This window comes from Gordonia sp. NPDC003425 (genome assembly GCF_053588635.1).
In genome coordinates, this window is the sequence record NZ_JBSFQI010000001.1 from 285,438 (window position 1) to 398,040 (window position 112,603).

General features: G+C 67.2%; 112 protein-coding genes, 1 tRNA gene, 1 other RNA gene and 1 riboswitch (2 of these 115 only partly in view). Of the genes, 50 read left to right on the forward strand and 64 right to left on the reverse strand.

Going from position 1 to position 112,603, the window contains the following annotated elements; genetic code table 11:
• The 3 genes in view from ACWDTD_RS01435 to ACWDTD_RS01445 are tightly spaced (each overlapping or abutting the next) and all read left to right on the forward strand, a layout consistent with a single transcriptional unit that may run on beyond the window.
• Positions 1-931, forward strand: the 3' portion of a protein-coding gene (locus ACWDTD_RS01435) for a substrate-binding domain-containing protein (protein WP_449745268.1). It extends 128 nt beyond the left edge of the window; the window shows 931 of its 1,059 coding nt (coding positions 129-1,059); its start codon lies off the left edge, out of view; the stop codon is at positions 929-931.
• Positions 928-1,983: an ABC transporter ATP-binding protein gene (locus ACWDTD_RS01440; RefSeq protein WP_449745269.1), complete on the forward strand. Its 1,056-nt coding sequence runs from the start codon at positions 928-930 to the stop codon at positions 1,981-1,983. Before ACWDTD_RS01435 ends, ACWDTD_RS01440 begins: the two co-directional genes overlap by 4 nt.
• Positions 1,984-3,819: an ABC transporter permease gene (locus tag ACWDTD_RS01445; protein ID WP_449745270.1), complete on the forward strand. Its 1,836-nt coding sequence runs from the start codon at positions 1,984-1,986 to the stop codon at positions 3,817-3,819.
• Positions 3,820-3,897: 78 nt separating this feature from the next.
• On the opposite strand, the gene ACWDTD_RS01450 is transcribed toward ACWDTD_RS01445, so the two are convergent.
• Complete coding sequence (locus tag ACWDTD_RS01450) at positions 3,898-4,644, reverse strand: DsbA family protein (RefSeq protein ID WP_449745271.1); 747 nt, start codon at positions 4,642-4,644, stop codon at positions 3,898-3,900.
• A gap of 137 nt (positions 4,645-4,781) precedes the next feature.
• On the reverse strand, positions 4,782-6,422 hold the full coding sequence (gene pgm, locus ACWDTD_RS01455; protein ID WP_449745272.1) for a phosphoglucomutase (alpha-D-glucose-1,6-bisphosphate-dependent): 1,641 nt from the start codon (positions 6,420-6,422) through the stop codon (positions 4,782-4,784).
• Positions 6,423-6,531: 109 nt separating this feature from the next.
• Between pgm and ACWDTD_RS01460 the strand changes: the two genes are divergently transcribed.
• The 4 genes from ACWDTD_RS01460 to ACWDTD_RS01475 all read left to right on the forward strand — a co-directional run bounded on the left by ACWDTD_RS01460 (position 6,532) and on the right by ACWDTD_RS01475 (position 8,483).
• Entirely contained in the window at positions 6,532-7,137 is a 606-nt protein-coding gene (locus ACWDTD_RS01460) for an alpha/beta hydrolase (RefSeq protein WP_449745273.1), read from the forward strand.
• A complete protein-coding gene (locus ACWDTD_RS01465) occupies positions 7,134-7,670 on the forward strand; it encodes a hypothetical protein (RefSeq protein ID WP_449745274.1) in 537 nt (178 codons plus the stop codon). Before ACWDTD_RS01460 ends, ACWDTD_RS01465 begins: the two co-directional genes overlap by 4 nt.
• A gap of 504 nt (positions 7,671-8,174) precedes the next feature.
• On the forward strand, positions 8,175-8,303 hold the full coding sequence (locus tag ACWDTD_RS01470; RefSeq protein ID WP_449745275.1) for a hypothetical protein: 129 nt from the start codon (positions 8,175-8,177) through the stop codon (positions 8,301-8,303).
• Positions 8,304-8,354: 51 nt separating this feature from the next.
• Positions 8,355-8,483, forward strand: a complete 129-nt coding sequence (locus ACWDTD_RS01475) for a hypothetical protein (RefSeq protein ID WP_449745276.1) — start codon at positions 8,355-8,357, stop codon at positions 8,481-8,483.
• Positions 8,484-8,562: 79 nt separating this feature from the next.
• Here ACWDTD_RS01475 and ACWDTD_RS01480 read toward each other — a convergent pair whose 3' ends face one another.
• The 7 genes from ACWDTD_RS01480 to ACWDTD_RS01510 all read right to left on the reverse strand — a co-directional run bounded on the left by ACWDTD_RS01480 (position 8,563) and on the right by ACWDTD_RS01510 (position 13,299).
• Positions 8,563-10,263 carry an HK97 family phage prohead protease gene (locus tag ACWDTD_RS01480; protein WP_449745277.1) on the reverse strand — a complete coding sequence of 567 codons (1,701 nt, stop codon included), beginning with the start codon at positions 10,261-10,263 and terminating at the stop codon, positions 8,563-8,565.
• Positions 10,250-10,774 (reverse strand): phage portal protein, encoded by a 525-nt coding sequence (locus ACWDTD_RS01485; RefSeq protein ID WP_449745278.1) that lies wholly within the window; start codon positions 10,772-10,774, stop codon positions 10,250-10,252. Before ACWDTD_RS01485 ends, ACWDTD_RS01480 begins: the two co-directional genes overlap by 14 nt.
• A gap of 3 nt (positions 10,775-10,777) precedes the next feature.
• Positions 10,778-11,029 carry a hypothetical protein gene (locus ACWDTD_RS01490; RefSeq protein WP_449745279.1) on the reverse strand — a complete coding sequence of 84 codons (252 nt, stop codon included), beginning with the start codon at positions 11,027-11,029 and terminating at the stop codon, positions 10,778-10,780.
• Positions 11,030-11,040: 11 nt separating this feature from the next.
• Positions 11,041-11,322: a hypothetical protein gene (locus ACWDTD_RS01495; RefSeq protein ID WP_449745280.1), complete on the reverse strand. Its 282-nt coding sequence runs from the start codon at positions 11,320-11,322 to the stop codon at positions 11,041-11,043.
• Positions 11,323-11,477: 155 nt separating this feature from the next.
• Positions 11,478-11,699: a hypothetical protein gene (locus tag ACWDTD_RS01500; RefSeq protein WP_449745281.1), complete on the reverse strand. Its 222-nt coding sequence runs from the start codon at positions 11,697-11,699 to the stop codon at positions 11,478-11,480.
• Positions 11,692-11,913, reverse strand: coding sequence for a helix-turn-helix domain-containing protein (locus ACWDTD_RS01505; RefSeq protein ID WP_449745282.1), 222 nt, complete (start codon positions 11,911-11,913; stop codon positions 11,692-11,694). The genes ACWDTD_RS01500 and ACWDTD_RS01505 overlap by 8 nt, the downstream gene beginning before the upstream one ends.
• A 1,014-nt stretch (positions 11,914-12,927) precedes the next feature.
• On the reverse strand, positions 12,928-13,299 hold the full coding sequence (locus ACWDTD_RS01510; protein ID WP_449745283.1) for a hypothetical protein: 372 nt from the start codon (positions 13,297-13,299) through the stop codon (positions 12,928-12,930).
• A 142-nt stretch (positions 13,300-13,441) separates the two neighbouring features.
• On the opposite strand from ACWDTD_RS01510, the gene ACWDTD_RS01515 reads away from it, so the two are divergent.
• Positions 13,442-14,590, forward strand: coding sequence for a tyrosine-type recombinase/integrase (locus ACWDTD_RS01515; RefSeq protein WP_449745284.1), 1,149 nt, complete (start codon positions 13,442-13,444; stop codon positions 14,588-14,590).
• A gap of 43 nt (positions 14,591-14,633) precedes the next feature.
• Here the strand turns inward: ACWDTD_RS01515 and ssrA are convergent.
• From ssrA to ACWDTD_RS01575, 12 genes are all read right to left on the reverse strand, one after another.
• Positions 14,634-15,007: a transfer-messenger RNA gene (ssrA, locus tag ACWDTD_RS01520) on the reverse strand.
• Between the two features lie 109 nt (positions 15,008-15,116).
• Entirely contained in the window at positions 15,117-16,346 is a 1,230-nt protein-coding gene (locus ACWDTD_RS01525; protein WP_449745479.1) for a glycoside hydrolase family 27 protein, read from the reverse strand.
• A gap of 83 nt (positions 16,347-16,429) precedes the next feature.
• Positions 16,430-16,903, reverse strand: coding sequence for an SsrA-binding protein SmpB (gene smpB, locus ACWDTD_RS01530; RefSeq protein WP_449745285.1), 474 nt, complete (start codon positions 16,901-16,903; stop codon positions 16,430-16,432).
• 43 nt (positions 16,904-16,946) lie between these two features.
• Positions 16,947-17,858 (reverse strand): permease-like cell division protein FtsX, encoded by a 912-nt coding sequence (ftsX, locus tag ACWDTD_RS01535; protein ID WP_449745286.1) that lies wholly within the window; start codon positions 17,856-17,858, stop codon positions 16,947-16,949.
• Positions 17,859-17,965: 107 nt separating this feature from the next.
• A complete protein-coding gene (ftsE, locus tag ACWDTD_RS01540) occupies positions 17,966-18,652 on the reverse strand; it encodes a cell division ATP-binding protein FtsE (RefSeq protein ID WP_449745287.1) in 687 nt (228 codons plus the stop codon).
• Between the two features lie 83 nt (positions 18,653-18,735).
• Entirely contained in the window at positions 18,736-19,215 is a 480-nt protein-coding gene (locus ACWDTD_RS01545) for a hypothetical protein (RefSeq protein WP_449745288.1), read from the reverse strand.
• Positions 19,212-20,174, reverse strand: coding sequence for a mechanosensitive ion channel family protein (locus ACWDTD_RS01550; protein ID WP_449745289.1), 963 nt, complete (start codon positions 20,172-20,174; stop codon positions 19,212-19,214). Before ACWDTD_RS01550 ends, ACWDTD_RS01545 begins: the two co-directional genes overlap by 4 nt.
• Positions 20,161-21,276 (reverse strand): peptide chain release factor 2, encoded by a 1,116-nt coding sequence (gene prfB, locus ACWDTD_RS01555; RefSeq protein ID WP_449745290.1) that lies wholly within the window; start codon positions 21,274-21,276, stop codon positions 20,161-20,163. The genes ACWDTD_RS01550 and prfB overlap by 14 nt, the downstream gene beginning before the upstream one ends.
• 64 nt (positions 21,277-21,340) lie before the next feature.
• Positions 21,341-21,736, reverse strand: a complete 396-nt coding sequence (locus ACWDTD_RS01560) for a hypothetical protein (protein WP_449745291.1) — start codon at positions 21,734-21,736, stop codon at positions 21,341-21,343.
• A 64-nt stretch (positions 21,737-21,800) separates the two neighbouring features.
• The gene (locus ACWDTD_RS01565) at positions 21,801-22,319 is read right to left on the reverse strand and encodes a cupin domain-containing protein (RefSeq protein WP_449745292.1); all 519 of its coding nucleotides are present in this window, start codon (positions 22,317-22,319) and stop codon (positions 21,801-21,803) included.
• On the reverse strand, positions 22,316-23,167 hold the full coding sequence (locus ACWDTD_RS01570; RefSeq protein WP_449745293.1) for an NmrA family NAD(P)-binding protein: 852 nt from the start codon (positions 23,165-23,167) through the stop codon (positions 22,316-22,318). Before ACWDTD_RS01570 ends, ACWDTD_RS01565 begins: the two co-directional genes overlap by 4 nt.
• Positions 23,164-23,820, reverse strand: a complete 657-nt coding sequence (locus tag ACWDTD_RS01575; protein ID WP_449745294.1) for a TetR/AcrR family transcriptional regulator — start codon at positions 23,818-23,820, stop codon at positions 23,164-23,166. The genes ACWDTD_RS01570 and ACWDTD_RS01575 overlap by 4 nt, the downstream gene beginning before the upstream one ends.
• Positions 23,821-23,987: 167 nt before the next feature.
• On the opposite strand from ACWDTD_RS01575, the gene hisN reads away from it, so the two are divergent.
• Entirely contained in the window at positions 23,988-24,803 is an 816-nt protein-coding gene (gene hisN, locus ACWDTD_RS01580) for a histidinol-phosphatase (protein ID WP_449745295.1), read from the forward strand.
• Positions 24,804-24,924: 121 nt separating this feature from the next.
• Positions 24,925-25,323: a VOC family protein gene (locus ACWDTD_RS01585; RefSeq protein ID WP_449745296.1), complete on the forward strand. Its 399-nt coding sequence runs from the start codon at positions 24,925-24,927 to the stop codon at positions 25,321-25,323.
• Between the two features lie 12 nt (positions 25,324-25,335).
• On the opposite strand, the gene ACWDTD_RS01590 is transcribed toward ACWDTD_RS01585, so the two are convergent.
• Both ACWDTD_RS01590 and ACWDTD_RS01595 read right to left on the reverse strand, forming a co-directional pair.
• Positions 25,336-25,995 carry an MBL fold metallo-hydrolase gene (locus ACWDTD_RS01590; RefSeq protein ID WP_449745297.1) on the reverse strand — a complete coding sequence of 220 codons (660 nt, stop codon included), beginning with the start codon at positions 25,993-25,995 and terminating at the stop codon, positions 25,336-25,338.
• Between the two features lie 65 nt (positions 25,996-26,060).
• Positions 26,061-26,558 carry a DUF2752 domain-containing protein gene (locus ACWDTD_RS01595; RefSeq protein WP_449745298.1) on the reverse strand — a complete coding sequence of 166 codons (498 nt, stop codon included), beginning with the start codon at positions 26,556-26,558 and terminating at the stop codon, positions 26,061-26,063.
• Between the two features lie 138 nt (positions 26,559-26,696).
• On the opposite strand from ACWDTD_RS01595, the gene ACWDTD_RS01600 reads away from it, so the two are divergent.
• Together ACWDTD_RS01600 and ACWDTD_RS01605 are read left to right on the forward strand one after the other, a co-directional pair.
• Entirely contained in the window at positions 26,697-28,076 is a 1,380-nt protein-coding gene (locus ACWDTD_RS01600) for an acyl-CoA dehydrogenase family protein (protein WP_449745299.1), read from the forward strand.
• Between the two features lie 28 nt (positions 28,077-28,104).
• Positions 28,105-29,322: an acyl-CoA dehydrogenase family protein gene (locus ACWDTD_RS01605; protein WP_449745300.1), complete on the forward strand. Its 1,218-nt coding sequence runs from the start codon at positions 28,105-28,107 to the stop codon at positions 29,320-29,322.
• A gap of 4 nt (positions 29,323-29,326) precedes the next feature.
• On the opposite strand, the gene ACWDTD_RS01610 is transcribed toward ACWDTD_RS01605, so the two are convergent.
• The 7 genes from ACWDTD_RS01610 to ACWDTD_RS01640 form a co-directional block, all read right to left on the reverse strand.
• Positions 29,327-29,863: a universal stress protein gene (locus ACWDTD_RS01610; RefSeq protein ID WP_449745301.1), complete on the reverse strand. Its 537-nt coding sequence runs from the start codon at positions 29,861-29,863 to the stop codon at positions 29,327-29,329.
• Between the two features lie 31 nt (positions 29,864-29,894).
• Positions 29,895-30,263 carry a fluoride efflux transporter CrcB gene (gene crcB / locus ACWDTD_RS01615; protein WP_449745302.1) on the reverse strand — a complete coding sequence of 123 codons (369 nt, stop codon included), beginning with the start codon at positions 30,261-30,263 and terminating at the stop codon, positions 29,895-29,897.
• A complete protein-coding gene (locus tag ACWDTD_RS01620; protein ID WP_449745480.1) occupies positions 30,260-30,772 on the reverse strand; it encodes a fluoride efflux transporter FluC in 513 nt (170 codons plus the stop codon). Before ACWDTD_RS01620 ends, crcB begins: the two co-directional genes overlap by 4 nt.
• Before the next feature lie 37 nt (positions 30,773-30,809).
• Positions 30,810-30,901, reverse strand: a riboswitch (Fluoride riboswitch).
• Between the two features lie 14 nt (positions 30,902-30,915).
• Positions 30,916-32,877 (reverse strand): propionyl-CoA synthetase, encoded by a 1,962-nt coding sequence (locus ACWDTD_RS01625; protein WP_449745303.1) that lies wholly within the window; start codon positions 32,875-32,877, stop codon positions 30,916-30,918.
• A 164-nt stretch (positions 32,878-33,041) separates the two neighbouring features.
• Positions 33,042-33,290 carry a DUF2630 family protein gene (locus ACWDTD_RS01630; RefSeq protein WP_449745304.1) on the reverse strand — a complete coding sequence of 83 codons (249 nt, stop codon included), beginning with the start codon at positions 33,288-33,290 and terminating at the stop codon, positions 33,042-33,044.
• Between the two features lie 70 nt (positions 33,291-33,360).
• A complete protein-coding gene (locus ACWDTD_RS01635) occupies positions 33,361-33,687 on the reverse strand; it encodes a histone-like nucleoid-structuring protein Lsr2 (protein ID WP_449745305.1) in 327 nt (108 codons plus the stop codon).
• Between the two features lie 330 nt (positions 33,688-34,017).
• Positions 34,018-34,094, reverse strand: a tRNA-Met gene (locus tag ACWDTD_RS01640).
• Positions 34,095-34,523: 429 nt separating this feature from the next.
• Here ACWDTD_RS01640 and ACWDTD_RS01645 point away from each other — a divergent pair.
• The gene (locus tag ACWDTD_RS01645) at positions 34,524-34,811 is read left to right on the forward strand and encodes a hypothetical protein (RefSeq protein ID WP_449745306.1); all 288 of its coding nucleotides are present in this window, start codon (positions 34,524-34,526) and stop codon (positions 34,809-34,811) included.
• Between the two features lie 39 nt (positions 34,812-34,850).
• Here ACWDTD_RS01645 and ACWDTD_RS01650 read toward each other — a convergent pair whose 3' ends face one another.
• The gene (locus ACWDTD_RS01650) at positions 34,851-37,808 is read right to left on the reverse strand and encodes a UPF0182 family protein (RefSeq protein WP_449745307.1); all 2,958 of its coding nucleotides are present in this window, start codon (positions 37,806-37,808) and stop codon (positions 34,851-34,853) included.
• Between the two features lie 261 nt (positions 37,809-38,069).
• Here ACWDTD_RS01650 and ACWDTD_RS01655 point away from each other — a divergent pair, with 261 nt between their 5' ends.
• Entirely contained in the window at positions 38,070-38,678 is a 609-nt protein-coding gene (locus tag ACWDTD_RS01655; RefSeq protein WP_449745481.1) for a PPA1309 family protein, read from the forward strand.
• Between the two features lie 18 nt (positions 38,679-38,696).
• Here the strand turns inward: ACWDTD_RS01655 and ACWDTD_RS01660 are convergent, their stop codons facing one another.
• Positions 38,697-39,752: a YlbL family protein gene (locus ACWDTD_RS01660; protein ID WP_449745308.1), complete on the reverse strand. Its 1,056-nt coding sequence runs from the start codon at positions 39,750-39,752 to the stop codon at positions 38,697-38,699.
• A gap of 115 nt (positions 39,753-39,867) precedes the next feature.
• On the opposite strand from ACWDTD_RS01660, the gene ACWDTD_RS01665 reads away from it, so the two are divergent.
• The 3 genes from ACWDTD_RS01665 (at position 39,868) to ACWDTD_RS01675 (ending at position 43,779) form a co-directional block, all read left to right on the forward strand.
• Positions 39,868-41,403, forward strand: coding sequence for a zinc-dependent metalloprotease (locus ACWDTD_RS01665; RefSeq protein WP_449745309.1), 1,536 nt, complete (start codon positions 39,868-39,870; stop codon positions 41,401-41,403).
• An 84-nt stretch (positions 41,404-41,487) separates the two neighbouring features.
• Positions 41,488-42,408 carry a hypothetical protein gene (locus ACWDTD_RS01670; protein WP_449745310.1) on the forward strand — a complete coding sequence of 307 codons (921 nt, stop codon included), beginning with the start codon at positions 41,488-41,490 and terminating at the stop codon, positions 42,406-42,408.
• Positions 42,409-42,462: 54 nt separating this feature from the next.
• On the forward strand, positions 42,463-43,779 hold the full coding sequence (locus ACWDTD_RS01675) for an ABC1 kinase family protein (RefSeq protein ID WP_449745311.1): 1,317 nt from the start codon (positions 42,463-42,465) through the stop codon (positions 43,777-43,779).
• A 153-nt stretch (positions 43,780-43,932) separates the two neighbouring features.
• On the opposite strand, the gene ACWDTD_RS01680 is transcribed toward ACWDTD_RS01675, so the two are convergent.
• The 7 genes from ACWDTD_RS01680 to ACWDTD_RS01710 form a co-directional block, all read right to left on the reverse strand.
• Positions 43,933-44,238: a WhiB family transcriptional regulator gene (locus ACWDTD_RS01680; RefSeq protein ID WP_449745312.1), complete on the reverse strand. Its 306-nt coding sequence runs from the start codon at positions 44,236-44,238 to the stop codon at positions 43,933-43,935.
• A gap of 472 nt (positions 44,239-44,710) precedes the next feature.
• The gene (locus ACWDTD_RS01685) at positions 44,711-46,846 is read right to left on the reverse strand and encodes an ATP-dependent DNA helicase UvrD2 (RefSeq protein WP_449745313.1); all 2,136 of its coding nucleotides are present in this window, start codon (positions 46,844-46,846) and stop codon (positions 44,711-44,713) included.
• Between the two features lie 70 nt (positions 46,847-46,916).
• Positions 46,917-47,201, reverse strand: coding sequence for a mycoredoxin (locus ACWDTD_RS01690; RefSeq protein ID WP_449745314.1), 285 nt, complete (start codon positions 47,199-47,201; stop codon positions 46,917-46,919).
• Positions 47,202-47,673: 472 nt separating this feature from the next.
• A complete protein-coding gene (gene nudC / locus ACWDTD_RS01695; RefSeq protein ID WP_449745315.1) occupies positions 47,674-48,627 on the reverse strand; it encodes an NAD(+) diphosphatase in 954 nt (317 codons plus the stop codon).
• Between the two features lie 38 nt (positions 48,628-48,665).
• The gene (locus tag ACWDTD_RS01700; protein WP_449745482.1) at positions 48,666-49,739 is read right to left on the reverse strand and encodes a potassium channel family protein; all 1,074 of its coding nucleotides are present in this window, start codon (positions 49,737-49,739) and stop codon (positions 48,666-48,668) included.
• A gap of 112 nt (positions 49,740-49,851) precedes the next feature.
• Positions 49,852-53,244 (reverse strand): ATP-dependent helicase, encoded by a 3,393-nt coding sequence (locus ACWDTD_RS01705; protein WP_449745316.1) that lies wholly within the window; start codon positions 53,242-53,244, stop codon positions 49,852-49,854.
• Positions 53,237-56,731: an ATP-dependent helicase gene (locus ACWDTD_RS01710; protein ID WP_449745317.1), complete on the reverse strand. Its 3,495-nt coding sequence runs from the start codon at positions 56,729-56,731 to the stop codon at positions 53,237-53,239. Before ACWDTD_RS01710 ends, ACWDTD_RS01705 begins: the two co-directional genes overlap by 8 nt.
• Before the next feature lie 43 nt (positions 56,732-56,774).
• Between ACWDTD_RS01710 and ACWDTD_RS01715 the strand changes: the two genes are divergently transcribed.
• The 4 genes from ACWDTD_RS01715 (at position 56,775) to ACWDTD_RS01730 (ending at position 60,828) form a co-directional block, all read left to right on the forward strand.
• Complete coding sequence (locus ACWDTD_RS01715) at positions 56,775-57,554, forward strand: alpha/beta fold hydrolase (protein WP_449745318.1); 780 nt, start codon at positions 56,775-56,777, stop codon at positions 57,552-57,554.
• Between the two features lie 106 nt (positions 57,555-57,660).
• Positions 57,661-58,497, forward strand: coding sequence for a siderophore-interacting protein (locus tag ACWDTD_RS01720; protein ID WP_449745319.1), 837 nt, complete (start codon positions 57,661-57,663; stop codon positions 58,495-58,497).
• Between the two features lie 19 nt (positions 58,498-58,516).
• Positions 58,517-58,822: an MGMT family protein gene (locus ACWDTD_RS01725; protein WP_449745320.1), complete on the forward strand. Its 306-nt coding sequence runs from the start codon at positions 58,517-58,519 to the stop codon at positions 58,820-58,822.
• Between the two features lie 71 nt (positions 58,823-58,893).
• The gene (locus ACWDTD_RS01730; protein WP_449745321.1) at positions 58,894-60,828 is read left to right on the forward strand and encodes a Na+/H+ antiporter NhaA; all 1,935 of its coding nucleotides are present in this window, start codon (positions 58,894-58,896) and stop codon (positions 60,826-60,828) included.
• A 21-nt stretch (positions 60,829-60,849) separates the two neighbouring features.
• Here the strand turns inward: ACWDTD_RS01730 and ACWDTD_RS01735 are convergent, their stop codons facing one another.
• The 3 genes from ACWDTD_RS01735 to ACWDTD_RS01745 all read right to left on the reverse strand — a co-directional run bounded on the left by ACWDTD_RS01735 (position 60,850) and on the right by ACWDTD_RS01745 (position 64,038).
• Positions 60,850-61,704 carry a TIGR02569 family protein gene (locus tag ACWDTD_RS01735; protein ID WP_449745483.1) on the reverse strand — a complete coding sequence of 285 codons (855 nt, stop codon included), beginning with the start codon at positions 61,702-61,704 and terminating at the stop codon, positions 60,850-60,852.
• 69 nt (positions 61,705-61,773) lie between these two features.
• A complete protein-coding gene (moeZ, locus tag ACWDTD_RS01740) occupies positions 61,774-62,949 on the reverse strand; it encodes an adenylyltransferase/sulfurtransferase MoeZ (protein WP_449745322.1) in 1,176 nt (391 codons plus the stop codon).
• Positions 62,950-63,036: 87 nt separating this feature from the next.
• Positions 63,037-64,038, reverse strand: coding sequence for a DUF3152 domain-containing protein (locus ACWDTD_RS01745; protein ID WP_449745484.1), 1,002 nt, complete (start codon positions 64,036-64,038; stop codon positions 63,037-63,039).
• Positions 64,039-64,319: 281 nt separating this feature from the next.
• Here ACWDTD_RS01745 and ACWDTD_RS01750 point away from each other — a divergent pair, with 281 nt between their 5' ends.
• Positions 64,320-64,991, forward strand: a complete 672-nt coding sequence (locus ACWDTD_RS01750) for a TetR/AcrR family transcriptional regulator (protein ID WP_449745323.1) — start codon at positions 64,320-64,322, stop codon at positions 64,989-64,991.
• A gap of 14 nt (positions 64,992-65,005) precedes the next feature.
• Here ACWDTD_RS01750 and ACWDTD_RS01755 read toward each other — a convergent pair whose 3' ends face one another.
• Positions 65,006-65,236, reverse strand: coding sequence for a DUF3107 domain-containing protein (locus tag ACWDTD_RS01755; RefSeq protein ID WP_449745324.1), 231 nt, complete (start codon positions 65,234-65,236; stop codon positions 65,006-65,008).
• A gap of 179 nt (positions 65,237-65,415) precedes the next feature.
• Positions 65,416-66,105 (reverse strand): ferritin-like fold-containing protein, encoded by a 690-nt coding sequence (locus ACWDTD_RS01760; protein WP_449745325.1) that lies wholly within the window; start codon positions 66,103-66,105, stop codon positions 65,416-65,418.
• 293 nt (positions 66,106-66,398) lie between these two features.
• Between ACWDTD_RS01760 and ACWDTD_RS01765 the strand changes: the two genes are divergently transcribed.
• Complete coding sequence (locus ACWDTD_RS01765; RefSeq protein ID WP_449745326.1) at positions 66,399-68,063, forward strand: DEAD/DEAH box helicase; 1,665 nt, start codon at positions 66,399-66,401, stop codon at positions 68,061-68,063.
• Positions 68,064-68,098: 35 nt separating this feature from the next.
• Positions 68,099-69,367 carry an Rv3212 family protein gene (locus ACWDTD_RS01770; protein ID WP_449745327.1) on the forward strand — a complete coding sequence of 423 codons (1,269 nt, stop codon included), beginning with the start codon at positions 68,099-68,101 and terminating at the stop codon, positions 69,365-69,367.
• Between the two features lie 6 nt (positions 69,368-69,373).
• On the opposite strand, the gene ACWDTD_RS01775 is transcribed toward ACWDTD_RS01770, so the two are convergent.
• Both ACWDTD_RS01775 and ACWDTD_RS01780 read right to left on the reverse strand, forming a co-directional pair.
• A complete protein-coding gene (locus ACWDTD_RS01775) occupies positions 69,374-70,165 on the reverse strand; it encodes a ParA family protein (protein WP_449745328.1) in 792 nt (263 codons plus the stop codon).
• A gap of 256 nt (positions 70,166-70,421) precedes the next feature.
• Positions 70,422-70,886, reverse strand: a complete 465-nt coding sequence (locus tag ACWDTD_RS01780) for a hypothetical protein (RefSeq protein ID WP_449745329.1) — start codon at positions 70,884-70,886, stop codon at positions 70,422-70,424.
• A 92-nt stretch (positions 70,887-70,978) separates the two neighbouring features.
• On the opposite strand from ACWDTD_RS01780, the gene ACWDTD_RS01785 reads away from it, so the two are divergent.
• Together ACWDTD_RS01785 and ACWDTD_RS01790 are read left to right on the forward strand one after the other, a co-directional pair.
• A complete protein-coding gene (locus ACWDTD_RS01785; RefSeq protein ID WP_449745485.1) occupies positions 70,979-71,914 on the forward strand; it encodes a diacylglycerol/lipid kinase family protein in 936 nt (311 codons plus the stop codon).
• 281 nt (positions 71,915-72,195) lie between these two features.
• Positions 72,196-72,450, forward strand: a complete 255-nt coding sequence (locus tag ACWDTD_RS01790; protein WP_005170735.1) for a WhiB family transcriptional regulator — start codon at positions 72,196-72,198, stop codon at positions 72,448-72,450.
• Between the two features lie 106 nt (positions 72,451-72,556).
• On the opposite strand, the gene ACWDTD_RS01795 is transcribed toward ACWDTD_RS01790, so the two are convergent.
• Both ACWDTD_RS01795 and ACWDTD_RS01800 read right to left on the reverse strand, forming a co-directional pair.
• Complete coding sequence (locus ACWDTD_RS01795; RefSeq protein WP_449745330.1) at positions 72,557-74,056, reverse strand: sensor histidine kinase; 1,500 nt, start codon at positions 74,054-74,056, stop codon at positions 72,557-72,559.
• Between the two features lie 21 nt (positions 74,057-74,077).
• Positions 74,078-74,293 (reverse strand): biotin/lipoyl-binding carrier protein, encoded by a 216-nt coding sequence (locus ACWDTD_RS01800; RefSeq protein WP_449745331.1) that lies wholly within the window; start codon positions 74,291-74,293, stop codon positions 74,078-74,080.
• A 200-nt stretch (positions 74,294-74,493) separates the two neighbouring features.
• On the opposite strand from ACWDTD_RS01800, the gene ACWDTD_RS01805 reads away from it, so the two are divergent.
• Both ACWDTD_RS01805 and ACWDTD_RS01810 read left to right on the forward strand, forming a co-directional pair.
• Positions 74,494-74,568, forward strand: a complete 75-nt coding sequence (locus ACWDTD_RS01805) for a 50S ribosomal protein bL37 (RefSeq protein WP_370452957.1) — start codon at positions 74,494-74,496, stop codon at positions 74,566-74,568.
• A gap of 235 nt (positions 74,569-74,803) precedes the next feature.
• Complete coding sequence (locus ACWDTD_RS01810; protein WP_449745486.1) at positions 74,804-75,439, forward strand: CPBP family intramembrane glutamic endopeptidase; 636 nt, start codon at positions 74,804-74,806, stop codon at positions 75,437-75,439.
• A gap of 107 nt (positions 75,440-75,546) precedes the next feature.
• On the opposite strand, the gene rsrA is transcribed toward ACWDTD_RS01810, so the two are convergent.
• Together rsrA and ACWDTD_RS01820 are read right to left on the reverse strand one after the other, a co-directional pair.
• Complete coding sequence (gene rsrA / locus ACWDTD_RS01815) at positions 75,547-75,867, reverse strand: mycothiol system anti-sigma-R factor (protein WP_449745332.1); 321 nt, start codon at positions 75,865-75,867, stop codon at positions 75,547-75,549.
• The gene (locus ACWDTD_RS01820; RefSeq protein ID WP_449745333.1) at positions 75,864-76,646 is read right to left on the reverse strand and encodes a sigma-70 family RNA polymerase sigma factor; all 783 of its coding nucleotides are present in this window, start codon (positions 76,644-76,646) and stop codon (positions 75,864-75,866) included. Before ACWDTD_RS01820 ends, rsrA begins: the two co-directional genes overlap by 4 nt.
• A 128-nt stretch (positions 76,647-76,774) precedes the next feature.
• Here ACWDTD_RS01820 and ACWDTD_RS01825 point away from each other — a divergent pair, with 128 nt between their 5' ends.
• Positions 76,775-77,287, forward strand: a complete 513-nt coding sequence (locus ACWDTD_RS01825; protein WP_449745334.1) for a YbaK/EbsC family protein — start codon at positions 76,775-76,777, stop codon at positions 77,285-77,287.
• Positions 77,288-77,358: 71 nt separating this feature from the next.
• Positions 77,359-78,153: an SOS response-associated peptidase gene (locus tag ACWDTD_RS01830; RefSeq protein ID WP_449745335.1), complete on the forward strand. Its 795-nt coding sequence runs from the start codon at positions 77,359-77,361 to the stop codon at positions 78,151-78,153.
• A gap of 36 nt (positions 78,154-78,189) precedes the next feature.
• On the opposite strand, the gene ACWDTD_RS01835 is transcribed toward ACWDTD_RS01830, so the two are convergent.
• Positions 78,190-79,200 (reverse strand): zinc-binding alcohol dehydrogenase family protein, encoded by a 1,011-nt coding sequence (locus ACWDTD_RS01835; RefSeq protein WP_449745336.1) that lies wholly within the window; start codon positions 79,198-79,200, stop codon positions 78,190-78,192.
• A gap of 42 nt (positions 79,201-79,242) precedes the next feature.
• Between ACWDTD_RS01835 and ACWDTD_RS01840 the strand changes: the two genes are divergently transcribed.
• Positions 79,243-79,890 (forward strand): DUF1345 domain-containing protein, encoded by a 648-nt coding sequence (locus ACWDTD_RS01840; RefSeq protein WP_449745337.1) that lies wholly within the window; start codon positions 79,243-79,245, stop codon positions 79,888-79,890.
• Between the two features lie 219 nt (positions 79,891-80,109).
• On the opposite strand, the gene ACWDTD_RS01845 is transcribed toward ACWDTD_RS01840, so the two are convergent.
• Positions 80,110-81,591, reverse strand: a complete 1,482-nt coding sequence (locus ACWDTD_RS01845; RefSeq protein ID WP_449745338.1) for a flavin-containing monooxygenase — start codon at positions 81,589-81,591, stop codon at positions 80,110-80,112.
• 98 nt (positions 81,592-81,689) lie between these two features.
• Positions 81,690-82,895 carry an ATP-grasp domain-containing protein gene (locus tag ACWDTD_RS01850; protein ID WP_449745339.1) on the reverse strand — a complete coding sequence of 402 codons (1,206 nt, stop codon included), beginning with the start codon at positions 82,893-82,895 and terminating at the stop codon, positions 81,690-81,692.
• Positions 82,896-82,988: 93 nt separating this feature from the next.
• Between ACWDTD_RS01850 and ACWDTD_RS01855 the strand changes: the two genes are divergently transcribed.
• Entirely contained in the window at positions 82,989-84,230 is a 1,242-nt protein-coding gene (locus ACWDTD_RS01855) for an MFS transporter (protein WP_449745340.1), read from the forward strand.
• 5 nt (positions 84,231-84,235) lie between these two features.
• On the opposite strand, the gene malQ is transcribed toward ACWDTD_RS01855, so the two are convergent.
• On the reverse strand, positions 84,236-86,383 hold the full coding sequence (gene malQ / locus ACWDTD_RS01860; RefSeq protein WP_449745341.1) for a 4-alpha-glucanotransferase: 2,148 nt from the start codon (positions 86,381-86,383) through the stop codon (positions 84,236-84,238).
• A gap of 127 nt (positions 86,384-86,510) precedes the next feature.
• Here malQ and ACWDTD_RS01865 point away from each other — a divergent pair, with 127 nt between their 5' ends.
• Positions 86,511-87,128 (forward strand): isochorismatase family cysteine hydrolase, encoded by a 618-nt coding sequence (locus ACWDTD_RS01865; RefSeq protein WP_449745342.1) that lies wholly within the window; start codon positions 86,511-86,513, stop codon positions 87,126-87,128.
• A 40-nt stretch (positions 87,129-87,168) separates the two neighbouring features.
• On the opposite strand, the gene ACWDTD_RS01870 is transcribed toward ACWDTD_RS01865, so the two are convergent.
• The 4 genes from ACWDTD_RS01870 to ACWDTD_RS01885 form a co-directional block, all read right to left on the reverse strand.
• Positions 87,169-88,200: an esterase/lipase family protein gene (locus ACWDTD_RS01870; protein ID WP_449745343.1), complete on the reverse strand. Its 1,032-nt coding sequence runs from the start codon at positions 88,198-88,200 to the stop codon at positions 87,169-87,171.
• Positions 88,201-88,379: 179 nt separating this feature from the next.
• Entirely contained in the window at positions 88,380-89,762 is a 1,383-nt protein-coding gene (locus tag ACWDTD_RS01875; protein ID WP_449745344.1) for an FAD-binding oxidoreductase, read from the reverse strand.
• Positions 89,763-89,780: 18 nt separating this feature from the next.
• Positions 89,781-90,434 carry an SDR family oxidoreductase gene (locus ACWDTD_RS01880; RefSeq protein ID WP_449745345.1) on the reverse strand — a complete coding sequence of 218 codons (654 nt, stop codon included), beginning with the start codon at positions 90,432-90,434 and terminating at the stop codon, positions 89,781-89,783.
• Positions 90,435-90,522: 88 nt separating this feature from the next.
• Entirely contained in the window at positions 90,523-90,792 is a 270-nt protein-coding gene (locus ACWDTD_RS01885) for a GlsB/YeaQ/YmgE family stress response membrane protein (RefSeq protein ID WP_449745346.1), read from the reverse strand.
• A gap of 106 nt (positions 90,793-90,898) precedes the next feature.
• On the opposite strand from ACWDTD_RS01885, the gene ACWDTD_RS01890 reads away from it, so the two are divergent.
• From ACWDTD_RS01890 to ACWDTD_RS01905, 4 genes are all read left to right on the forward strand, one after another.
• Positions 90,899-91,444: a MarR family winged helix-turn-helix transcriptional regulator gene (locus ACWDTD_RS01890; protein ID WP_449745347.1), complete on the forward strand. Its 546-nt coding sequence runs from the start codon at positions 90,899-90,901 to the stop codon at positions 91,442-91,444.
• 16 nt (positions 91,445-91,460) lie between these two features.
• Positions 91,461-93,320: an MFS transporter gene (locus ACWDTD_RS01895; RefSeq protein ID WP_449745348.1), complete on the forward strand. Its 1,860-nt coding sequence runs from the start codon at positions 91,461-91,463 to the stop codon at positions 93,318-93,320.
• A 101-nt stretch (positions 93,321-93,421) separates the two neighbouring features.
• Positions 93,422-94,255: a DUF6578 domain-containing protein gene (locus tag ACWDTD_RS01900; protein ID WP_449745349.1), complete on the forward strand. Its 834-nt coding sequence runs from the start codon at positions 93,422-93,424 to the stop codon at positions 94,253-94,255.
• Positions 94,252-95,124 carry a hypothetical protein gene (locus ACWDTD_RS01905; RefSeq protein WP_449745350.1) on the forward strand — a complete coding sequence of 291 codons (873 nt, stop codon included), beginning with the start codon at positions 94,252-94,254 and terminating at the stop codon, positions 95,122-95,124. The genes ACWDTD_RS01900 and ACWDTD_RS01905 overlap by 4 nt, the downstream gene beginning before the upstream one ends.
• Here ACWDTD_RS01905 and ACWDTD_RS01910 read toward each other — a convergent pair.
• From ACWDTD_RS01910 to ACWDTD_RS01920, 3 genes are all read right to left on the reverse strand, one after another.
• Positions 95,091-95,303 (reverse strand): hypothetical protein, encoded by a 213-nt coding sequence (locus tag ACWDTD_RS01910; RefSeq protein WP_449745487.1) that lies wholly within the window; start codon positions 95,301-95,303, stop codon positions 95,091-95,093. The two genes, ACWDTD_RS01905 and ACWDTD_RS01910, sit on opposite strands and share 34 nt — an antisense overlap.
• 73 nt (positions 95,304-95,376) lie before the next feature.
• Entirely contained in the window at positions 95,377-95,889 is a 513-nt protein-coding gene (locus ACWDTD_RS01915) for a hypothetical protein (RefSeq protein WP_449745351.1), read from the reverse strand.
• Between the two features lie 147 nt (positions 95,890-96,036).
• A complete protein-coding gene (locus ACWDTD_RS01920) occupies positions 96,037-96,366 on the reverse strand; it encodes a hypothetical protein (RefSeq protein ID WP_449745352.1) in 330 nt (109 codons plus the stop codon).
• A 120-nt stretch (positions 96,367-96,486) separates the two neighbouring features.
• Between ACWDTD_RS01920 and ACWDTD_RS01925 the strand changes: the two genes are divergently transcribed.
• Positions 96,487-96,960 carry an NUDIX hydrolase gene (locus tag ACWDTD_RS01925; protein ID WP_449745353.1) on the forward strand — a complete coding sequence of 158 codons (474 nt, stop codon included), beginning with the start codon at positions 96,487-96,489 and terminating at the stop codon, positions 96,958-96,960.
• A gap of 4 nt (positions 96,961-96,964) precedes the next feature.
• Here ACWDTD_RS01925 and ACWDTD_RS01930 read toward each other — a convergent pair whose 3' ends face one another.
• Both ACWDTD_RS01930 and ACWDTD_RS01935 read right to left on the reverse strand, forming a co-directional pair.
• Positions 96,965-97,483 carry an SRPBCC family protein gene (locus ACWDTD_RS01930; RefSeq protein WP_449745354.1) on the reverse strand — a complete coding sequence of 173 codons (519 nt, stop codon included), beginning with the start codon at positions 97,481-97,483 and terminating at the stop codon, positions 96,965-96,967.
• Positions 97,480-97,890: an ArsR/SmtB family transcription factor gene (locus ACWDTD_RS01935; protein WP_449745355.1), complete on the reverse strand. Its 411-nt coding sequence runs from the start codon at positions 97,888-97,890 to the stop codon at positions 97,480-97,482. Before ACWDTD_RS01935 ends, ACWDTD_RS01930 begins: the two co-directional genes overlap by 4 nt.
• Before the next feature lie 92 nt (positions 97,891-97,982).
• On the opposite strand from ACWDTD_RS01935, the gene ACWDTD_RS01940 reads away from it, so the two are divergent.
• The 4 genes from ACWDTD_RS01940 to ACWDTD_RS01955 all read left to right on the forward strand — a co-directional run bounded on the left by ACWDTD_RS01940 (position 97,983) and on the right by ACWDTD_RS01955 (position 102,312).
• Entirely contained in the window at positions 97,983-98,990 is a 1,008-nt protein-coding gene (locus tag ACWDTD_RS01940) for a quinone oxidoreductase family protein (RefSeq protein ID WP_449745356.1), read from the forward strand.
• 67 nt (positions 98,991-99,057) lie between these two features.
• Positions 99,058-99,894 (forward strand): aldo/keto reductase, encoded by an 837-nt coding sequence (locus ACWDTD_RS01945; protein ID WP_449745357.1) that lies wholly within the window; start codon positions 99,058-99,060, stop codon positions 99,892-99,894.
• A gap of 28 nt (positions 99,895-99,922) precedes the next feature.
• Positions 99,923-101,116 carry an aminotransferase class I/II-fold pyridoxal phosphate-dependent enzyme gene (locus ACWDTD_RS01950; protein ID WP_449745358.1) on the forward strand — a complete coding sequence of 398 codons (1,194 nt, stop codon included), beginning with the start codon at positions 99,923-99,925 and terminating at the stop codon, positions 101,114-101,116.
• Positions 101,116-102,312 (forward strand): serine hydrolase domain-containing protein, encoded by a 1,197-nt coding sequence (locus tag ACWDTD_RS01955; RefSeq protein ID WP_449745359.1) that lies wholly within the window; start codon positions 101,116-101,118, stop codon positions 102,310-102,312. Before ACWDTD_RS01950 ends, ACWDTD_RS01955 begins: the two co-directional genes overlap by 1 nt.
• A gap of 96 nt (positions 102,313-102,408) precedes the next feature.
• Here the strand turns inward: ACWDTD_RS01955 and ACWDTD_RS01960 are convergent, their stop codons facing one another.
• A complete protein-coding gene (locus ACWDTD_RS01960) occupies positions 102,409-103,326 on the reverse strand; it encodes a hypothetical protein (protein WP_449745360.1) in 918 nt (305 codons plus the stop codon).
• 289 nt (positions 103,327-103,615) lie between these two features.
• On the opposite strand from ACWDTD_RS01960, the gene ACWDTD_RS01965 reads away from it, so the two are divergent.
• The 8 genes from ACWDTD_RS01965 to groL form a co-directional block, all read left to right on the forward strand.
• Positions 103,616-105,253 carry an aromatic/alkene/methane monooxygenase hydroxylase/oxygenase subunit alpha gene (locus tag ACWDTD_RS01965; RefSeq protein ID WP_449745361.1) on the forward strand — a complete coding sequence of 546 codons (1,638 nt, stop codon included), beginning with the start codon at positions 103,616-103,618 and terminating at the stop codon, positions 105,251-105,253.
• A gap of 86 nt (positions 105,254-105,339) precedes the next feature.
• On the forward strand, positions 105,340-106,383 hold the full coding sequence (locus ACWDTD_RS01970) for a 2Fe-2S iron-sulfur cluster-binding protein (RefSeq protein WP_449745362.1): 1,044 nt from the start codon (positions 105,340-105,342) through the stop codon (positions 106,381-106,383).
• Between the two features lie 32 nt (positions 106,384-106,415).
• A complete protein-coding gene (locus tag ACWDTD_RS01975; RefSeq protein ID WP_449745363.1) occupies positions 106,416-107,522 on the forward strand; it encodes an aromatic/alkene monooxygenase hydroxylase subunit beta in 1,107 nt (368 codons plus the stop codon).
• Between the two features lie 20 nt (positions 107,523-107,542).
• A complete protein-coding gene (gene mimD / locus ACWDTD_RS01980) occupies positions 107,543-107,881 on the forward strand; it encodes a propane 2-monooxygenase effector subunit MimD (RefSeq protein ID WP_449745488.1) in 339 nt (112 codons plus the stop codon).
• A gap of 178 nt (positions 107,882-108,059) precedes the next feature.
• Entirely contained in the window at positions 108,060-109,121 is a 1,062-nt protein-coding gene (locus tag ACWDTD_RS01985) for an amidohydrolase family protein (protein WP_449745364.1), read from the forward strand.
• Positions 109,118-109,948, forward strand: coding sequence for an iron-sulfur cluster assembly protein (locus ACWDTD_RS01990; RefSeq protein ID WP_449745365.1), 831 nt, complete (start codon positions 109,118-109,120; stop codon positions 109,946-109,948). Before ACWDTD_RS01985 ends, ACWDTD_RS01990 begins: the two co-directional genes overlap by 4 nt.
• Positions 109,945-111,006: an NAD(P)-dependent alcohol dehydrogenase gene (locus tag ACWDTD_RS01995; protein WP_449745366.1), complete on the forward strand. Its 1,062-nt coding sequence runs from the start codon at positions 109,945-109,947 to the stop codon at positions 111,004-111,006. The genes ACWDTD_RS01990 and ACWDTD_RS01995 overlap by 4 nt, the downstream gene beginning before the upstream one ends.
• A gap of 84 nt (positions 111,007-111,090) precedes the next feature.
• Positions 111,091-112,603, forward strand: the 5' portion of a protein-coding gene (gene groL / locus ACWDTD_RS02000; RefSeq protein ID WP_449745367.1) for a chaperonin GroEL. The gene runs 137 nt beyond the window's last position; the window shows 1,513 of its 1,650 coding nt (coding positions 1-1,513); the start codon lies at positions 111,091-111,093; its stop codon lies off the right edge, out of view.

Sequence of the window (112,603 nt, forward strand, 5' to 3'; positions counted from 1 at the left end):
GAATGCGGCTTCGGACGGCCGTGGCGACTGGATGGTGAAGAAGGCCTCCGAAGCGGGCTTCAACGTGACCTACGTCGACCTCGGTGGCGGCGATCTGAAGAATCGACTGCTCGCCGAGCGTGGCCGACCCCAGGCCGACGTGGTGTTCGGCCTCAACGACGCCTACTTCTATCAGCTCGTGGACGACGAGGTACTCGACACGTACACGCCGGCCTGGGCTGACGCGGTGAGTGACCAATACGGTGACCGCTCCCACTTCTGGCCGATGTACCGGTTCCCGATCCTGCTGGTCTACAACACAGCGAAATGGTCACCGGAGACGGCTCCAAAAGACTGGCCCGATCTCTGGCAGAACCAACAGTTCTGGCGTCAGTACGAGACGCCGTCCGCCCTGGGCGGCATGACGTCGCAGACGGTGATCGCGGGAATCTTGGTGCGGTACGCGCAGAACGGTGGGCGCGCAGGGATCTCCGACGCCGGATGGAACGCAATCCAGCAGTTCTTCGCGCACGGCAACCGCGCTGTCGAAGGTGTTGACCTTTACGCCCGTATGGCGACCGGACAGGTCTCGATGGGGCAGATGTGGATGCATGGTCGGATTCCGCGCGAGAAGCAGTACGGCATCCAGACCAAGGGCGTCAATCCCGAGATCGGCGTCCCGATGGTCGTGGAGAGCGTCGCCATGGTCAACAACACGCCGCGCGCTGAACTCGCCGCCAACTTCATCGACTGGTGGGGGAGCGCGCAGGTCACTTCCGAGTTCTCGAACGAGTTCTACTACGTCCCGATCAACGAAGACGCACGGGCCACGGCCAACCAGGAAGCGATCAAGGAAGCAAACTCCTACAACGTCCAACAGATCGACTGGCGGTTTGTTGCCGAGAACCTCGACGAATGGATCGAGACGACCACTCTGGAGTACCTGCAATGATCGACTACGAGTCAGTCACCGTGCAATACGGCGATTTCCTCGCCATCCCCCCGATGAACCTCACCATCGCCCCGGGCGAGTTCTTCACGTTCCTCGGACCGTCGGGGTGCGGAAAGTCGACAGCGCTGCGCGCGCTCGCCGGATTCGCGCCGGTGACCACCGGTGAGATCAGGATCGAGGGCGAGCGAGTCAACGACAAGTCGCCGGACAAACGCGACATCGGCATGGTCTTCCAGAACTACGCGTTGTTCCCGTCGATGACCGTCCGGGAGAACATCGGTTTCGGCCTGCGTGTCAAGAAGACCGACAAGACCGAGATCGACGAACGTGTTCGCAGCATCGCACGCGAGGTGGAGCTCAGCGACGAGCAGCTCGACAAAGAGATCTCCGCACTGTCTGGCGGCCAGCAGCAGCGCGTGGCCATCGCTCGCGCCCTGATCACCCGACCCAAGATCCTGCTGCTCGACGAGCCGTTGTCGAACCTCGATGCCAAGTTGCGCGCCCAGTTGCGGGTGCAGCTCAAGGACCTGCAAACCGAGTTCGGCATCACCACGGTCTACGTGACGCACGATCAGGAGGAGGCGCTGATGATGTCCGACCGCATCGCGGTCATGAACAAGGGCAACATCGAGCAAATCGGCTCCGGTACCGAGATCTACAACGATTCCAACACCGAGTTCGTGTGCAACTTCATCGGCGAGGCGAACAAGCTCACGAGGTCGACCGTCGAGCACCTCAACGCTCACGGCGGTTCGCTGGACCCGAAAAAGTCAAGCTACATTCGCGTGGAGAAAGTGGACATCGAGCCACTCGACGCTCCTGTCGACGGGGTTCGGATCGACTCGGAAATCATGTCGAAAGCATTTCACGGCCAGTTCTCGTCGTATCGCCTCGAGGTCTTCAACGACGTGGTCAAAGGCGTCGAACGTGCCCGCGGCAGCGCGGGATTCGAAATCGGCGACAAGGTGTCGGTGGGCATACGACCCGAGTTCGTTCTCCAGTACGAGCAGCCTCACGAACTGGAGCCCGAGACAGAGACGTCGGAGAGTTAAATGAACAACTCGATTCGGACGATGTTCCGGTCACCGATGGTGATCGTGTTGGGCATCATCCTCCTCTGGTTCATCATCACCTTCCTCATCGTTCCGAACGTACGCATGTTGGGCGATGTCTTCTTTCCCGACGGCGAGTTGTCGTTACGCGCGGTGGAGGCGGTGTGGAATTCCGATAGTGCGATGCGGGCTCTGCGTAACAGCTTCATCCTGGCGATCGCATTGTGCATCACCGTCAACATCCTCGGCATCTTCATCGTGCTGGTGACTCGCTACTTCGACATCAAGGGGTCGAAGTACCTGTGGCTGGGTTTCGGCACCGCGCTGATCTACAGCGGTGTTGTGGCGGTGGCCGGCTACAAGTTCGTCTTCGGCGACAACGGCATCGTCACCCAGATCCTGACGAGCATCTTTCCCGGCATCGATCCCAACTGGTTCACCGGTGCGGTGGGTGTGATCACGGTGCTCACCCTCGGCGGCACCGGCCAGCAGATGCTCTTCCTCAGCGCGGCCTTGGCCAAGGTCGACAACCAGACCATCGAGGCCGCACGACAACTGGGTGCATCGAACTGGAAGATCCTGATGACGGTGGTGCTGCCGACCATCAAGCCGATGATCTTCGCCACCACGATCCTCACTTTCTTGAGCGGCCTGAGCGCGTTCGCGGCGCCACAGGTGTTGGGCGGCACCCAGTTCCAGACAATCGCGCCCACCATTCTGACGTTCTCCGGCGTGCCGCGTTCGCGCGACCTGGCGATCGTTCTCGCGCTAGTGCTGGGCATCTCGACGCTGATCCTGCTCGCCGTGCTCAATCGCATCCAGAGTGGTGGCACCTATGTGTCGGTGTCGAAGGTGCCCTCGGCGGTGGAGCGTCAGAAGTTCGAGACACGCTGGGCGAGCATCACGATGCACGTCCTCGCTTATCTACTGTTCCTCGTCTACGTGTTGCCACCACTGCTGATCGTGCTCTATTCGTTCACCGACGCCCGGACCATCCGGACCGGAGACTTCCGAGCCGACAGCTTCACCTTCGACAATTACGCCGATGTGCTTACCGACTACTCGTCACTGCAGCCACTGATCCTGTCGGTCATGTACGCCGCGCTGACGGGTCTTATCGTGATCGCGTTGATCCTGCCGACCTCGCGCATCATCACCAGGTTTCCCAACTGGATCACCACGACGATCGACTATCTCCTGCACATTCCGTGGGTGCTCCCGGCGGCGATGATCGCAGTCGGCTTCATCGTGACGTTCTCGTTTCCCAACATTCTGGTGGGCAACCAGGTCTTGACCGGAACCCTGGTTCTGTTGCTGATCGCCTATGTGGCTCAACGTATTCCGTTCACGCTGCGGTTGCTCCGGGCGTCCTTTGCCGGCATCCCGCAATCTATGGAGGAGGCCGCGTCGATGCTAGGGGCGGGTGATCTCTACACGTTCCGTAAGGTGCTGCTACCGATCGTGTTGCCCACTGCCGCGGCCATTACCGCGCTGAATTTCAACAGTCTGCTCGCCGAGTTCGACACCGCGGTGTTCCTCGCGAGTCCGTTTCACCAGCCATTGGGCATCGTGATCCAGAACGCGACCCGCAACGAGGGCACCGGCGACGCCACTGCCAAGACGTTTGTCTACACGGTGTTGCTGATGATCATCTCGACGTTCGTGATGTGGCTCGTCTACGGTCGCAGCTCGGACGAGAAGAAGCGGGGCGGTGCCACCAAACGGTCGTTCCGTATTCCCGGTTTCGGGACGGGCAACCGCGACCAGAAGACAGAGGACATGCTCGAGGAGGCCGCTGCAACTGCCACGCTGGGAAGCGCCGCTGCCGGCCCCTAACGACCACACAGTCTCGGCCGCTCATGCGGCCGTCCCACCGCGACCCCGGCCAACCCCCCTCCGGCCGGGGTCGCGGATCTATGTCGCGGGCTTGTTCAGCAAATTGTCGAGCCAGGCGGTGCCGTCGAGGATGTTGGACACCGGTTCACCGCCCGACAGCACCGTCGGGGTGGCCACCTGGCCGCCGGTGGCCTTGGCCAACTGGGTTTGCGATTCCTTCGCGGCCTGCTCGGCCTCGCCCACCTTGGCTCCGTCCGAGATGCACTTCTGGGTGGCCGCGCTCGCGCCCTGCTGTGCCGCGAGACGTGCGAGATCAGCGTTGGACGGGTCGGAATCGCCGCCCTCCTGAGGCTGCTGGGCGAACAATGCGGTGTGGAAGCGGAAGAACACATCACGGTTCTCCCCCGCTCCCACACATTGCAGGGCGCCCGCGGCGCGACTGGAGTAACTCCCCGACGCCGAACGATCATTGAGGAAGTTGAGCATGTGGTAGCGAACCCGCAGCTTTCCCGAATCCACCGCAGTCACCACGGCCTTGCCCGACTGCTGCTCGAACTCCTTGCACACCGGGCACATGAAGTCCTCGAAGACGTCGATCGTGACCGGCGCCCCGGGTGCGCCGATGATCAGCGCCGCATTGGAGTTCAGCACCTGCTCGTTGACGCCGCCGCCGGAGTGCCCGCGGTGCGTGTTCCACAACACCCCGCCGACGACGATCGCGGCGACAACCACGACTGCCACGACGACGAGTACGTAGGTGCTGGTGCTCGAGGTGGCCCGCGGCTGATACTTCGACGTCGAGCCGCCCTTGCGCCTGTCGGTCACCCAGAATCCTCCATGTCGTTCGCGCGGTCGGCACGCCGGTCCGGAGACGACGGCGTCGGGCCGAGCCTAGCGCACGGATCGCCCACGGCCTCGGAGCTCTCCGGGCGGCGAAAGGCCGACGCTAGGAGAGCACGGCCCTAGGACAAGGCAGCATCGACCACCTGCTGCGCCTGCACCTGGACCTCCTTGAGATGATCGACGCCCTTGAAGGACTCTGCGTAGATCTTGTACACGTCCTCGGTTCCGGACGGTCGTGCGGCGAACCACGCGTTCTCGGTGGTCACCTTGAGACCGCCGATCGCGGCACCGTTCCCCGGCGCCGACGTCATCACCGCGGTGATGGGTTCCCCGGCGAGTTCGGTGGCGCTGATCTGGTCGGCGGAGAGTTTGGCGAGTACTGCCTTCTGCTCCCGGTTGGCGGGCGCGTCGATACGCGCATAGGCGGATTCGCCGTACTCGTCGGCGAGTTCGCGGTAACGCTGCGACGGTGTCTTGCCCGTCGCGGCCAGGATCTCCGAAGCCAGCAGCGCCATGATGATCCCGTCCTTGTCGGTCGACCACGGGGTGCCGGTGAAGGTGAGGAACGAGGCTCCGGCACTCTCCTCGCCGCCGAAGGCGATGCTGCCGTCGAGCAGGCCGTTGACGAACCACTTGAATCCGACGGGAACCTCGACGAGGCGACGACCGATGCCGGCCACCACCCGATCGATGAGTGACGAACTCACCAGCGTCTTGCCCACCGCGGCGTCGGCCGACCACCCCGAGCGATGGGTGAACAGATAGTCGATGGCCACCGCGAGATAGTGATTCGGGTTCATCAGGCCACCGTCGGGTGTCACGATGCCGTGCCGGTCGGAGTCGGCGTCGTTGCCGGTCGCGATGTCGTAGGAGTCGCGCGCGGAGATCAGCGACGCCATCGCATTCGGTGAACTGCAGTCCATCCGGATCTTGCCGTCGGTGTCGAGCGTCATGAACGAGAACGTGGGGTCGACGGTCGGGTTGACCACGGTGAGGTGATCGAGGTTGTAGCGGAATCCGATGCCCGCCCAGTATCCGACCGACGCACCACCGAGCGGGTCGGCGCCGATCCGGATACCCGCCGATCGGATAGCCGCCATGTCGACCACCCCGGCGAGCCCGTCGATGTAGTTGTTGATGAACGAATACTCCTCGACGAATTCACTGTGCCGCGCCCGATCGAACGGAATGCGTTTGACACCAACCAGTTTCGTTCTCAGGAGATCGTTGGCGCGCTTGGCGACCCAGGAGGTGATGTCGGTGTCGGCGGGTCCACCGCTCGGCGGGTTGTATTTGAATCCACCGTCGCGCGGCGGGTTGTGTGACGGCGTGACGACGATCCCGTCGGAGAGCACACCGGGGTTGTCGGCGTTGAACGCGAGGATGGCGCGACTGACGGCGGGTGTGGGTGTGAACGAATCGCTCTCGGCGGTGTACACCGTCACCTCGTTGGCGGCGAGAACCTCGACGGCGCTGCGCCACGCGGGTATCGACAATTCGTGGGTGTCGAATCCGATGAACAACGGCCCGGTGATGCCCGCCCCGGTGCGGTATTCCACGATCGCCTGGGTGGTGGCCAGGATGTGGGCCTCGTTGAACGCGGTGTCCAGACTCGACCCGCGGTGACCGGAGGTGCCGAAAACCACTTGCTGGGCCGGGTCGTCGGGGTCGGGCACGAGGTCGTAATAGGCCTTCTCCACCTCGGCCACATCGATGAGGTCCTCGGGCAAAGCCGGCGTGCCGGCGCGCGGGTGAGCCATACAAGCGATTCTGCCCGAAATCCCGAGTCGGCGTCGGACCAAAACGGGGGCCGACGGCGACCCGCGGTGTGGCGTCGGGAACACCGCGGCCACCGATACGGTGGAGTCCGTGCGATCCGAACCCAGGCTCAACGTCCTCGTGCTGCCCGGGGGTGCCGACAGCAGCTACCGGCCGTTTCGCCCGTGGCAGGGCTCGGCGCTGCGTATGTACCCGTTTACCTGGTCGATCCGGGCTCGCTACCGACGCGCGGTGGCGGTACATCAGGTGCGCTATCGCGTCTACGGGTGGAACGGCGGTCAGGCCAGCCCGATGCCGTACGCGTGGTCGGCGCTCGACGCGATCACCGGGAAGCACCCGGGTGTTCCGGTGGTCGTCATCGGGCATTCGATGGGTGGCCGCGCCAGCGCACTGTTGGCCGCCGATGAACGGGTGGTCGGCGTGCTGGCGTTGGCGCCGTGGTGGCAGTACGCCGACTGGCGATTCATCCGGGACGGGGTGCGGGTGGTGGCCGTCCACGGTGATGCGGACACGATGACGTCCGCCGCCCGGACGCAGAAAGGGATCGCCGAGCTACGGGGCCGTGGCCTCGACGCCACCTTCATCCCCGTGCCCGGCGGTGGCCACGCGATGCTCGACCACATCCGGCTGTGGCAGTCGGCGGCGCTGGACTTCGTTGGCGCCGAACTCGACGTCGCCACCGGGACACCGACGTGACCGACTATCGGGGCGGAGTACAGCTGCTGTCGTGTGAGGTGATCGGAGAGATCTGCGCCGACCTGATCGCCGGAATGAAGCTGCTGCCCCCGCCACCGCCCTACCCCGGCGCCGAGGACGAGGTTCCGGCTTGCCATTGGGTAGCGACCCACGGGCATGACTACGCGTGGACGGCATACGTTCCGGCGGGCGCCGACCCTCCCATGGAGGCTGAACATTCTGGCGCGACGTCGGGTACGTCGCCGTTCAGATCGGTGTCGGTGGCCACCGATCACTACGAGGTCGGGACCGCGGGAATCGACCGCGTCGCGATGGAGCGAATCTATGACGGCGACACGCCCTATTACCTCGTGATGGAGACCGATCGGCTCACCGCGATCGGCGGCATCGCGGTGCAGCCGCAGAATATGCCGCACACCTTTGTCCACCTGCCCCGCATCCGGGTCAGCGTCCTCGCCGACACCTACGACGTGACGCTCGAAGGCGCGACGCGAATCGCCGAGTTCCTGGTGGCACAGCGCATCGAGCCCTGACGTCTGCTGGCGGCTTGGCTCACCCGTTGTCTGTCTCTGAGTTCGTACACAATGGGCGTTCGTACACAATGGGCGTTCGTACACAATGGGCGGCTATAGCGAACCCGACGTGCACTGGTGCACTTCGGGTGCCCGACAGACGCCCATTCTGTACGTTCGGGCACCATATCCACTGAGGTGGCAGTACCTAAGAAGAGTGCCCCCACCTGCGTGAGCAAGTGGGGGCACTTCGTGGAGCTGCCGGGAATTGAACCCGCTTCGGGTACTTGCATATTGCCTGGCTATCTGTCAAGTCACCCGCTCTGGCCTGGTATTTTCCCGGATTCTGCCAACACGTGGCAACACCTATCTACTTCATGCGTGCCCAAAATGTGCCCACGCTTCGCCAATCCGCGACATGACACCCAAACGGGCGTAAAGTCATGTAGTGCAACAGTTTTCGAGAAACTCCGGGATGCTAAGGTCGTGACGCACGACAAACACACCACACGACGAAGGGAACCCATGACCTCGCCCGACCTCGACGTACCCGTACTCGCACTACCCGCCCAGACCGGAATCGAGCACTACCGCGACCCGGCGACCGGCGAACTGCGCCACGACCCCACCGACCACGTATCCGTGACCGCCTAACGCGACGCCCAACGCGCCGCAGACGGCTTCGAACCGGCCGAAGGCGTCACCATGAAACTCGACTCACGGACCCTCGCCCTCACCGGGACCGTGGGTGCCGCATTCGCCGACCTGACGGCCGCTGAAGCGCGCACGCTCGCCGACGCTCTGCGCACTGCCGCCGACAAACTCGACGGGTAGCCCCAGACCCCCCAACGCACGAAAGCGCCCCGCCCCGGCTCACACAGAGTCAGGACGGGGCGCCTCTCGTTTTCGCGGGTCACTCCGCAGCGGTCGCAACCTCCACAATCCGAGTCGGCCGCAACACCGAGCACGAGAACAGCCCCTCGACACGCAGACGAACCTGGTTGTTGGCGAAGTCGTCCGCGTGAGTCTGCGTCCACTCCACATCGACGCCGCGCGCGTGGGTATCAAGCACCACGGCCTCCGGGTCCATCAGCAGACCCTTGCCGTCCGGCAGAGCATCCGACACGGTGACCGGACGGCCCCACAGCATCCGATCCGCACGGTTCCCCGCCGTGTGCGCCAGATCGAAGTTGCCCGACTCATTGCGGAACAACTCAAGTTCGGCCCAGTCCTCCGGCGACAGCACCCACATGCCGACACCCTGACGGCCGATCGCCTTGTCGAGCTTGGTCAGCGCACGCCGGGTTGTGGTCACGAGTCCGGCCGCGTCGTAGTCCTGCGACTGGATACCGGGCACGTTGAGAATGCCGGTGATCGACGGCCGGGTACCCGACCCCGAGATGACTTCCTGCTCGATCGCCCGATACAGGCCCCAGAGCAGTTCCTCACGCACCCAGTCCTCGACCTCGCCCGAAAGCAAGTCGTACTTGTTGAGGCCCGGCGTCATATTCGCCATGACTTCGAGACGGTTCGACACCGCGTCGGCTTCCATGTCGGATTCCGGCTTGGCGCCGCTGCCCGGCAGCCACGCCGCAGCGTTGTTGGTGCGCGAAGTCTGGCGCCGGTACTCGAACACCTCGGACGGATGCTGAACGACACGCAGAGCATCGAGCAGCGCAGTCGGCTGCCGATCCAGCTCGATCGGCTTCTCGGACACCAACTGTGTTGCGGTCGGTGCGACACCAGCGGCCAGCGGTGCCTTGATCCCGCCCGGCCCGGCGATCTTGTCGGCGATCACGCGCGCCGACTTGGTACCGAAGTCGAGCCGCAGCTTGCCGCGTGCGCGGCCTCCGGCCTTGCCGCCAGCCTGTGCGGGCGGAGTCGGCTCACTCACCGACAGCGCGTCGGCCGCAGCGATCAGGTCGGCCGACTCCTGCCGCGACTGAATTTTCTGGTCGAAGTCGGCGACCTCATCGAGCAGACCCTTGACCTCGGTTGCCTGCTCCGCCGTCAGCTCGACGCCCTCGGCCTTGGCGTTCCCGGCGATCTGCTGCGCCTTGGTCGCGGCCTCGTCGCGCTGTTCTTTCATCGTCTTCAAATCCGGCATAGTGCCCACCTTCACCTGTTGTTCGGCCTGACGGCCCTTGACCTGCTCGATACTGGTCGCCCGATTAGCGCCGAGCTGAACCACTGAAACCTCATGCAACGCAAGTTCTTTCAAAACCGTGTGATCCTGCTTGCGTTCAGAATCCACAGTGTCGTACATGAACGACATTTGCCCAACGCGCCGATCACGCAGCATCCGGTACACCTGACGGCCCTTCGGCGACTCCTGGTCGATCCGGGCGTGAACCTTCAGCCCGTGATCGTCCTCGACCGCCGACAGCACATGCCCGACGCAATAGTCAGGATCGGCGACGTTGTGGGACCAGTAGACTGGGATCGCGTCGCCCCGCTGCGCCCAGTCGGTCAGCGACTTGGTGAACGCGCCACGCTGCACGGCGTCCCCGGCCGAATCCACCACGTCCCACACACTCGCGTACCCGATGAACTCGCCCTCAGCGAGTCCGTCTGTCTTCACGTTCGGGTCGGTGCTCTGCTTACTTGACGGCATCGCCCACCGCCTCACTCTCTCGATCCTGTTGCGTCCCTTGCATATTCATCGGGGACAACACCTGTTCGCCGCCTTCGACGGCCGGTAGGTTCAGCCGTGCGCGTGCCTCGTTCACCGTCAGGTACGGTCCGCCCACACTCGACGTGAGGACAGCGGCCTGTTCCTCGTACGATCCGGCCAGCTTCGCCTGTGTGTTCAGCTCGACGTACTCGTCGGCCTTCAGCCACGGCCGCAGCGCGCGGTTGAACACTGATTGCATCTGAGATAGCAACGGCCCCAAGGAATCACGAACGAACGCTTGCCGCGCTTCCCTGCTGTTGGCGTAGTTGCTCTTGTCGAGGTCGCCGAGCTGTATCGGGTTGACCTGGTAGACCGACGCGACGGTTTGGCGTGCGAGTAGTCGGGCGCGGTCCTGCTGGCGTTGCTGCTGCCGGTCGGTGATGCTGTCGCGTCGGTTGCGGTGCGCGGCCTGCTCGATCGCCTTCAGGTTGTGGTTCTGCTGAGTCGCCATTGGTCAGTCCTTCCGTGGTGGCCAGGTGAACAGTTGCCCGAGGTCGCCGCGTGGTCGGTCGCGCACGAGGTAGCCGCGTCCGGTGCCGCAGTGCGCGGCGCGGTGCCCGTAGTCGCCGGTGGCCTTCTGGTCGGCGTAGCCCCGGTGTGTGTGTTTGTCGCCGCAGTGCGGGCAACGGACCCGGACGGCCACGAGGTCCGGGCGCCCCGTGACCGGCTTGATCCGGGTCACGTGCGCGGTCGGGTGGTGAGTCATCGTGTCGCCCTTCAGATTGCGGCCAGCTCGATCGGCGTGTCAGCGTCGAAGTCGAGCCACGGGAATCGGTTGGTGGTCCGGCGTCGTAGCGCGCGGGTCTGCTGCTCGAATTGGTTGTCGTGCCAACCGGCGTCGAGCTGGTCGGTGATGACTTCCACGGCGATCAGGACCGGCCGCAGGTTGTCGTCCCGGATGCCGAGGACTCGCGGTCCGCGTCGCCACGTTCCGGCGATCCGGGCGTGCGCGAGTTGTTCGGCCCATGCGACCAGGTGCGCGGCTTCGGCGTCGGCCATGTCGAGCTGGTCAAGGTCGCACGGTGGGCGTGGTCGGCCCTTCACGACTGCCGGTGTGTCGTCGTCGGTTGCTGGTCGGGCGTGTATCTCGCTGAGTGCTGCGCGTAGTCGCGCGATGACTTCGGGTGTGTCTGCGACGATTGCGCGGAGCGTGGTCACGTGTCCCCTTCCGTGTTGCGTTGTCGCGCTTGCTCGTACGCGTCGATGCAGTCCTGTATCTGGTCGGACAGCGCGTAGAGTGCGGTCGGTCCGACGTGTGGTTTGGCGATCAGTTGGCCCTCGCCGTCGTGGACCCAGAACTGGAATCGGTGTCGGCGTGGTCCGGTGCCGCCCTGCCGGTTCTTCTGCCGGTAGCGGACTTCGATCCGGTCAGGCATTCGCGGCCTTGCGCGGCCGTCCGCATTTGCGGGCGTCGTAGCGGCGTCGCTGTTCGGTGAGGCAGGCGTCGAGTCCGTCGATCGGGTAGACGGTGCGCCCGTCCTGCTTCGAGTAGGGCACATCTCGGTTGCGTCGCCAGAGTCGAAGCGTGTGGATGGATCGGCCGGTGTACTGGCACGCTTGCGGCTCTGTGAGCCAACGTGTTTCGGGCATGGGTGATCGCCTCCGGTGGGGTGTGGTTGGTGTGCGGGTCCGGGCGCGCCGACCTGTTGGGTTGGCCGGGACAACGAGAGGAGTTGGGGCAAGTTCGGCCAGGCGTTGCCCGGCGCGTTCGGCCCGCTACGTTGGTGAATCTATTCGGGTGCTGTCCGGCACGGTTTTTCGTTCCACAACGGGCGCAACGAGTTTCCTAGCGAAGTGCTGGCGAAGTGCTAGCGAAGTGCTAGCGAAGTTCGCGGAGTGTTCGGGCGAACATTTCCGAAGCTCCGCAGGTCGAGGCGTTTTCGAGCCGACCGGCACCGTAAGTCACGGTGTGACGTTGCCCTGAGTCACGGTCGGAGTCACGCGTGAGTCACGGCGTGACAGTTCACAATCACCGCAGGTCACGGCGTTTTCGTTGCGACTCGGCGGGTAGTCCCCGTGGGAGTCCCGGCGGTAGTCCCCTGGGTAGTCCCTGGGGGACATTCGACCGAATCGCCGAGTATCCGCAGGTCACAGCACATTGTGACCCGGCACACATCACTCACTGAGTCCTCCGCGAGCCCTCACGCCGCAAAAGTTCTCTTTCCCCAATCAAAGAAAGGGTTCCCCCCACACCCCCCTCCTAAAGAAACTCAACCCCTATCTCTCAAAACCCGTCCCCCTACGGGGGACGGCGGGCGTGTGCGCCCGCGCGTATACGCGTACACGCGAGGGACCGGGCCGCAGCGGATCGTCCCGGCCCGTAGGTGGTCGCTGTCCGTCATGGCATCGACAGCGGTGAGTCTCGCCGTGAGTTGCGTTGCGGCCCCGGCTCACCGTTGCGATCGACAGACGAACGGCGTAAACTGGCTTAGTTACCCTCTGTGACGTGTGGATATGTCCGTATTACCCTCGTGTCGCGTCTCAGAGCGCCTAAACCCCCTTCTCCGGTGTCAGTGGACCAAGGACGCCCGAAAGTCGCTCAGATTCTCGCCCCGCGACGAATACGGGCATGTGTGGTGCCGGTTCTCGGCCCCGCATTCGGAGTCAGGCCAACACGTCGAGTGTCCTCGGCCGCGTCGCCGCCTTCCGCTCGCGGCGTTCCTCGGCCCGCTTCCGGGCATCCGCCAGAACCTCCGGTGACCGCTCACCGATCCGGCCACGGCCCGGACCCGGAACGTGCAACTGGTCGCGCTTCGACTTCGCCGCCGCCCGCGCCGCGATCCGCAGGGTGGACTTCCGGTAGTACCAACGGCTGCGGCCACTCGACAGCCGCATCAGCCGCGCATCGACGTACCCGGACCGCCGCCACTCGAACAGCGTGGTTCTTCCGCGCCCGGCGTAGCGTTGCGCCGCCAGCTCTGGCAGATACTCGCGGCCATTGAGAGTGATTGATCGGTAGTCACCGTCATTTGCCATGCGTACACCTCCGGGTGTGTCAACTAGACATGTTCGGGAAGCGTTGCGCCGCTGCCCTATTCACGATTCTCAGCAACGGGTGTCCAGGACGCTAAAAGCGGACCGAACGCGGCATATCGGCCACACGCGTTACCCTCACCGCATGGCAACCGTCGAGAGCTACACCACCGTCAAGGGACGCCGCTACATGGTCCGCTACCGCCAACCCAACGGCGACCAGACGAAGAAACGCGGCTTCCCCACGAAGGCAGCCGCGAACGCCTACGCGACCAAGGTCGAACACGACAAGCTCGAAAACGCCTACATCGCGCCGTCGAAGGGACGCGTCACCGTCGCCGACCTCGCGACCTCATGGCTCGCCCGCCAAGCCCACACCAAAGAGTCGTGGCGCGTCCGCCAAGAATCGCTCTGGCGCGTCCACGTCGCGCCCGTGTGGGGCGCCCGCAAGGTGTCGAGCATCGAACGCGGCGAAGTCAAAGACTGGATCGGCACCCTCGACCGCGCGCCGTCCACCATCGCCGACATACACGGCACGCTCGCCGCGATCCTCGACGTGGCAGTCGAAGACCGACGCATCCCGGCCAACCCGGCGCGCGGCGTGAAGCTCCCCAAACGTGAGCACACCGACCACGAGTATCTGACTCACGAACAGGTCCACCAGCTCGCCGACGAAGTGAGCCAATACCCCGAGATCATCATGTTGCTCGCCTACTCCGGTCTCCGATGGGGAGAAATGGCCGCACTCCGGCCGCGCGACCTCGATCTGGACCGTGGCCGCATCCACATCACCCGGTCGGCGTCCAAGGTGAACAGTCAGTCAGTGATCGGTGCCACGAAGACATGGGAGCGCCGCACGGTCGCGGTCCCGCGTGAGGTCGCCGATCTGCTCCGGGCGCCCGCCGCCAACACGACCGACCGCGACGCCCTGGTGTGGTCCCGGCCGGACGGCACGCCGCTGCGCCCGCCCACGACAACGCACTGGTTCAGCAAGGCAGTGGACCGTCTCGCGCATCCCACCGACGACGACGGCCAGCCGATCCCGTCCGACTTCCCGCGCGTCACCGCCCACGCGCTCCGCCACACCGCCGCATCCCTGATGATTCGGTCCGGCGCCCACGTCAAGACCGTGCAGCGTCAGCTTGGGCACAAGACCGCGACCATGACGCTCGACCTGTACGGGCATCTGTTCGATGACGACCTCGACCAAATCGCCGACCGGATGGGCGAAGCGTGGCGCGCGGCGAACCGTGCCCAAAATGTGCCCACGCTCCGAGTTGTACCCGAGTCCTGAATGCAAAAAAGGCGCCCCACCTGCGTGAACAAGTGGGGCGCCTGTGTGGAGCTGCCGGGAATTGAACCCGGGTCCTCCGTCGCTTCGGTAGGGCTTCTCCGTGTGCAGTCCGCTATGCCTCTACTCGGATCTCCCGGTCACGCGAACAAGCCGAGATGACGATCCCAGTCGCTGTGAGATGTCCCGCCCGCTCCCGCGACCGGAGCGGACGGTGAGCTCCCTGAGATGATGCCGGCACCGGGTATGGGAGCAAGACCCGGGCCGACAGACACGCAGTCGCTGTCAGGCAGCGAGTGCGTAGTCGCGCTGATTCTTATCGGCGCTTAATTGGTTGCCGCGACGCTTATACGGTGGTCTCTGGCCTGCACCGACACGCTTCCCCCACCTCGACGCACGTAGTCGAAACCGATCAGCCCCGAGATGGTACCCGCCCTCATCGGGCGAGCACTCCAGTGTAACAAAGTTCGTCGGTGGGATCATCCCGTTGCGGGCGACAGCAGGCGGCCGCCGGCGGATCTGCAGTGACTCAGCGGATCTGCAGCAGCACCGTATCGCCCACACCGACGGGCACCGACAACTCGCCGCGATCGGCGCGGTGGCTCGCACCGGTCCACGCGTCGACGCCGGTCACCGAGGCATCTCCCACCAGACCGACGCTCGACAGGGACACCGACAGGGTGCGCGGATGGTCGCCCCGGTTGGTCATCGAGATCACGAGTCCCTTGTTCCCGATGGCACGCGCCCAGATCTCGGGATCGTCGTCGACCCGCGCTCCCGCGCTGACCCGCTGGTCCTGGTCGATGGCCAGCATCGCCGTGTTGCGCAGCACCGCCAGGGTCTGCGGCGACATCGCGGTGAGGTCGTTTCCGGCCATCAGCGGCGCGGCCATCATCGCCCACATCGACATCTGGGTGCGTTGCTGCGCCGTGGTCAACGCCGATCCCACGCCGACGACCAGCATGTCGGGATCGAGGAACGAACCGGGCCGCACCCGCGATGTCAGCGGCGCGGCGGCGTCGACGATGTTCACGATGCCCTGATACCCCGACGGTCCGTTGTCCGCCGACCACACGGGACTCACGTCGTTGGTGATGCGGGTCATCGTCGCCACGCCACCCCAGTCGTAGGCGGCCCCGGGTGGGGCACCGGCCACCCCGCTGTTGGGGTTGATCGCGTACACCATGCGACGGCCCGTGGCGCGCAACGCATCTCGCATGGCGGTGAACGCCGACAACTGGACGTCGTGGTCGCCGTCCGCCGAACACCAGTCGTACTTCAGGAAGTCGACTCCCCACCCGGCGAATGTCTGCGCGTCCACGCGTTCGTGACCGCCGCTGCCGGTGGCGCCCGGATAGGTGCCCTGGTACTGGGTGCACGTCTTGTCCCGGGCACCGGAGTAGAGACCGAAGAGCAAGCCGCGACTGTGCAGATACGCACCGAGCGCGGCCATTCCCGACGGGAAGCGAACCGGGTCGGCGACCAGGCGCCCGTCGGAGGATCGTTGGGGCGCGGCCCAGCAGTCGTCGACCACCACGTAGCGGTAGCCCGCGTCACGCAGCCCGGTGGACACGAGTGCGTCGGCTTGGCGCCGAATGATTTGCTCGGTGATGCCGCAGCCAAAGGCGTTCCAGCTGTTCCAGCCCATCGGTGGGGTCGCGGCCAGCCCAGGGATCGCGGGTGCGTCGCCGCCGAGGCGGCCCGCCGGGGTCGGCGTACACGCCGAGACCACGGCGATCGAGACCACGGCGATCAGCACCGAGAGCACGCACACCACCGTCGGCACACAACGTCGGCGCTCAGCGTGCGCAGAGTTGCCCGGACGGTGATCGAACGATCCGATCACATGCCCTTCACCCGGCGGCCGACCTCGCGGGCCACCTCGCGCTGCGCGGTGCGTCGGGCGATGTCCTGCCGCTTGTCGTGGGCCTGCTTACCGCGCGCCAGCGCCAGCTCCACCTTGACCTTGCCGTCGTTGAAGTACATCGACAACGGGACCAGGGTGAGGTTCCCGTCCCGGATCTTGCCGATCAGATTGTCGATCTCACGGCGGTGCAGCAGCAACTTACGGTTGCGGCGCGGGCTGTGGTTGGTCCACGACCCGCTGCCGTACTCGGCGATGTGCAGCGCGCGCAGCCAGATCTCGCCGTCGTCGATCGTGGCAAACGCATCCACCAGCGACGCCTTGCCCTCGCGCAGGCTCTTGACCTCAGTGCCGAGGAGTGCGATACCGGCCTCGTAGGTGTCAAGAATGGCGTAGTTGTGCCGCGCCTTGCGGTTGGTCGCGATCACATTGCGGCCCTTCTCCTTGGGCATCCGTCACCTCCTCGTGGATCGATGGTCGTCACTCGCAGTGGTTTCACTCGCGAACGTAGACACGCAGCGTGACATACGCGGTGGCCCCGGCCAACACAATTCCGGCGAGGATCAGCCATGGCGACACGAACAGCACATCCGCGGTGGTGATCCTCGCCAAAATGTTCACGCCGTACAGATCACGCAGCGCATTGTCGAAGAACAACACCTTGGCCGCGAATAATCCGCCGATCGCCAGCAGCGAGCCGATGAAGGCCGCGACCACCGCCTCGAGCAGGAACGGCAACTGCGTGTACCAGCGCGTCGCGCCCACCAATCGCATGATCGACACCTCGGTCCGCCGCGTGAACGCGGCCACCTGCACGGTGTTGACGATGAGCAGGATGGCCGCGATCGCGAGCACCGCCGCCACGGCGAATGCCGCGTTGCGAACTCCGTCGAGCACACTGAAGATCCGTTTGACCAACTCGCGTTGGTCGAGCACACCATCGACGCCGAGGTCCTTGCGGTCGGCGAACTTGTCGAGCACGGCGCCGAACTCCGCGGGATCGCTCATCCGCACCTTCAACGATGCCGGATTGGCGTCCGGAGAGATCATGTCGGCGATCTCCGGTGCGCTTTGCTCAAAGGCCGCCTTGGCCGCCTTGTAGGCGTCCTCTTTGCTCAGGTAGGTCACCGAGCCGACGCCGGGCTGCTTCTCCAACTCGGCGCGCAGCACCGAGCACGGCGCCTTCTGGCAGTCGGGATCGGCCGCGGTCACCGCGTCGTTGATGTAGAACTGCATCTCCACCCGGTCGAGGAAGATCTTCTGGCTCTTGTCCGCCATCTGGATCACGAGCAGACCGCCGCCGAACATGCCCAGCGTGATCGCCGTGGTGAGGATCATCGCGACGGTCATCGTCACGTTGCGACGAAGTCCGTTGAGGACCTCGCTGATGATGAAGTTCGCTCGCATGCTGCTTCTACACGTCCTTAGTGGTCGGTGGGGCGGTACGCGTTGCCGAAAGCCCGGGAGTGCGCGGCCGCCCAGACATCAGGTGCCGGCCGTGCGCCCCCTGGTGGTCAGCCGATGCCGTACACACCCTGGGCGTCGTTGCGCACCAGCGTGCCGTTGTCGAATTCGAGGACGCGACGTCGCATGGCGTCGACGATGTGGCGATCGTGGGTGGCCATCACGACGGTGGTGCCGCGACGGTTCACCCGGTCGAGCACGTCGACGATCTCCTCGCTGGTCTCCGGGTCGAGGTTGCCGGTCGGTTCGTCGGCCAGCAGCACGAGCGGGCGATTGACAATGGCCCGCGCGATGGCGACGCGTTGCATCTCACCACCGGACAACTCGTTGGGCATACGGTCCTGCTTGCCCTCGAGGCCCACGTAGTCGAGCACCTCCGGGACGAGCTTGCGGATGGTCGACGGCGATTTGCCGATCACCTCAAGGGCGAAGGCCACATTGTCGGCGACCGATTTCTGCTGCAGCAGGCGGAAGTCCTGGAAGACACACCCGATGGACTGCCGTAGCTTCGGCACCATCCGGGCGCGGAGCCGGTTCACATGGAAGTCGCCGACATACACCTCGCCGCCGGTCGGGCGGTCTTCCTTGAGCAGCAGACGGAAGAACGTGGACTTGCCCGAACCCGACGGCCCGATGAGGAACGCGAATTCACCCTTGTCCACCTCGAGTGTGAGGTCACGAAGAGCTGGGCGACTCGACGCCTTGTACTTCATCGTCACGTTTTCCAGCTTGATCACGAGAACAGAGTGTAGCCAGGACGTCTGAGAGATCCGTTCAGGTGTTCACCCCGCCGTGCCGCGGCTTGCCACCATGCCGCTGGTCAGGGAGTCGGCACCGGCGGCGTGGTCTGCGTCTGCTGCTGCGTTGTGCCCAACCGCGGAACCGTGACGCCGGGCAATCCGGGGACGGTGTTCGGTGATGGCGACTGCTCTTGACCGCCGGGTTGCGTGTAGTCGTTCTCGCCGGTGGGTGCCACCGACTCTGTCGGCGACACGGACTCCACCGAGGTGGGCGACAGTGACGGAGTGGGCGAGTATGTCGCGGTGGTGGGCCTGCGCACCGGCTCCGGAGCGGGGCTGACCACCCCGTACCGCTGCGACGAGTACCCGTAGAGGATCACCGACACGACGAAGAGCACGGTCACCAGCGCCGTGCTCGTCCGGATGCGCGTGCGGGGGATGTGTCCCCAGTCCTGCGGTCGGCGGATGCGGCGTTTCGAACCGCCCTCGGAGGCGTGCGAGGATTCGCGGTCGTCCTCGGACTGGTCCGCCGCGGGTGTCGACGGGTCGTCGGCCATCATTGGTCACCGTCCTTCCCCGATGCGTCCTTCTCTCCGACGAACGCCGCGGGCGGTCCGCTGGCCGCCTCGACGTCGCGGCCCGGTGTGACAGTGATTCCCGCGGCGATGAGCCCTTGCACGATCTTCACCCGCAGCGCGCGACTCACCTCGAATTGTTTGCCGGGCAGCGTCCGCGCAACCATCCGGACCACCACCGAATCGAGTTCGAGGCTGATCACGCCGAGCGAGGAAGGCGCGTCGAGCAGTATGTCGTGCCAGCGTGGACTCCGGAAGAAGTCGCGACCCACATCGTCGAGCACGTCGTTGGCCACGCTGATGTCGGCGTCGGCGGGAATCGGCACGTCGACAACCGCGCGCGCCCAGTCCTTGGACAGGTTGGTGGCCGTGATGATCTGTCCGTTGGGCACCGTGATCACCTCGCCCTCGCTGGTGCGTAGCTGGGTCATCCGCAGCGAGACGTCCTCGACGGTGCCCTCGGCAGACCCACCGCCCGTGACGTTCAGCTTGACCACGTCACCGTAGCCGTACTGTTTCTCGGCGACGACGAAGAACCCGGCCAGGATGTCCTGCACAACGCGCTGGGCACCGAAACCCAGGGCGGCGCCGACCACCGCGCCGGGCCCGGTGAGTCCCGAGATGGGAACCCCGAAAACGACGAGGATGTGAATGATCACCACCACGACCACGGCGACGATCAACGCCCACGAGACGACGTCGACCAAGGCGCGCCGATGCTTGGCGTCCTCGGTCTGCACGATGAGATCACTGTTGTCGAACTGCGACTCGAGCCGTTTGACGTACTTGTCCGCCGCCCATCGGATGAACCGGGCGACCAGGATGGCACCCAGAATCCAGACGAGGATCTCCAGGCCGGTGGTGGCCAGCCACACGTAGACGCGCGCGATGAGCTGCCGCGTGGCCGCCTGGTTGGCAGCGAGTATCAGCTCATGCGTCTGCATCGGCCATCCGCCACCTGATTCCTGCCTCGATGAATGCGTCGAGATCGCCGTCGAGGACGGCGGCGGGATTGTTGTTCTCCACGTTGGTCCGCAGATCCTTCACCATCTGGTAGGGGTGCAGCACGTATGAGCGCATCTGATTACCCCAGCTGGAGCCACCGTCGCCCTTGAGTGCGTCGAGTTCGGCACGCTCTTCCTGCCGCTTGCGTTCGAGCAGTTTGGCCTGCAGCACCCGCATCGCCGACGCCTTGTTCTGCAGCTGACTCTTCTCGTTCTGACATGTCACCACGATGCCGGTGGGCAGGTGGGTCAGCCGCACGGCCGAGTCGGTGGTGTTCACCGACTGCCCGCCCGGACCCGACGACCGGTAGACGTCGACCTTGACGTCGTTCTCATCGATGTCGATGTGGTCGGTGGTCTCCACCACGGGCAGGATCTCGACCTCGGCGAAGGAGGTCTGTCGGCGACTCTGGTTGTCGAACGGGCTGATCCGCACCAGGCGGTGGGTGCCCTGCTCCACCGACAAGGTGCCGTACATGTAGGGCGACTTGACCGCGAAGGTCGCCGACTTGAGACCCGCCTCCTCGGCGTAGGAGGTGTCGTAGACCTCAACGCCGTAGCCGTGCTTCTCCGCCCAGCGGACATACATCCGCATCAGCATCTGCGCCCAGTCGGCGGCATCCACACCTCCGGCGCCCGACCGGATATTCACCAGCGCGTCGCGCTGGTCGTACTCGCCGGCGAGCATCGTCTTGACCTCGACCGCCTGGATGTCGGCACGCAGCGACGCACGCTCGGCGTCCGCGTCGGCGAGGGCCGCGGTGCGGGCCTCCCCCTCCTCCGACTCGGCGAGCTCGTAGTGCACCGGCATGTCGTCGAGGCGTTGGCGCAGTTCGGTGACGCGGCGCAGCTCCGCCTGCGCGTGCGAGAGGTCGCTGGTCACCTTCTGGGCGTGTTCCTGGTCGTTCCACAGATCGGGATCCGACGCCTGCATCTCGAGCTCGTCGATCCGTCGCCGCAAGTCGTCGATGTCGAGGACTTTTTCGACAGTCGTCAGGGTTGCGTCGAGCGATTCGAGATCGGTTGTCACGTCGGGATGCACGGTTTACCAGGGTACCGACTCGACGCCGGCGCCGAGCGACGCGTCCTGGCGACGTCAGCGGCGGTCAGGCGGCGGGGGGCGGGGGTGTCGCGGGCGGCTCGGCCACCGGTGGCGGTGGTAGCTGCCCGAACTGCCAGGTGGTACTCGCCTTGCCCGGCTTGTACACCACCGGCTGATCCGAACCGATCTGCGGCCACGGCTGCCCGTCGTCGAGGACCAGCTGCCCGTACACCTCGGTCGGGTTGGTGCCCGGGCCGACGATGGTGCCCGACACGGTGCAGAATGCCTGGCCCTTGCTGTCGGGTTCCGGGCGTTCGGACACCCCGGTGACCGTCAGGGTGCCCTGCGCGTAGCCGGCTCCGCTGCCCTTCATGCCGCCGATTCGGCGGCCGCGGAACTGCATGATCATGGCGACAGCGAGGACGGCGAGCAGCACGGTGAAGGTCACGGTCATCCACATGCGCCCCACCCTACCGGGGTGTGACCGGCATTTCGGTCGACGCCGGTGCGCGCGACCTGGTGTTTCAGCCGACGAACTCGGTGCGGTACTCGACCGCCAACCGCGCCGAACGCTGCCCGCGTTCGGCGATCTCGTCGTCGGAGAGTTCCGGCGGGGGTGCCGACGGCCCGTCCACGCGATCGCCCACCCTGAGGAAGAACTCGTCTTGGCCGGCCGGAGCGCACATGCACAGCATGCGCGCAGGAGCGCCCGACGAATTGTGGAAGTTGTGCGGGGCGTTGGCCGGGATGTTGACGGTAGATCCCGCGCGAACGGTGGTGGTGGCACCGCGAAAAGTGAAGTCGATCGCACCGGACACGACGGTGAACATCTCCTCGAAATCGTGGCGATGCGGCGGGGGGCCGCCACCATCGGGGATCTGCATGTCGATCAGGCAGTACTTCCCAGCAGTCTCCCGTCCGGTGATCAGCATCGTGTACGTGTCGCCGGCCAACGAGATCCAGCCGGCCGCAGGGGCGTCCGCATCGACGACGGTCAGTTCACGCCGCGGATCGTCGGCGGGTATCGCGAGTGACTCGGTCATGGCCAGCGTCCGTTCGTTGAGGTCGACAGTTCGGTGAAGAAGGCGGAGAGCGTTCGCGGAGCCCGTTCGAGGACCGCCGTCGCGGTGACCGCAGTGCTGATCAGTCCGGCGGTGTCGTAGTGGGCGAACATAGCGCGCATCGGCGGCGACACGTCGGGTAGGTCGTCGGGATCGAGGCGTTCGGCGCGAATCGCACGGCCACTCGCCCGACTCATCAGGTCAGCGAGGTCGTTGCGGTCCAATTGGCCGTCGGTGGCCATCTCGTAGGTGCCTCCGAGGAGGCGGTCGCCGGTCATCGCGAGCGCCACCGCGTCGGCAATGTCGCGATAGTCGATCCGCGAGAACCGCGTCGTGACCGACCAGGGTTCGGCGAACACCCCGGTCGCGGCCGCCCGGGGAAACCCGGCGGTCAGATTCTGGAAGAAGAGCGCGGGCTGGAACACGACGTACTCCATGCCCGAGTCGTAGAGGGCGCGTTCGACCGGAGCCTTGGCCGAATGGTTCACCAGATCGAGTGTCGGATGGATCACCGACGAGAACACGAACCGGCCGACGCCCGCGGATGTGGCCAGGTCCACCATCCGGACGCCGAGGTCGGCTTCGTCGTCGATGAACGCCGGCGCGATGTAGAACACCGCGTCCACTCCGTCGAGAGCTGCCCGAAGACTGTCCGGGTCGGTCAGGTCGCCCACGGCGATCTCGGTGGCGCCGCGTGTCCGTGCGAGGTCGGCGCGTCCTGCGTCGCGCACCAGTCCGCGCACCCGGACACCGGCGCCGGCAAGCGACGTGACGACGTGACCGGCGGCCGATCCGGATGCTCCCACGACGAGTGCTGTATCCGCGTTCACGCGCCGACCTCCGCCAGGCGCTCAGGTGCGGGAGCCAGGCCGGCGAGGTAGATCGCCGCTTGGCGTCGCAAGTGCCCCGACAGCACATCACCGGCCGAAAGAGTATGCGCGAGAAGGGCTCCGAAGGTGATGATGTCGACGGCGGTCACGTCGTCGCGGACCGTGAGTTCGCGTCGGCCTCGGTCGAGCACCGCGTCGACGGCGTCGCGGATGGCGCGCTGCGTGGATCGGGCGTGTTCACTGAGCCCCGTCGGTCCGCCGTGCAGCGGAAGCAGCAATTCGTGACGATGCTCGACCGTCGTCTCGAAGAACCGGCCGAGCGCCGCGATGGCCGGCACCGCAGGATCGTCGGCCTCCTGGATTGCGCGTAGCGCCAGCTCGAATGAGCGTTCGGTGAGTGCGCTGAGCAGCGCATCGCGGGTCGGGTATCGACGATAGAGGGTGCCCACACCGACGCCGGCGGCCTCGGCGATGGCGGCCATCGACACCTCGCGGCCTTGGCGGGCGAACATCGCCACCGCGGCGGCCAGGACTCGCTCGCGGTTGGCCGCGGCGTCGCGACGCAGCGGACGCTCGGGCTGCTCAATCGCGTCGAGCGGTGCGTGTGGATCGCGTGACCGTTCGGGGACGGGGGTGGTCGCGGTGACCATCATCGCTACCTCCTCGTGAATCGGGTCAATCAAGTGGTAGGGAAACTCTCACTTCTTACTTTGTACCGCTGCTTCTTGGAAATTATCTGTGCTAGTGCCCTATTAACCGGACTGAAACATCCACTTTGATGGATCTTCGTCGCGTAAACACGAGCCGATAGGCTGACGACGTGTTCCCCACCGACCTCGCCCGCGACCTCGACCTCGCCCTGTCACTCGCCGAATCCGCCGACGACCTCACCATGAGGCGCTTCGGAGCCCTCGACCTCGACGTGAGCGAGAAGCCGGATCTGACGCCGGTGTCCGACGCCGATCTGGCATGTGAACGCCTGATCCGTGAGCGGCTGGCCGCCGACCGGCCGGGCGACGAGGTGCTCGGTGAGGAGTTCGGCGGCGACGCGACGATGACCGGCCGGCAGTGGGTCGTCGACCCGATCGACGGCACCAAGAACTTCGTCCGCGGCGTGCCGGTCTGGGCCACACTCATCGCGCTGCTCATCGACGGTGTTCCCGAGGTGGGCGTGGTGTCGGCGCCCGCGCTGCGCCGACGCTGGTGGGCTGCCCGCGATCACGGCGCCCACGCCTGCTTCGACGGCGGTGAGCCGAGGCGGATCACGGTGTCGCGCGTTGCCGACCTCGCGTCGTCGAGTCTGGCGTTCTCCAGCCTGTCGGGCTGGGCCGACCGCGGACTGCGCGAACGGTTCATCGACCTCACCGACCGGGTGTGGCGGGTGCGCGGCTACGGCGACTTCTTCAACTACTGCCTCGTCGCCGAAGGGGCGGTGGACATCACCGCCGAGCCGGAGGTGTCGCTGTGGGACCTCGCGCCGCTGGACATCCTGGTCCGGGAGGCGGGGGGCCGGTTCACCGCCCTGGACGGGAGTCCCGGCCCCGGCGGCGGCAGCGCGATCGCCACGAACGGCCTGTTGCACGACGAGGTGCGGGCCGCCCTCGCGACCACAGAGCCCTCCGGTCGGCCAGGGTGACCGGTGACCGGCGGGACAGATCGTGCCTGGCGGATTGGCCAGTGTGATCGCAGACCCGGGTCCGCCGTGCAGCGGGTCGGCCTAGTGTCCGCGGTACCTCAGCACGTCAGGAGTACTCGCCATGCCGGAGTTCCCAGGGTTGACTCATGTCGCCATCACCGTGACCGATTTGCCCGCGAGTACCGAGTGGTACGCGCGCCTGTTCGACGCCGAACCCGTCCTCGACGAGGATGAGGAGTCAGGCACGTTCCACCACACCGTGTTCGCACTGGGCGGCGGGGCGCTGTTCGGTCTGCACACCCACCACGGTGCCGCCGCGAGCGGATCGTTCGACGAGCACCGCACCGGCCTCGACCACATCGCCTTCGCCGTGGGTCGTGACGAACTCGACGGTTGGCTCACGCGTCTCGACGAGCTCGGTGTCAAGCACTCAGGCGTCAAGCGCGCCCACTACGGTTCGGGCATTTCCTTCCGCGACCCCGACAACATCGCGCTGGAGTTTTTCGCACCCCCGGCCTGAGGCGCCCCGCCCTCAGACCTCGGCGGCCGTCTCCGTGTCGAGGACGGTGAACTCGGTGCCCGCGGCCTTCATGTCCGCCAACCGCCCATAGTGGATGCCGGTTCCGGCGTCGGACAGGATGGCCTGATGGATGGGCACCGCCACCCGTGGCGCCATCGCGCGTAGGTAGTCGACGGACTCGCTGAGCTTCATCCACGGAGCCGCCGACGGCAGTGCCAGGACGTCGATCTTCTCGAACGGGATGTAGAAAGAGTCGCCGGGATGCATGAAGCGGCCCTGCTCGGCCGCCGTGTTCAGGACGTAGGCCACGTTGTCGACCACCGGGATCTCGGGATGGATCACCGCGTGGCGGCCTCCGGTGAATCGCGCGGTCACCGCCCCGATCTCCACCTGCTGACCGGCGAGGGCGGCGGTCCACTCGCCGGCGACGTCGTCGGCGTTGAGTTGCGCCGCGGTCTGCGGGTCGGCGTAGCGGATCGCCTGCGGGTTGGCGGCGATCAGGTCCGGCAGCCGCGCGACGTCGCAGTGGTCGGGATGCTGGTGGGTGATCAGGATGGCGTCGAGATCGCCGACGCCCTCGAATCCGTGGGAGAAGTTCCCCGGGTCGAACAGGATGCGCGAACCCTCGAGTTCGACGAGTACGCAGGAATGACCGAAGTGGGTGATCTGCATGTCCCCACTGTGGCACCGGCACGGCACCCTCGCCAGGTGCCGACGGTCACGCCACCTCGACCGGTTCAGGCAACCCGGGGAAACAGGCCCCAACCGAATCCGGCGTCCACGCCACGGGCCACGCCGTAGATGATCCAGACCGCGACCAACGCGATCACCACCCGGGTGAGGGCAGGTGTCGCCCACCGCCGCACCGCTCCCCGACCCTTCACGAGCGTCCAGCCGGCAAGTCCGACGGCGATCACCGTGACCGCCAACGTGATCGGGCCGAACAGGTTGAATGCGAATGCCCGCCCCACGTCGCCGTGCATCAGATTCACCCAGCTCCGGGTGAGACCGCATCCGGGACACGGCAGTCCCGTCGCCACCCGGAACGGACACAGTTCGGGCCCGTGGTCGGCGCCGTAGGGGGTGATGATGCACGCCGCGGCGAGCGCCGCGACGCCCCCCGCCACGACCAGGCCGGCACCCACGCGCGATGCCGCAGCCGGGGATGCGGGCGGCGCCGAGTACGGCGACACAGTCGTTCCCGTCACGCGGTCGGCGCCCTGTTCGGTGGTCACCGGACAAGACTATCGCCGCGTCGTCGCCACCGGCATCGACCAACTGCGTGACAATGTTCTTACCGAGTAGTAAGGTGTCTTCTTACTGACGAGTAAGATAACGCTCGAACGCCCCGCCCGCCCGAGAAATGGTGACCAATGACGACTCACACCGAACCCCGTGACACCTCCGCCGTCGGCAAGAACCCGCACAAGCGCAGTGCGATCGGCACCGCGATGCGAGTTCTGACCACGGTGACCGGCTCCGACTTCGCCGAGAAGTACAAGATCCGCGAACCGCTCAACCGCATCGCTTACCAGGGCACCAAGACCGGTTTCCAGACCCTCGGCGCCGCCAACCGCGCGTTCAAGACGGTGCAGGGAGGCGGGGGCAGCGCCAAGCGGCTGACCACCACGCCCAAGGACTACTTCGACCTCACCCCCGACGACGAACAGCAGATGATCGCCGAGACGGTGAAGGAATTCGCCGAGGAGATCCTGCGTCCGGCCGCCTACGACGCGGACGCCAACGCCGCCGCACCCGCCGACATCCTCACGCGCTCGACCGAACTCGGCATCACGATGATCAACGTTCCCGAGGAGTTCGAGGGCGCGGCGTCCGAGCGCGGTGTGGTGACCAATGCGCTCGTCGCCGAGGCGATGGCCTACGGCGACATGGGACTGGCACTGCCGCTGCTGGCACCGAGCGGTGTGGCCACCACCCTCACCAACTTCGGCAGCGACGCCCAACAGAAGACCTACCTCCCCGATTTCGCCGGCGAGGATGTGCCGCAGTCGGCGGTCGTCATCGCCGAGCCGCGCGCACTGTTCGATGCATTCTCGTTGCAGACCAAGGCAACCCGGGTGCCCAGCGGCTATCGCCTGAACGGCGTGAAGTCGTTCGTGCCGGCCGCCGGATCGTCGGAACTGTTCATCGTCGGCGCACAGCTCGACGGTCGTCCGGCACTGTTCATCGTCGAATCCGATTCCAAGGGCCTGATCGTCGAGGCCGATCCGGGCATGGGTGTACGCGCCGCCGGGATGGGCCGCCTGCTGCTGCAGGATGTCGCCGTACCGGCGTCCTCGCTGCTCGGCAGCGACACCGGCGAGGCCGGTGAGGCCGCGTTCGCCGCCTACCGCGACGTGGTGCGCCTGTCGCGACTGGGCTGGTCGGCGCTGGCCGCCGGCACCGGCAAGGCCGTGCTCGACTACGTGATCCCCTACGTCAACGAGCGCGAGGCGTTCGGCGAGCCGATCTCCAACCGCCAGGGCGTCGCCTTCATGGTCGCCACCATGGCCACCGAAATCGACGGCATCCGTCTGGTCACGCTGCGCGGTGCGTCGCGGGCCGAGCAGGGCCTGTCATTCGCCCGGGAGGCGGCGCTGGCCCGCAAGCTGACCATCGACAAGGGCCTGCAGATCGGCCTCGACGGCGTCCAACTGCTCGGCGGCCACGGCTTCACCAAGGAGCACCCGGTGGAACGGTGGTACCGCGACCTGCGTGGCGCCGGCATCGGAGAGGGCATCGTCGTCCTCTGACGACGACGATCTGTGAGGAACATCTGACATGGCAATCAATCTCGAGCTTCCACGCAAACTCAATCCCACCATCGATCAGGCCCACCAGGCCGCAGCGGAGATCTTCCGCCCGATCTCGCGCAAGTACGACCTCGCCGAGCACTCCTATCCCGTCGAACTCGACACTTTGGCGAGCTTGTACGACGGGCTCGCCGCGACCGGCCAGGCCGGTGCGGGCGCCGACGGTGGCCGCAGCCAGAAGAAGAAGGAGACCCCGGCAGGGGTGAACGTCAACGGCGGCAACATGCAGTCGGTGATGAATGTCATCGAAACCTGTTGGGGCGACGTCGGTCTGACGCTCAGCATGCCGTACCAGGGTCTGGGCAATTCGGCGATTGCCGCCGTGGCCACCGACGATCAGCTCAAGCGTTTCGGCAAGGTGTGGGCAGCGATGGCGATCACCGAACCGAGCTTCGGCTCCGACTCGGCGGCCGTGTCCACCACCGCCACTCTCGACGGCGACGAATACGTGATCAACGGCGAGAAGATCTTCGTCACCGCCGGATCGCGGGCAACCCACATCGTGGTATGGGCCACCGTGGACAAGAGCCTCGGACGCGCCGCCATCAAGAGTTTCGTGGTTCCGCGTGAGCATCCCGGGGTCGAGGTGGTGCGTCTCGAGCACAAACTCGGCATCCGCGTCTCCGACACCGCCGTGATCCGTTTCGACAATTGCCGAATCCCCAAGGAAAACCTGCTCGGTTCGCCCGAGGTGGACACCAAGAAGGGCTTCGGCGGGGTCATGCAGACCTTCGACAACACCCGGCCGCTGGTCGCGGGCATGGCCGTGGGCGTCGCCCGCGCCGCGTTGGAGGAGCTGCGCCGGATTCTGGAGGAGGCGGGTATCGAGATCGATTACGACAAGCCCGCCGCCGATCAACCCGCCGCCGCGGCCGAGTTCATCCGGATGGAGGCCGACTACGAAGCCGCCTATCTGATGACGATCCGGGCGACCTGGATGGCCGACAACAAGGAGCCCAACTCGCTGCAGGCATCGATGTCGAAGGCCAAGGCGGGACGCACCGTCACCGACATCACCAACAAGGCCGTCGAACTCGCAGGGACACTGGGCTATTCGGAACGTCTGCTGTTGGAGAAGTGGGCACGCGACTCCAAGATCCTCGACATCTTCGAGGGCACACAGCAGATCCAGCAGCTGATCATCTCACGTCGAGTGCTGAACAAGAGCAGCGCCGAACTGAAGTGAACGGTCACCGCGGCACCGGGGTCACCAGGCCGATCCCCTCGACCTCGGTGTCGGCGGGCACCAGCAACAGCGGCACCTTGCGTCGCCCGATGAGGCGATGCGCCACCGACTGCCCCAGCACGGAGTCGAGATAGGACATCACCCCACCACGCGGGCTGCCGACCACGATCATCATCGACGCGTACCGATCGGCCACCACACCGAGAAGGTCTGCGGCGGAACCATGTCCGCTGTGATACGTCCACGACGCGGCCAGCCCGTCGAGAAGCTCACGCGCGGTCCGGGCCTCGGCCGAGACATTCTCCCGATACTCGCGCTCCCAGTCCGCGACGTCGGGGTCGATCGGCGCGTCGTCGAGGTCGACGATGTGCACCACGTGGACGTGGGCGTCGATCGCGGCGGCCAACATCACCGCGTATCTCATCGCGGCCAGGCTCGAGGGGTGCCGGTCCCAACCGACCACCAGGTTGGCCCGCTGCGCAACCCGCGGCGGCGGGCCGGCCACCCGCCGTCGCAGCGGCCCTTCTGTGTCACTGTCCATCGGTGTCACTGTCCATCGGTGTTCTCCGTTCTCAGATTGTCCAGGCCAATACGAGGCCCAGTGCGCACGCGGCCACCGACCCGACCAGTGTGCCCGCGACGTTGACGACGAACATCAGCGACCGCCGCTGCTGTGCAAGCCGCACCGATTCGAAGCTCGCCGTGCTGAATGTCGTGAAACCGCCACAGAATCCGGTGCCCACCACAGTCTGCACCTCTGCGGGAATCGCGTGATAGATCACCAGTCCGGCGAGCACGCCGAGCAGAAACGAACCCGACAGATTGATGCCGACCGTCGCGAACGGAAAGGTCGTCGACCGCCACCGTTTGACCGAACCGTCGACGACGAACCGCGCGAGGGCACCGAGCGCGCCGGCGATCAGCATGGCGACGACGATCATTCGACCTCCCCGGGACGCACCCGACGAAGCGCGGCCGCCGCCCCGATCCCGAGCCACGCGCCGATTATGCCGAGCATCACGCTCGTCACCGCGTAGGCCACCGCCGTGGGTGTGGCGCCGTGATGGGACAGCAGCGAGGTCTCCAGCGCGAACGTGCTGTAGGTGGTGAACGCCCCGCACAGCCCGGTACCGGCGAACAGTCGCATCCGGCGGCGCCAGCCGCTGTCGTCGCCGAACAGGGCAAGCCCTTCCAGCAGCCCGCCCAAGACGAAAGCCCCGGCGAGGTTGATCCCGAAGGTCGCCCACGGCCACGCGGTGGGACCCGTGGGGGCAAACGCCTCCTCGAGCACATATCGCAGGCCGGTGCCCACGATGCCGCCGGCGAACACCCAGGCCAGCGCACCCGGCCGAAAATGTAAGGGCCGCTCGGCATCCGGGTCGGTGGGCAGCCCGGACGCCACGGGCACATCGGGCGAGATGTCGGGTTCTGGGATATCGGGTTCTGGGATATCGGGTTCTGGGGCCACGACTGAGTTCCTTCCGTCGATCGGAGCAGGAACCATCAGCCGTCCGGAACCGGGGCCCGTGGGCGGTTCGGGAGCCGAGACCCCCAGGCGAGATCCATCACCTCAGCCGATCGTAACGCGCGCCGTCACGACCCGTCGGACCGACCACCGATCTGACGGACCAGCGCGGTGAGCACATCGGGATCCTCGATGGTCGACGGCACCGCATACTCCTCGTGATCGGCGATCTGACGCATCGTCTTTCGCAAGATCTTGCCCGAGCGCGTCTTGGGCAGTGCAGGGACCACGGTCACGTCACGGAAGGTGGCCACCGCGCCGATCTCGTTGCGTACCAAGGCAACGAGTTCGGCGCGCAGGGCGTCGGGTTCGATGTCGACGCCGGCCTTGAGTACCACGTAGCCGCTGGGGCGCTGACCCTTCAGGTCGTCGTGGATGCCGATCACCGCGCACTCGGCCACCGCAGGATGCGAGGCCACCACGGCCTCGATGCTCCCGGTGGACAACCGGTGTCCGGCGACATTGATCACATCGTCGGAGCGGCCGAGAACGAACACGTACCCGTCCGAGTCGATGTAGCCCGAGTCGCCGGTGAGGTAATAGCCGGGAAACGCGGCGAGATACGAACTGCGGAAACGATCCTCGTCCTGCCACAGCCCGGCCAGGGTGCCCGGCGGCAACGGGAGTTCGATCACGATGTTGCCCTCGACGTCGGCGCCCACGTGGGTGCCCGACGCGTCGACGATGCCGACGCGGTAACCGGGCACCGGCACAGTGGGCGAACCGGCCTTGATCGGCATCGGTTCGAGTCCCCGCAGATTGGCCGCGATGGCCCACCCGGTCTCGGTCTGCCACCAGTGATCGATCACCGGGATGCCGAGCACCTCGCTGGCCCACTCGAACGTGTCGGGGTCGAGCCGCTCACCGGCCGCGAACAACGCACGCAGCGACGAGACGTCGAACTGGGCGAGCAGTGTGGCGTCCGGATCGGCCTTGCGGATGGCGCGAATCGCGGTGGGCGCGGTGAACAACGCGTTCACCCGATGCTCGGCGATGACACGCCAGAACGCCCCCGCATCCGGGGTGCCCACCGGTTTGCCCTCGTACATCACCGTGGTGGCCCCCACCAGCAGCGGGCCGTAGACGATGTACGAGTGGCCCACCACCCACCCCACATCCGAAGCCGTCCACCAGATGTCGCCCCGGGACTTGGCCCCGCTCGCTACGCTCCCGGCGGCCGGGCCGATGGCGTAGATGTTGCGCATCGACCAGGTGAGCGCCACCGCATGCCCGCCGTTGTCGCGGACCACACCCTTGGGTTTTCCGGTGGTGCCCGACGTGTAGAGGATGTAGAGGGGATCTGTCGCGGCCACCGGCACCGGCGGCACCGGCCGTGCGGTCTCCATCTCGGTATCCCAGTCCAGCCAGCGCACCGCCGACGTCGCGTCGGTGCCCGGTGCGGCGTGGTCGGCCGCGGACCCGGCGACCTGCGGACGATCCTTCACCACCACCGTTGCGGGAGGTTCCGCCGCGAGTTCGAGTGCCCGGGCAACCATCGGCAGGTACTCCACGGCGCGACCGGGCTCCAGGCCGCCCGACGCCGTGACCAATGCCACCGGCCGGGCATCGTCGATGCGCGTGGCCAGCTCCGGTGCCGCGAAGCCGCCGAACACCACCGAATGCACCGCACCGATCCGGGCGCAGGCCAGCATCGCGATTGCCGCCTCAGGAATCATCGGCATGTAGACGATCACCCGGTCGCCGTGCGACACACCCGCGCGGGCGAGCACATCGGCGAATCGGGACACCTCGTCGAGCAACTCGGCGTAGGTGTACTCGCGGATCTCCCCCACCATCGCCGAGTCCCAGATCAAGGCCACCCGATCGCCGTGTCCGGCGTCGACGTGCCGGTCGAGTGCGTTGTGGCAGGTGTTGAGCCGGCCGTCGGGAAACCACCGGTAGATCGGCGCATCGGAGTCGTCGAGCGCGATCGACGGCGGATGCGTCCACTCGACCTCTGCGGCCGCTTCCAGCCAGAACGACTCGCGCTCGTCGATGCTGCGGCGGAAGGTGTCGTCGTAAATCCCCATCGATGCGCCCTCGTATTTCGTCGTGACGCCTTCCTCACGAATGCGCCTGCGTGGTGTGGTTGACACTAGCGATGCGAGTACCCGAGCGGACCCGGTTCAGGGGGTCTGCGACGGACGGTCACCACAGCGCGACGAGCGGACGCGAAACGGGCGGGTGATGCGGCTCAGTCGAGGTACTTCTCCACCACGCCCGCCGGGCGCGTCGCAGCGTCATTGGGGTCGAGGCCCGCGTCGCGCTTGGCCTGTCGTTGGCGGAGCAGATCCCACGCCTGGTCCAGGGCGACCTCGATCTCGCCGAGGCGCTTGTGCTCCTCGTCGGGAGTGATCTCGCGGCGCTCGAGTTTCGCGCGCAGATCGTGTTCTTCACCGATCAGTGCGCTGATGCGGTCATGGATCGACTTGTCGGTGGCCATGCACTCCACGGTAGACCCCGCCGCCCGGGTGACGAACCCGACGAGCGAAGCGACGTCGGGGGTGGGCGAACTACTGCGCGTTCTCGAACGCGGAGACGATCTCCGCGGAGATGCGGCCCCGGTCACTGATCTCGTAACCGTTGTCCCTCGCCCACGCGCGGATGGCCTGGGTGTGGGGTTGAGCGCGTTTGGACGGTCGAGTACCCCGCTGCCGCGGCGCAGAAATACGAGATACCGCGACGTAGCGTTCCAGAGCGCGCTCGAATTCGCGGGCATGTGCCGGCGAGGTGTCGAATTCATACGATTTACCGTTGAGGCCAAATGCGACGGTAACGGCTTCGGTGAGTTCCTTGCCGTCGAGATCGTCGACATACTTCACCACGGTGTGCTTGGCCATACTGGTCCCCCTCAGAACCGCAGCACATGTCCCCCGTGGCCAGCGAAAACCCCGCACGATGTCGAAATCCCCCCGCGCGTGGCCCCACCGACAACGCATGCGCTGCACTTATTGTGAACGGAATTATCTCAACAAAATGCAAATCCGTCTAATCGAAAATTCGCGGCGTTTCGTGGTCGCTCGTGCGGCGATTGGCGTGCCTCTCGATCCCCCACCGGGTACGCCGCCGAGACGGGCCAGATCATCGCAGCTCAGCTGAGGGCTACCAGAAACGAGAAAAACTCCAACCGGACCCTTGGATATCGGGCACCGGTTGGAGTTCTCCAATAGTGGTAGCGGGGACAGGATTTGAACCTGCGACCTCTGGGTTATGAGCCCAGCGAGCTACCGAGCTGCTCCACCCCGCGTTGGTGAACACCACGTTACAGGGACGTTCGGCGCAGTTGCAAATCCATCACTTTCACAGCCCTGAGCTGCGCAGATGGCTCCGATCTGGACCGATTCCAAGCTGACGGTGACGCACCTCACGTCCGATCGGCCCGCCGTCGGCACCCACTACCGCCGTACGTCACCGGTCGTCGATCAATTGGATTCACAATCCTCCGACGCCGCCGTCCGCAATGAATCATCAGTCATTGTCACGTTATTGGTGTGCCATATCCGAAACCCCAGGTGGCACGACCGTGATGATTCCCGGTGCGAGGCGACAGCATTCCTGGCGCGATGAAGCGCACCGGTATTCATCCGGGTAGACCATGGAGAATCCAAAATCGTGTGATTTGCATCACAGTCGAGTTACACTACCTGCATCAAGGTCACGGATGAGGAGTCATGCCATGTCAGCCAAACACCATTCCCCTCACGAGAGTCACGGCAACCACCCGATGAGCGTCGTCGCGTTCCTGCTGATGCTCGGCGGGTTCGCTCTCGCCGCGCTCTGGCTGATATCGATGGCAACCGGCCACACTGCGCCTGCCGTCGTCTGCGGGCTGTTGATGGTCGGGGCCTTCGCCGGCGCCGTGGCGATCATGATGACGCTGACCCATCGGCACCACCACAGCCCGGTCCTGCCCGACAACACGCCCGCCGAGACGCGGCGCTACCTCGACCGTTACCGGGGCTGACGCATCTGAGCGACCCCGAGGGCCGCCGGCGCACCTCGATCAGTTCGACGCGGGCAGCGCCTCGTATTGCTGGACTGCCTTGTTCAGCCGGTCGAGTGCGTCACCGTAGGCCTTGAAGTCGCCCTTGCTCTGCGCGTCCTTCAACGCTTCGAGGGCGGCGCCGATCTCCTTCACCGCCGCGTCGCGCTGTGGCGACGACTGCTGATCACCGTTCTGCTCTGGTTGCACCGGTGGCGCCAACACGGGCTGCCCGTCGTCACCCACCGACGCCGGTCCACTCTCGGGTGCGGTGACCTCCGAGGGATTGATACCCACCTGGTTGAGGGCGTCGGCCACCGTCGCCGCGTAACCCACCCGGGCCTGGTTGGTGGCCGCGTTGTAGTACACCAGCACTCGATAGAGCTTGGGGATCGCGGAATCATCCGTCTTGGACTGCGTGTACATCGGCTCCACGTAGAGCACACCGTTCTGCCCCACCGGCAGCGTGAGCAGGTTGCCGTAGGTCACCTTGGTGGTGTCCTCCACCTGCTTGCGATCCGAGGCAACCGGGCCGGAGCTCTTCATGTTCTCCTGCGCCTGCTGCGGACCCACGGTCTGCTTGGTGGTGGGCAGCGTCTTCACGGTGATCTTGCCGTAGTCCTCCGGATCGGACGACGCCGTCATGTACGCGGCGAGGAATCGGCTGTTGAAGCCGTTCATCACCGTCGTCAACTGGAACTGCGACGCGGTACCACCCGGTGCCGCGGCGGTGAAGTAGTACGGCGGCTGGCTCAGCCCCTGCTGCGTCGCGTCGTCCTTGGTCGGGTCGCTCGGAATCGACCAGAAATCGTTGCTACGGAAGAACGTTCCCGGATCGGAAACGTGGTACCGCGAGAGCAGGGTGCGCTGGATCTTGAACAGATCCTCGGGATAGCGCACGTGCGACTTCAGGTCGGACTGCCGCTCGAACTCGGCGTGCGACTTGACCGTTCCGGGGAACACCTTCATCCACGTCTTGAGTACGGGATCGGACTCATCGAACTGATAGAGCTCGACCTTGCCGGTGTACGCGTCGACAGTGGCCTTCACCGAGTTGCGGACGTAGGACACCTGCTTGTTGACCTGACTGCGGCCGGTCTGCCCGCGATTGAGGTCCTGCGCATCAGATGTGGCGTCCTGCAACGACATCCGCTGCGCGTACGGGTAGGTCGCCAGGGTGGTGTACCCGTCGACGATCCACTTGATCGAGCCGTCGGCCATCACCGCCGGATATGTCTTGGAATCCACCGTCAGCCAGGGCGCCACCTTCTTCACGCGGTCGCGGGGGTCGCGGTTGTAGATGATCCGCGAGTTCGGGTTGATGGCGTTCGACAGGAGGATGTTGCGCTCGGTGTACTTGATCGAATACAGCACCCTGTTGAACCAGTTGCCCAGGGAGACACCCGAATCGGCGTCGTAGGTGTAGTTCTTGCCGTCCAGGTCGTACTCGCGGTCTCCGTCCACCGAACCCACGATCGCGTAGTCCGGATCGACCTTGGCGATCATCTCGCCGAAGTAGATGCGAGGCTGGGTCACCCTGATCGGGGCATTCGCCTTGTACTCGGGCGTCTGGTAGTTCTCCAGGTCGCTCACCGCGAACACCGGCAGGCCACCGCGATCGCTCTCGGCATCCGACGACGCCTCGTCGACGGTGTTGGCCTGCGCGGCGATGAACCCGTTGCCGTGTGTGAACACGGTGTGCTTGTTGATCCAGTTCTGCTGGTTCGCATCGAACTTGCTCGGATCGATCTCGCGTGCGGCGACGATGAAGTCGCGCTGCTGCCCGTCGACGGTGTACCGGTCCACGGCCAGCTGCGTCGGGAATCCATAGAAGTTCTTGAGCTTCTGACGCTGGGTGAACGCGGGCTCGATCACGTTGGGATCAAGAATGCGGATGTTCGACAGCGTCGCCGCATCGTTGTTCACCGCCACCGGATCGGCCGGCTGCTGGGTCCAGTTGCGTTCATAGACCACGTCTTTGCCGTCGACGATGCCGTAGGCGCGCGACGTGGCGTCCATGTTGCGCTGGATGTATTCCAGCTCCTTCTGCGCGGCGTTGGGCTTCACCGAGAACTGCTCCATGCCCAGCGGCCAGAAGATGCCCATCACCAGCGCGGTGAACAGCATGAGCACGGTGGCCAGTGCCGGGATACGCAGATCACGCAGCACCGCGCCCGCGAAGAAGGCCACGGCGCAGATGATCGCGACCACCATCAGAATCAATTTGGACGGCAGCACCGCATTGATGTCGGTGTAACTCGCGCCGGTGAAGATCTCCTGTTTGCGCTGACTCGACAGCAGCGAATAGCGGTCGAACCAGTACGACACGGCTTTGAGCAGAAGAAACGTACCGGCGAGCACGGCGAGCTGGATGCGGGCCGAATTGGTGATGGTGTTGCCGCCGCCGCCGAGACGGATGCCGCCGAACAGGTAGTGGGTGACGAGGTTCGCGAAAAACGCGATCACCACGATGACGAACAGCAGATTGAGCAGGAATCGATAGAACGGCAGGTCGAAGGCGTAGAAGCCGACGTCGAGACCGAACTGCGGGTCGCGCTGGCCGAAGTCGGTGCTGTGCAGGAATGTCTGCACCGTGGCCCACGATCCCTGGGCGACGAGGGCGAAGATCAGACCGATGATGATCGGGGGAACCAAGGCGTACCAGCGCAGATGCCCCATGATCGAGGCGCGGTAGCGGGCCAGCGGATCGTTGGGTCCGCTGGCGGGCACGAACACCGGGCGCGACCGGTAGGCCAGCGCGATGGCACCGAAGATGATGAGGCCGGTGACGATTCCGGCGATGACGAACAGCACCACCCGGGTCCACATGATGGTCGAGAACACCCGGGTGTAGCCCAGGTCGGAGAACCACAGCCAGTCGGTGATGATGCCGACCAGCCGGGGCCCCACCAACAGCAGCACCAGCACCGCGACGCCCACACCGATGGCGATCTTGCTCCTGCGCGACAGTGTCGGCATGCCAGCCGGCCCGCGAACGCCCACCTATCCACTCTCCAAAACGCTCATTCCGGGCATGCCCGGTCGGATCACACCTGCTTCGAGGCGCGACAGTGGCCACCACTCTACTGGCAGCCGCTCGGAGACCTCGCCGCGCCGTGAACCTCGCGCCACGTCCGTAAACCTCGCGCTACGCCCGTGCAACTCTGACGCACTCACAACGCCGACGACGAGCGGTCGGTTCCCGGCGTGGGGTGAGCGCAGCACCAACCGGCGGGCATGATGGGGTCGGTGACCGACTCCCACACCGACGTACCCCTGGGCAGCGATGATCTCGGCAGGGCGTTGCGCGACATCCTCGACTACGCCGATCCGCTCGGCTGGAATCGGCCGCCGGAGTTGTTCGCGCTGGTGCCCACGGCCTTTCTCACCGCCGAGCACCCCGAACTGGTCGATCCCGACGACGAGTCGGCGCTGAGCCCCATCGCGCAGGAGCCGCTCGACGTGGCCGGCGGGGATGAGCCGTACGCGCAGTTGGAGGAGGTCCTGGCGACCACGTCCTGGCCGCCGGTGGTCGCCGGCGCCGCACTGGTGCTCGAGATCGTGGTGCTTCCTCCCGACGCCGAATCCGACCTGGACTCGGCGTTCGAGCCGCTGCTCGGCGATCCCGCTGCCGCCGAGTCGGCCGCCCGCACCGCTGCCCGGGCACATCCGGAAAGCCGCGTCGCACGTGTCGCCGTCGGCGCGTTGCGCGCTGGACCGCGCATGGCGCTGATGCGGTTGCAACCCGACTCCACCGAGGACGATGCGGCGCCGATGAAGGTACTCACCCATCCGCAACTCGCCGCCACCCTGCAGGAGGCGGTCGCCGCGACCCTCGACGGCGACTGACAGCCCGCGCCGGGTTGGTCAGCAGTGGGGGGCCGAACGCCCGGCGGTCACGTCGTCGAGTGCGGACACCGCCGAGTTGATCGTGTCGACCTTGACCAGTTGCAGGCCGTCGGGGGCGTCGGACGTGGCCTCGGCACAGTTGGCCGCCGGCACCAGGAACACCGTCGCACCCGCGTCGCGCGCCGCACGTGTCTTGTGGGTGATGCCGCCGATCGGTCCCACCTCACCGTCGTCGGCGATGGTGCCGGTTCCGGCGATGAACTTGCCGCGGGTCAGTTCACCGGTGCTGAGCCGGTCCACCACCGCGAGTGAGAGCATCAGTCCGGCGGACGGACCGCCGATGTCGCCCACGTTGTAGCTGATCCGCAGCGAGGGGTCGGCGTTGACCACCTCCGGCGTCACACCGACGTAGGCGACGTTCTTGTCGTCGGGTCGGGCACCCGCGGTGACCGTGACCGACTGCGGCCCGCCATCCCTGATGATCTCCATCGGGATCTCCGCGCCGGGCTTCTGCTTGCGGACGGCCTCTTGCATCTGTTCGGAAGTCGACACCTCGGTGCCGGCCACCCGCAGCAGCTGATCGCCGGGTCGCAGCACCTTCGCCGACGGCCCGTCGTCGGCCACCGACTCCACCACCAGCTTGGTGGGACGGTTCAGGTAGCGCAGCGCGGCGGCCGTCGCCGTGCTCTCCGACCCCGACATCTCCTGCTGATTCTGTTCGCGGACCTGCTCGGTGGTCTGATCCGGCGGGAACAGCTGCTCGCGCGGCTGCACGGTGTAGGTACCCGACATCCAGTACCGCAGCGTCTCGAACAGTGTGAGGCCGTCGTTGACCGACACGGTGGTCAGATTCAGGTTGCCGGTGGTGGGATCGGTGGTCGCGCCCTGGATGTCGACGACCGGTTTGCCGTCGAGGGTGCCGAGGGTGTTCACCGTGGGACCCGGTCCCAGCGCCACGTAGGGCACCTGGACGGTGGTGCCGAGCACAATGAGCGTGAGAAGCAGCAGTGTGGTGACGGCGATGGTCGCGATGCGACGGAAATGGGGCTGCGCCGTCCATGCGTGCCCTGTCATTCCGACCACCATAATCGACGTGGGCGACGATGCCGCCACACCTGGTTGAGCGCGCTACGCTCAAGGCGAACGTCGACGCGCCGTCGCGCCGACATCTGGGCGGTACCGTGGAGTCATGACTGATTTGCCCTTCGGTTTCTCACCGTCCCCCGGCGGCGACGACGGTGACGACCGTGACAAGAAGCGCGGTGGCTCGGGCGGCGAGAACCCCGGCGGCGGCGGTGCCGGCGATCAGAATCCCTTCGGCTTCGCGCTCGGCGGTGAGGGTTTCGACCCCGCGTCGTTCGACCCTGCCGCGCTGGGCCAGATGTTCACCCAACTCGGCAGCATGTTCAGCGGCATGGGTTCGGGTGGGTCGTTCGGCTTCGGCGGTGGCGGCGCTGCGGCCGGGCCGGTCAACTACGAACTCGCCGCCAATCTGGCACGTCAGCAGATCGGCAACTTCACCCCGGTGCTCGAGAAGGAGAACAACGCCGTCGCCGACGCCGTCCGGCTGGCCGAGGTGTGGCTCGACGAGGCCACGACGCTGCCGTCGGGGGTCCGCAAGGCCGTCGCCTGGACCCCGGTGCAATGGCTCGAGCAGACCATGCCCACCTGGAAGGGTCTGTGCAACCCGGTGGCGCAACAGCTTTCGCGCACCTGGGAGAGCAGTCTGCCGGCCGAGGCGGCGCAGTTCGCCGGGCCGATGATGGGCATGCTCACCCAGATGAGCGGGATGGCGTTCGGCACCCAGTTGGGTCAGGGACTCGGTCAGCTCGCCAAGGAGGTCCTCACCTCCACCGACATCGGACTGCCACTCGCCCCCGAGGGAGAGGCGGTGCTGTTGCCCGAGGCCATCGCCACCTTCGCCGACGGGCTCGAACAGCCGGCACAGGAGATCGTCGTCTTTCTCGCCGCCCGCGAGGCCGCCCACGTGCGCCTGTTCACCCACGTGCCGTGGCTGCGTCAGCGGCTGCTGTCCACGGTGGAGGAGTACGCGCGCGGAATCTCCATCGACTTCTCCGGTATCACCGACCTCACCAGCGGTATCGATCCGGCCCAGTTGTTCTCCGACCCGTCGAAACTCGAGGAACTGATGAGTTCGTCGGCGTCGTTCGAGCCGACCACCACCCCGGAGCAGAAGGCTGCCCTCAACCGGCTGGAGACGCTGCTCGCGCTGATCGAGGGGTGGGTGGAACAGGTGGTCTCCCAAGCTCTTTCCGATCGGATTCCGAGCACCCCGGCGCTCACCGAGACGATGCGCCGCCGACGCGCATCCGGCGGTCCGGCCGAGCAGACCTTTGCCACCCTCGTCGGGCTCGAATTGCGCCCGCGCAAGGTCCGCGAGGCCTCGGCGCTGTGGCGCTCGCTGCTCGAGGCGGGCGACGTGGCCACCCGAGACGGAGTGTGGGCACACCCCGATCTGATGCCCGACGGCGAGGATCTCGATCAGCCGGCCGGTTTCATCGACCGGGTGATCGGCGGCGACGTCAGCACATTCGACGATCCGATCGCCGAACTCGAACAAACCCTCGCCGACGAGCGGGCGGCGCGCTCGGACACACCGGCGCCCGACACCTCCGACACCTCCGAGAGCGCCACCGATGACGGCGCGCAACCCGAGTCCGACCGCGGAAGCGACGACGACTCGGGCGGCGACCCCAAGCAGTAGTCACCCCACCGGGTATCTGCCGTCATCTGTGGATAACTCACGGCGGCAGCCCAATCCGGGCCGACGGCCTGGCAGAGTGTGCCCATGGCACAGCCTGGGCACCCACCGCGTGGTTCGTCGCCGACCAGCAGACCCACCGGCACCTTGCCCGTCCTCGCACCGGGCACGATGGTGTTGCTGCGGCCGGGCAACCGCATCCAGCTCGGCACCGACCCCGAACATGCGCTCGTCATCGAACTCGACCCTGAGGTGTCGGCCCGTCGTGTCGCCGGTCTGCTCGACTCACTGACGCAACCGCGCCACCGCCGTGAGGTGAGCGCCGAACTGGCGTCCGTCGGCCTCACCTGGCCCGAACTGGACGTGCTGCTCGCTCAGCTCGTCGTCCTGGGACGGGCACGCACCACCGGCCGGGCGGATCGCACCGATGCCGCCCGCCTCAGACGCATCCGGGTACACGGTCCCGGACCGCTGGCCCAGCAGGTCTCCGGGTCGCTGGCCGACGCCGGATTCGTCGTCACGCGCTCGGCGCAACGTCCGGCACAGCACAGCGTCGGACGCTCGGCCGATCTGGTGATCCTCACCGACTACCTGGTGCACGACCCGATGGTGGTGACGGGGCTGCACGCGTCGGGCACCCCGCACCTACAGGTGCGGATGCGCGATGGCGTCGGAGTCCTGGGACCACTGGTGCTGCCTGGTCTCACCAGCTGCCTGGGCTGCGTCGACCTCCATCGCGCCGACACCGACCCCGCGTGGCCGGTGGTGGCGGCCCAGCTCGTGCGGGTGAGCGGGCACGGCAGTGCGGCGGCTGTGCGGGCGACCGCCGCACTCGTCCACGAGAACGTCGAGCAACTCGCCATCGCCATCCGAACGGCCGACTCCGCGGCCACTCCCCTCCTCGTCGACCACACCGTCGAACTGCACACCTCCACCCTGCGCATCGTCGTCAAACGGTGGTCACCGCATCCGCTGTGCAGGTGTCGGTCTCAGCCGATCGCGAGCTGAACGCTCACCGGGAGCACAGCTACGGTCATCTATCCTGTACGAGGAAAGGACGTTATGACCGACATCACGCGTGGGCAGCACCGACGCAACGCTCGGCTCGCGTCACTACCGATCGGCATGGCGGGGCGCGCAGCCGCGGGCATCGGCAAACGCATGGTCGGCAAGGACAAGGACGAGATCAACCAGGACTTGATGGAGAAGGCCGCCGAGCAGCTCTTCTCGGTCCTCGGTGAACTCAAGGGCGGCGCGATGAAGGTCGGCCAGGCCATGTCGATCATGGAGGCCGCCATCCCCGACGAGTTCGGCGAGCCGTTCCGTGAGGCGCTCACCAAACTCCAGGCCGAGGCGCCGCCGTTGCCCGCCGATCGGGTGCACAAGGTGCTCGATCAGCAGCTCGGCACCCGGTGGCGTGAGCGTTTCCGCGAGTTCTCCGACACGCCTGCCGCCTCGGCGAGCATCGGCCAGGTACACAAGGGCATCTGGGCCGACGGCCGCGAGGTCGCGGTCAAGGTGCAGTACCCCGGAGCCGACCAGGCCCTCAAGGCGGACCTCAAGACGTTGTCGCGGATGTCGGGGATGATCCAGAAGCTTTCCCCCGGTACCGACGTGAAGTCGATGATGGACGAACTCATCGACCGCACCGAGGCCGAGCTTGACTACCTGGGTGAGGCCGACAACCAGCGCGCATTCGCCAAAGCCTTCGACGGCGACCCCGACTTCGTGGTTCCCAAGGTGGTGGCCAGCGCCCCGAAGGTGGTGGTGTCGGAATGGCTCGACGGCACACCGTTGTCGAGGATCATCACCTCCGGCGATCAAGCGACCCGCAACGAGGCCGCCGCGCGGATGGCGACCTTCGAGGTCTCCTCGCCGTTCCGCGTGGGTCTGCTGCACGGCGACCCGCATCCCGGCAACTTCTTCATCACCGACGACGGTCGCTTCGGGGTGCTCGACTTCGGTGCCGTCGGCCACTACCCGAACGGTCTGCCACCGGAGACCGGTCCGATCCTGCGGCTCGCGCGTGACAAGGAGTACGACGAACTCAAGGAACGCATGATCGACGCGGGATTCATCCTGCGTTCTCGTGCCGATCGGGTCACCCCGGCCGATATCGAGGCCTACCTCAAGCCGTACGTCGATCCGCTGTACACCGAGTCGTTCCATTTCAGCCGCAAGTGGCTGCAACGGGCAGCCGGGCACGCCACCGATGTGCGGGGCGATGTGTACAAGACGTCCCGAAACCTCAACGTGCCCAAGCAGTATGTGATGGTGTTCCGGGTCCTGGCCGGATGCGTGGGCATCGCCAGCCAGCTCGACGCGGAGGCCCCCTACCGGGCGATCATGGAGAAGTGGGTGCCGGGGCTGGCCGACTGAGTGTCGCGAGACCGCGCGGGTCGTCGAATCTGCGGGCGGCAGCAGCGGCGGCGGCGTCCCACAATCCGCGGGGTGAACTGTCCGGCGCATTGGCCGGAAAACCCTTCACAGGAGGGTTTTCCGGCCACCGGAACGACCTCGACGCGTGACATGTCAGGCTGCGCTCTTGCGCGGGCGACCTCGGGGACGCTTCCGTGCGATCACCGCGCCGCGCTCGAAGATCTCGCCGCCCCACACGCCCCAGGGCTCGGCGCGGTCGAGGGCCGCGGCCAGGCACTGGGCCCGCAGCGGGCACTCGGTGCACAGTGCCTTGGCGCGTTCGAGATCACGGGGGTCTTCGGCGAACCACAGGTCGGCGTCGGATTCCTGGCAGGGCAGGCTCGTCCGGGTCACCGACGTGCGGTCCGCCGGGATACACGATTCGGTGAGGGAGAGTATGTCTGTGCATTCGACGGTCATGGGGGTTGCTCCACATCTTGTTCGAGGTTGTCGTTGGTGTCGGAGACCTCTGACCTCGACGTGATGAGAACCATTCCGTCCCGAGATGGGGATGGACGTCGATCACGAGAAAGGCCACGGGTCGCCTGTGCGATTCACCCGTGGCCGTGTGGCGTGTCGAAAACCCTCTAGCCGAGAGATTTTCGGATGTGCACGGGGAACCGCCGGGGCGCTCGCACCAGATGGAAATCGTGAGGTGCGGGCACCGTGTGCGCGGGCGCCGCTACCGCGGAGCGATCGCGGACGGGCGCGCAGGGCGCACTCGCGCCGATGCCGGTGGCAATGCTGCCGTTGGCGCCGATGATGCCGTTCACTGATCCACTCCTTCCGGTGTCGATTTCCATGTGCGAGGGCCGACGACACGCGTGGGCGTGCCGGTGACTTCCCGTGCTGACCCGAACCACACTAGGTGGTGCGCTCCGGAACGCACAACCTATTTTTGACCTGCGGTTTTGACGACATCGATCACCTCGGCGCCGTACTCGTCGAGTTTGGCCGCACCGATACCGGAGATCGACACCAGCGCAGCCGAATCGGTGGGCCGTTGCTCGGCGATCGCGAGCAGAGTCTTGTCGGAGAACACCACAAAGGCGGGTACCTTCTTCGACGCGGCGCGTTCACGTCGCCACTCCTTGAGCGCGACCAACAAGCCCTCGTCGAGATCGGACGGGCAGTCGGCGCAGCGACCCAGCAGGGTCGCGGTGGAGTCGATGAGGCGGGATCCGCACACGCGGCAGATGGGGCCGCGACGGGGTTTGCGTTTCGAGTCCGGGGCGATCCGGGACGCCGGCGAATCGTCGGGGACGATGTCGGCGAGGAAGCGCGATCTGCGCCGTGCACGACCACCCTCGTTGCGGGCCACCGCCCACGAGATGTGCAGATGCTCGCGGGCGCGGGTGATACCGACGTAGAACAGTCGCCGTTCCTCCTCGACCTGCTCGGTCGACGCCTTGATGGCCTGGCTGATGGGCAAGGAGCCCTCGGTGAGACCCACCAGGAACACCGCGTCCCATTCGAGGCCTTTGGCGGCGTGCAGCGACGACAGCGTGACGCCCTGCACCGTGGGTGGGTGCCGGGCCTGCGACCGGGCGGCGAGTTCGGCGACGAGATCGTGCAGGGTGAGTTCCGGGTTTTCGGCCACCATGTCGTCGGCGAGCCCTGACAGCGCCCGCAACGAATGCCACCGGGCGCGAGCCTGGGCGCCCGACGGCTCCTCGGCCGTCATGCCGAGCTCGGCCAGCACGGATCCGACGACGGTCGGCACGTCGACGCCGTCGCGGACTCCACGCTCTGCCGCGGCGGTCAGCTGCCGCATCGCCTGCCGCACCTCGGTGCGGGTGAAGAAGGCCTCACCGCCGCGCACCTGGTACGGGATTCCGGCTTCGGTGAGCGCTTGCTCGTGGTTCTCCGATTGGGCGTTGATCCGGTAGAGGATCGCGATCTCCGATGCTGGCACACCTTGGGCGATCAGCCGCTTGATCGCGGCCGTGACGCCCGCCGCCTCCGCGGGCTCGTCGTCGTATTCGGTGAACTCCGGTTCCGGCCCGGAGGGGCGTTGACCGACCAGTTGCAGCCGGGTTCCGGCGATGCGCCCGCGGCCGGCACCGATGACCCGGTTGGCCAGGCTCACCACCTCCGGTGTGGACCGGTAGTCGCGCTCGAGGCGGACCACCGACGCCTCGGGGAATCGTCGGCCGAAGTCCAGTAGGTAGCGGGGGGTGGCACCGGTGAAGGTGTAGATGGTCTGATTGGCGTCGCCGACCACGGTGAGATCGTCCCGGGCACCCAGCCAGGCGTTGAGCAAGCCCTGCTGCGCGGGTGTCACGTCTTGGTATTCGTCCACCACGAAGCAGCGGTAGCGGGAACGGAACTCCTCGGCCAGTCCCGCATCGGACGCGAGGATCTGGGTCATGTAGATCAGCAGATCGTCGAAGTCGAGGAGACGATCACCGTCGGGTGAGACCTTTGCGTCCTCGTAGGCGGCGTAGACCCGCGCCACCTGCTCGGGCGGTGCGGGAGTGTCGCGCAGGGCCCGGGTGACCGCATCGGCGTAGCGTTCCGGCTCGATCAGCGACGCCTTGGCCCACTCGATTTCCGACGCCAGGTCGCGCACGGTGTCGGTGGAGGTGTCGAGACCTCCACGACGCGCGGCGCGCGAGACCACCGGGAACTTGTTGTCGAGCAGTTCCCATTGCAGCGTGCCGAACGCCCGGGGCCAGAAGTAGCGCAGCTGACGCATCGCCGCCGCGTGGAACGTCTGTGCGGCCACGCCGGGACCCTCGCCCCCGCCGACCCCGAGCGAGCGTAGTCGCGACCGCATCTCGCCGGCCGCGCGCGCGGTGAAGGTCACCGACAGCACCTGACCGGGATTCACCTGGCCGCCGTCGATCAGATACGCGATGCGACGCGTGATGGTGCGGGTCTTACCGGTGCCCGCACCGGCAAGCACACACACCGGGCCGCGCGGCGCGGTGACCGCGGCACGCTGTTGGGGATCGAGGCCGTCGAGAATCGACCGATCGCGGCGCGAGCGGGTACTGGTTGGCGGAGATTCGGGCACGGGTTCCACTATCGCACCCGCCTCCGACGCTGTTCGTCCGCCGCGGGCGGTCTGTGGATGACCCGGGATGACCGGCTGATCAGACGCCCAGCTTGGCCTTGACGTCGGCGATCGACGGATTGGTGGCGGTGGTGCCGTCGGCGTAGCGGACCGTGGGTACCACGTGATTGCCGCCGTTCACACTGCCGACGAACTCGGCCGCGTCCGGGTTGAGTTCGATGTCGACCTCCTGCCAGGTGACGCCGAGGCTGCGCAGACCGGTCTTCAGGCGGCTGCAGTACCCGCACCAGCTCGTGGTGTACATCGTCAGCTCACCGGAGTCGGACACACGGCCCGAAGCGTCGTCGTCGATCACATTGCTCATGGGTGCTGTAACAACGAGGGGCCGGTCGGTGTTCCGAACCAGTGCTGATGGAGCTCCCACGCTGGTCGAGCCCCCACCGCTGATCGAGCCGCCACCGCTGATCGAGCCGCCACCGCTGATCGAGCCCCCACCGCTGGCCGAGCCCCCACCGCTGGTCGAGCCGCCACCGCTGGTCGAGCTGCCACCGCTGGTTGAGCTGCCACCGCTGGTTGAGCTTGTCGAAACCACTCGAACGCGAATACAACTGGGACGTTTACGCGCGGCAACGACAATTATTGTCGTCGCCTCGCACAGCCGTCCCATCTGTGTCACCACCGACGGGGCGGGAGTGATCTCGACAAGCTCGATCAGCGGCGGGGCAGGCTCGATCAGCGGCGGGGCAGGCTCGATCAGCGGCGGGCAGGCTCGATCGGCGGCAAGGCACGCTCGACCGGGATCTGGGCACGCTCGACCCGGATCTGGGCACGCTCGACTACGAAGTGGGCACGCTCGACTCGAGAGGCCCGCGAGCCCAGGCGGTGATCAGGGCGTGCGCGATCGAGATCGATCCCGGCAACAACAAGCGCGGAGGCGGTCCGTCGTGATCAACGGGGGTCACGCGACGCACCCATTCGTTGCCGCGATCGAGGGCCTCGCGCACCTCGTCGCGATGGAACCACTGCGCATCGCCGATCTCGCCGTCGAGAAACCGTAGCGGTTCGTCGGGATCGCCGATCGCGGAGAATCCGAGCATCAGGGACCGCGGGAAGGGCCACGGCTGACTGCCGAGGTAGCGCGCATCACGCACGGTGATGCCGACTTCCTCGTGCACCTCACGGATCACGCACTGCTCCAACGATTCTCCGGGCTCGACGAAGCCGGCGAGAGTGGAATACCAGCGTTCGGGCCACACCGCCTGGCGGCCGAGCAGGATACGGTCGGCACCGTCATGGACCACGGTGATGATGGCCGGATCGGTGCGCGGAAACTCGTCGGCGCCGGTCACGGTGTTGCGTCGCACCCAGCCTGCGCGGGCCGGCGCGGTGGGGCTGCCGTCCACGGGCGAGAAGCGGGCCGACGTGTGCCAGTTCAGTACGCCCAATGCGGTGGCGAGCAGACCGGCCTCGTCCGGATCGAGGCGGTGCGCCCCGCGACGGGGGTCCTGGGTGGGTCCGTCGGCATGGTCGGTGCGCAGTGCCCACAGGTCGGTGTCGGTATGCGCCAGGAACACCGCGTCGGCGGGCGGGTCGTCGGCCACCTCACTCGACGGCACCCAGCGCAGCGCGCCGTCGGCGGTCACCGGGTATCGGCCGGAACCGTCGATCCGCAACACCAGGGCGGTGGGCCACCCCGAACGGATGCGGTCGGGCTGATCGCGGATCTCGTCGGCACGGTCAAAGGTGGCGCGGGACAACAACGGTGGACTGTCGAACACGAACTCGGCCATGTGACACTTTCTACTCCCCGGTCGGTCCTACTCCGCGGTCAGTCGCCCGACTGCCCCTTGCGGACGTAGAGAAGCCGGTCACCGGCCTCGATCTGTTCGACCTCCATGTCGTCCACACGGTGCAGCACGCCGTTGCGGACGACGCCGAGCACGATGTCGCGGGTGTGCACGGGAGATCCGCCGGTCTCGGTGGGATCCACCTCACGTTCGGCGATGGCGTAGCCGGCATCGGGCGTCAGCAGGTCTTCGATCACCTCCACCACCGACGGCGTCATCGTGGCGATTCCCAACAACCGTCCCGCGGTCTCCGAGGACACCACCACCGAGTTGGCGCCCGATTGCCGCATCAGGTGGGTGTTCTCGGATTCGCGGATGGACGCGACGATCTTGGCGCGCGGGTTCAGTTCGCGTGCGGTGAGCGTCGCGAGGACAGCGGTGTCGTCACGGTTGGTGGCCACCACGATGCTCGCTGCGTGCGCGACACCGGCGAGCCGCAGCACGTCGGACTTGGTGGCGTCGCCACGCACGGTGACCAGTCCGTCGGATTCGGCGGCCTCGAGCACTCCTGTGTCACTGTCGACCACCACGATGTCGGCCGGCTTGATGCCGTCACCGATCATCGCGTCGACGGCGGTGCGTCCCTTGGTGCCGTAACCGATGACCACGGTGTGATTGCGCAAGTTGTTCCTCCAGCGCTGGATCTTGAGTGCCTGCCTCGACCGTTCGGTCAGCACCTCGAGCGTCGTACCGATCAACACGATCAGGAACAACACGCGCAGCGGGGTGATGATGAGCAGGTTGATAACACGGGCAGTGGGAGTCAGCGGCGCGATGTCACCGTAACCGGTGGTCGATAACGTCACCGCGGAGTAGTACAGGGCGTCGAGGAAGGACAGTGGATTGTCTTGCACGTCGCTGTAACCGTCGCGGTCGAGATACACCACGGTCGCGGTGAAGAAGAGCGCCACGATGGCGAAGATGACGCGCTTGCCGATGGCCCGACCCGGGCTCTGCTGCAGTTCGGGGATGCGGACCACACCCACCAGGGCGTAATCGGGGCCCTCGGACAAATCGGAGCCACCCCATCGGCGCCGGAACCGGCGGGCCGCCATCAGTCCGGCCGCCGGCGTCGGTTGCCGGCGCGCGGGTCGCCGGTCCACGGATGAATCACAGAGTGGAATCTAGCCCATCAAGGTGGAATCCGGGTCGATCACCGTCGCCCGGTCAGGGGGCGAGAAGCGCGGCGAGCGCAGCACGATCGGGTAGCTCGTCGGGCTCGAGGGTGAAACCCGAACGCACGTAATGGAATGCCGCACGCACGCGTTCGGCCGGTACCCCGGCGAGCTGCGCCCAGGCGAGCCGGTAGGCGGCGAGCTGGATGTCGAGCGATGCGCGTGCCGACGGTTCGGGGACCGCTCCGGTCTTCCAGTCGACCACCAGCCAGGACCCTCCCTGTTCGGCGAACACCGCGTCGATCCGACCACGGATCACGGTGGTGCCGATCACCGTTTCGAAGGGCACCTCGACCTCGCTCGGTGTCCGCGCGGCCCATCGCGACGCCAGGAACGCGTCCCGCAGCGTGTCGAGGTCGGCGTCGGGGGTGGCGGTGGAATCGGCGGCACCGGGGAGTTCGTCGATGTCGAGCAGACGGGTGGCCCCGAACCAGCGTTCCACCCAGGCGTGAAACGCGGTGCCGCGCCGCGCCGTCGGATTGGGCCGGAAGGGGGTCGGCCGACGCAGCCTGCGGGCGAATTCCCGTTCGTCGGTGTCGAGGTCGACGAGCTGACTGACCGACAGGTGCGAGGGCAGCGTGACGTCGACAACGGCCTGGTTGCCGCGCCGATGCTCGTCGAGCAGGGCCGCCGCCTCGGCCCGCCACGCGGCGACCTCCTCACCCCTGCCATCGGCGGCTCCGGCTGCGTTACCGGCGCCCATCGTGTCGGTGCTTGTGGTGTCGAACAGGGCCGGGGCCTCGCGCCTCGAGATGGCGTTGAGCACGAGATCGGCCGCAGCGGTGACCTCGGTGCGACGCGTGCCGAGCCGGTCGAATGGCCACGGTTCGAGCACCGCGCGTTCGGCGAGCGGATTGGTGGCCCCGTCGGGCGGGTGCGGGGCCATGACGTCGACCGTCATGCCCGCCGAGTCGAAGTCCGGGTCGGCGATCGATGCGGTGATGATCTCGAGGAGTTCGTCGAAGAACTCCGACCCGCCGCGGGGCTTGTCCCTCGTTTCCGACCAGTGATGCGCCGAGATCAGCAGTTCGCGGCGGGCGCGGGTGAGCGCCACATACAGCAGCCGTCGATCCTCCTCGAGCCTGCGTGCGTCGATGTCCTCCTTGTGCTCCTGCAGTGCATCGGCGAATTCCTTGCGGTCGCCGACACCGGAGATGTCGAACACCGGGAAACCCTCGCCGGTCCCGGGTTCGGCGAGGTCGCCGCGCAGCGGGCCGGGCAGTTCCTTGGCGCTGCGCAGCCAGGTGGTGTCGGCCTTGCCGCCGGGGAAGATGCCGTCGGCGAGATGCGGAATGGCCACCACGTCCCATTCCAGTCCCTTCGCGGCGTGCACGGTCAGGATCTGCACCCGCTGTTCGGCCACCTCCACCCGACCGGGTTCGAGTCCCTTCTCGATGGTCTCGGCCGCCTCCAGAAAGGCGAGCAGCCCGGGTAGGTTGGCGCCCGGACGTTCCGCATAGTGCGTGACGTACTCCGCGAACGCGTCGAGATGCTCACGGCCGCTGATGGATCCGCGCATACGGCGGGCACGGATCTGTGCCTCCACGCCGACGCCGATGGTGTTCTCGACGTCGGCCACGAGCTCGGGCAGCGGTTGCCCGATACGTCGGCGCAACGATTCGAGCTGTCCGCCCAACGCCCGGATGCGAGCGAATCCCACGTCGCTGTACGCGTCGGGCGGACCGGGGTCGACGATGGCGTCGGCGATGCCCGCGCGGTCGACCACCTCGGTCGGCAGCACCGCGTCGAGGGCGGCGTCGAGTTCTTCACGACTGGTGACCACACCGGTCGCCGCTGCCGCACCCCGGGCCGCCAGCGTGGTGGCGCGCCGCCACAGTGCCGCGATGTCGGCGGCGCCGAGCTGCCACCGCGCACCGGTCAGCAGACGCATCGCCGCGGTGCCCGCCATCGGGTCGGCCATCACGCGCAACGTCGCGACGATGTCCTCGATCTCCGGCACGTGCAGCAGCCCACCGATGCCCACGACCTCGGCGGGGATGCCTCGTGCCTCGAGTTCGGCGGCCAACGGCGCCGAATCCTCGTTGCGCCGCACCAGGATCGCCACCGTCGGCGGGTCGGTGCCGTCGCGTTCGGCATCGCGGTAGCGACGTTCCACCTGGTCGGCGAGCCAGGCACGTTCGGTGAGCACGGTGTCGGTGAGCGCGATCGCCACCGTGCCGGCGGGAGCGTCGGGCGCCGGACGCAGCACGCTCACCGGGATCCCGCGTCGCCGTAACTCGTCGGACGTCTCGTTGGCCAGGTGCAGCGTGTGTGCGGGATTGCGCCAGCTGGTCAGCAATTCCAGCCGCTGAGCCGGGCTACCGTCAGCGCGCGGGAAATCGGTGGTGAAGCGCGGCAGGTTGGCCGCCGATGCACCACGCCAGCCGTAGATCGACTGGATCGGATCGCCGACCGCGGTGACTGCGATACCCGATGCGCGGTCGGTGCCGCCGGGCCGCCGCCCGAACAGGGTGGCCAGCAGAATGCGCTGCGAGTGACCGGTGTCCTGGTACTCGTCGAGCAACACCGCGCGAAATGTCCGGCGTTCGGCGCCAGCGACCTCCGGATGCCGCTGCACCAACTGCGCGGCCAGCGACATCTGGCTGCCGAAGTCGAGGGCGGACTGCTCACGCATCGCGGCACGCAGGGCGGCGACCATCGGGATGAGTTCACGCCGTTCGTCGATGACCTCCTGGATCTTGAGCAGTTCCTTGTTGGGGTTGGCGTGCTGTCGGGGCCCCTTCGGCAGCACGTCGACCATCGACCGCAGGTCGTCGCCCCAGGCCATCAGATCATCGAGTTCGACGAGATGCTCGGCCATTTCACCGTGCAGTCGCAACACCGCCTCGGTGACCGAGGCGGGCACCTTGGTGGTGTGCAGCGGCCCGGTCCAGGTGGCGACGATGCCGAAGGCGAGCTGCCACAGTTCGGTTTCGCTCAGCAACACCGAACCCGGTTCCACCGGCAGCAGCAGACCGTAGTCGGCGATGAGCCGACCCGCGTAGGCGTGGTAGGTGCTGACCTCGGGGTCGGCGCTACGCAACCGCGACGCCAGCGACCCGTCGGGGTCCCACCCGATCAGCGCCGGCGACGCGGCAAGCGTCGACAGCCGGCGGCGGATGCGGGCACCGAGTTCGCTCGCCGCCTTGCGGGTGAACGTCAGCCCCAGGATCTCGTCGGGCGCCACGATGCCGTTGGCGACGAGCCACACCACCCGCGACGCCATCGTCTCGGTCTTACCCGCTCCCGCACCGGCAACCACCAGGACGGGCTCGGCGGGCGCTTCGATCACCGCCACCTGCTCCGGTGTGGGGTTGGGCAAACCCAGCGCCGCGGCCAGCGACGTCGCCGAGATCAGCGTTGTGCGCGTGAGTGATTCAGTCATCGATCACCGCCTTACCGGGCAGTTGCGCCGGACAGCTGGTGACCAGCGGGCAGTGCCCGCAGCCCGGGTTGGGGGTGGCGTCGAACACCGGACCGATGCTGGCGCGTGCCGCCGACCGCACCACCGTGATCCACTCGTCGAGGAGTTCCGGGGTCAACGGTTCCTGCGACCGCTCGGCGGCACCGGTGGACCGGTTCTCGGCCGAGACGTAGACGAGCCGACCGCCGCCGGGTTCCACCCGACCGTCGGATCCGGCGGGAAACCGCGACGACCCGCCATGGGCGAGTGCCACCTGATAGGCGGCGAGCTGCGCGTGCGCCTGCGCGTCGGCGTGGGAGACCGCGGCTTTCGCGGTCTTCACGTCCACCACCACGGGACGGCCCGAGTGATCGGATTCGAGGCGGTCCACCCGGCCGCGCAACCGCACCGCCGGGTCGTCTCCGTCGGCGGCCACCGTCCCGTCGATCGCGGACTCCACTCCCACCTCCCGCAGGTCATCGCGGGAAAGACGCAGCCACTCACGGAAATTGGTCAGCATGGTCTCCGCGCGGGCGAGTTCGTGCGCCGAGTACCACGCCGCCCCGGTGTCGACGCGATCCCAGATGCCGCGCAGGGCCGCGGTGACCTCGTCGGGTTCGATGTTGCCCGCAACGGCCTGCACCAGGGTGTGCACCAGGCTGCCCGCGATGGCCGGTGTGCCGTCGGCGTCACGTCCGCCGTTGCGTTCGAGCATCCAGCGCAACGCGCAGGTGGTGAGGTTCTCGATGTTCGACGGCGACAACGTGACCGGCCCGTCGTCGGGCCGCCACAGCGGAGCGTCGGTACTCGGTCCGGCCAAGCCGAACCAATCCCGGGGATGCGCACCCGGAATATCCGAATCCGCCAGCTGGGCAAGGATTTCGGCGGCGGCACGGGTGCGGTCGTCGGGTTGTGTTCCAGATGCTCCGGCGATCACCACCGACCGCAGCGTCGCAATCAGCGACGGCAACGACAGCACCCGGTCCACGCCCGGATCGAGCGGCAACACCTCGGACATCTCCGGGTCGTGCGCGCCACCGGCCGCCAGTGCCTCGGCGATCTCGGAGACGAATCGCGACGGCGACGCGTCACCGCTACCGTCCTCGACCGCGGTGACGAGCAGCCGACGTCGCGCCCGACTGCACGCCACCAGCAGCAACCGGCGCTCGTCGGCCAGCGCTCCGGCACTGCGTGCGACATGCCCGATCCCTTCCGGGTCGAGACCGTCGAGGATGTCGACGAGGTCGGCGGTGCCCAGCACGCTGCCGCGACTGCGCAGCGACGGCCACAATCCGTCGAGCACTCCGGGGACGGCCACCACGTCCCATTCGCGACCGGCGGCGGCGTGCGCGGACAGCACGGTCACCGAATCCGTTGCCGCGACCGGCGTCCGGCTGTCCCGCGGGATCTGCAACTGCCCGAGATAGTGGACGAACGCGCCCGGCCCGGCGGCGGGCAGCGTGTCGGAGAAGTCGGCGGCCGCCTCGAACATCGCCATCACCGCGTCGAGGTCGCGGTCGGCCTGCTCACCGGCGGGCCCCCCGCGCAGGGCTGCGGCCGCCCAACGCCGCTCCAATCCCGTTGCCTGCCAGGCCGACCACAACGTCTCCTCGATCCCGCGATGCGCACGATGGGTCCGTGCGGCGTCGCCGATCACGTCCAGCACCCGTCGCAACGGTTCACTCTCGGTGTCGGTCAGCGCATCGAGATATCCGCGCGCCACCTCGGGATCGAGCAGGGCACGGCGCAGGGAGGTGAGCGAATCACCCTGTGCCGCATCGGTATCGCCGGCACCGGCGGAAACCATGTCGGCTGCCGCCTTTTCGTCCGCACGCCGGATGCCGCGCCGCAGGCGCCGCATCGCAGCGGGGTCGGCGGCACCGATGGGCCCGGTGAGCGCCGTCACGGTGTCGTCGATGGTGAAATCTTCGGCATCGGGGTCGGCATCCGAACGCGCGGCGACGGCCCGCAACACGGTCATCAGCGCGATCACCGACCGCTGCCGGTGAATGGGCAGATCGGTGGTGGGGGTGGTGAGTGGCACGCCGGCCGACCGGAACGCGCGACGCAACGCGGGCAACGCGAGATGCACCGATCGCACGATCACCGCCATCTCCGACCAGGCGATCCCGTCGAAGAGATGCGCACGGCGCAGCAGGTCGGCGACCGCGGTGGCCTCCTTGGCCGCCGACGAGAAGACGCGCACCGCAGCGCCACCGGTGTCATCGCCACCGGCCCCATCATCGCCGGTCACGGCGTCGATGCGCTCCGACTGCGGGTACGGATGTGGTCGCGCCCCGGGCAACCGCGCCGCCAGGGCGCGGCCGACCACGCCGATCGCGGGATGCGACCGGAAATCGACGTCGAGAACCACGTCACGCTGGTCCCCGCGCGCGGCCAGCTCGTCGGCGAAACGCGGGCTCGCCCCGCGGAAACCGAAGATGGACTGATCGGTGTCGGCGGTGATGATCGTGGAGTCGGTGCCGGTGCCGACGAGACGGACCAGCTCGGCGGCCTGCGGATCGAGATGTTGGGCATCGTCGACGATCAGGTGGCGGATGCGGGCGCGCTCGGCGCGCAGCAGGTCGGGATCGGTCGCGAACGCCGACAGCGCGGAACCCACCAGTTCGGCGGCATCGACCGCCGGCGCCGACGCCCCGGGAGTCTCGAGTCCCACGGCGCCGCGCAACAGCATGTTCTGCTCGTACTGGGCATACGCGCGAGCCGCCGCCGTCCATTCCGGACGCTTGTGCGTGCGCCCGAGCGCGGCAAGTTCCTCGGGGCCCACACCCCTTTCGGCCGCGCGCATCATCAAGTCGCGCAACACCTGGGCGAACCCGTCGGTGCCCAGTGCCGGACGCAGATGCGTCGGCCAGTAGTCCGCGCCGTCCTCGATGTCGCCGGCCAGCAGTTCACGCAACACGACGTCCTGCTCGGAGCCGGTGATCAGCCGGGGCGGCGGGTTGCCGTGGGCGGCGGCCTGCAACCGCAGGATCGCAAAAGCGTACGAGTGGACGGTGCGCACCAGCGGTTCCCGCAGCGCGCCCGTGGCCCCGTCACCATTCACACCCCCAGCGTCACCAGCACCACTCACATCACCACCGGCCAGCACCCGGCGGGTGATCTCCTCGCGCAGTGCGACCGCCGCACGCCTGCTCGCCGCGAGCACCAGGATCGACTCCGGATCGACGCCGGGGGTGCGTAACCGCGCCACCGCGGCATCGCCGACCAGCGACGTCTTTCCCGTCCCCGGACCGCCGTGCACACGCCACGGTCGCCAACCGGGCGCGGTTCCGGTCGCGGGCACCGCACCGTCGATCACCGCCTGCGCGTCGGCGGCCCACCGTCGCACCCCGAGCCGATCGTCCGACGGCGCGACGAGATGGGCGCGCAACGCCGTGCCGCCCCGTACCGTCTTCTCGCCCCGCTGCGCACCGCCCGGTCGCGGCGCCCCCGTTCGTCGAGCCACGTGTCCATCGAATCACGCGCCGCCGACACCCTACGATCGGACGATGCCGTCGTTGCAGACCTACACCTTCGGACCCGAGGACGGCCCGGCGGTTCTCGCCCTCCACGGCCTCACCGGCCACGGCCTGCGCTGGGCGGATCTGGCCGAGAATCACCTGCCGCAGGCTCGCGTGGTCGCCCCCGATCTGCTGGGTCACGGACGCTCCCCCTGGCGTCCACCCTGGGGATTCTCCGAACACCTCGACGGTCTCGAGCAGGTGGTCACCGAGCACATTCCCGAGTCGGAATCCTTTGTCTTGCTCGCTCATTCGTTCGGCGGTGCACTGGCGGTGCGACTGGCGGAGCAAGTGGCCGGCCGGGTGCGGGGCATCGTGCTGCTCGATCCCGCACAGGGACTCGATCCCACCTTTGCGCTCGAGGTGGCCACCGACAGCCTCGACCACTGGGACTACGCCGACGCCGATGCCGCTCGCGCCGCCAAACGTCATGAGGGTTGGGGTGAGGTGCCCGCGCATCTCCTCGAGCGCGAGATCGCCGACCACCTGATACCGCGTCCGCACGGGCGGATGGGCTGGCGGATCAGCGCCCCGTCGGTGGCCACGGCGTGGAGCGAGCTGACGCGTCCGGCCGTGCTGCCCCCGCCGGGAATCCCAACCGACGTGGTGATCGCCGACCAGGTGGACCCGCCGTTCGTCCGTCCCGCGTTCATCGCCGCCTGCACCGCCGAACGCCCCGAGGTCCGGTTCCATCACGTCGACTGTGGGCACATGGTGCCGTTCCTGGCACCCGATCTCTGCGCAGACCTCGTCCGCGCCATGCTGTGACGACCCGCATGAAGCGCCGACCGGACGCGGCGGCCACCCCGAGCACTCTCCTGGATTAGGGTCGCCTAACCTCAGAGTGGAGAACCTTCCGCTCGAGAGGAGAGTCATGCCCACCACCGGTGCAGCAGGTATCCGATCGGCGCTACGGCGCCGCGCGCGGACCACCACACCGATCACCACCGCCCTCCGGGTCGACGAGATCGTTCCGGTTTCGCCGGGATTCCTGCGGGTGTCGGGCACGGTCGGCGCCGAACTCGACGGCTACCGTGCCCTGCCTGCGGATGCGTTCAAACTCGCCTTCGAACCCGATGACGCCGGTTCGCCCCGCTACCGTGCGTTCACTGTGCGTCATTTCGATCCCGAAACGCGCGGCCTGGTGTTCGACATCGCCCGCCACGACGGCGGCCTGGCACTCGACTGGCTGGCCGGGGACCCGGTGGGCAAGCAGCGGACACTGCACGGCATGAGACCCGACTGGGCCGCCGTACCGGGCGCCACACACCACCTGCTGATCGGTGACGCCACCGCGCTGCCGGCCATCGCGGCGGTTCTCGAACACCTCCCCGCCACGTCGGTCATCGACGTCGTCGTCGCCCTGGCCCATCCCGCCGACACCGACCTGCTGCCGGACCATCCCGGCGCCGAGATCACCGTGGTCGAATCGATTTCTGCGGCCGTCGACCTCGTTCCACGCACCGTCGCCACCGGTGGGCATCCCCAGACATGGGTGGCCGCGGAGGCATCGCAGGTGCGTCGCGTACGCGCACACGCGCTGTCGCAGTGGCACATCGACCGCGACGATCTGCTGGCCCGCGCCTATTGGAAACAGGGACAGTCGGCCACCGAATCCGACGACCGCGCGATGGGCACCTTCCAAGCGGCGGCCGCCCAGGGCCGCGACCTCGCCGACCCCGACCTGGTCGAGGAGATCGAACTCGCCTGAGCGGCCTTACCATCGCGGCATGGCTTCGGTGACCGACGACGACGTGGAACGGGTCCGCGTCCTGGTGGCGGCGATTCCCGCGGGCATGGTCACCACCTACGGTGACCTCGCCGCGGCGGCCGGGCTCTCCTCGGCGCGCATCGTCGGCTGGATCATGCGGACCGATTCCGCCGACCTGCCCTGGCACCGGGTGATCTCGGCGTCGGGCCGCCCGTCGACGCATCCGGCGGAACGTCAACTCGACCTGCTACGCGCCGACGGCGTACCCATCCGCGACGGCCGCGTGCTGCTGCGGGAATGCCGCTGGGTGATCGATACGCCCTGACCGGGACCGACGCGTCGGCGACGATCTCGGCGGGCGGGATGAGAATCACCCGTTTCGCGGTTTGGCAGATCATGGGGACAACCGGTCGCTACGGCACGGGCAACGAGCAGTTGGGTGCCGAGCGACCGGATACCGGGCAGTCGTTGCGGCGCGGAGGCGATACGTTGCGTTCGCTGCTGCGCAGCCAGACCACCGGCAGTGCCCTCCTGGTTGTCGCGGTGGCCGCCGCGCTGGTGTGGTCCAACGTGTTCCCCGCGTCGTACGAGACGACCTGGGCGGCAGAGCTGTCGATACGCCTGAGCGGCCACGAGGTCACCCGGTCGCTGCGCGAGTGGGTGAACAGCGGCCTGATGACGGTCTTCTTCGTCGTCGTGGGTTTGGAGGCGCGACGCGAGTTCGACCTGGGCGAACTGCGTGAACGCGCCCGATTCGTGATGCCGCTGGTGGTCGGCCTGACGGCGATGGCCCTGCCGGTCGGCATCTTCGTGGCGCTCAACACGCACTCGGGTGCCACCCATGCGTGGGCCGTCGCGATGTCCACCGACACCGCCGTCGCGCTCGGGGTACTCGGAGTGCTCGGGGACGGGATCGGGGACCGCCTGCGGGTCCATCTGGTGACGATCCTGGTGGTCGATGACCTCGCCTCGGTCCTCGTGATCGCCACGGTGTACAGCAGCTCGGTCTCCTGGCCCAATCTTCTTGTCGCAGCATCCATCTTCGCGGTGATGCTGGTCCTGGCATGGTCGGGCGTCAATCGGCTGCTGCCGTTCACCGTGCTGACGTTCGCACTGTGGGCGACGCTGTTCGGCAGCGGCGTCGACCCGATCGCCGCCGGACTGCTCGCCGGACTGCTGGCCTCGGCTTATGTGCCGCGACGCGATCGCCTCGAGAACGCAACCGCCACCTTCCGGGCCTTCCGCGAGGAACCGACGCCCGAACTGGCTCGCACCGCGACGGTTGCGGTCGCGGTCACCCAGTCGATGAACGCACGCCTGCAACGCATCTGCGTACCGTGGAGCACCTTCCTGGTGGTTCCGCTATTCGGGTTGTGCAACGCGGGAGTGCGGATCGACGGCAGCGCACTGCGCGGCGCGGCGACCTCACCGATCACCTGGGGAATCGTGATCGCGATGCTGCTCGGCAAACCACTCGGCCACCTGATCGGCACGGGGGTGGTCGCCGCGGTGAGCCGCGGACGAATCCGGTCATCGGTCGGTGGTGGCGGAGTCCTGGTCGCGGGATTCGCCGCGGCCGCGCCGTTCACCCTGTCCCTGCTGATCGCCGATGTGGCCCTGGGCGGACCGGGTCGCAGCGGTGATCGCCTCGCGGAGGCCAAGATCGGCATTCTGCTGGCGGCACTGCTGGCCACGGTGCTCACCGCGGTGGTCGGGCGGATGATTCGGCGTCTGCCCCGCGCACGTCGCGCCCGGCTACTGCTGGGTACCGCGAGCGGACTGACCGATCTCAACGATCCGGTGGACGAGGGCGACGACCACATCCGGGGCGCCGTCGACTCCGACGTCACGGTGGTCGAATACGGCGATTTCGAATGCCCGCACTGTGGGCAGGCCGAGTTCGCCGCCCGGCGCGAACTCGCCGAGGACCGCCGGGTCCGCTACGTGTGGCGACACCTGCCGCTCACCGACGTGCACCCGCACGCACAACTCGCCGCCGAGGCCGCCGAGGCCGCTGCGGCGCAGGGCGCGTTCTGGGAGATGCACGATGTGCTCCTCACCAATCAGGACGACCTGAGCATGCGTGATCTCGTCGGCTATGCACGCGAATTGGGACTCGACGTGGATCGGTTCACCGCGGAACTGACCGGTGGGGTGCACCGCGACCGGATCGACCGCGACGTCGAATCCGCCCTGCGCAGCGACGTGGCGGGCACCCCGACATTCTTCGTCAACGGCCGACGCCACTACGGCGCTTACGACTCCGACTCGGTGCGCGACGCGGTAGGGCAGGCACGCGACAAGGCGCTGGCCACGGCCGGACGCCGGTGATCGCGGCTCGGTCCGTCGGCGTCACACCATCAGGCGCACGAGATCGACAACACGGGCCAGACCCGGCAGAGCGCCGGCGGTGGACCGCGGGTGCAGGGCATGCACCGCAAGCCGGAACATGGTGGCGCGCAACATCATCTGCGGCCATTCCGGCTGGTCGGACCATCGCTGCACCAGGTCCTCGTCGGCGCCGCCCCACGCCAGCGAATCGACCACCACCACGGCAGCCGCCCACGACGCGGGCCGCCAGTACGGCACGATGTCGGTGATCCCCGGGGCGGCCGCACCGGCGAAGAGCACGGTGCCGAACAGGTCGCCGTGCACCACCTGCGACGGCAGGTCCACCGGTGTGCGCAGCGTGGCAAGCGTCTTGAGCATCGCCACGCTCTCGCGGCCGTCCTCGGTGGCGGGCTCGGGCATCGCTGCGGCCCGCGCCGAACGCAGCGGCACGTCTTCCCACGCCGCCCGGTCGGCGGCGGCGAACACGTCGACGTCGGTGTGCGGTGGTGCGGGCTGCTGCAGCAGGAAGCGGGGACGTTCGAGGTCGACGAGGGCCTCGTGCAGACGCTCGGCCACCGACACCACCTCGTCGTGCCGCGGTTCGGGTGATCCGGCGATGTAGGTGTCGGCGCGCCAGCCGGACACAACGTATCGGCCGTCGGTGGCGCGGAAGGGCCGCGCGATCCGCAGGCCCGCCACGTAGAGGTTTTCGCGCACCGACGCCGACCACGCCGCACGGGCGTGGTCGGGGACCAGGGACAGCACCACCTCGCCGACACGCCAGCCACCGACCCACGAGTCGCCCATCGCGATGGGCGGATGCGCGGTCAGCCCGAACGTGTTGAGCACGTGTTCGGGTGGCTCGACGGTAATCACAGAGGTCACAGTGCAGAGATTACCCAGCGTGGGGCCCATATCGGCGCAGCGACTCGGCCCCGAAAAGGCTCAGTACGTCGGTAGATCCTTGTCCACCTGGTTGGCCCACGCGGTCACCCCGCCCTGCAGATGCCGCGCGTCGGCGAATCCGGCGCGCTTGAGCGCGGCGAGTGCCTCCGCCGAACGGATGCCGGTCTTGCAGTAGAGCACCGTCGGACGGTCCTGCGGAATCTGTGCCAGCGCGGCGCCGGAGAGGATGTCGCCCTTGGGGATCAGGGTGGCGCCGTCGATGTGCACGATGTCCCATTCGACGGGCTCGCGGACGTCGATGAGCGCGAGTTGCTCACCCGCGTCGAGCTTGTCCTTCAGTTCGACGGGGGTCAGCGTCGATCCGGCCGCCGCGAGCGCCGCCTCGTCGGAGACGACTCCGCAGAACTCCTCGTAGTCGATGAGCCCGGTGATCGTCTCGCCCTCGGGGTCCTTGCGGATCTTGATGGTGCGGTAGGTCATGTCCAGGGCGTCGTACACCATCAGACGACCGAGCAGTGGCTCTCCGATGCCGCAGATCAGCTTGATGGCCTCGGTACCCATGATCGAACCGATCGACGCGCACAGGATGCCGAGTACACCGCCCTCGGCGCACGAGGGCACCATGCCCGGCGGCGGCGCCTGCGGGTAGAGGTCGCGGTAATTGATGCCGCGGCCGTCGGGGGCGTCCTCCCAGAACACCGACGCCTGACCTTCGAAACGGTAGATCGACCCCCACACGTACGGCTTGTGCGCCAACACCGCGGCGTCGTTGACCAGATAACGGGTCGCGAAGTTGTCGGTGCCGTCGATGATCAGGTCGTAGGCGGAGAACAGCTCGATCGCACCTTCGGGTTCGAGCCGCTCGTCGTGGATGTTGACGGTCACGTACGGGTTGATCTCCAGGATCGAGTCGCGAGCACTCTCGGCTTTCGGCCGTCCGATGTCGGACTGCCCGTGAATGACCTGGCGCTGCAGATTCGACTCGTCGACGACGTCGAATTCGACGATCCCGATGGTGCCCACCCCGGCCGCGGCGAGGTACAGCAGAGTGGGCGATCCCAGGCCGCCGGCACCGATGACGAGGACTTTCGCGTTCTTGAGCCGCTTCTGCCCTTCCATGCCGACGTCGGGGATGATCAGATGCCTGCTGTAGCGCGCGACCTCGTCGTTGGACAGTTCGGCTGCTGGCGTGACCAGCGGCGGCAAGGACGACACGTGGCGCCTCCAAGAGAGATTGGGGTGGATCGACTTCGGTGGGATCAACGACTCGGGCCGCGAGGGCATTCCCTCACCCCGACGCGGTCAGCGTGTCGGGTACGGCCAGGGGTTGGGCTTGCACACGAACGACGGGTTCGCCTTGATGTCCGGGTCGAGCGCGAGGATCTCGCTGTTGGAGGTGCCGAACGACTGCTGCATCATGATCGGCGCGAGCGCGCCGTTCTCCTTGCAGGGTTCGTGGTGGTCGTAGCCGATGCCGTGGCCGGTCTCGTGGTTGACCAGGTACTGGCGGTAGGCCATGTCGTCGCCCTGATAGGACAGCGCCCCGCGCACCCACCGCGCCTCGTTGAGGGTGACCCGCTTGTCGGGCGGGTAGAAGCATGAGGTCTCGAGCTTGATCTGATAACCGCACAGCTCGCGCGCGGTCGCCGGCGAGGTCAGCGAGATACGCAGGTCGGGGTCATTGGAGTCGACCCGGCGAAACGACACCTTGCCGTCACCGATCCAGCTGCGGCTGTTGGCCAGGGTGGCGTCGACCATCTTCGCGAACGAGCGGTCTCCGCCGTAGTCCTGCGGGTTGACGCCGTTCTCCACCTCCACGGAGTAGGTGTACACCTGCCCGCCCCGGCCCACCTGCGCACCGCTGCCGGCAATCACGCGGAAGGTCTCCTTGCCCTTCTGGGTGAAGGGGCCGCCGTCGGGAAGTGTGCCCGCGGGCAGCGACACCTCTTTGATGGACTTGTTCGGAGCGCCGACCGGCGTGGTCTCGCGGGTGACGTCGGTGTTGCGAGAGGCCACCGGACTGACGTCGGCGCCCGACGCGTCCGACGACGACCCGCCGTCGCGCAGGGTGACCACGATCAACACGATGGTGAGCACCACCAGCACCGGGATCGCGTACGCACGCCAGCCGTAGGTCGACACGAATCTGCCCAGCGCGCTTTGTTTGCGTCGTTCTGGTTGCGCGTCACGGTCGACCCGCTGCCTGCCACGGTCGTCGGTGGGATCCCACCGCGCCCGCAGCGGCTGACCCGGTTCCGGGCGCGGTCGCGGACGCGGTGTCCCGGTGGTGGCCGGCCCGTCAATGGTGACCGCCCTGTCGGTGGTGGCGGACCCGCCGGTGGTGGCACGCGGTGCGCGCGGACCCACGTCCCTGGCCCTGACCCGACCCCGACCGTCCCCGGTCTGCGACTCGCCGGGCCCACCCTCTGTGTGGCTCACGCGTCAACTTTCTCACAGTCGGTCTCCGATTCGGCGGAGGCGACCGGCCGCTGTTCGCCGACCCGGGACGAGACGAACCCGACACTGCTGCCACTGCTGTGACCGCGCACATCACCGCCGACGCGACGCCGAGTAATCTCGTCCTCATGTCTGCTGCCAGCGCCTCACCGCACGCGGGAAGAAACGGGACCCGCCTACCCCGCAGCGCGCGCCGTCGGCAACTGCTCGACGCGGCCAGCGAGATCTTCGTCGAGCGCGGTTACCACTCGGCCGGCATGGACGAGATCGCGGTGCACGCCGGAGTCAGCAAACCCGTTCTCTACCAACACTTCCCGTCAAAGCTGGACCTCTACATCGCGGTGGTCGACTCGCATGCGGAGAAGTTGGTCACCGACGTGAACAACGCACTGCTGACCACCACCGACAACCGCAAGCGCGTCCGGGCCGCCGTCCAGGCGTTCTTCGACTTCATCGACGAGGACAATTCGGGGTATCGGCTCATCTTCTCCTCCGATGCGCTCGATCCCGCCGTAATCCGCCGGGTCGAAGGGGCCACGGAGGCCTGCGTGGACGCCGTCTACGGCCTCGTCATGCACGACTCCGGTCTCGATCCGCACCGTTCGCGCATGCTGGCGGCGGGCCTGGTCGGGGCGAGTCAGGTCAACGCGCGCTACTGGCTCGAGGCCAAACGGCCCATCGACAAGCAGTCCGCGGTCGACACGACGGTCGCGCTGCTGTGGGGCGGGTTGTCCCACGTGCCGATGCAGGACGACGCCGAACTGTCGTCGGTCGACGAGGTCACCGCACCGAACGAGTGAACCGGGCGGTCCCGTCAGGAACCGAAACCGACCCGACGGGTCTCCGAGGCGCCGACCTCCACGTAGGCGATCTTGGTCACCGGGACGAGGAACCGCGATCCCTTGTCGTCGACCAGCGTCAGCAACGGTTCCTTGCCCCCGAGCGCGGACTCGACGGCGGCCAGCGCCTTCTCGCTGCTCAGCGTGGACTGGATGGACAGCTCTCGCGGGCTGTCGGTGATGCCGATCTTGACTTCGACGGTCATGGCCACCCTTCCGTGGTCGCCGCGCGCGGCGGGCGCGCGCGGTGGGAAAACGGATGCCCCGGCATCGACCGGACGCATCACACCCTTGCCGGACAAGGCTAGTGCAGCGTGCGATCGCTCGGACACCGGCTCCGCTGACAGCGAAACGCGCGACCGGTGGTCGTGCGCACCGGCTCGGGTCAACCGAGTCCGAGATCCGCCATGCGCCGCGCGTGGCGGTCGGCGACGGTGTCGAAAAACCCGGCCATGTTCTGCAGCGATGCGGCACCGGCGAACAACAGGTCGGTGACCTCCTCCTCGGCGGCGAGCACCCATTGGGCGTGGGTGATGGCCTCGCCCAGCAGTCGCCGACCCCACAGGGTCAGCGGGGACCGCAATGCGGGGTCGGCGGCGATGGCCGCGCGCACCGCGTCGCGGGCGAACTCCGACCCCCCGGTCGCCGACATCACCTCGGCGACCACCGCGCGGGGCTCGGCCGGCAGCACTCCGGCCAACTCGTTGTACACGTCGGCGGCGAGGCCGTCGCCCACGTACGCCTTGACCAGCGCCTCGTACCAGGTCTTCGGCTTGGTCACCGAGTGGTACTCGTCGAACACCTGCCGGTAGCGCACCACGGCCTCGGTGGGGTCGATACCCCAGCGGGTCACCTCGTCGGCGAGACGTTCGAAATGCTTGATCTCCGAGGCGACCATCCGCGCGATGTTGATGCGGCCGTCCACGTCGGGCGCCATCTCCGACTCCTCGATCAACCGGTAGAACGCCGCGTATTCGCCGGCGAGCAGCACCGCGTACAGCTTCCCGATCGCCGGTGAGTTCTCGTCGATCGTGGAGACCGGAACGGGTTCGGGGGAAGCTGCTGTGGACGACATGAGGCGATGGTAGGCGGCACTCACTGGTTGACCAAGTACACTTGTCGACGGTGCACTGACGCGAACGTGACGTTTCGGCCAACGAGCACGCCCCGACCGGGACACAGTTCCTCGGGGCGGGGTTCACCGGGAATCACAGATCGCGGGCACCGGACATTGTGCGCGCACACATCGAGCCCACGTCCGCCCCACGCGGGGCGAGTCAGCGAGTCACCCGCGACGTTCGTCGCGACGACATCGGGTGGAGCCTTTTCGTGCGTGCTGGAACAGATGCGAAAGGCACACAACATCACATGAGCGAACCCGGAACCGAGACCGACGGCGTGCAGACGACCGTCGTCGACGAGACCCACACCTCCCCCACGTTCGCCGAGCTCGGCGTCGACGCACGCATCGTCGACGCGTTGGCCCGAGACGGCAAGACCCACACCTTTGCGATCCAGGAACTCACCCTTCCGCTGGCGATGGCCGGCGACGATCTGATCGGCCAGGCCCGCACCGGCATGGGCAAGACCTTCGGCTTCGGCGTCCCGTTGCTGCACCGGCTGGTCAACGCGGCCGACACCGGCATCCGCCCGCTGGACAACACCCCCCGCGCGCTGGTCATCGTGCCGACGCGCGAACTGTGTCTGCAGGTCACCGGCGACCTCGCGGTTGCGGCGAAAACCCTCGACGTTCATCTCGACAACGGCGACGAGCGGCCGCTGAAGATCACGTCGATCTACGGTGGGCGGCCCTACGAGTCGCAGATCGCGGAGCTGCGCGCGGGCGTCGACGTGGTGGTCGGTACGCCGGGCCGGCTGCTCGACCTGGCCCAGCAGGGTCACCTGATTCTCGGCAAGGTGGAGATCCTGGTGCTCGACGAGGCCGACGAGATGCTCGACCTCGGCTTCCTGCCGGACATCGAACGGATCATGGCGGCGCTGCCGGAGAAGAAGCAGACCATGCTGTTCTCGGCCACCATGCCCGGCCCGATCGTCACCCTGGCCCGCACCTTCCTGCACCGGCCCACCCACATCCGCGCCGAACACGCCAACGACTCCGCCGTGCACGAGCGCACCACCCAGTTCGTCTACCGCGCCCACGCCCTCGACAAGGCCGAACTCGTCGCCCGCATCCTGCAGGCCGACGGGCGCGGCGCGACGATGATCTTCACCCGCACCAAGCGCACCGCCCAGAAGGTGGCCGACGATCTCGCCGAGCGCGGTTTCTCGGTGGGCGCGGTGCACGGCGACCTCGGCCAGGTGGCCCGCGAGAAGGCACTCAAGAAGTTCCGGACCGGCGAGATCGACGTGCTGGTGGCCACCGACGTCGCCGCGCGCGGTATCGACATCGACGACGTCACCCACGTGATCAACTACCAGAGCCCCGAGGACGACAAGACCTACGTGCACCGAATCGGCCGCACCGGCCGCGCGGGCCGCACCGGCATCGCGGTGACCCTGGTCGACTGGGACGAACTGCACCGCTGGGAGCTGATCAACTCCGCGCTCAAGCTCGGTGTGCCCGAGCCCGCCGAGACCTACTCCACCTCCGAGCACCTGCGCAGCGACCTGGGCATCCCGGAGTCGGCGACCGGCCGGATCGCCGCCCCGAAGCGAGAGCGCACCGACGGTGAGCGCGCCGAACGCCGCCCACGGTCGGGACGCGAGGCGTCCACGCGCACCCGGCGCCGTACCCGCGGCGGCACGACGTCGGGCCGATCATCCGGCTCGGGCCAGGCGTCGGCCACCACGAACGACACCGCCACCAGCGACGGGCCGGCCGGTGACGGGTCCGCGAAGGACGGGTCCGCGAAGGACGGGGCACCCGCCGGCGCGAACCAGGGCTCCGAGGGCGGCTCGGGTGAACCGCGGCGTCGTCGCCGTCGCCGCCGCGGCGGAGCCAAGCGCACCGGCACCGCGACCCATTCCGCCGACGATTCGGCCACACCGGCCACCGCGGCCGCCGGCGAGTAACGACACTCACCTCGAATCGCCGCACCGGAGCGCGCGTGGCCCGAATACTGCCCGAACGACGAACTCCCGTCGATCTGGCGATCAGTGCTGCCATCGTGGTGGTGCTCGTCGTCGCGGGCATCGCCGTCTGGTACGTCAGCCCGGTACGGCACACCGAGGATGCGCGAGCGGCCACCGCTCCACCCGACGTCGCACCGGCGACGAGTGTGCCGACCGGATTCCGGGTTGCCTGGCGCGCCGCGTCGTCCGCCACCGAGACACCTGCCGTGGCCCGGTCGGTGATCGTCAGCGCCGACGGCGGCACGGTCAGCGGCCGCGACCCCGCGAGCGGACGGGTGCTGTGGGAGTACCGGCGCAACCTGCCGTTGTGCACGGCGGCGGCGGCCTGGCGTGCGAGCACCGACGAGATCCTCGCGGTCTACCGCAACTCACGCGGATGCTCCGAGGTCACCGCGCTCGACGCCGCGTCGGGCCGACGGCTCGGCGCACGGACCAGCGACGCCGATGACACGCTGCGCCTGATCACCGATTCCGGCTATGTGGTGGCCGCCGGGCCGACCCGCGTGGAGACGTGGGGATCGAATCTGGTCCGCGGTGTGGAATACGGGCGCGTCAGCGCGCCGGTGAAGCCCGGTGTGCAACCCGGACGAGTCGACTGTCGCATCGAGTCGGCGGCGATCGGCGGCTCACGGATCGCGCTGATCGAACACTGCCGCAACGATCCCGGCTACCGTCTCACCGTGCTCGGAGCGGTTCTCGACAGCGACGAGAAGGTTCAGCAGTTCGGTTCGTCGGTCATCACCAGCGGCACCTCGGGACCGCCGCCGGTGCTGGTCGCGATGAGTGGCTCGGCGATCGCGGTCTACGACGGGGGCGGCAATTCACCCGAGCCCACACCGCCGACCATCCGGGGGTTCAACTCCGACGGTGCGCCGACCACCACCAACACCGTGGAGGGAGGCGCAGCACCGCCGGCCGACAGTGTGGCGCAGGCCGACGACGGGCTGGTGACCTTCTTCACCGGGACCGCCACCGTGGTGCTCAACGGCCAGACGATGCGGCCGATCTACCAGGTACCCGGTACCGCCGGGCCGGGCGAGACGATGGCCGGCCAGTTGTTGCTGCCGACACCGGCGGGCATCAGTGTCCGCGACCCGGCCACCGGCCGGGAGACCCGGTCGATCGCGGTGGCCGACATCGACGGTGGCGACAAGGCCACGGGCACCGTGAGCCTCCGGGTGCTCGGCGATCGCGTCGTCGAGCAGCGCGGTACGACGATCGTGACGCTGGCGCCCGCGGGCTGATCCGCGTCAGCCGAAGTCGAAGCTGCGGACGTCCTCACCGGCGTCCCAGTGCTTCCACAGGTTCTCGGCGAGCTCCCGATATGCGGTGGCGCCCTTGTTCTTTCGTCCGCGCATCACCGACGCCCCGGAGGCCGAGGCCTCCGCGAAGCGCACCGTGCGCGGGATGGGCGGATCGAGGACCGGCAGATCGTAGCGGTCGGACACGTCGGCGAGAACGTCACGACTGTGCGTGGTGCGGGCGTCGAACAGTGTGGCAACCGCGCCGAGCATCTGCAGCGACGGATTGGTGATCTGCTGCACCTCGGTCACGGTGCGCAGCAGCTGCCCCACCCCGCGGTGCGCGAGGGTTTCACATTGCAGCGGCACGATCACCTCGTCGGCGGCGGTCAGTCCGTTGAGGGTGAGCACCCCCAGCGACGGCGGGCAGTCGATGAGGATCACGTCGAAATCCTCCGCGACCTCGTTGAGCGCACGCTTGAGTGCGTACTCGCGCCCCGGACGCATCAGCAGCAACGCCTCGGCGCCGGCCAGGTCGATCGTCGCCGGGAGGAGGGTGACGTTGTCGGCCGTGTCGAGGAGCACGTCGGCGATCTCCTCCTCGCCGAGCAACACGTCGTGTACCGACGTCTCGAGCTGATCCGGATCGTGACCGAGCGAAAACGTAAGGCAGCCTTGAGGATCGAGATCGACGACGAGGACCGAGACATCCAGGTCGGCGAGCGCGGCGCCCAACGACTCCACCGTGGTGGTCTTGGCCACCCCACCCTTTTGGTTGGCAACCGCGAGCATGCGCGTCATGGGCACCACTCTACGGCCGTTGCGTGGCCCACGTCCCGGTCGTCGGTGATACCGGTCGGCGACGTGTATGTGCCCACATCCAGGTGGCGGATTCAGCCGGTCGAGTGTGCCCACATCCGCGTCGAGCGTGCCCGCGGTGGCTCGTCGAACGCTTCTCTGGGCACGCTCAACCAGATTCTGGGCACGCTCAACGCGATTCCGGGCACGCTCAACCAGATTCTGGGCACGCTCAACGCGATTCCGGGCACGCTCGAGCTCAGGGGTTCTCGCCGTCGTCGACGTAGTCCGCAGAGATCCAGCGCAGCGATGCGGGGTGGAACAACAGCACCAGCACCACGATGGTGATCAGCGCCAGCGGCGCCCCGATGTAGGGCACACCACTGGTGAAGAAGTAGTACGACACCCCGAGCAGCAGGATCTGGGCGACCAGCGAGATCGCGCGTCCCCATCGCCGTCCCGACATCAGCGCGACGCCTCCGGCGATCACCGCCCCGAAGATGATTGCCAGCCACGCCGCGGTGCCGTAGCCGTTGTAGGCGGCCGTATGTCCGGTGGCCGCCCGGATCACCAGGATCACCGCGATGGCCACCGCCACCACGCCCTCGGCCGTCGTGACCGCCCCCGCGATCTGTATCTGGCGGGGCGGACGCACCCGGGTCGCATCGCCGTCTCCCTCGGACCCACCGGTGTCGCGGCTGGTCCGGTCACGCTCTGTGCTCACCGCTCCAGCCTATGGGTCGGGTCGCGCGGTGGATGCGGGGGTGATGGCGCGGATCGGCCGGAGACCCCATATCCTCGGATGCCGTGCGCGTCATGCTCATCGTCAACCCGTTCGCGACCGCGACCAGCCCCGCGGGGCGTGACGCACTCGTCAATACCCTCGGGTCCCACGTGCCGGTGGATGTCGAGCACACCACGCACCGCGGTCATGCCGGCGAGCTGGCCGTGCGCGCCGCCCGGCACGGATACGACGTCGTGGTGGTGCACGGCGGTGACGGATCGGTGAATGAGGTGGCCAACGGGCTGCTCGGCCCGCCTGCGGCCACCGCTCGCAACGACGATCGTCCGGCGCTGGCGATCATTCCCGGCGGTAGCGCGAACGTGTTCGCACGGACATTGGGCATCGAGGCCGATCCCCTGCGTGCCACACGCCAGCTCATCGACCTCCTCGACAAGGGCGCCGTCCGGCGGATCGGCCTGGGCTGCACCAACGACCGCTGGTTCCTGTTCAACGCGGGGATGGGTATCGACGCCATCGTGGTACACGCGATGGAGAACAAGCGCGACGCGGGCCGCCGCGCCACCGCGGGACGGTACCTGTGGACCACGGTCGCGTCCTTTCTGCGTCACAGCGCCAGTCCGCTCGAATTCCGCGTCGAGTTCGACGGCCACGCGCCCATCGACGACGTGCGGTTCGCGTTCGTCAGCAACACCACACCGTGGACGTTCCTGGGCAACCACGAGATCCGGACCAACCCGAACACCGACTTCGGCTCTCGACTCGGGGTTTTCGCGTCGACGTCGGTGCGGATTCTGCCCAACCTGCCGGTGGCCCTGCGACTGCTCGCTCATCGTCCCCCGCGGGGGCGACGCCTCATCCGCGACGACGACGTGGCATGGGTGCGTATGCGCGCCGACGAGCCGGTCGACGTGCAGATGGACGGCGACTACATCGGCGCGTTCACCGAGATCGACTTCGGGCACCGACGCGACGTCCTCGACGTCGTCGCCCCGATACCTGCCGACTGACCCCGGACCTGCGAGAATTCCTCGCCAGACGACCACAAACGGCGTAGCATAGAACATCGGCGTGTGAACAAGTGCAGCACCCCCCTCGGCGCCGGTACCGGTCGAGAGTGATATTGCACACGTGTTAACGGAACACCATTGACTTCGGCTGGATTCGTGAAAGTATTCACAAGCAACAGCACGGAAACATTTGGTGTGTCTACGTGAACTGGCGGTTACAACCGCAAAAAGCCCGAAATAGTAGTGAGCGAGTGGTGCGGTGAGCACCTGAAGGAGAAGGAATGGACTGGCGTCACAAGGCAATCTGTCGCGACGAGGACCCCGAGCTGTTCTTCCCGGTGGGAACCAGCGGTCCGGCCATCGCTCAGATCGCCGATGCGAAGCTCGTCTGCGCGCGGTGCCCGGTCACAGCGGAATGTCTGTCGTGGGCCCTCGAGTCCGGCCAGGACGCGGGTGTCTGGGGAGGCATGAGCGAAGACGAGCGTCGTGCGCTCAAGCGCCGTACGGCGCGGACGCGCACTCGCAGCAGCGTCTGATTGCGTTGGCATTCGGCCGCCCGCGAGGCGGCGTAGGGAGACCCGGCTCACGCCGGGTCTCTTTTTTTGCGCGGCCACGGGACAACACCGGGTGCGGATCAGCCCCTCACCAGAGGGGCAGGGTGACCCGGACCTCCGTGCCCCGACCGTCGGGATTGGGGCCCACCTCGAGTTCACCGGCGAGCTCGATCGTCACCAGTGTGTGCACGATCTGCAGGCCGAGCCGCTCGGACTCGGCGAGGACGAACCCACCGGGCAGCCCCGCACCGTTGTCGCGGACCGCGACGACCATCCGCCGAACGTCGCGTGTCGCACGGATCTCGATCCGGGCGTCGTCGCGCGGCTGCGCGAAGCCGTGCTCGATGGCGTTCTGGATGAGTTCGGTGAGCACCATCACCAACGGCATCGCCCGTTCGGCCGGGAGCACACCGAGCCGGTCCGGTTGGCGCACCGGCACGGGATTCTCGCCGGAAGCGACGTCGACCAGGATCGGCAGCAGCCGCTGCACCGCCTCGTCCATGTCGACTTCCTCGTCCACGCTCCCCGACAACAACTCGTGCACGGTGGCGATCGCCGCCACCCGTCGGACCGCCTCGGTCAGCGCCCATCGCGCCTCGGCGTTGCCGGTGCGACGGGCCTGCAGCCGCAGCAGCGCCGACACCGACTGCAGATTGTTCTTGACGCGGTGATGGATCTCCCGGATCGTCGCGTCCTTGCTGATCAGAGCCAGATCACGGCGTTTGACCTCCGTGACGTCACGGATCAGGATCACCGCCCCGGTGCTGTCTCCCCGCGGCCGCAGCGGAACCGCGCGCATCAGCGCCGTGGCCCGTCGTGCGTCGACCTCCATGCGGGTGCCCACGTCCCGGTAGGGCCCCGCCGGCGGGGTGAGGGCACCGGCGGCGACGTCGATCATCACCGCGGCGTCCTCGGACTCGAAAGGATCGGTCAGCAGCGACGCGGTGACCTCCGAGAGCCGGGTGCCCACGAGTTCGGCCGTCCAGCCCATCCGATGGAACGCCGACAACGCGTTGGGGCTGGTGTAGACCACGATCCCGGCTGCATCGACGCGGACGAATCCGTCGCCGGCACGCGGCGTCGAGAGTCCGCGCGGGTTGCCCTCGAAATGCGGAAAGGTCCCGTCGGACACCATCTGGCACAGGTCGTTCGCGGAGTCCTGGTAGGCCAGTTCCAGCGGCGACGGCAGTCGCGGATGGGTGAGGTCGCTCGCGCGCGTGAGCACGGCGATGGGCCGGCCCTCGAAACCCACCGGCACCGCCTCGCGCCGGATGGCGAGTGCGCCCACCCAGGTGGGATCCTCGTCCCGCAGGATGCGCGCCTCGTCGAACGCCCGCGCCACCTGCGGATTGGCGCCGCGTTCGACGAGGGTGCCCACCTCGTCGCTGGGAAACACCGTCGAGGCGGTGTTGGGGCGGCATTGGGCGACAGTGGCGATCTCACCGCTCTCGGCGCGCACCGCGAGCAGAAAATCCGCAAAGGAGAGGTCGGCGAGCAGTTGCCATTCGGCCACCAGTCGCTGCAGGTGGGCGGCGGCACGATCGGAAAGGGTGGTGTGCTCGGCGAGCAGATCCGCCAGGGTCGACATCGGGTGCCGGGATGAACGAGGCTACTCGTAGACGGCGATGACGTCGCCGGCCTGGATCACGTCGCCCACCGTGACCCGCACCTCCGAGATGGTGCCGGATTCCTCGGCCAGCACCGGGATCTCCATCTTCATCGACTCCAGCAGCACCAATGTGTCCCCGACCTCGACGTGGAGGCCCGGTACCGCCTTGACCTCGAGGACACTGGCCACGATCTCGGCCACCACGTCTTCTGCCATGCACACAACCTAGCCCACCCCGCTCACATGGTCATCGCGATGGGCGATTGGGGCCGATGCCCCTCGACGTGGGACAATGTGGTTCGCCGAACACGGTCACCCACCCGGAAACCGGGTCGGACACCGAACGGTGAACCAGCGATGGTGAACCAGGACAACACCGGTGAACCAGGACACCACAAGAACAAGGGAGTTCCGTCATGGGAAAGCGCGGACGCAAGAAGCGTGCTCGTAAGAAGAACGCAGCCAACCACGGCAAGCGCCCCAACTCCTGAGCCCTCGGCTCAGCAGTCCAGCGAGAAGCCCGGGCGGATGCCGGTGTCAACGACAGCATCCGCCCGGGCTTTTCGCAGCCCTGCGAGGATCGGGACGTTCCTCGCCATCGCCTTTGGCTGGGCCTGGGCGTGGTGGATGCTCTCGATCCTGCTGCTCGAAAACGATCCGGGTTCGCCGTTCGCGGCAGCCACGGACTTTCTCGGCACGTGTGGTCCCGCCGTCGCCGCGTGGACGATGTGGCGGCGATCTGGCAGCACGCGCGAGGCATGGCGCACGCTCGGGCGGTGCTTGATCCCAGCAGGCCCGTGGATTGCGTGGGTCGTCGCATCTCTGGCTGTCCTCGCCGTGGTCACGGTCGCGTCCTGGTCGCAGCGACTCTGGGGCGATCCGGTCCCAGCGGCGGCCTCGCCCTGGCTCGTCGTGCCGCAATTGCTGGTGATGCTTGTCGCCGGGGGAGGCCAAGAGGAGCTCGGCTGGCGCGGTTGGCTGCAGCCGGCTCTGCGTGCTCGGGCCGGACGCTGGCGCGCGCCCCTGATCCTCGGTGTCATCTGGTTCTGCTGGCACCTTCCCCTGTGGTGGACTCCCGGCGCGATCCAGACGTATGTGCCGATGCCCGCCTTCGCGATGTTCACGGTCGGCTTTTCGCTGCTCCTGGCGCGCACACTCGAGGTCACGCGTGGTCGCCCGGCCATCGCGATCTGGCTGCACGCCCTGAACAATCTCGCGGCCAGTTTCCTGATCTTCATCACCCCGCACGCCGAGGCGACGCAGGTGGGGTCGTGGGTGCTGGGAGCCGGGTATCTCGTCATCGGGATGGCCGCGATGCTGAGACGACCGGCACGCACGGCAGCCTCCAGCTCAGGCGGATGACGTCCTACCGGCCGATCTCGCTGCCGCCGGCCCCAGGAGCCGTTCTCGGCCAAGACGTCGGTCGTCGAGACCAACCGCTGGGGCGTTTCTCCTTGTGGTCCGGCCGGTCAGCCCTCGTCGGTCGTGTAGGTGGTCTCCTGCACGATCACGGTCTTGCGGATCTCCACCCGCAACCGGTCACGCAACCCGGCCGGCGCCTGGTCGCCGCCGCATTTGCGGTTGATCAACGCCTTGAGCTGACGTTCGATGCCGTAATGGGCCAGGCACGACGGGCAGTTGTCGAGGTGGTCCTGCAACCGTGCCCGAGCACCGGAATCGCATTCGTTGTCCAGGAGCAGCCAGACGTCGGCGATCACAGCGGAGCAGTCGAGGCTGGTGAACTCGGGATCGTCGGCGGGCGGCTGCGCGCCGGTGTGTACCTCGCTCATCGCGCCACCTCGCTTTCGGGGGTGCTCTCGGAGGTCTGACGACGGTTGAACCCGCGTTCGCGGGCGACGTCGGCGAGCAGTTCACGCAGTTGACGACGTCCGCGGTGCAGCCGCGACATCACCGTCCCGATGGGCGTGTCCATGATCTCGGCGATCTCCTTGTACGGCAGACCTTCCACGTCGGCGTAATAGACGGCCATGCGGAAATCCTCGGGCAGCGCCTGCAGCGCCGCCTTGATCTCGTCGTCGGGCAGCGCGTCGAGCGCTTCGATCTCGGCCGAACGCAGCCCCGTCGACGTGTGCTCCGCGGTGGCCGCGAGCTGCCAGTCGGTGATCTCATCGGTCGGATACTGGGCGGGCTGACGCTGCTTCTTGCGGTATCCGTTGATGTAGGTGTTGGTGAGGATGCGGTAGAGCCACGCCTTGAGGTTGGTGCCCTCACGGAACGAGGCGAACGCGGAGAACGCCTTCACGTAGGTTTCCTGCACCAGGTCTTCGGCGTCGGCGGGATTGCGTGTCATCCGCAGTGCCGCGCCGTACATCTGGTCGAGCAGCGGCAGCGCATCACGTTCGAAGCGTTCGGTGAGGTCGCCGACGGACTCATCCGGATCGGCCCGGCGGGGTGCGGTGGACCCGGGTGACTTGGATTCGGCCACGTCGATCCCTTCGCTCGTGACCCCGGTCAGCGGCCTCATGCCGTGCCCTGAGGTGTCGGTCAAGCTTACCGACCGACCGCTGGACGCGACCGGACGAGGTCGCTCGAGCAGGGCTGTAGTCATCGGCCGTCTTCCTCCTTCGTCGTCGAAGTCGCTGGTTGCGCGCACCTGAACAACCGTCACAACATGACCGGAGCGACAATTGTTCCGACCCGGGATCCTTTTGTTCGCGAGGAGGAGGAACCCCACCGATGTCCGCCACCCCGGCCATCGCGGCCCTCGGCAGCGCCGCGGTCGCACACACCGTGCATCGATACGCGCACGATCCGCGCTCGGATGCCTACGGTCCCGAAGCCGTCGCGGCGCTCGCCGCCACGCTCGACGTCGCGCCGGAACAGATCTTCAAGACACTCGTCATCGAGCTCGCTGGTGGCACCGTCGAGGCGACCGGTCGTCGCGGGCACCTCGCGGTGGCGGTGATCCCCGTTCCGTGCAAGTTGTCGCTGAAGGCGGCCGCCGCCGCGTTGGGAGCGGCGAAGGCCGCCATGGCCGACCCCAAGGACGTCACCCGGTCCACCGGTTACGTGCTCGGGGGAGTATCCCCGCTGGGCCAACGCACCCCGCTACCCACGGTGGTCGACGGTTCCGCTCAGCAGTGGCCGCAGATCTTCGTCAGTGCCGGCCGCCGCGGACTCGAGGTATCGCTCGCGCCGGCCGACCTGGTGGCGCTGACCTCGGCGGTCACCGCGTCCATCACGGCCTGAGTTCACCTGCCGGGTTGTGGTGCCACCGCGGTCAGCGCACGGTGTCGGCGCGGCGTGACAGCATGGACACCATGTGCGGACGCTATGCGGTGACCACCGATCCGGCGAAACTCGCGGCGGAGATCGACGCCGTCAACGAGGTGCCCGCCTCGCTCGACGCCTCGGAATCAGCCGACACGGCGTCGGATTCGGGCGAGAACCCTGAGCGCGAACGGGCCCGGCGATCCCTCGGACCCAACTACAACGTCGCGCCGACGTCGACGGTGATGACCGTGGTCAAACGGCATGCCCCCGACGATCCCGACGACGATCCGCTGCTGCGCGTGCGCGCCATGCGGTGGGGACTGGTGCCGCCGTGGGCCAAGGAGATCGGCAAGGGACCGCTGCTGTTCAACGCGCGCGCCGAGACCGCCGCGCAGAAGAGTTCGTTTCGTGCGGCGGTGAAGTCCAAGCGGTGCCTGGTACCGATGGACGGCTGGTACGAGTGGAAAAAAGGTCCCCCCGACGCGAAGGGCAAGCCGACCAAGGTGCCGTTCTTCATGTCGCCGCGCGACGGCACCAGGCTGTTCATGGCCGGACTGTGGTCGGTGTGGCACGACAGGTCGGCGCCCGACTCCGCTCCCCTGCTGAGCTGCAGCATCCTCACCACCGACGCGGTGGGCGAGCTCCGCGAGGTGCACGACCGCATGCCGCTGATCATGCCGTTCGGCAACTGGGACGACTGGCTCGATCCCGACCATCCCGCCCCCGCCGACCTGCTCAATCCACCGAGCGATCAGGTGGCTGCGGCGATCGCGATCCGCGAGGTCGCACCGCTGGTGAACCGGGTGGCCAACAACGGTCCGGAGCTGCTCGAACCGGTGTGAACCGCGACATCGCCGCTCCCTCGGCTCGCCGCCCGATCACGCGTCGGGCACGAGCACCGCGGCACCGTCGAATCGTCCGGCCTGCAGGTCGGCGAGTGCCTCGTCGGCGCGAGACAGCGGATAGACGTGAGTGATGGCGGTCACGCCATAGCGTGCGGCCAGGTCGAGGAACTCGCGGCCGTCGGCGCGGGTATTGGCGGTCACCGACCGGATCTCCTTCTCGTAGAACAGTTCCCGCTCATAGTTCAGTGGCGGGACGTCGGAGAGGTGGATGCCGGCGATGGAGAGGATGCCGCCACGGTCGAGGGCGCGCATGGCCACCGGCACCAGTTCTCCCACCGGGGCGAAGGTGATCGCCGCGTCGAGCGGCACCGGCGGCGCGTCGTAGGCGTCACCGACCGACGCGGCACCCAGCGACCGGGCGAGATCACGCGCGCGTTCGCCACGCGTCATCACGTGCACCTCGGCACCCTGCGCGATGGCGAGTTGGGCGCACAGATGCGCGCTGCCACCGAAGCCGTAGAGGCCCAGCCGTCCGCCGGGCGGCAGCGATGCACGCTTGAGCGCCCGGTACCCGATGATGCCCGCGCACAGCAACGGCGCGAGGGTGACGTCGTCGACCTCCTCGGGCAGGTGATAGGCGAACGTGGCCGGCACCGTGGTGTATTCGGCGTATCCGCCGTCGACATCCCAGCCGGTGTATGTCGATGCAGGACAAAGGTTCTCGTTGCCGCGGCGGCAATAGGTACACGTGCCGTCGGTGTGATGCAGCCACGCCACCCCGACACGCTCGCCGATCGTGAATCCGGCGGCCTCGGCATCCGCGCCGAACGCGGCCACCTCCCCCACCACCTCGTGCCCGGGAGTGACGCCCGGCTGGTGCACGGGCAGATCGCCCTCGCTGACATGCAGGTCCGTGCGGCACACCCCGCATGCCCGCACCTTCACCAGCAACTCACCCGTGCCGGGTTGCGGTAGTGGTTTGTCCACGAAATCCAGTGGACGAGTCGAGATGGGTCCGGGTCGGTTGACTGCCCACGCGCGCATGCCTCCACTCTATTGCGCGCACCTCGTTGTCTACTTGATCGCATGGCCGCGCACATCACCCGTCACCCCTTCCGCGCAGGCGACGGTCCGCCGCTGCTGCGACTCGCGGTCAGCGCCGCGGTGGGCGTGGCGAGCGGGGTGACGATCGGGTTGATCGTGCCGCACGGGGCGGTGCTCGTCGGCTGGGCCATCGGGGCGTGGCTGTTCGTGTCATGGACCTGGCTGCGCCTGTGGCCGATGGACCACACCCAGACCAACGCCCACGCGTCGAAGGAGGAACCCACCCATGTGGGCACCTTCGTGATCGTGGTGGTCGCCGCGTTCGTGAGTCTGGTCGGGGTGGTGGAGGTGCTCGCCCACCGCGATCGCACCATCCTGATCTTCATCGCCCTGGTGTGCGTGGTGGCGTCGTGGGCGTCGATTCACACCATGTATGCCACCCACTACGCGCGCATGTACTACGGCGACGAACCGACCGGCGGCATCGACTTCCACCAGGAGGAGCCGCCCCGCTACAGCGATTTCGCCTACGTCGCCATCACCGTGGGGATGAGCTTTGCGATTTCCGACACCGACGTCGGCGCGTCGCGGTTTCGGCGGGTGATCGTGTTCCACGCACTGCTGAGCTACCTGTTCGGCACGGTCATCGTGGCGCTGCTGGTGAACCTGACCGCCAACATCGGGACCTGAGGTGGTCTCGACAAGCTCGACCAGCGGGGGGCGCACCACCAGCGGGAGGGCGCACCACCAGCGGGAGGGCGCACCACCAGCGGGGGGCCACCACCAGCGGGGGGCCACCACCAGCGGGAGGCGCACCACCAGCGGGAGGGCGCACCACCAGCGGGAGGCGCACCACCAGCGGGGGCGCAGCACCAGCGGGGAGCGCACCACCAGCCGGGGGCGGCCGCCTCAGCGGTAGGCGTAGGCGTCGAGCGGGAAGGTGTCCATCTCGTGCAGGGTGGTCAGCGTCGAGTTCGGCCGCAGCAGGGTGGCTTCGCCGTGCGGGTCGAAATAGTAGCTGCGTGAGGTGGCACAGTCTCCGCGGTAGAACACCGACGACTGCAGACGTTCGGTGGCCTCGTCGAGGAAACGGGCGTTGGCCTCGTCGGTGACCTCGAAGGTGCGCGCGCCGCGACGGCGCAGCTCACCGAAGAGCCTGCCGATGTGCTTCATCTGGCCCTCGATGGTGGTGAAGTACGACAGCCCGCTGTAGGAGTAGGGACTGTTGAGCGACAGGAAGTTCGGGAACCGCGGCACGGTGATGCCCTCGTACGCCTGAAAACGGTTCTCGCGCCACCACTTCCCGAGATCCCTGCCGTCGAGTCCGACGATGTCGAGCGCGGGGAAGTTGGTGTCCCACAGGTCGAATCCGGTCGCGAGCACCAGGGTGTCGATCTCGATGCGCTTTCCGTCGCCGGTCACGATGGCGTCGGGTTCGACGTGTCCGATGCCCCCGGTCTCCAGCGCCACGTTGGGCTTGGCGAAGGCCCGGAAGTACTTGTTGGAGAACGTCGGACGTTTGCAGCCGAAGTCGTAGTCGGGGGTCAGCGCACGCCGCACGGCGCGGTCGGGCACCTGTGCCCGTAGATGCGCCTTCGACAGCAGCGCGGCCCCCTTGTTGCCGAGCTTGAACTGTTTGAACCGCAGCACGCCGAACACCATCAGCATCTCCAGCAGCGAGGTGTTCGCGAGTCTCGCCACGCGCTGTGTCAGCGGTACCCGCGCGAACAGTCGCTGCACGGCGCGCGGGATCGGAAAGTCGATCTTGGGCACCACCCAGATCGGTGTGCGCTGGAACACCGTGAGGTGTTCGGCGGTCGTCGCCGCCTCCGGGATCAACTGTACCGCCGTCGCCCCGGTGCCGATCACGGCCACGCGGCGACCGGTGAAGTCGAAGCCGTCCTCCCACTTGGCGGTGTGCAGGATCGTGCCGGCGAAGGTGTCCAGCCCGTCGAAGTCGGGCATGTGCGGCTGGGAGAGAAACCCGGTCGCGGTGACGAAGTAGCGGCAGGTGCGGATGGACCCGTCGGCCGTGCGAACCACCCACATCCGGTCGTCGTCGTGCCATTCAGCGGCCTCGACGGCGGTGCCGAGCTCCATGTGCCGTTTGAGGTCGTACCTCTCGGCGACATGACACGCATAACGTTTGAGTTCGGGACCGGGCGCGAACAGTCTCGACCAGTTGGGGTTGGGTTCGAACGAATAGGAGTACGTCACCGAGGCGATGTCGACGGCGAGGCCCGGGTAGTGGTTCACGTGCCACGTGCCCCCGAGGTCGTCCTCACGCTCGAGGATCGCGATCGAGTCGATGCCCAGCCTCTTGAACTCGATCGCCGCGCCCATTCCGCCGAAGCCGGCGCCGACGATCACCACGTCGTGGTCGGGTTGCATCGGGGCCCACCTCCCGGAGAATTGCCGTTACCGGCGCTCACAGTAATGCAGCTCACAGTAATGCAGCTCACAGAGCCGCGGCAATCGCCGGACGGCCCTCAGCTGATCGCCGACCCGTCGTAGAGCACGTCGAAGAACTGGGTGGCGACGAGTTGCTCGCCCTTTTCCCGGTTGATACCGAGCTGTTTGCGGTAAGCGAGGACATGCTGCAGCGAGAGGGCCGAATAGAGCAGCGGCAGGTGATCCTTGCGCTGGTCGTAGACGCCCTTGCCGCCCTTGGCCGCGGCGAGGTCGTCGTGCAGATGTGAGGGGTGCATCAGCGCGTCGCGCACGATGGCCGCCTTGATCATCTTCTTGCGGCCCGGTGGCACGACGACCAGCCCAGAGGAATCGGACACCGACGGGTTGAACAACGCCGTGTCGAACTCCTCGGCCGTCGCGAGGGTGCATCCCGCGGTGGGTCGCGGGTTGCACTCCACCATGTGGTGCACACCGTCGTCGGTCATCAGGAAGTCGAAACTGAGCTGGCCGTGCCAGTTGAGTTCGCGCGCGATCGTCTGCGCTGCGTGCAGCGACTCCGGCGAGTCCACCGATTCGAACACGATGCCGCCGCGGCCATCGATGCTCAGCGGATGCTCGTAGCAGGAGTGCAGCACCACCTCGCCGTGATGCACCACGCTCCAGCTGCACCTGTCGACACCGGTGAGGTATTCCTGCACCATCCAGGGATCATCGGCCGACGGATGGATGTCGTCGACGCTGCTCTCGCCGGCCAGCGGGCCGGTGTTGGTGATGATGTCGAGCCCGCCGCGCCCGAAGGCCGCCCGCGCGAACCAATGGTCCCAGTGCTCGGTGGCGGCGCGCAGTTCGTCCTGGGTGGTCGCGGTGATCGATTCGGCCACCGGCAGCCCCAGTGTGCGACACAACTCGGCAAAGGTGACCTTGTCGTGTACCTGCCTGAGCACATCGAAGGGCGGGAAGAACAGCTCGAGGTCGTCGTGGCCGGCGGTGAGGCGGTCTCGGTGGTAGGCGAGGTAGAACACCTCTTCGAACATGGGCAGGAGCCAGGTGACCTTGTCGGTGTCGATGATGTCGATGACGGCGTCGATGAACGCCTCGGTCTCCTGCGTGGGCGCCGGCACGGTGACGTGCTTGGCGGCACCACGGGAATGGCTACCCGGGGCCGCCCGGAACGTGTCCGACGCGATCACGGTGCGTCCGGTGACACCGAGCTTGTGGATTTCGTCGACCGCGAACGGCATGCGTGAAGTGGTGGCCAGGACCACGGGAGAGGTGTCGGACATCGGCTCAGAATAATCTGATTTGCCCGAACCACGGGTGGGGCACCGTGACAACGGCACGGAATACCACGCAGCCATGGCACGCTGACCCACATCATGACGGCCAAAGACACCGCTGCGACCGCAAGCGGTCCGGACACCTCGGCCGGCCGGTCCTTCGCGGCCGCGGTGGCCGCGTTCGCGGTGGTGATGATGGGCACCACCCTGCCCACCCCGCTGTACTCGATCTACGCGGCCCGACTCGACTTCGGGGTCACCACCACCACGGTGATCTTCGCGGTGTACGCCGCGGGCGTGATCGTCGCGCTGATCTGCTTCGGTCGATGGTCCGACGTGCTCGGCCGGCGCCCCCTCCTGATCGCGGGGGCGCTGCTGTCGATGGCGAGTGCCGTGGTCTTCCTGACTGCGGGACCGGTATGGCAACTGATGATCGGGCGCGTGCTGTCGGGGCTGTCGGCGGGCATCTATGCGGGTGCAGCCACCGCCGCGGTGATCGAGTTCGCGCCACCGGACTGGCGACACCGCGCACCGGCCATCGCCACCGCCGCCAACATCGGTGGCCTCGGTCTCGGCCCTCCGGTGGCCGGACTTCTCGCCCAGTACGCGCCCGCCCCGCTACGCCTACCGTTCGTGGTCGACCTGGCGCTGCTCGCGATCGTCTTCGCCGGGATTCTGCTCATCACCGAGTCGGGCACCCGGCCGACCGGCGCCCGACTGACGGTCCAGCGACTGTCGGTGCCGCCGGAGATCCGTGAGGTGTTCGTCCGCGGCGCGATCGCGGCGTTCGCCGGTTTCGCCGTGATGGGCACGTTCACCGGCGTCACGCCCTCGTTCGTCGCGCACGTGCTGCACATCGACAACCACGCGGTCACCGGCGTTCTCGTGTTCCTCCTCTTCGGCGCGTCGGCGACCGCCCAGGTTCTCGGGCGGCAGATGCCGACCGACCGGGCACTGATCGCCGGGTGTGCCGTGCTGACCGCGGGCATGGCGCTGCTGGTTGCCGGGTTGCTCGCCGCCGCGCTGTGGCTGCTGGTGGCCGGCGCCATCGTCAGCGGCGTCGGACAAGGACTCTCGTTCAGCAAGGGACTCGCGTCGATCGTGGCCGCGAGCCCGCCGCAGCGGCGCGCCGAGGTGACCTCCACCTACTTCGTCGTCGCCTACGTCGCGATCTCGCTGCCCATCGTCGGTGAGGGCATCGCCGCCGCACACTGGGGGCTACGCACCTCCGGAGTGGTGTTCAACATCGCCGTCGGTGTGCTGGCGCTGATCGCGCTGGCATTGACCGTGATGGCGACTCGCCGTCGCAGTACGCAGGCGGAGTCCCCCGACGGCGCCTGAACCGCTCAGGAGTTGTCGGCGCCCACCCCGGCGGCGTGCAGCGCGTCCACGAGCGAGGTGAAGCGCTGGTTGCTCGCGAGATCCTCCACGAGCACCGCCTTTCCGTCGGCATCGGCCAGCGGGATGCTCCAGTTGGGGTACTGGTCGGCGTTGGTGCCCGGCTGATTCTGGATCCGGCGTTCGCCCACCGCGTCGACCAGCGCCACGCTGAGCAGCACCGACGGGCTTGCCGCAATGAGCTGATAGAGCGATTCGACGGTACGTGGATCGGTCGGTTCCACCCCGTCGGGTAACAGATGGCGGTCGGTCGCCATGGCGACGATGGCGTTGCGATTGCGGGCGTCGCGTGCACGCTCGGTGTCCTCGTCGGCCTCGAGCAAACCCAACCGCGACTGCAGGTCGATGTGGTCACCGGCGAGGTAACCCACCGTGGGCGGAAGGTCGTGGGTGGTCACCGAGGTGAGACACAGCTCGCGGTACTCCTCGGGCGGGATCGGGGCGTAGGACCCGTGTTCGAACCAGAGGATCGACGTCCCGAGGATGCCGCGCTCGGCCAGGCTCCGCTGCACCGTCGGCTCGAACACACCGAGATCCTCGCCGATCACCACCGCCCCGGCCCGCTGCGCCTCGAGAGCGAGGATGCCGAGTAGCGCGTCGTGGTCGTAGTGGACATAGGTGCCGTCGGCGGGCGTCTTGCCGTCCGGGATCCACCAGAGCCGGAAGAGCCCGAGGATATGGTCCACGCGCAGCCCGCCGGCGTGGCGGAGCACGGTCCGCAGCATGTCGCGGTAGGGCGCATAACCGGCCTCGGCGAGACGACCGGGATGCCAGGGCGGCTGATCCCAGCCCTGCCCCTGCTGGTTGAAGCCGTCGGGCGGGGCGCCGACGGTGGCCCCGCGCGCGAGGACGTCGCCGAGCATCCAGGCGTCGGCACTGTGGCGTGCCACCCCCACGGCGAGGTCGGCGACCACCCCGATGCTCATGCCCGCCGAGCGGGCGGCGTGCTGTGCGGCGGCGAGTTGCTCGTCGCAGATCCACTGCAGCCACATGTAGAACTCGACGCGGTCGGCGAGTTTGCGACGTTTGCGTTTGATCACATGCTTGTCCAGCAACTTGGTCGACCACCGCGGGTCATCGGGTTCATAACGCTCGGCCAGTGCGCACCACGTCGCGAAGTCGCGCAATCCGCGACCCTCACGCTTGCGGAACGTCCGATAGGCGTCGTCCCGGGCAGCACTGCGCGGGACCTGATGAACCAGCTCGAGCACATCGAGTTTGGCCCGGTAGGACTTGTTGCGTTTGATCCGTTCGGCATCCAGATTGTCGGCGAAGAACGCCTTCTCCAACCCGCGCAACGCCTTTCGCTGCTGCTTGGGGAGATCGTCGAACTCGGGGACGTTCGCCACGCGGATGTAGAGCGGGTTGACGAAACGCCGCGTGATCGGCAGATACGGCGACGCCTCGATCGGCGCGCGCGGCACCGACGCGTGCAGCGGATTCACCTGGACGAAGTCGGCTCCGTAGGTGCTCGCCGCCACCTCGCAGATGTCGGCGAGGTCGGCGAAGTCGCCGACACCCCAGGAGCCGGCCGAACGCACCGAGTACAACTGGATCGCCAGTCCCCACCGCTGGGCGCCCAGCAACTCGTCGGCGGTGGACAGGCGGCGCGGGGTGACGATCAGCGGAGCCTGGGCCTGCAGGTCGCGGGCCGGGTTGACCGCGATGATCTCGTGATACCCGTACGGGAGGTCGTCGGGAACCGCGAAGCTGGCCCGTCCGGTCAGCACGTCGTCGACGACGCGGGGCGCAACCCAGATGTCGAGCTGACGCGGGGTGACGATCTCGCCGGCTTCGGTGCGGATACACACCGCGACCGGATCACCGTGCGGCACATGGATTTCCACAACCGCGCCGGTGCCCTCCGTCACCACCGTGACCGGGGGGAGAAATCTGCGCCACGGTGCGTCGTCGAGGTCGAGCAACGACTGCTCCACCTCGGCGTCGGTTGAGGCGGCGATGCCCAGCGAGTCGAGGACGCTGACAAGTGTCTCCCGACTCACCGCGTGGTAATCCTCGTCCCAGCCGGTGTATCCGGTGGTCACTCCGCATCGCCGGGCGAGTTCGGCGAGCCCTTCGCTCACGTCGGTCGTCACGTCAGCATCGTCTCACCGATCGGAGCGGGCCGCGCGCCCGTGACCGCCGACCCGTGCTTGCGCCCCCGCCGGACAGGCAGTTGAATCAATGTGACCCGCATCACCATTCTCGTATCGGGAGGTACCGATGACCGACGACACCCTGTCCCTCGATCCCTCGCGGACCGCACTCGTGCTGATCGAGTACCAGAACGAGTTCGCCACCGAGGGCGGCGTTCTGCATCCGGCGGTCGCCGAGGTGATGGCGGCCACCGGCATGCTTGCCAACACGGTGACGCTGGTGGACAAGGCCCGCGCGGCCGGTGTGACGATCATGCACGCACCCATCACCTTCGCCCCCGGATACGGCGAGCTCACCCGCCACCCCTACGGCATCCTCAAGGGAGTCGTCGACGGCAACGCGTTCGTCAAGGGTTCCTGGGGCGCCGACATCGTGGACGATCTGCGGCCTGCCGACGGCGACATCCTCATCGAGGGAAAGCGCGGACTGGACACGTTTGCCAGCACCAACCTCGATTTCATCCTGCGCAGCAAGGGAATCGACACCATCATCCTCGGCGGCTTCCTCACCAACTGCTGTGTCGAGTCGACGATGCGGTCGGGTTACGAGAACGGCTACCGCGTGATCACGCTGACCGACTGCACCGCGGCGACCTCGACGGCCGAGCACGACAACGCGATCTCCTTCGACTATCCGATGTTCTCCCGGCCCGTCGAGTCCGGCGAGGTGCTCGCCGCACTGTGATCATTGCGCGGTGATCATTGCGCGGTGATCATTGCGCGGTTCAGCGCGCGACACAGCGAATCGGAACGGCCGGATCGAGGGCGTGCATCGCCAGGGACTGGGCGCGTGGCGAATACATGAAATCGGTGTGGTCGGTGTGGTCGCCGGTGCACCCGTCCTGGATGACGACGTTGTGTACCGTCGCCCCGGGCCCCGCGGCGAGGAAGGTCGACGTGTAGGGCGTGGTGATCTCGTCATAGCGACTGGCAAGCGCGGTGTAGGCGATTCCCGGCTCGGTGTCGCCGCCACGGTTCAGCGTGGTGATGAACTTGGAGCCGACCTCTTGATCGGCACCGGCCGCCCCGGCTGCCACCATCACCTCGGGTCCGACGTCGATCCCCACCGACCGCGCCGACTGCTGCATGTTCACCAGACCGTCGAACGTGGTGCCGTGATTGGTCGCGACCATGGTGACCACCCGCGCCACCCGACCGGCACCACCGTGGAACCGGAGATAGTCCCGGGCGATGACCCCACCCTGGGAATGACCGATGAGGTCGACCTTGTCCGCGTGCGTGGCCGCGCGGACCCGCGCCACGAAGGCGGCGAGTTGGGCGGCGCTCTCGTCGACCGGACCGGCGCCGTATTCGCCGCCGTTCTGCGCCGCCGGTACTCCCCCACCCGCGTCGGCGGGGAGAATGCCCACATTCGGTGCGAACACACAGAATCCGAGCGCGGCCAGCTTCGGCGCGAGGCCCGCCCAGGTCTGATATGCCGACTCCCACGTCCCGTGCACCAGGACCACCGGATTCGGATGGGCGGCGGTGGGCCGGCATCCCCACGCGTTGGCGCCGGGCGGATTCGCCTCCGGATGCGGATACGCCGCCGCCGATCGGAAGGTGCTCGCGGTGGGGCCCGACCCCACCGGATCACGCGAGACGCTGACGAATGCCGCATGCGCGGGCGGTGCGCACAGGGCCAGCGTGGCGAGAGCGGCGCCACCCAACACCGCCGCCGACCGCATGCGCGCACGCTGCGCAGAGGTGTTGTGCGCCAACAATGTCCGCGTTCTCCAGAACTTCCGAAATGCCATGTCGCTCCCCGCATCGTGGCTGACGTATCGATCGCGATGAGCCTATGCCCGTTCCCCGCGACGACGACCAACGATGCGTCGCGATCGTGGCGATCGCGTGGCGATGGCCGCCCTCTCGTTCCCGGTGCCGTGTGTCCCCGAACACCTCGGTGTCGGCGAATCGTTCAGGGCTACAGCACTCAGGGACCGAACAGCACGCCGGGGTTGAGCAGTCCGGCCGGATCGAGGGCATCCTTGATCATGCGCATGGTGTCGAGGTCGACGTCCGAACGACCCAGGCCGACCCACGCCGCCTTCGCGCGCCCGATCCCGTGTTCCGCGCTGAGGCTGCCACCGCGGGCGGTGACGATCTCGAACACGGTGGTCGTCACCGACTGCACCGCGGACTCCGGCACGTCGAGCAGATTGACGTGGATGTTGCCGTCGCCGATGTGGCCGAAGAGGATCGGGCGGCACGGGTGATCTACCCGGGAGGCGATCGATGCGAGTTCATCGAAGGCCGCGGGCAGTTCCCGCAGCGGTACCGAGATGTCGAGTTTGACCACCGGTGTGGCCGAGGAACGCGCGATCGATTCGGTGTGGCTCTCCCGCACCTGCCACAGCGCGCGCGCAGGTCCGGCCTCGAGTACAGCGTCCACGACGCGATCGCAGTTCTCCAGGATCTCCACGACGGTTTCCTCGAGAGCCTCGGGCCCGGATAGCTCGATCAGTGCGTAGAAGGGTGCCGGTGTGGCCACCGGACTGCGGGCCCCGTGCTCGCGCACGAGGTCCACACCGTCCTGGGTCATGATCTCGGCCGCCTCGACGGTCAGCCCGCGTTCCTGTGCGGCCCCGATCAGCTCGATGGCGCCGGCCACCCGATCCACGGCCGCAACCAGCACCACGGTGTCGCCCAGGACCGGCACCAACCGGAACAGGACCGCGGTGACGATCGCCAGGGTGCCCTCGCTGCCGGTCAGCAGACCGGGGATGTCGTAGCCGATGTTGTCCTTCACCAACGACTTCCATCGCCGGAGGATCGCACCGTCGGCGCGCACGGCCTCGATGCCCAGGACCTGGGCGCGCGTATTGCCGTGCCGGATCATCCGCACCCCGCCCGCGTTCGTCGACACCACGCCGCCGGCGGTGGCCGAGGCGCGCGAGGCGAGGTCGACGCCGAAGGCCAGCCCGGCCTGCGCCGCGGTCGCATCGAGCGCCTCGATCGTGACCCCGGCCTGGACCCCGACGCACCGGCCCACGGTGTCGATGTCCCCGATGTCGGTCATCCGGGTGGTGCTCAGCACCACCAGCGGCCCGCTGCTGTCACTCGGCGGCACCGACCCGCCCACCAGTCCGGTGTTGCCCCCCTGCGGGCAGATGGCGACCCCGGCCGCCGCACAGACCCCGACCACGCGGGCCACCTCCTCGGTGGTGCGCGGACGCAGCACGGCCAGCGCGGTGCCCGTCCAGCGTCCGGTCCAGTCGGTCAGGAAACCCGCCATCGCGTCGGGATCGGTGAGGACGTGCGAATCACCGACGATCTCTCGGAGTGAATCAAGGACGGAAGCATCAGAGGCGTGCACCGCCCGATTGTCCCCCGATCAGGGCGTGATCGCCTCGTCGATCGGCAGGTCGCCGTCGTTGAACTCGATGAACATCCCGGTTGTCGACGGCTCTGCGATGACCGCGGCCGCGACCTGTGCCACATTGTCGCGACTGGCACTGCCCTTGGTCCAGGTTCCCTTGTGCGTCACGTCAATTCGTCCGGTGCCCGGGTCGTCGGTGAGCCGGCTGGGTCCCAGGATCGTCCAGTCGAGATCGGTGCCCTTGAGGTATTCGTCGGCCTGCGCCTTGGACTCGGCGTAGGCATAAAAGGGATCATCTTCTGGCACACCGTGGTCGGGGCCCGCGCCGAAGTAGGAGACCATGATGTACCGGCGCACACCCGCCGATTGCGCGGCGTCCATGGAACGGATGGCCGCGTCGCGGTCGACTGCGTAGGTGCGCGATGCCTCGCCCCCACCGGCGCCTGCCGACCACACCACCGCCTCTTGGCCGGCGAGTACCGATGCCAGGCCGGCCACATCGAGTTTCTCGACGTCGGCCACCAACGGGGTGGCCCCTGCCGCGGTGACATCGTCGGACTGTGCTTCCGAACGGATCACCGAGGTGACCTTGTCACCGCGGTCGGCCAGAATCCTGGCCAGCCGCAATGCCACCTTGCCGTGTCCGCCGATGATGATGACCTGCGTCATGATGTCCTCGTTCCGTCGGTGAGAGTCGGTTCGCTTTCCAACGTACCGACCTGTTCCCGACGGCCCTGTTCCCGACGCCGGGACCGCGTCACACCTTGGATCGGCCGCGGATCATTCCCACGATCCACAGCAGCAGGCAGGCGCCCGCGAGGCAGGTGAGGAAGCTGAAGATCAGGCCGCCGCCGGACACGTCGACGCCGAACAGTTTCAGAATCCAGCCGCCCACCAGGCCGCCGACGATACCGACGACGATGTTGAGCAGGATGCCCATCTGATCGTCGGTCTTGAGGATCTTGCTCGCGATCCACCCCGCGAGACCGCCGATGATGATCCAGCCGAAAAAGCCGAGTGCGAGCATTTCTGCCTCCCAGAATGTCGTCGTGGTGCACCGAGGTTACCCCGCAGACGGACCGCCGCGGCAGTCTTTACGGTTCGATTACTTAGCATCAAGCAACTATATTTGGGTGGTCGTTCACCCCTTCATCACCGAGAGCCGGTCACCCATGCCCAGTGTTTCCAGTGACACCGCCGGAGCCGCCACCATCGGAACCGACACCACCGACGTGGCTGCGCTGCACCATCACCTCGTGCGCATCACCCGCTCGCTGCGCACCAGCGGTACCGGCAACCTCAGCGCGGGCGTCGCGTCGGCGCTGTGGTCGGTGATCGGCCACGGACCGCTGCGGCTTTCCGAACTGGCAGAACGTGAATCGGTGACGATGCCGACCATGTCCCGCATCGTCGCGGGGCTCGAACAACAGGGACTCGTGGCGCGCACGCCCGATCCCGAGGACGGTCGCGCGCGTTTGCTCGTGGCCACCGACGCCGGGACCGAACTCATCCGGCATGCCCGGTCGGCAAAGGCGCAACTGCTCGCCGCCGCGATCGGCAGGCTCGACGCGGCCGAGCAGGAGGAGGTGGTGCGCTCCGTCGAGACACTGGCCGACGCATTGTCGGACACCGTCTGCGAGCGAACCGTCCGCACCCCGTCCACCACCGACCCCCGATAGGCACACGAGGACACCGATGACTGCCAGCGCCGCACCGGCCTCCACCGCCGGCACACCCGCACACGATCCGCACTACAAGTGGATCGCCCTGTCGAACACCACGCTCGGCATGCTGATCGCCACGATCAACTCGTCGATCGTGTTGATCGCACTACCCGACATCTTCAAGGGCATCCATCTCAACCCCCTCGAGCCGGAGAACACCAGCTACCTGCTGTGGATGATGATGGGCTTCCTCGTGGTCACCGCCGTCCTGGTGGTGAGTTTCGGTCGTCTCGGCGACATGTTCGGCCGCGCACGCATGTACAACATGGGGTTCCTGATCTTCACGATCTCGTCGATCTTTCTGGCGATCACCTGGTTCGACGGAAGCGAAGCAGCCATCTGGCTCATCTTCTGGCGCGTCATCCAGGGCGTCGGCGGCGCGTTCCTGATGGCCAACTCGTCGGCCATCCTCACCGACGCGTTCCCGGCCAACCAGCGCGGCCTGGCCATGGGCATCAACGGCGTGGCCGCCATCGCCGGCTCGTTCCTCGGTCTGCTGATCGGTGGTGTGCTCGCACCCATCCAGTGGCACTACATCTTTCTGGTGTCGGTGCCCTTCGGAGTCATCGGCACCATCTGGGCGTACCTGAAGCTGCGCGACACCGGTGTCCGCAAGCACGCGAAGATGGACTGGTGGGGCAATCTCACCTTCGCGGTCGGATTGGTCGCGATTCTCGTGGCGATCACCTACGGCATCCAGCCCTACGGCACGTCGAACATGGGCTGGACCAATCCATGGGTGCTCGCCGGACTCATCGGCGGCGCACTCGTGCTGGCGATCTTCGTCGTCATCGAAGCCAGGGTCGACAGCCCGCTCTTCGAGCTGTCGCTGTTCCGCAACCGGTCGTTCGCGTTCGGCAATCTCGCCAACCTCATGGCGTCGATCGGTCGGGGCGGGCTCCAGTTCCTGTTGATCATCTGGCTGCAGGGCATCTGGTTGCCCCAGCACGGCTACGACTACTCCCGGACCCCACTGTGGGCGGGCATCTACATGGTGCCGATGACCATCGGCTTCCTGCTGAGCGCACCGTTGTCGGGAGCGCTGAGCGACAAGCTGGGCACCAAGTGGTTCACCACGATGGGCATGCTCATCACGGCGGGCACCTTCGCCGCACTGATCGCCATCCCGGTGGACTTCACCTACTGGGTGTTCGCGCTGATCCTGCTCATCAACGGCATCGGCATGGGTCTGTTCGCATCACCGAACCGCGCCGAGGTGATGAACAGCCTGCCGATCACGTCGCGCGGTTCGGGCGCCGGCATGATGACGACGTTCCAGAACGCCGCGATGGTGCTCTCGATCGGCCTGTTCTTCTCGCTGATGATCGCGGGCCTCAGCCAGCACCTGCCCACGGCGATGTACAGCGGCCTCACCGCGAACGGTATGCCCTCGGCAGCGGCGAGCGAGATCTCACACATCCCGACCGTCGGCATCCTGTTCGCCGCGTTCCTGGGCTACAACCCGATCCAGATGGTCGCCGGTCCGGCGCTGCAGGGCCTGCCGCAGGCCAGCGTCGAGCACCTCACCGGCCTGGAGTTCTTCCCGCACCTGATCAGCGACCCGTTCTCCGACGGCCTCACCGCAGCGTTCACCTTCGCACTGATCTGCTGCGTGCTCGGGGCCATCGCCTCCCTCTTCACCGGAGGGCCGCAACGGCCGATGGTGGAAACGTCGATCGACGACACCACGGGCGAGCAGAGCGGTCGCGATCAGGCCGGCACCGGCACTCGGCCGGCAGAGTCGCTGGGCGAGGAACTGGCAGCGGTCGCCGCCGACGTCGGTGAGGTGCCGGCCGAGTTGGTGTCGCCCGAATCGTCGCGACGCACCTGACCGGGCCCGCGTAAAGTTGTCGCCGGTACATCGGGGCCCCCGGGGTTCGTGCCGGGTCCGTCGAACCCCCGATGCGTTACGTGCACACAGACGATGATCGGATGGGCGGCCCGCTCGCGTACGCGATGATCTCCACGTGGGAATACGGCTGCTGCGGAACCACTCCCGCCGAAGGCGTCACTGTCACCGGCACCCTGACCGCCTCCCCCGCCGGCACCGACGACTTGTTCGTCGCGCCCGCGATCACCGGTTGGGATCGGGATCTGGAAGTGGCGCGATTCGGCGCGGTGTCCGCACACGTCGACCCCACCCACCTCGACCCTGCGCTGGGCGATCCTCATGGCAGGCGGTTCGTCCTCGCCCTCTCCTGGCATGCCGACCAGGGAGTGGATCCGGAGGTCAGCGCGGTCGTGCGCGAGGTGTACACCACCGAGCAGGACTACCGCCCCGGCGAGAACGGCTGGGTGGCGATCCCGGGCACCCGGAAACACACCCGGGTGCCCGCTGCCGAACGTTTCGACGTGTTCGATACCGGCACCCGCACCGACGGCGTGGGCCACGGCAGCGCGGCGACGGTCGTCGGATTCGATGTGCTGGCACTGCGAGAACCGACCGCGGCCGATATCGAGGCATATCACGGTCGGCAAGAACGCGCGTCGCGCACCGTGCACCTGACGGGGCGGCCGGAGGCGTTCGGCGAGTTGCTCCCGGGCGAGGGGTCGACGATGACCGTCGACCTCGACGACCCGCGCATCGACGTGGACGGGTCGAGTTCGGCGGCAACCGGAGTCGTCAGGGGAAAGGCGCTGCAGGTCAGTCGGATTCGGGTTTCCGGGGCCGGCTGGTCGGCGCTCGCCACAGTGACGCCGCACACCCCGGCCACCGACCTCGAGGGCGACACCGTGTTCATCCGCCTGCTGATGGAGCCGTCGTGACGGCCGCCGAGCCGGTCGGCAGCACGATCCGCGTCTCCGTGGCCGAATCGGAATTCGGTTGTTGCGGAACGGTTCCGGCCACCGGCGCGGAGCTGTCGGGGACGCTGTCGGCGTACCCACTCGGGGACGTGGGCGACTCCTGGCGGGCAGTGCCGGTCCTCGGCTGGGACACCGAGGACGGTCTGGTCCGCACGGGTTCGGTTTCGGCCTACCTGAGCCCGCACTGCGGCGATCCCTTGTCGGTGCCGTTGGCATTGGGCCTCTCATGGCACACCGATCACGATCGGGCACCCGCCGTCCGTGGGATCGTCGAGGCGGTGTGGACGACGTCTCACTGTGTCCGCCGGGTGCGCGGGCAGTACGTTGCGGTGCCGGGGACCGAAACCCGATGCCAGGTGATGCGTGCCGGTGATGACCCGCGATGGGACGAGTCGGGATGCGAGGCGTCGAGATGTGACGAACCGTCGGACCCGCACTGGACGCGAGTGCACGGTGCAACCGTCGTGGATCTGCGGATCACCGGCTACACGCCGCCCCGATCTCGAACACCGCGGCCAACCGAGTCGATGCGCCGCCGGATATCCCTCTCCGACGAGGTCGTGGACGTCATCGGGCCGCCGGTCGCATTCGGGTCCGGGGTCCCTGCCGTCGGCGCGCGAGTCATCCTCGATCTCGACGACGAACGCCTGACCGTTCCGGGTATCGCCGAGCCTCGCGGTCGACTGGACGGAACGGTGGTGGACGTGCGCGCCGCACGCGAGATCGGGGGCGGATGGGTGATGGACTCCGATGCGCCGCCCTCCGGTCCCGGCGCGTTGCTGTGCGTCTCTGTTCGTCAGCTACCCGACGACGATCGCGACGACCGGTAGAGCATGTAGCCGCCGTATCCGGCCAGTGCGATCAGCGCAACCCAGAAGAGTCCCTTGAGGAGCGGGCCGATCATCGCAAGCGCCAGGAGCGCGACCACGATGATGCCGAGGATCTTCCAGAAGCCGAGTCCCGAACCGTTGGGTTTCTGCGGGTCCCCGGATGTGTGCGGAGTGGTCATGTCGGTGTCTCCCTGTGTTGTTGCCATGACCCCATCCTGAACCCGGATCGACACGAAATCACCTGTTCGCGGCCTATTTCTGGGGTGACTCAGGGAAAAGATCAGGGCTCTCCCCCAGACTGCCGCCCAGCCCGTCCGAGGGTGGCGCCCCGCGGCTCGGAGCGCGATAGGAGTAGCCGAGCACATTCGGCGCCGGCGAATCGCAGCGGTCGCGGAACCATCCGACGCAGATGCCGGCGACCAGACTCGCCGAACGTGTCATCAGGTAACCATGGGTGCAGTCGTCGAATCGGTCGTCGTGATGCCACCGGTCGAGCACCACGCGGGGAACCGAGTAGCCCGACAGCGCCGTCGGAGCATCCATCAGCGTGGTGGACAGCCGGATGAGCAGGGTGCGCCCGCGCAGCACCTGGATCTGTGCGCAGCAGACGTCGTCGCCATAAACGATCGGGTCGTACTCGGCGGGGCCGATGTCGAGCAACGCACCCCGCGGCATCGTGGACAGCTCGCGGTGCAGCCATTCGGACATGTCGTCCCAGTCGGTGCATGGGGTGGACGCGTCGTGCGGGACTTGTGGCGTGCTCACCGGCATCTCCCTGTCGTCGGCTCCGAGCTCGGCTTCAACGCGTCGCCGGAGCGTGGGTTGACTGTTGTTCTCAGTCAAACACCCGGCACCGACAAAACCGGATCGACAGGCGCACGCTGCGCTGTGACTTTGCTCAGAGTTCCGTCGTCAACGCTGGTCAGGGGGCTCGATGCCCTCGGCGGCGGCCGTTTGACCGTCTTCGAAGCCGGGTTTGGTGATCCAGTTCGCCTCCAGGCCGTCGGCACGCTTCTGGGCTTCGTATTCCTCGGCGATGTTCTCGTGGTCGACGGTCACGAGAGGCTGACCGCCGAACTCGCGGTAGAGGGCGCCGACCGCGAGTATCAGCCCGAGCGCGCCGCATAGCCACGTGCTGCCCGGTACCTGCGACCAGCCCTTGTTGACGATGTCGACGATCGCCCAGATCACGCCGACCGCTCCGATGCCGACCAGCACCACCCAGACTCCCACGTTCCGCATCTCCGCTCCTCACGTCGCGTCCCACAGATCATCCGGATGGGATTTTGCCACCCCGCTTGCCACGGCGGGACGGCCCGCCTCGCCCTGTGGCCCACCGCGTCGGACGGCATGATGGCAGCCATGCCGATTCCCGGGTTCATCACCGATCTGCGCGCTCATATCGGCCATCGGCCGCTGTGGTTGTCGGGGGTGAGTGCGGTGGTGCGCGACGACGCCGGGCGCATTCTGCTCACGCGCCGCGCCGACACCGGCGAGTGGGCAGTGGTGTCCGGGGTACTCGAACCGGGCGAGGAGCCGGCGCGCGCCATCCGGCGCGAGATCGGCGAGGAGACCGGCATCGACGCCGAGATCGTGCGGCTCACCAGCGTGGACGTGACACCGCTCATCACCTACCCCAACGGCGACCAGACCCGCTACCTCGACGTGTGCTTCCTCGCACGCCACCTCGGCGGCGAACCACGGGTGGCCGACGACGAGAACACCGACGTCGCGTGGTTCGCCCCCGACTCGCTTCCCGCCGATCTCGCCGACACCTCGCGGCTGCGCATCGAGAAGGCCCTCGCCGACAACCCGGAGGCATGGTTCCGCACCTGAGACGTCACCGCGCCGGGCCATCCGCGTGCGGGATCAGCCGCGCGTAGAACGCGGCCTGCCCCGGGTAGTAGTCGTCGAAGTCGACGGCACCCGGGTCGGTACCGGCCAGCGCCGCGCCGAGCCGGTCGAGGTAGTACTCCCAACCGGGACCCACGCTTTCGACGATTCCCGGGTCGTCGATGAACTGCGTCAACGACAACGCGGTGCCGCCGTCGACCTCGACGAGTTCGAGCACGAGATGCCAGCCGGTGCCGCCATCGCTCACCACGCCGAGTAGGCGCGGTGGCACACAGTCCGCGATCATCCAGCGCGAGGGCTCCACGTCGTCGCCCTCCGCGGTCATCGTCACGTCGACCGCGCCGGACGCCGGGTCACCGGCATACGTACCGAACCATCGAGCCAGCCGATCCGACTCGGTGACCGCTGCCCAGACGTCGTCGATACCGGCCCGATACGTGCGGTGCAGCACCACTGCGTCCGCGTCGCCGATTCTGCGATGTTCGCCACTGGGGTTGTGTGTCATGCGGTGTCCTCTCGTGCGTCATGCGGCGTTGAGCGGTCCCCGGGAGCCGGTGGCGCGCGGCGATCTCGTCGTGCCCGATGAACCTCGGTGCCGAGCGCGTCGAGCATGGCCGCGGTGATCGGTGGCTCCGTGCCCGAGGCACGCGTGCGCAGCTGACCGACGAACGCCGTCACCGAGTCCAACGGACCGATGTCGAGTCGGTAGTGCCGTTCCCTGCCGCGGTCGTCGCCGACCACCAGACCCGCCTCGGCGAGCACACGCAGATGCCTGCTGACCGCGGGCCGCGAGATCGGATGGACGTCGCGAAGCAGCCGAGTGAGATCGACCACCCGCAGCGGTCCGTCGCGAAGGTCTCGCAGAATCTGCCTGCGAACCTCGTCGGCGAGAGCATCGAACACGTCACCCACAACCCAATGGTAACCCATAAGTTACCAATCTTGGTGGAATCGATTCCACGATTGCCGGAATACCGCCGGGGGCGGGTCGCCTTGAACCGAACATGGCCGAGAACTCGAGCACCACCCCGACGAACGAGAACACCCTCGACATCACCTCCGCCGCTGTCACCGCCCGTCAAGTGGTGGCCACCGCCTACGGAGACCCGATCGACGTGGTCGAGGTGGTCAAGACCGAACTGCCGCTACCCGACCCCGGGCAGGTCGTCATCGACGTCCGGGCGATCGGCGTCAATCCGTTCGACGCGAAGGTCGTCAACGGCTCCATGGGCACCGACGAGTCCGTGCTCCCGCGCCCCGTGGGCTCCGAACTCGCCGGCGTCGTCCGCGCTGTCGGCGACCCCGTCGACGGCGCCGAGCAGCCCTTCTCCCCCGGCGACGCGGTGATCGCCTACCCGATTTCCGGCGCCTACGCCGACCACGTCGTCGTCGACAGTGGTTCGGTCCATCACAAACCGGCAGAACTCGACGACGAGCACGCCGCCGGGCTGCTGCTGGTGGGGGTCACCGCCGCGGACACCATCGCCACCGCCGGTGTCACCGGTTCGGACACCGTCCTGATCCACGGCGGCGCCGGATCGGTCGGCTCGATCGCCGTGCAACTCGCGGCGCGCCGCGGCGCCACCGTGATCGCCACCGCCGCCGAGGTCAACCACGATCACCTCCGGGCACTCGGCGCCATCCCGGTGACCTACGGTGAGGGCCTCGCCGACCGCGTGCGGGCGGCCGCGCCCGGCGCGATCACCGCCGCGATCGACACGGTGGGCACCGACGAGGCGATCGATGTGTCCCTCGAACTGGTCGCCGACCACAGCCGCATCGTGAGCATCGCCGCGTTCGGCCGCGCCGACGACGGCATCGTCGTGGTCGACGGCCAGAAACCGCAGAGCAAGGAGAACCGCGCCGCCGCGATCGAACCCCTGATCGGTGACGCAGCGTCAGGAGCGATCGTCACCGACGTCGCGGCCACCTACTCGCTCGACCAGGCAGGTCAGGCACTGCACGACGTTCTCGAATCCCACCAGCGGGGCAAGCTCGTCATCGTTGCCTGAACACCGGCGCCACCCGGCGTCGGCACGAGATCCGTCCGTCCACCGACATCGAAGTGAAAGGTATGTCATGACAGTCCCATTCATCACCCTCAACAACGGGGTACAGATTCCGCAGCTCGGATTCGGTGTCTTCCAGATCGACCCCGCCGACACGGTCGAGGCCACCACCATGGCACTTGAGGTCGGCTACCGCCACATCGACACCGCGGAGATGTACGGCAACGAGAAGGAGGTCGGCGAGGCCGTCCGTGCCTCGGGCCTGCCCCGCGACGAGGTGTTCATCACCTCCAAGCTGAACAACTCCTTCCACGCCTACGACGACGCGCTCACGGCCACCGACGGCACGCTGTCGGCGCTCGGCGTGGACGCGGTGGATCTGTTCCTGATCCACTGGCCGCTGCCCGAGGTGGGCGATTTCGTCGAGACCTGGAAGGCGATGGAGAAGATCTACGCCGACGGCAAGGCCCGGGCGATCGGCGTCTCCAATTTCCAGCCGCATCACCTCGAGCGGTTGCTCGCCGAGACCGAGGTGGTGCCCGCGGTCAACCAGATCGAGGTGCACCCCTACCTCACCCAGACCAAGGTACGGGCGTTCAATGCCGATCACGGCATCGCCACCGAAGCGTGGTCGCCCATCGCCCAGGGGGACGTTCTCGGTGATCCGGTGCTACAGAAGATCGCCACCGAGAAGGGGCGGTCGACCGCCCAGGTCACCCTGCGGTGGCACATCCAGCGCGGCGACATCATCTTCCCGAAGTCGGTGACCCGCAAGCGCGTGGAGGAGAATTTCGCCATCTTCGACTTCGAACTCTCCCCCGAGGACATGGCCGCGATCGACGGCCTCAACAAGGACGAGCGCCGCGGCCCCGACCCGGACACCTTCAACTCGGTGCCCGCGAACTGAGGAGAGGCGCGCCGCGCAGAATGGGGGGATGAAGATCTCGCGGCGCGCACAGCGGGTGGCCCCGTTCTACGCGATGGAATTCGCGAAGAACGCGGCCGCCGTCGAGGCCGAAGGGCACCGCGTGGTGCGCCTCAACATCGGTGAACCCGACTTCGGCGCGCCACCACAATTCTTGTCCCGGATTCGCGAGATCGCCGACGGCCGCCCGATGGCCTACACCGCCGCGCTGGGCCTACCCGACCTGCGGTCGGCGATCGCCGACTTCTACCGTCACCATTTTCGGGCCGAGGTGGACGCCGCGAACGTGGCGGTCACCGCCGGCGCCTCCGCCGCGTTGCTACTGGCGTGCGCGGCGCTCATCGACCCCGGTGACGGCGTCCTCATCGGTGATCCCTCGTACCCGTGTAACCGGCAGTTCGCGGAGAGTTTCGGGGCGTCGGTGTCGCTGGTGCCCACCACCGCGGCCGACCGATTTCAACTCACCCCGGATCTGGTCGACGAGTTCTGGAGGCCGGACACCCGGGGTGTGATCGTGGCGTCGCCGTCGAATCCGACCGGGACGTCGATGCGGTTCGACGACCTCACCGACATGTGCCGGCGGGTTGGGTCGCGCGGCGGGTGGAATGTGGTCGACGAGATCTACCTGGGTCTGTCCGACCCGGAACCCGACGGTCGCCCGCCACGCAGCGTGCTCGCCGAACCGTCACTGGCCTCCGACGTAGTGGTGATCAACAGCTTCTCCAAATACTTCGGGATGACCGGATGGCGTCTGGGCTGGTGCATCCTGCCCGACAAACTCGTCGAACCCGTCGAACGATTGGCCCAGAACTTCTACGTCTGCCCGCCGACGCCGGCGCAGTACGCGGCGCTCACCTGCTTCGACCCGGAGTCGCTCGCGGTCACCGAGGAACGCAGACGCGAGTTCACGCGGCGCCGCGTGCAGGTGCTCGACGGCCTCGCCGCCATCGGCCTCGACGTTCCGGTGACCCCCGACGGCGCCTTCTACGTGTACATCGACGTCGGGTCGACGGGCTTGTCGTCGTGGGAGTTCTGCGAACGCGCCCTGTCGGAGGCGCGCGTGGCGCTGACCCCCGGAAAAGACTTCGGGGTCGACGGCGCCGACCGATACGTGCGGCTGTCCTATGCCGCCTCCACCGCGGACCTCACGCTGGGCATCGAACGTCTGGGTGAGTTCGTCGCGTCGCTGGGCGTGGCCCGGTGATGCCGTCGGCATTCGACGTGCACGCACTGCGTGACGGCGTACGAAAGTCACTGCAGGACAAGATGACCGAGGCACCGGCACTACCCGGCGTGGTCGCCGGGGTCACCGACGCCACAAAGACCCTCATGCGGGTACACGCGACGGCGCCCGGCTCCGATCCGGTTACCGACGACACGGTGTTCGCGATCTTCTCGGCCACCAAACCACTCACCACCGCCGCCGCACTGAGTGTGGTCGACGACGGACTTCTCGACCTCGATGCACCGGCGAGCGAGTACGAACCCCGCCTCGCCAACCCACAAGTGATCGAGGGATTCGACGCCGACGGCACCCCGCGACTGCGGCCCGCACGCCGATCTCCGACGACCCGCGAATTGCTCACGCACACTGCCGGATTCGGATACGACTTCTTCGACGAGACCTATCTGCGCCTGTTCCGCGAGCAGCAGTTGCCCGACATCGCCACCGCAACACTGCCCGCACTCACCACGCCGCTGCTCTTCGATCCGGGAACCGAATGGCGGTACGGGTCGGGCGTCGACTGGGCCGGACTGGTGGTGGAGGCCGTTACCGGCCAACGACTCGGCGAGGTACTCGCCGAACGCCTTCTGCGTCCACTGGGTATGCGCGACACCGGATTCACCCGCACCGTCGACATGCGCACACGCACGGCGACGATGTATCACCGCAACCCCGACGGCTCTCTGCGTGCCAATCCACGCTTCGCCCTTCCCGACGACCCGCAGATCCACATGGGCGGGCAGGGCCTCTACTCCACCGTCGGCGACTACCTGGCCTTCATCCGGATGTGGCTCAACGACGGTCGCGCCGACTCCGGCGAGCAGATCCTGCGCGCCGGCACCGTCGCCGCCGCCACCCGCGACCAGATCGGGCCGCTGACCGTCACCGTGCTACCCGGGGTGAAACCGAAACTCTCTCACGACGTCGACTTCTTTCCCGGTGTGCCGAAGAGTTGGGGCCTGGGTTTCCTGATCAACGAGGCCGACGCACCCACCGGTCGGCCCGCCGGGTCACTGGGCTGGGCCGGCCTGGCCAATCTGTACTTCTGGATCGACCGGCACAACGGCATCGGCGGTTTCTGGGCCACCCAACTCTTCCCGTTCTTCGACCCGACCGCGCTGGCGCGCTACCTGGACTTCGAGACGGCCGTCTACCGCGCCCTGCGAGCCGGCTGAATTCGGGTGGTGCTGGAGAACCCGGATGCTGCAGCACCCGGATTCTCCAGCACCACCCAACTCCTCCGATACCGCACCTCGCGGGGACCGCGACGTCTACGCGGCCAGCAGGTTCAGTGTCACCAACCACTGCCGCACGAGGCCGGCCACACGTCCGGCCTCCAGGTCTTTCCACGTCCAGCGGACCACCATGACGCCCATGCTGCGGAGGTGATCCTCACGCGCCTTCTCCCGCAGCACCACCTCGGTCACGTCCTCACCGGGCCGAAGCAGCTTCTGGTACTTGACCTTACCGTCGAACTCGCCGACGAGGCGTCCCTGCCAGTCGAAATCCGAACGGGCCACGTGCTGATCACCGTCATAGAAGTCGTGTTGCAGGCGCGCCACCGGTAGTCCGGCCTCGATCATCTGTGCGCGACTCCATGATTCACCGGGATTCTCGGCCCCGGCGTCGGCGAAGTGCAACGCGCGCCGCGCCATGGCAACGCCGCGACGTCGGCTGGTCAGCATCGACGCCATCGCCGAGCGATCCGCACCGTGCCGCAGCGCGGAGTCGAAGACGGCGAGCGCCTGCGCGAAACCCGAGGCGGCGCAGGCCACGTCGACGGCGGTGCGTTCGACGGATGTGACCGCGACGCCCCGGATACGGACGATGTCGGCATCGTCGACATCTCCGCCGTGGCAGTGTTGCATTGCGGTTCGGTAGCCCTTGCCCGTGGTGGCCACGGTGTGCACCCGCCGGAGATTGGGCATCAGCATCTCGATGCCGTGCAGCACGGCCGCCGACTGATGACTCAGCGGGAACGAGATGGTGCTCGTCGACACGGCGGCAAGGGCGCGCACGCGGTGCCATTCGCGGCGGCTACGCGTGGCCCCGACGGCGTAGACCCCGCGCGCGATCCGCACGATGTCTCCTTCCCGGAGCGATCTGCGCAGATCGTCGTCGGTGAACCCGACGGCGATTACCTCCGCGCGGTGGATGAGTCCGTGGTCGTCGGTGGGGTAGTTCGGCATGCCGCCTTGGACGCGGCGCCCGGCGCCTCGGTTCCGACAATCACCCTTGTCACGCCGGCGCGTTCACAACCTGGGTGGTGCCGGAGAATCCGGGCGCTGCAGCACCCGGATTCTCCGCCAGCACCCGGAAGCAGCGCCTCGAGATGGGCCGAAATGCCCTATGCAGATCAGCAAACATGTCGCTCGTCTCACAGTGAGACGGATGTGGCGTGGATCACCATGTTGTATCGAAGGCGCTCCAGCCCAGCAGGCCGGCATGTCGTCGGCCTTCTATACGAGGAGGCGCACATTGAGCAGGCAGAGCTTGACCAAAGCCCATGCGAAGATCACCGAGCTGTCGTGGGAGCCCACCTTTGCCACCCCGGCAACCCGTTTCGGAACCGACTACACGTTCGAGAAGGCACCCAAGAAGGACCCTCTCAAGCAGATCATGCGGTCCTACTTCCCGATGGAGGAGGAGAAGGACAACCGCGTGTTCGGCGCCATGGACGGCGCCATCCGCGGCAACATGTTCCGGCAGGTGCAGGAGCGCTGGCTGGAATGGCAGAAACTCTTCTTGTCGATCATCCCGTTCCCGGAGATCTCGGCGGCCCGCGCCATGCCGATGGCCATCGACGCCGTGCCCAACCCGGAGATCCACAACGGGCTCGCGGTGCAGATGATCGACGAGGTGCGGCACTCGACGATCCAGATGAACCTCAAAAAGCTGTACATGAACAACTACATCGACCCGGCGGGGTTCGACATCACCGAGAAGGCGTTCGCGAACAACTACGCGGGCACCATCGGCCGCCAGTTCGGTGAGGGATTCATCACCGGCGACGCGATCACCGCGGCCAACATCTACCTGACCGTGGTGGCCGAGACCGCGTTCACCAACACCCTGTTCGTCGCGATGCCCGACGAGGCGGCCGCCAACGGCGACTACCTGCTGCCGACGGTGTTCCACTCGGTGCAGTCCGACGAGTCGCGCCACATCTCCAACGGCTACTCCATCCTGCTGATGGCCTTGGCCGACGAACGCAACCGGCCGCTGCTCGAACGCGACCTGCGCTACGCGTGGTGGAACAACCACTGCGTGGTGGACGCCGCGATCGGCACGTTCATCGAGTACGGCACCAAGGACCGCCGCAAGGACCGGGAGAGCTACGCCGAGATGTGGCGGCGCTGGATCTACGACGACTACTACCGCAGCTACCTGTTGCCGCTGGAGAAGTACGGCCTGACGATCCCGCACGACCTGGTCGAGGAGGCGTGGAACCGGATCGTCAACAAGCACTACGTGCACGAAGTGGCCCGCTTCTTCGCCACCGGCTGGCCGGTCAACTACTGGCGCATTGACGCCATGACCGACAAGGACTTCGAGTGGTTCGAGGAGAAGTACCCCGGCTGGTACAACAAGTTCGGCAAGTGGTGGGAGAACTACAACCGGCTGGCCTACCCCGGCAAGAACAAGCCGATCGCCTTCGAGGACGTCGACTACGAGTACCCGCACCGCTGCTGGACTTGCATGGTGCCGTGTCTGATCCGTGAGGACATGGTGACCGACAAGGTCGACGGCCAGTGGCGCACCTACTGCTCGGAAACCTGCGCGTGGACCGACAAGGTGGCCTTCCGCCCCGAATACGAGGGACGTCCCACCCCGAACATGGGGCGCCTCACCGGATTCCGCGAATGGGAGACGCTGCACCACGGCAAGGACCTCGCCGACATCATCAAGGATCTCGGCTACGTCCGCGATGACGGCAAGACCCTGATCCCGCAGCCACATCTGGATCTCGATCCCAAGAAGATGTGGACGCTCGACGATGTGCGTGGCATCCAGTTCGGCAGTCCCAACGTGTTGCTGAACGAGATGAGCGACGAGGAACGCACGGAGCACATCGCCGCGTACATGGCCAACAAGAACGGGGCCGTGACCGTCTGATCGGTCCGATCCCACACGTCCGCATCCAGCCGACCCGCCGGTCGAGTCACCTCGGCCGGCGGGGCGGTCCAGCCCAGGAGATCGCCTTGGCCGACATTCACCGCATCAACTTTGCTCCCGTCGACATCGAGATGGAGGTCACGGAGGACGAGACGATCCTCGACGCCGCGTTCCGGCAGGGCATCCACCTCATGCACGGATGCCGGGAGGGCCGGTGTTCGGCGTGCAAGTCGTACATGCTCGACGGCGACGTGCAGATGGACGACTACTCGACCTTCGCCTGCAACGAGGCCGAGGAGGCCGAGGGCTACGTACTGCTGTGCCGCACCTACGCCTACAGCGACTGCGAGATCGAGTTGCTCAACTTCGACGAGGACGAGCTTCTCGGCGGGGCACCGATCCAGGACGTCCGTACCCGGGTGGCGGGCATCGAACCGATGACCAAGGACATCGTGTCGCTGCGACTCGACGTCGTCGAACCCGAGACGTTCGAGTTCAAACCCGGCCAGTACGTCGATCTGACCATCCCGGGAACCGACGAGACGCGGTCGTTCTCGATCGCCACCACGCAGAGCACCCCCGACCGCCTCGAGTTCCTCATCAAGAAGTATCCCGGCGGCAGGTTCGCGGGGATGCTCGAGGACGGCGGACTGTCACCTGGCGACGAGATCATGATCAACGGTCCGTACGGATCGTGCTCGCTGCGCAACGGACACGTGCTGCCGATCGTGTGCATCGGCGGCGGCGCCGGCATGGCGCCCCTGCTGTCGCTGCTGCGGCACATCGCCGAGGAGCAGATCAATCGTCCGGTGCGCTTCTACTACGGCGCCCGAACTGCCGGTGATCTGTTCTATCTCGACGAGATCGCTTCTCTCGGAGAGAAGATCGCCGACTTCTCGTTCACGGCGTGCCTGTCGGAATCGACCACGGACGCTCCCGAGGGGGTGACCGTGGCCGCCGGCAACGTCACCGACATCGTCAACGGCAACGAATCAGACCTGGCCCGAACGGAGGTGTATTTCTGCGGCCCCCCACCGATGGTCGACGCCGCGCTCGCGCTCGCCGACCAGCACGCGATGCCCAGAGACCAGATCTTCTACGACAAGTTCACCAGCCCGGCATTTGACTGAGAAGTCAGGCCAGAACGACAGGAACGAAAGGTATGTCCGCACCAGCACAACCACGGGAACGCAGCTTCCCCACCATCGAGTTCACGGACGCAGAGGCAGGCGCCAAGGAGTTCCCCAGCAGCCGCAGCCGGAAGTACAACTACTATCAGCCGGCCAAGAAGCGCGCCACCACCTACGAGGACGTCACCGTCGACGTCCAGCCCGATCCCGAACGCCATCTCACGCAGGGATGGATCTACGGATTCGGCAACGGACCCGGCGGATACCCGCAGGAGTGGACGGTGGCCCGCTCGAGCAACTGGCACGCCTTCCTCGATCCCAACGAGGAGTGGGAACAGACCATCTACCGCAACAACTCCGCGGTGGTGCACCAGGTGGATCTGTGTCTGCAGAATGCCAAGCGCGCTCGCGCCTACGACGGCTGGAACTCGGCCTGGCTCACCTTCATCGAACGCAACCTGGGTGCGTGGATGCACGCCGAGAGCGGGATGGGGTTGCACGTGTTCACCTCCATCCAGCGGTCGGCGCCGACGAACATGATCAACAACGCGGTCGCCGTCACCGCGGCCCACAAACTGCGTTTCGCGCAGGATCTGGCGTTGTTCAACCTCGACCTGTCCGAGGCCGAGGAGCGGTTCGACGGATCGGTCCACAAGGAGGTCTGGCAGTCGGCACCGGAGTGGCAGGGAGTGCGTGAGACGCTCGAGCGGATCACCGCGATCGGCGACTGGGCACAACTGTTGTTCGTGACGAACATCGTGTTCGAACAGCTCATCGGGTCGTTGTTCCGCAGCGAACTGGTGATGCAGGTGGCCGCCCGCAACGGCGACTACATCACCCCGACGATCGTCGGCACCGGCGAGTACGACTACGCCCGCGACCTCAACTACACGAGGTCGCTGTTCCAGATGCTGTGCCGGGACGAGAAATTCGCGATCGACAACCGCAAACTGGCTGCCGACTGGATGGCCGAATGGGTGCCACGCTGCCTCGACGCCGCGCACACCCTGCAGCCGATCTGGTCGCAGCCGGCCGACAAGTCGGTCACGTTCTCCGCGAGTCTGTCGGCCGCGAAGACCAAGTTCGCCGACGTGCTGTCGGACATCGAAGTCGATATCCCCGAGGAGTTGAACCAGTGAGCACCTTGCAATCTGACGGCATGCAATTCGGCGCGCAGACCGAGTTCTCCAACATGTGCGGCGTCACGCTGATGAACACACCCATCGGACGTGTGGTCGCCGACGTGATGGGCGACAAGGAGGGCGTCACCCTCACCGAGTACCCGTCGATGATCCGGGTCGACGGTGTCAACCGCCTCGACTTCGACTACGACGAACTCACCGACGCCCTCGGCCAGGATTTCGACGGATCGGTCTTCGAGGAGATCAGTTCCACCCACTACGGACGGATGGTGCATCTCGACGACCGCACCATCCTGTTCGCCAGCCCCGAGGACGCGGCCGAGTTCATCGGATTCGATCTGACCGCAACCTCATAGAGACCGCAACCTCCTAGAGACATCGTCGCCGGGGCCATGACCTCGGTTCGGCCCCGGCGACGATCACCATCATCGGAGATGGTCTGGACCACCAGTTTCTTTCAGCCCCAGTTTCTTTCAGCCCCAGTTTCTTTCAACCCCACAGCCCCCGACAACGCCGCGAGAGAGCGAGTGAAAGATGTACGAGAAGAATGGCGAGAAGTACTTCATCGTCGATGCCCACGTCCACCTGTGGGACGGCCGCGAGTCCAACCAGCGCAACATCCACGGCAAACAGTTCATCGACTGCTTCTACGACTACCACCGCAACCTCAGCCCCGAAGAACAGGTGTGGGACTACGACACCTACTGCTACTACGGCGCCGACCGCCTGATGCAGGATCTGTTCGTCGACGGCCCGGCCGACCACGCGATCTTCCAGGCGACCATCCTGAAAGACTTCTACGTCAACGGATTCGCGCAGGTGGACGACTCGCTCAAGCTGGCCGCCGACAATCCCGACAAGCTCACCTACAACCACGCCTACGATCCGCGCGACGGCGAGGACGGCCTGGTGCAATTGCGCAAGGACGCGGAGACGATGAACCTGCGCGGGGTGAAGCTCTACACCGCCGAGTGGCACGGTGACTCACGCGGCTACAAACTCGACGACCACTGGTCGCGGCGCTATCTGGAAGAGTGCATCGAGTTGGGTATCAAGAACGTTCACGTGCACAAGGGCCCCACCATCCGTCCGCTGGACCGCGACGCGTTCGACGTTGCCGACGTCGACAAGGTGGCCACCGACTACACCGATCTGAACTTCATCATCGAGCACGTCGGACTCCCCCGGCTCGAGGACTTCTGCTGGATCGCCACCCAGGAATCCAACGTGTACGGCGGTCTGGCGGTGGCGATCCCGTTCATCCACACCCGGCCCCGCTACTTCGCGCAGATCATCGGTGAACTCATGTACTGGATCGGTGAGGACAAGATCCTCTTCGCCAGCGACTACGCGCTGTGGACCCCACAGTGGCTGGTGGAGCGGTTCGTCGACTTCCAGATCCCCGAGGACATGACCGAATACGCTCCGCTGACCACCGACCAGAAGCGAAAGATCCTGGGACTCAATGCTGCGGCTCTCTACCCGCACATCGAGGTGCCCGAGGAGCTGCGTATCCCGACCGCCGCCGCCGATCCGGGTGCCGAGGTGGCCCCGGGAGCGCCGGACGCCGCCGCACACGACCCGGTGAACGCATGACCGCGCTGGCCGATCACGGGCACGTCCACGCCGACGACGCCCCGCTCGAGGCGGCACAGCCGTTGCCGTCTGCGGTGCTCGCCGCACTCGGCACGGTGCTCGACCCGGAACTCGACGAGCCGATCACCGATCTCAACTTCGTGCGGTCGGTGTTCCTCGACGACCGCGGCGTCACCGTTCACCTGCGGCTGCCCACCTCGTTCTGCTCGCCGAACTTCGCCTACCTGATGGCGTCGGATGCACTCGACGCCCTCGAATGTGTCGACGGCATCGGCGAGGTGCGGGTGATGCTCGACGATCATCACGACTCCGACAAGATCAACGCGGGTCTCGCCGCGCACGCCGGATACAAGGGCACGTTCGGTGTCGAGGCGCAAGACGATCTCGACGAGCTGCGCATGACGTTTCTGCGTAAGGCACACACCGCGGCGATGGAACGCTGTGTGGCCCCACTGATCTCGTCGGGCCGGTGCGGCGTGGAGGACTGCGGTCACCTGCTGCTGCGCGACCTCCCGGACGGGCGGTCGAAGTACGCGCTGCTGCGTCGTCGGGTGCAGATCGGTCTGGGTGTCTGCCCCAATGCGCGGGTGGTGGTCGACGAGGAGGGCCACCCGCTGCCCGCCGACCAGGTGCCGCTGCGGCTGCGGTTCGCGCGGTCGGTGCGCATCTCGATGGAGGGCAACTCCCACTTCTGCCGCGGCCTGCTGGCCACCCGGTATGCCGACGACGGCGAATGCGACGGCACCAGCGGACCGGTGATCACCGACATCCGTTCGGCCGCAGGCGCGACCACCACATCACATTCCACCGAGGAGAGGTCATCATGAGGGCCGTACAGGTCGTCGGTTATCACGACAAACTGCAACTCAACGAGGTTCCCGATCCACAGATCACCGGACCGCTCGACGTGATCGTGCGGATCGGCGGTGCCGGTGTGTGCCGCACCGATCTGCACATCCTCGAGGGCCAGTGGGCCGAGAAGAGCGGTGTCAGCCTGCCGTACACGATCGGCCACGAGAACGCCGGGTGGGTCGAGGCGGTGGGTGACGCCGTCACCAATGTCGCCGTCGGCGACAAGGTGATCCTGCATCCGCTGATCACCTGCGGACTGTGCCGCGCCTGCCGGGCGGGCGACGACGTGCATTGCGAGAACAGTCTTTTCCCGGGCATCGACACCGACGGCGGATACGCCGACTATCTCAAGACGACGGCCCGCAGCGTGGTGCGCATCGACGATTCGCTCGAACCGTCGGACGTGGCGGCCCTCGCCGACGCCGGCCTGACCGCCTACCACGCCGCGGCCAAGGTGGCCGCGATGACCCGGCCCGGTGACACCTGCGTGGTGATCGGGGCAGGCGGCTTGGGCCACATCGGAATTCAGGTTCTGGCCGCCATCTCCGGGGTGACCATCGTGGTGGTCGACCGCAATCCGGAGGCGGTGGCACTGGCCGTGGAGGTCGGTGCCCACAAGGGCATCGTCGCCGACGGCGCCGGGAGCGAGGCGAGCGGACCGAATCAGCAGAGCACGCAGGTGCAGCAGGTCCTGGATCTGACCGACGGGAAGGGCGCCGAGGCGGTCCTCGACTTCGTCGGTGAGGGCGGCGCGACCGCCGAAGGTGTTGCGATGCTGCACCGCGCGGGCAACTACTTCGTCGTCGGTTACGGCGAGAACATCAACGTCCCCACGATCGACATCATCTCCACCGAGATCAATTTCATCGGCAATCTGGTGGGTTCGTACAACGACCTCACCGAGCTGATGACACTCGCCGCACAGGGAAAGGTCAAACTGCACACCGCAACCTACGCGCTCGACGACTTCCAGAGCGCCCTCGACGATCTGGATTCCGGCCGGGTACGCGGCCGGGCGATCCTGATCCCCTGATCGGGCCCCTTCGCTGATCGAGCTTGTCGAGATCACCCCTTCCCCAATCCACCTGAGAACACACATCGAAAGAAGGTTGAGAACATGGCCAAGGAGTTGCGCTACAACGCCGAAGCGCGGCTGCGGCTGGAACGGGGCGTCAATGCCCTCGCCGACGCGGTCAAGGTCACCTTGGGTCCCAAGGGACGCAATGCGGTGCTGGAGAAACTGACCGGCCCACCGACCATCACCAATGACGGGGTCACCATCGCCCGTGAGATCCAGCTGCGCGACCCGTTCGCCAACATGGGCGCCCAACTGGTCAAGGAGGTGGCGATGAAGACCAACGGGGTGGTCGGCGACGGCACCACCACCGCCACCGTGCTCGCCCAGGCGATGGTGCGCGAGGGGCTGCGTGCCGTCGAACAGGGCGCCAACCCCATGCGGGTACGCCGCGGCATCGAACGCGCGGTGACCTCGGTGGTGGAATCTCTTGATACACAGGCAGTCCAGATCGGAGGACGCGGCGACCTGGAACGGATCGCGTCGCTGGCGGCCAGCGACGACGAGGTGATCGGCGAGGTGATCGCGGCCGCCGTCGAACACGTCGGCCGCACCGGGGTCATCACCACCGAGGAGAGCGACACCATCGGACTTGCGGTGGATGTGGTCGACGGGATCGAGTTCGACCACGGCTACATCTCCGGGTACATGGTGACCAATCCCGAACGCATGGAAGCGGTCCTGGACAACCCGGTGGTGCTGCTGACCAACAAGAAGATCACCTCGGTGCAGGACGTGATGCCGGCGATCGAAACGGCCAAACGCGCCGACCGCCCGCTGCTGGTGCTGGCCGAGGACGTCGACGGCCCCGCCCTGCAACTACTCGTGGGCGGCAACATGCACAAGACGATGCAGTCGGTGGTGGTGCGCGCCCCCGGATTCGGGCATCGGCGCATCGCCGAACTCGAGGATCTCGCGGTGGCACTCGGCGGGCACGTGGTGGCCAAGGACACCGGCATCGAGTTGCACGAGATCACCATCGACCATCTCGGCACGTGCGACCGGGTGACCGTCACCGAGAACGAGACCACCATGGTGGGCGCGCACGGACAACAGGACCTCGTCGACGCCCGCGTCCGGCATCTGGAAGCCCAACTCGAGCGCGCCCGCATCGACGCCGACCGCGACGCACTCGAACTGCGGATCGCCCGGCTCACCGGTCGGGTCGCGGTGATCCGGGTGGGTGGCGTCACCAGCGTGGAACTCAAGGAACGGATGCTGCGGGTCGAGGACGCGCTGGCCGCCACCCGCGCCGCGGTGGAGGCCGGCATCGTGTCCGGCGGCGGCACCGCGCTGGCCCAGGCACACCGGGCGCTCGAATCACTCGAGGCCACCGGCGACGAGGCGGTCGGCATCGACGTGGTGCGCCGGTCGCTGGCCGAGCCGCTGCGGTGGATCGCCACCAATGCCGGCTTCGACGGCGACGAGGTGGTCAACGTGGTCACCGGTCTGCCCCTCGGGCACGGATTCAACGCGCTCTCGGGCGAGTACGGCGACATGTTCGACGAGGGCGTCATCGATCCGTGCAAGGTGACGCGTGCCGCGCTGGAGAGCG

Excerpts from the sequence above, each read along its gene's own strand:
- ACWDTD_RS01515 (WP_449745284.1), top strand. The coding sequence starts at position 13,442 with ATGGCAACCGTCGAGAGCTACACCACCGTCAAGGGACGCCGCTACATG.
- ACWDTD_RS01960 (WP_449745360.1), bottom strand. The coding sequence starts at position 103,326 with ATGCCGAACTACCCCACCGACGACCACGGACTCATCCACCGCGCGGAG.
- ACWDTD_RS01895 (WP_449745348.1), top strand. The coding sequence starts at position 91,461 with ATGACTGCCAGCGCCGCACCGGCCTCCACCGCCGGCACACCCGCACAC.
- rsrA (WP_449745332.1), bottom strand. The coding sequence starts at position 75,867 with ATGAGCGAGGTACACACCGGCGCGCAGCCGCCCGCCGACGATCCCGAG.
- ACWDTD_RS01700 (WP_449745482.1), bottom strand. The coding sequence starts at position 49,739 with ATGGCGGCCCGCCGGTTCCGGCGCCGATGGGGTGGCTCCGATTTGTCC.
- ACWDTD_RS01730 (WP_449745321.1), top strand. The coding sequence starts at position 58,894 with ATGGGGACAACCGGTCGCTACGGCACGGGCAACGAGCAGTTGGGTGCC.
- smpB (WP_449745285.1), bottom strand. The coding sequence starts at position 16,903 with ATGCCCAAGGAGAAGGGCCGCAATGTGATCGCGACCAACCGCAAGGCG.
- ACWDTD_RS01505 (WP_449745282.1), bottom strand. The coding sequence starts at position 11,913 with ATGCCCGAAACACGTTGGCTCACAGAGCCGCAAGCGTGCCAGTACACC.
- ACWDTD_RS01630 (WP_449745304.1), bottom strand. The coding sequence starts at position 33,290 with ATGGCCACCGACAAGTCGATCCATGACCGCATCAGCGCACTGATCGGT.
- ACWDTD_RS01975 (WP_449745363.1), top strand. The coding sequence starts at position 106,416 with ATGTCCGCACCAGCACAACCACGGGAACGCAGCTTCCCCACCATCGAG.
- ACWDTD_RS01825 (WP_449745334.1), top strand. The coding sequence starts at position 76,775 with ATGTCCGCCACCCCGGCCATCGCGGCCCTCGGCAGCGCCGCGGTCGCA.
- ACWDTD_RS01790 (WP_005170735.1), top strand. The coding sequence starts at position 72,196 with ATGGACTGGCGTCACAAGGCAATCTGTCGCGACGAGGACCCCGAGCTG.
- ACWDTD_RS01575 (WP_449745294.1), bottom strand. The coding sequence starts at position 23,820 with ATGATGGTCACCGCGACCACCCCCGTCCCCGAACGGTCACGCGATCCA.
- ACWDTD_RS01480 (WP_449745277.1), bottom strand. The coding sequence starts at position 10,263 with ATGCCGTCAAGTAAGCAGAGCACCGACCCGAACGTGAAGACAGACGGA.
- ACWDTD_RS01950 (WP_449745358.1), top strand. The coding sequence starts at position 99,923 with ATGAAGATCTCGCGGCGCGCACAGCGGGTGGCCCCGTTCTACGCGATG.
- ACWDTD_RS01870 (WP_449745343.1), bottom strand. The coding sequence starts at position 88,200 with ATGGCATTTCGGAAGTTCTGGAGAACGCGGACATTGTTGGCGCACAAC.
- ACWDTD_RS01720 (WP_449745319.1), top strand. The coding sequence starts at position 57,661 with ATGCCCACCACCGGTGCAGCAGGTATCCGATCGGCGCTACGGCGCCGC.
- ACWDTD_RS01855 (WP_449745340.1), top strand. The coding sequence starts at position 82,989 with ATGACGGCCAAAGACACCGCTGCGACCGCAAGCGGTCCGGACACCTCG.
- nudC (WP_449745315.1), bottom strand. The coding sequence starts at position 48,627 with ATGGCCGAGTTCGTGTTCGACAGTCCACCGTTGTTGTCCCGCGCCACC.
- ACWDTD_RS01755 (WP_449745324.1), bottom strand. The coding sequence starts at position 65,236 with ATGACCGTCGAAGTCAAGATCGGCATCACCGACAGCCCGCGAGAGCTG.
- pgm (WP_449745272.1), bottom strand. The coding sequence starts at position 6,422 with ATGGCTCACCCGCGCGCCGGCACGCCGGCTTTGCCCGAGGACCTCATC.
- ACWDTD_RS01475 (WP_449745276.1), top strand. The coding sequence starts at position 8,355 with ATGAAACTCGACTCACGGACCCTCGCCCTCACCGGGACCGTGGGTGCC.
- ACWDTD_RS01550 (WP_449745289.1), bottom strand. The coding sequence starts at position 20,174 with ATGCAGACGCATGAGCTGATACTCGCTGCCAACCAGGCGGCCACGCGG.
- ACWDTD_RS01605 (WP_449745300.1), top strand. The coding sequence starts at position 28,105 with ATGGCAATCAATCTCGAGCTTCCACGCAAACTCAATCCCACCATCGAT.
- ACWDTD_RS01705 (WP_449745316.1), bottom strand. The coding sequence starts at position 53,244 with ATGACTGAATCACTCACGCGCACAACGCTGATCTCGGCGACGTCGCTG.
- mimD (WP_449745488.1), top strand. The coding sequence starts at position 107,543 with ATGCAATTCGGCGCGCAGACCGAGTTCTCCAACATGTGCGGCGTCACG.
- ACWDTD_RS01625 (WP_449745303.1), bottom strand. The coding sequence starts at position 32,877 with ATGGGGATTTACGACGACACCTTCCGCCGCAGCATCGACGAGCGCGAG.
- ACWDTD_RS01725 (WP_449745320.1), top strand. The coding sequence starts at position 58,517 with ATGGCTTCGGTGACCGACGACGACGTGGAACGGGTCCGCGTCCTGGTG.
- ACWDTD_RS01565 (WP_449745292.1), bottom strand. The coding sequence starts at position 22,319 with ATGACCGAGTCACTCGCGATACCCGCCGACGATCCGCGGCGTGAACTG.
- ACWDTD_RS01850 (WP_449745339.1), bottom strand. The coding sequence starts at position 82,895 with ATGTCCGACACCTCTCCCGTGGTCCTGGCCACCACTTCACGCATGCCG.
- ACWDTD_RS01585 (WP_449745296.1), top strand. The coding sequence starts at position 24,925 with ATGCCGGAGTTCCCAGGGTTGACTCATGTCGCCATCACCGTGACCGAT.
- ACWDTD_RS01510 (WP_449745283.1), bottom strand. The coding sequence starts at position 13,299 with ATGGCAAATGACGGTGACTACCGATCAATCACTCTCAATGGCCGCGAG.
- ACWDTD_RS01910 (WP_449745487.1), bottom strand. The coding sequence starts at position 95,303 with ATGACCACTCCGCACACATCCGGGGACCCGCAGAAACCCAACGGTTCG.
- ACWDTD_RS01590 (WP_449745297.1), bottom strand. The coding sequence starts at position 25,995 with ATGCAGATCACCCACTTCGGTCATTCCTGCGTACTCGTCGAACTCGAG.
- ACWDTD_RS01795 (WP_449745330.1), bottom strand. The coding sequence starts at position 74,056 with ATGTCGACCCTGGCGGATCTGCTCGCCGAGCACACCACCCTTTCCGAT.
- ACWDTD_RS01865 (WP_449745342.1), top strand. The coding sequence starts at position 86,511 with ATGACCGACGACACCCTGTCCCTCGATCCCTCGCGGACCGCACTCGTG.
- ACWDTD_RS01470 (WP_449745275.1), top strand. The coding sequence starts at position 8,175 with ATGACCTCGCCCGACCTCGACGTACCCGTACTCGCACTACCCGCCCAG.
- ACWDTD_RS01680 (WP_449745312.1), bottom strand. The coding sequence starts at position 44,238 with ATGACCGTCGAATGCACAGACATACTCTCCCTCACCGAATCGTGTATC.
- ACWDTD_RS01635 (WP_449745305.1), bottom strand. The coding sequence starts at position 33,687 with ATGGCCAAGCACACCGTGGTGAAGTATGTCGACGATCTCGACGGCAAG.
- ACWDTD_RS01545 (WP_449745288.1), bottom strand. The coding sequence starts at position 19,215 with ATGATGGCCGACGACCCGTCGACACCCGCGGCGGACCAGTCCGAGGAC.
- ACWDTD_RS01560 (WP_449745291.1), bottom strand. The coding sequence starts at position 21,736 with ATGTGGATGACCGTGACCTTCACCGTGCTGCTCGCCGTCCTCGCTGTC.
- ACWDTD_RS01920 (WP_449745352.1), bottom strand. The coding sequence starts at position 96,366 with ATGCGGAACGTGGGAGTCTGGGTGGTGCTGGTCGGCATCGGAGCGGTC.
- ACWDTD_RS01485 (WP_449745278.1), bottom strand. The coding sequence starts at position 10,774 with ATGGCGACTCAGCAGAACCACAACCTGAAGGCGATCGAGCAGGCCGCG.
- ACWDTD_RS01880 (WP_449745345.1), bottom strand. The coding sequence starts at position 90,434 with ATGACGCAGGTCATCATCATCGGCGGACACGGCAAGGTGGCATTGCGG.
- ACWDTD_RS01490 (WP_449745279.1), bottom strand. The coding sequence starts at position 11,029 with ATGACTCACCACCCGACCGCGCACGTGACCCGGATCAAGCCGGTCACG.
- ACWDTD_RS01650 (WP_449745307.1), bottom strand. The coding sequence starts at position 37,808 with ATGCCGACACTGTCGCGCAGGAGCAAGATCGCCATCGGTGTGGGCGTC.
- ACWDTD_RS01830 (WP_449745335.1), top strand. The coding sequence starts at position 77,359 with ATGTGCGGACGCTATGCGGTGACCACCGATCCGGCGAAACTCGCGGCG.
- ACWDTD_RS01750 (WP_449745323.1), top strand. The coding sequence starts at position 64,320 with ATGTCTGCTGCCAGCGCCTCACCGCACGCGGGAAGAAACGGGACCCGC.
- ACWDTD_RS01600 (WP_449745299.1), top strand. The coding sequence starts at position 26,697 with ATGACGACTCACACCGAACCCCGTGACACCTCCGCCGTCGGCAAGAAC.
- ACWDTD_RS01670 (WP_449745310.1), top strand. The coding sequence starts at position 41,488 with ATGGCACAGCCTGGGCACCCACCGCGTGGTTCGTCGCCGACCAGCAGA.
- ACWDTD_RS01665 (WP_449745309.1), top strand. The coding sequence starts at position 39,868 with ATGACTGATTTGCCCTTCGGTTTCTCACCGTCCCCCGGCGGCGACGAC.
- ACWDTD_RS01800 (WP_449745331.1), bottom strand. The coding sequence starts at position 74,293 with ATGGCAGAAGACGTGGTGGCCGAGATCGTGGCCAGTGTCCTCGAGGTC.
- ACWDTD_RS01985 (WP_449745364.1), top strand. The coding sequence starts at position 108,060 with ATGTACGAGAAGAATGGCGAGAAGTACTTCATCGTCGATGCCCACGTC.
- ACWDTD_RS01995 (WP_449745366.1), top strand. The coding sequence starts at position 109,945 with ATGAGGGCCGTACAGGTCGTCGGTTATCACGACAAACTGCAACTCAAC.
- ACWDTD_RS01930 (WP_449745354.1), bottom strand. The coding sequence starts at position 97,483 with ATGACACACAACCCCAGTGGCGAACATCGCAGAATCGGCGACGCGGAC.
- ACWDTD_RS01675 (WP_449745311.1), top strand. The coding sequence starts at position 42,463 with ATGACCGACATCACGCGTGGGCAGCACCGACGCAACGCTCGGCTCGCG.
- ACWDTD_RS01835 (WP_449745336.1), bottom strand. The coding sequence starts at position 79,200 with ATGCGCGCGTGGGCAGTCAACCGACCCGGACCCATCTCGACTCGTCCA.
- ACWDTD_RS01820 (WP_449745333.1), bottom strand. The coding sequence starts at position 76,646 with ATGACTACAGCCCTGCTCGAGCGACCTCGTCCGGTCGCGTCCAGCGGT.
- ACWDTD_RS01610 (WP_449745301.1), bottom strand. The coding sequence starts at position 29,863 with ATGGACAGTGACACAGAAGGGCCGCTGCGACGGCGGGTGGCCGGCCCG.
- ACWDTD_RS01945 (WP_449745357.1), top strand. The coding sequence starts at position 99,058 with ATGACAGTCCCATTCATCACCCTCAACAACGGGGTACAGATTCCGCAG.
- ACWDTD_RS01690 (WP_449745314.1), bottom strand. The coding sequence starts at position 47,201 with ATGAGCAATGTGATCGACGACGACGCTTCGGGCCGTGTGTCCGACTCC.
- ACWDTD_RS01990 (WP_449745365.1), top strand. The coding sequence starts at position 109,118 with ATGACCGCGCTGGCCGATCACGGGCACGTCCACGCCGACGACGCCCCG.
- ACWDTD_RS01440 (WP_449745269.1), top strand. The coding sequence starts at position 928 with ATGATCGACTACGAGTCAGTCACCGTGCAATACGGCGATTTCCTCGCC.
- ACWDTD_RS01775 (WP_449745328.1), bottom strand. The coding sequence starts at position 70,165 with ATGACGCGCATGCTCGCGGTTGCCAACCAAAAGGGTGGGGTGGCCAAG.
- ACWDTD_RS01765 (WP_449745326.1), top strand. The coding sequence starts at position 66,399 with ATGAGCGAACCCGGAACCGAGACCGACGGCGTGCAGACGACCGTCGTC.
- crcB (WP_449745302.1), bottom strand. The coding sequence starts at position 30,263 with ATGATCGTCGTCGCCATGCTGATCGCCGGCGCGCTCGGTGCCCTCGCG.
- ACWDTD_RS01760 (WP_449745325.1), bottom strand. The coding sequence starts at position 66,105 with ATGTCGTCCACAGCAGCTTCCCCCGAACCCGTTCCGGTCTCCACGATC.
- ftsX (WP_449745286.1), bottom strand. The coding sequence starts at position 17,858 with ATGCGAGCGAACTTCATCATCAGCGAGGTCCTCAACGGACTTCGTCGC.
- ACWDTD_RS01655 (WP_449745481.1), top strand. The coding sequence starts at position 38,070 with ATGGGGTCGGTGACCGACTCCCACACCGACGTACCCCTGGGCAGCGAT.
- ACWDTD_RS01940 (WP_449745356.1), top strand. The coding sequence starts at position 97,983 with ATGGCCGAGAACTCGAGCACCACCCCGACGAACGAGAACACCCTCGAC.
- ACWDTD_RS01445 (WP_449745270.1), top strand. The coding sequence starts at position 1,984 with ATGAACAACTCGATTCGGACGATGTTCCGGTCACCGATGGTGATCGTG.
- ACWDTD_RS01885 (WP_449745346.1), bottom strand. The coding sequence starts at position 90,792 with ATGCTCGCACTCGGCTTTTTCGGCTGGATCATCATCGGCGGTCTCGCG.
- ACWDTD_RS01660 (WP_449745308.1), bottom strand. The coding sequence starts at position 39,752 with ATGACAGGGCACGCATGGACGGCGCAGCCCCATTTCCGTCGCATCGCG.
- ACWDTD_RS01810 (WP_449745486.1), top strand. The coding sequence starts at position 74,804 with ATGTGGCGGCGATCTGGCAGCACGCGCGAGGCATGGCGCACGCTCGGG.
- ACWDTD_RS01645 (WP_449745306.1), top strand. The coding sequence starts at position 34,524 with ATGTCAGCCAAACACCATTCCCCTCACGAGAGTCACGGCAACCACCCG.
- ACWDTD_RS01925 (WP_449745353.1), top strand. The coding sequence starts at position 96,487 with ATGCCGATTCCCGGGTTCATCACCGATCTGCGCGCTCATATCGGCCAT.
- ACWDTD_RS01845 (WP_449745338.1), bottom strand. The coding sequence starts at position 81,591 with ATGCAACCCGACCACGACGTGGTGATCGTCGGCGCCGGCTTCGGCGGA.
- ACWDTD_RS01900 (WP_449745349.1), top strand. The coding sequence starts at position 93,422 with ATGGGCGGCCCGCTCGCGTACGCGATGATCTCCACGTGGGAATACGGC.
- ACWDTD_RS01955 (WP_449745359.1), top strand. The coding sequence starts at position 101,116 with ATGCCGTCGGCATTCGACGTGCACGCACTGCGTGACGGCGTACGAAAG.
- ACWDTD_RS01840 (WP_449745337.1), top strand. The coding sequence starts at position 79,243 with ATGGCCGCGCACATCACCCGTCACCCCTTCCGCGCAGGCGACGGTCCG.
- ACWDTD_RS01785 (WP_449745485.1), top strand. The coding sequence starts at position 70,979 with ATGCTCATCGTCAACCCGTTCGCGACCGCGACCAGCCCCGCGGGGCGT.
- ACWDTD_RS01495 (WP_449745280.1), bottom strand. The coding sequence starts at position 11,322 with ATGGCCGACGCCGAAGCCGCGCACCTGGTCGCATGGGCCGAACAACTC.
- ACWDTD_RS01500 (WP_449745281.1), bottom strand. The coding sequence starts at position 11,699 with ATGCCTGACCGGATCGAAGTCCGCTACCGGCAGAAGAACCGGCAGGGC.
- ACWDTD_RS01715 (WP_449745318.1), top strand. The coding sequence starts at position 56,775 with ATGCCGTCGTTGCAGACCTACACCTTCGGACCCGAGGACGGCCCGGCG.